Origin of the sequence: Marinobacter sp. VGCF2001 (assembly GCF_049943275.1) — a bacterium.
Classification (GTDB): Bacteria; Pseudomonadota; Gammaproteobacteria; order Pseudomonadales; family Oleiphilaceae; genus Marinobacter.
This window is the reverse complement of the sequence record NZ_JBNFVX010000007.1, coordinates 1-113,090: the sequence shown is the minus strand read 5'-3', so window position 1 is coordinate 113,090 and position 113,090 is coordinate 1. Positions and strand designations below refer to the sequence as shown.

Below are 113,090 nucleotides of genomic sequence, written 5' to 3'. Positions count from 1 at the left end.
GCTGCCATCAGGCGCTGTCCGGCAGGCAATCGTTGCCGATATGCAATCGGTGATGGCCAGCGGCCGGTCGCTGTTGCGGCGTTATGCCGACCCCGACATTGAAGTGTTTGTCGAGTGGCTGGCACCGCCGCAACGCCTGGTGGTGTTCGGCGCCGGGCATGATGCGCAGCCCCTGGTGAAAGTGGCAAAGATGCAGGGCTGGCAGGTTGCCGTTATTGATGGCCGAGCCAACTTCGCGGTGCCGGCCCGTTTCCCCGAGGCCGATGAGGTTCGTGCGCTGGGCGTGGATGAGCCTTTTTCCCCCGCCGATTTGCTGGAAGGCGCCGCCGTCGTCATTCTGACCCACAGCCTGGAGCAGGATAAGCACTGGTTATCCCGGGCCCTGAACAGCGGAGCAATCTACGTTGGGCAACTGGGCCCCCGTTACCGGACGGAACGCTTGCTGGCGGAGATGGACGAACACAGCCGGTCGCTGTCGGCCCTGGAGAAGCTGCACTACCCGGTGGGGCTCGACCTGGGCGGCGACACGCCAGAGAGTGTCGCGGTGGCCATCGTTGCCGAAATCAGCGCGGTGCTGAATGGCCGCAACGGAGGGCCGCTGGCACTCCGGCGCGGTGGCATACACTCGGCCTGACCCGCTCTTCTTCTGTTGATTTTCACTGTCTTCCACAAACGACCTGAGGAGGTGTTTGAACATGACACAGAGCAACACGGTAAACCGTAAATTTGTGCTGGCAGAGCGCCCGACAGGCGAGCCGACCGACAACACCCTGCGCCTGGTCGAGGAAGCGGTGCCTTCGCCCGCAGCGGGGCAGATGCTGTTGCGGACCGAGTTCCTGTCGCTGGACCCGTATATGCGGGGCCGGATGAGCGATGCCCCGTCTTACGCGGCGCCGGTGGCCATTGGCGAGGTGATGGTCGGCGGCACAGTGGCGCGGGTGGAATCGTCTCATCTTGACGGATTTGCGGTGGGTGACTGGGTGCTGTGCATGAACGGCTGGCAGGACTTTGCGGTCTCGGACGGTACCGGGTTGATCAATCTCGGGGCGTCACCGGCGCATCCGTCCTGGGCACTGGGGGTTCTGGGGATGCCGGGCTTCACCGCCTGGGCCGGGCTCACCAAGATCGGCCAGCCAAAGGCCGGGGAAACCATTGTGGTGGCCGCGGCAACCGGCCCGGTGGGTGCCACCGTTGGCCAGATCGGCAAGCTGCTGGGGTGCCGCGTCGTTGGCATTGCCGGCAAGCCGGAAAAGTGCGCCTACGCGGTCGACGAGCTGGGTTTTGATGCCTGCCTCGATCACACCGCGCCCGACCTCAAGGAACAGCTGGGCAAAGCCTGCCCGGACGGCATTGATGTCTATTTCGAGAACGTCGGTGGCAAGGTACTGGATGCGGTGATTCCGTTGCTGAACACCAACGCGCGGGTGCCAGTGTGCGGGCTGGTGTCGCAGTACAACGCCAGTGAGTTGCCCCCGGGGCCGGACCGCATGAACTGGCTGATGTCGGTGCTTCTGCGCAAGCGCATCAAGATGCAGGGGTTCATCATCTTTGAGGATTTCGGCCACCTCTATCCCGAATTCTCGGAAGTCATGGGCCCCTGGGTGGAGCAGGGCAAGATCAAGTACCGCGAGGAAATCATTGACGGGTTGGAGGCTGCTCCGGAGGCGTTCGTGGGCCTGCTGCGCGGAGAAAACTTCGGTAAACGCGTTATCCGTGTTGGTCACCAATCCTGACCTGACAACAGGGTGATCCGGTCGGGCCTGCGGGCCCGCACCTTTCCCCGCCGGATCACCCGGTTTGTGCCTGTCTGCCTGCCTCGAGTTTGTTATATCACTGAGTGTGATAACGCCAATACCGCATGATGATTATTGCCGGTTGGCCAAAGTCACGATAATCCCGCCCCAAACCAAATCGTGCCGGACTCTGGCCGCTGCTTGCCAGACCGGTTCCGAACTCGCCTTTACGAACGATACAGGGTCGATTCCATGATGTTTCGAATGCTCGCCTTGCTGGGCACAGCTGCTTTTGTTCTCTCCGGGTGCGGAAACGCTACCCAGCCGGCCTCCCGCACGTCTCAGCCACCCTCCGTAGAGGTGGTGGCGGCCGCCAGTGCCCGAGTGCAACCGCAGAAGACCTACACCACACGCATAGAGGCCCCGGAAACCGTGGCGCTTCGGCCGCGCGTGTCTGGTGTGGTTGAAACGGTGCAGTTTGTGGAAGGGCAGCGGGTGCGCCAGGGCGAAGTTCTGTTTCAGCTGGATGATCGACAACTGGTTGCCCGCGTGGAACAACTCGATGCCGAACTGGCCAGCGCCCGGGCGGCGCTTTTTCAGGCCCGGGCCGAAGCCCGCCGCGCAGACCGGCTGTTGCAGAGCAATGCCATCTCCGAAGAGCAGGCCCAACTGCGCGGGTCCCGCCGCCAGCAAGCCGAGGCAGAAGTCTCTTCATTGCAGGCCCGGCTTCGGGAGGCCCGGTTACAGTTGAGCTACACCACCATCCGCTCACCCATTGATGGCGTGATTTCCCGGGCGGCGATCACGCCCGGGAATACCGTCACCGCTAACCAGAGCCGGTTGACGACCATTGCCTCGGACAATCATCGCTACGCCTATTTCGACATGGACGAGAGCACCTGGTACCGCTTTTTCCAAACCCGGGAGCAGGCTCTGGGCGCGCCGGTCCGGGTTCAACTGACCGGTGAGCGGGTATTTCGCCACGTGGGCGAGATCGATTTTGTTGATAATCGTATCGATACCCAAACCGGCACCTTGCGTCTGCGGGCGGTGCTTGCCGACTCCGATGACCGTTTGGTGCCGGGGGCCTTTGCCCGGGTCAAGGTCGCAGTGGCCGCCAGTGAAGCCAGGGTTCTGGTACCGGACCGGGCCATTGCCCGGGATCTGGACAGCCGTTTCGTGCTGACCGTCGATGCACAGGGGCAAACCGGTTATACGCCGGTCCAAACCGGTGAACGGTTTGGCGCGTTTCGGGTGATCAGCGACGGCCTGAAAGAAGGCGACCTGCTGGTGGCCAACGGCACCGCCAAAGTCGGACCTGGCATGAAGATCACCCCGGTCCGGCGCACGGAAACTCCTTCGGCCCCGGCGTTCACTCTTGAGGATCAGGTACCGGATGCCCCGCAAACGGCTGGCGTTGAACTCTGAGGCCCATGATGAAATTTCCGCACTTTTTTATCGATCGGCCGATCTTCGCGGCCATGTTGTCTCTGATTATCCTGATTGGTGGCGGCATCTCGCTGTTCCAGCTGCCGGTGAGTGAATACCCAGAGGTGGTGCCGCCCACCGTGGTTGTTACCGCCAATTATCCGGGGGCCAATCCGAAGGTCATTGCCGAGACCGTGGCCTCGCCCATCGAGGATGAAATCAACGGCGTCGAGAATATGCTGTATATGTCCTCCCAGGCCACCGCCGACGGGCGCATGACACTGACCGTCACCTTTGCTTTGGGCACAGACCTGGACAAGGCCCAGGTGCAGGTGCAGAACCGGGTTGATATCGCATTGCCGCGGTTGCCGGAGGAGGTGCAGCGGCTGGGGGTGGTCACCGAAAAGTCCTCACCCAACCTGAGCATGGTGGTACACCTGCAGTCACCGGATGAAAGCCGTGACATTACCTACCTGGCCAACTATGCCGAGCTGAACGTCAAGGATGAGATTGCCCGCTTGGGCGGCGTTGGTGACGTCAGGTTGTTTGGCGGTGGTGAATACGCGGTGCGCCTGTGGCTTCGCCCTGATGCCCTGGCCGCTCGCAACCTGAACGCCTCGGATGTGGTGAATGCGGTGCGCGCCCAGAACCGGCAAGTGGCCGCAGGCAAGCTGGGTGCCCAGCCGGCACCGGCGGACAGTCAGTTCCAGCAGATACTGAATGTTCGGGGACGACTGGGCTCCCTGGAGGAGTTCCGCGACATTGTGCTCAAGGTGGGCGATAACGGTGCCATCACCCGCTTGTCGGACGTTGCGCGCATTGAGTTGGGCCAGAACACCTATGCCCTTGAGGCCAGCCTCGATGGCAAACCGGCGGTTGCCATGCCCATTTTCCAGCGCCCGGGTGCCAATGCGATCGAGCTATCTGACAGCGTCCGGCAAACCATGGAGCGGCTGTCCCGATCGTTTCCCCAGGGTGTGAACTACGAGATTGCCTATGACCCCACGGTGTTCGTGCGCGGGTCGATTGATGCGGTGATCTCGACCCTGCTGGAAGCGATTCTGCTGGTGGTTCTGGTGGTGGTGCTGTTCCTGCAGACCTGGCGCGCCTCGATCATCCCGCTGGTGGCGGTTCCGGTGTCCCTGGTGGGCACGTTTGCGGTGATGCAGTGGCTCGGGGTATCGATCAACACACTGTCTCTGTTCGGTATGGTGCTGGCCATCGGGATCGTGGTGGATGATGCCATTGTGGTGGTGGAAAATGTCGAGCGAAATATCCACCGGGGGCTTTCACCCCGCGAGGCCACCCGGGTGGCGATGAATGAGGTGACCGGCCCGATCATCGCCATTGCTCTGGTGCTGTGTGCGGTGTTTATTCCCACGGCGTTCATCACCGGTTTGTCCGGACAGTTCTACAAGCAGTTTGCCCTGACCATCACCATCTCCACGGTGATTTCCGCGATCAATTCGCTGACCCTGTCGCCGGCGCTCTCAGCGTTGCTGCTCAAGGGGCGGGATGAAGCGCCCGACCGGCTCTCGCGAGGGCTCGACAAACTGTTCGGGCGTGCGCTGTTCCAGCCGTTCAACCGGTTTTTTGACCGCACCGGGGAGACCTACGAAAAAGTGGTCAAAAAGCTGATTCGTTACAGTGCCATCGTCGGTGTGGTGTATCTGGGGCTGACCGGTTTTGCCGGCCACCTGTTCAATGCCGTGCCGGGGGGCTTCATCCCACAACAGGACAAGCAGTATCTGATTGCCGTGGCCCAGTTGCCGGATGCGGCCAGCCTGGACCGCACCGTTGCGGTGGTGGACGAAATCCAGGCGATGGCTCTGGGCACCGAAGGCGTGGCGAATACCATTGCGTTCCCGGGGCTGTCGATCAACGGCTTTACCAACAGTTCCAACAGCGGGATTGTGTTCCTGCCGCTGGATGATTTCAGTGCGCGGACGTCCCCGGCGCTCAGTGCCGGGGCCATTGCCGGTAAGCTGAACGCCGCCTTTGCCGGCATTGATGAAGGCTTTGTGGCGGTTTTCCCGCCGCCACCGATTCTGGGGCTGGGCACCACGGGCGGCTTCAAGTTGCAGATTGAGGATCGCAGCAGCAAGGGCTTCGAGGCCCTGTTCAGCAGCTTGCAAGCCACCCTGAACGAAGCCCGCAAACATCCGGCGCTGGCCGGCCTGTACTCCAGCTTCCGGGTGCAGGTGCCCCAGTTCGACCTGGACATTGATCGGGAGCGGGCCATGCTGCTGGGCATTCCGCTGGAATCCGTGTTCGATACCCTGCAGATCTATCTCGGGTCGCTCTACGTCAACGATGTGAATATGTTTGGCAGCACCTACCAGGTGATTGCCCAGGCCGAGGCCGAAAAACGCCTGGACCCTGAGCATATTCTGAACCTGAAGGTGCGCAACCGGCAGGGGCAGATGGTGCCACTGTCTGCGGTGATGGACATTCAGGCCAGTGTCGGGCCTGACCGGGTCATGCGTTATAACGGTTATCCGACGGCTGAAGTGAACGGGTCGCCGGCTCCGGGGTACAGCTCCGATCAGGCCCAGGCCGCGATCGAGTCGGTGCTGGCCAACACGCTGCCCGACGGTATGAGCTTCGAATGGACCGACGTTACCTACCAGCAGAAGCTGGCGGGCAATACCATGGTGGTCGTATTCCCGTTGGTGATCCTGCTGGTGTTTATCGTATTGGCGGCCCAATACGAGAGCCTGCGGCTGCCGTTTGCCATCATCCTGATTGTGCCCATGACCCTGTTGTCGGCCCTGGCGGGTGTCTGGCTGACGTCAGGGGATAACAACATCTTTACCCAGATCGGGTTGATCGTGCTGGTTGCGCTGGCGAGCAAAAACGCCATATTGATGGTGGAATTCGCCCGCGATCTGAACCTGCGGGGGCACGACCATTACCGGGCCATCGTGGAAGCCTGTCGCCTGCGATTACGGCCGATCCTGATGACGTCCATCGCTTTCACCGCCGGCGTTGTGCCACTGGTGCTGGCCAGTGGTGCCGGTGCGGAAATGCGTCATGCCATGGGCATTGCGGTGTTCTCGGGGATGATCGGGGTGACGGTCTTTGGCTTGTTGTTTACGCCGGTGTTCTACGCGGTGATTCAGCGGGTCAGGGGCAGGCGCGAGTAGCGGGCGTTGGCTGGGCAGATCGGTGGCGGTCGTCAATAAGCGACCGCCACCGGCGGGATTACTCCACGTTCCGGGAGTAGAAGATCTCCAGCATTTCCCGGCGCAGACGATCCTCAATGGACTGGGCCTCTGCCGGGTCCAGCTCGCCGGCATTCACACCGAACACGTAATTGTCGAGATTGAACTCTTTCAGCATCATCTTGGTGTGGAACAGGTTCTCCTGATACACGTTGACGTCGATCATCTGGTAGGCGTTCTGCGTGTCTTCGGTCAGATAGTTCTGGATCGAGTTGATGTCGTGATCGATGTAGTGTTTGGTGCCATCGACGTCGCGGGTGAAACCGCGCACCCGATAATCGACGGTCACCACATCGGAATCGAAGCTGTGAATCAGGTAGTTCAGCACCTTCAGCGGTGAGATCAGGCCGCAGGTGGAAACATCGATATCCGCGCGGAAGGTACTCACACCATCGTGAGGGTGGCTTTCCGGATAGGTGTGTACGGTGACGTGGCTTTTATCCAGGTGGGCCACAATGGTATCCGGCAGCGGGCCCGGGGACTCTTCGTTGTTGGCCTCGCTGTCGGTCAGTTCGTGCTCGGCGATCAGCATGGTCACGGAGGCACCATGAGGCTCGTAGTCCTGGCGGGCAATGTTCAGCACGTTGGCCCCGATGATCTTGACCACATCAGTCAGAATCTGGGTCAGGCGCTCGGCATTGTACATCTCATCAATGTAGTCAATGTAGGCTGCGCGTTGTTCTTCGGTCTGAGCATAGCAAATGTCGTAGATATTGAAGCTCAGGGATTTGGTCAGGTTATTGAAACCGTGCAGCTGGAGTTTGTTTTCCATGCTCAGCCCCTCCGAAAATGGAGATGAATGATCACAGGAAGTGATGGTCTTCCTGCCAAGGCCGCCACCAATGACTGACCGGATAAACCAGATCGTTTATCTTTTGCGCAGACCGGCGGAGAAAGTTGCGTATTATGCATACCCCGCTGGGCATTGAATAGTATCTGCAACGACAATTTTCAGAACCGGAACGCCCGTCACTCCCGGGCTTGCCGGGCGGTCCCGTAGCGGCTTCAGTCAGCCGCGCGGATCTCGAAGCTGTGGCTGATTTCCACGCCGGCGTTGCCCAGCATGATGGAGGCCGAGCAATACTTCTCGGCAGACAGGCTAACGGCGCGCTCAACCTGTTTTTCCTTGAGGTTGTGGCCGGAGACCACAAAATGCAGGTGAATTCCGGTGAACACCGAGGGCACGGCATCGGCCCGCTCGGCCTTCAGCTCGCAATGGCAGGCGGTGACATCCTGGCGGCTTTTCTTGAGGATGCTCATCACATCGAAAGAGGAGCAGCCGCCCACCCCCATCAAAAGCAGCTCCATGGGGCGTGGGCCGAGGTTTTCGCCGCCATGATCCGGTGGCCCATCGAGCTGCACGGTGTGGCCGCTGCCACTGGTGGCCTTGAAGCTGGCGTTGCCGGTCCAATCAATGGTCGCTTTCATCGGGAATTCCTCTGCTGCCTGTTTTCCGGGCCGGGGCCCGTTGGTTGGAGTGCGTGAGCGATGCTAGCACAGTTGTTTGGTGCCGGCATGGCGCGTGTGCGACCAAAGCGGTATTGCCTTTGGATACATCCTGTATCCGCTTTCGAGTTGCCGAAGTGTTACCTTCTTGTTATAAGTTGCGAGGCATAAGAACAGAACCCCAACCCGCAGGGACAAGCGGGGGTATAAAAACGATCAGGAATCGCCAGACTCTGAGGAGGCACGTCCCGCATTATGGCTACCATTGTCAAGCCGGTTGAGCAGAAGACCAAACATCTGGATTACTTTCTTTCCCAATGCCATCGTCGGCGCTATCCGGCCAAAAGCACCATAATTTATGCCGGTGATAAGAGCGATTCCCTGTTCTACATCGTCAAGGGGTCCGTCACGGTTATTATCGAAGACGACGATGGTCGTGAAATGATCATGGCCTACCTCAATGCCGGGGATTTCTTCGGTGAAATGGGGCTGTTCGACAACATGGATTCGCGCAGTGCCTGGGTCAAGGCCAAGACTGAATGCGAAGTGGCGGAAATCAGCTACACCAAGTTTCGGGAAATCGCCCAGCAAGATCCGCGCGTGCTCTACTTTATTGGTGAGCAGATGGCCTCCCGTCTGCGCCAGACCACGCGCAAAGTAGGCGACCTGGCATTTCTGGATGTCACCGGGCGGGTGGCGCGCACCTTGCTGGATCTGTGCAAGGAGCCGGATGCAATGACCCATCCGGATGGTATGCAGATCAAGATTACCCGTCAGGAAATCGGCCGGATTGTTGGCTGTTCCCGGGAAATGGTCGGGCGCGTGCTGAAAACGCTGGAAGATCAGGGTCTGGTGCGGGTGAAAGGCAAAACCATGGTGGTTTACGGCACCCGCTGATGCCATTTTGCCGGCAGGGTGTTAGCCGCAAGACCGGGATTCAGTCCACCAGTGCGACTGACTTGATCTGCAGCCACACCCGCTGGCCGGGTTCAAGCGCCAGCTGCGCTGCCGACCGGCTGGTAAGCCGTGACAGAAACGGCGTGCGGCCGACCAAAGCCCGCACCAGCGTGGTGCCGGGCGTTACTTCTCTTTCAATACAATCCACCTGCGCCGGCAGCAGGTTCTGGATACTCTGCCCCCGGTACTCTTCCAGAGCAATACTGACATCCCGGGCCAGCACCTGAATACGGGCCGGGTCACCGGGCCTGAAACGCTGATCCTGCCGCAGCCAGAGGTTGCCGCCGTCAAAGTTGTAACGGGCCAGGTGCCACTGTTCATCCAGCTGATCCAGCGTGGCGGTGACGATCACCCCGGCATCTTCCTCCAGGCGGAATGGCTGGTCCACCCGGGCCAGGGTTTCCTGCAGAGGGCCCTGGGCAATGATCCGGCCGCTGTCCATCATGACAATATGGTTCGCCAGCCGTGCCACTTCGCTGGTGGAGTGGGAAACATAAATTATTGGGATGGCGAGGTGATCTCGCAGGCGCTCCAGATACGGCAGGATTTCCTGCTTCGACGCCTGGTCCAGCGCCGAGAGCGGCTCGTCCATCAACAGCAGTTGCGGGCTGGTGAGGATGGCTCTGGCGATGGCCACGCGCTGGCGTTCGCCGCCGGAAAGCCGCTCTGGCATCCGACTCAGCAGGTGCCCAAGCCCCAGCCACGACACCGCATCATCAAATCGGATCTGGCGTTCAGAGGCGGGCACCCGCCGCTGTCCGAACGTCAGGTTTCTGCGTACGGACAGATGCGGAAACAGGTGGGTTTCCTGAAAGACGTAAGCCAGGGGGCGTTGATGCACGGGTTTGCGTGTGGTGGCGGTTTGCCAGCAATCTCCGAGCACGTTCAGCTCACCCTCGGCGGCTTGCAAGCCTGCTATGCAACGCAGCAGCGTGGTTTTTCCGCAGCCGGAATGGCCGAACAAAGCAGTAATGCCGGTGCCGGGTATGGCAAGCTCCACATCAAGATGAAAGTCCGCAAACCGACAGTTAAAGCGTGCGTCTATCAGGTGGCCTGTCATCGCAAAGCGCCTGCCCGCGCGCGACCGTTGAGAGCGTACAGGGTTACCAGTACCGCGAAGGAGAAAGCCACCATGCCCGCTGCCAGCCAGTGCGCCTGGGTGTATTCCAGGGATTCCACGTGATCATAGATGGCCACCGACAGCACCTTGGTCTCGCCCGGGATATTGCCGCCGATCATCAGGATAACCCCGAACTCACCGATGGTGTGGGCGAAGGTGAGAACGCTGGCGGTGATGAAGCCATTCCGGGCCAGTGGAACCACCACAAAGAAAAAGCGATCCCAGGGGCCGGCCCGGAGTGTTGCAGCCGTCTCCAGAAAGCCTTCCCGGATGTTCTCGAAGGCGTTCTGCAACGGCTGCACCGTGAACGGGAGCGAATAGATCACCGAGGCCACCACCAGCCCTTCGAAGGTGAAGGGTAGCAAGCCAAGCCCCAGGCTTTCCGTGATCTGGCCAACCCAGCCGTTGGGACCGAGCAGCAGCAGCAAATAAAAACCGAGTACCGTGGGCGGCAACACCAGCGGCAGGGCAACCACGGCCGCGATGGGCTGGCGTAGCCAGTGTCGGGAGCGCGCTAGCCACCAGGCGATGGGCGTGCCCACCAGTAACAACACCGCCGTGGTCAGTGAAGCCAGCTTGAGCGTGAGCCAGACCGGTTGCCAGTAGGTTTCGATCATCAGTCTGCCGTGTCGTACCCGTAGCCCTGAATGATGTTGAGCGCTTCAGGTGATCGAAGGAAGTCGAGCCAGTCCCGGGCAGCGGTGCTATCAGCGCCGCGCCTGAGCAGGATCGCTTGCTGGTTGATAGGCTCATAGTAGGCCTGGGGAATTGCCCAGAGTGTTCCATCCGCCTCCGGCCATGCGTTCACCTGAGCCAGAGCCACCAGGCCTGCCTCTGTGTTTCCGCTGGCAATGAACTGGAATGCCTGGGCGATGGAGTCGCCGCGCACCAGCTTGGATTGCAGGGCAGCCCAGAGCTCCAGATGCTCCAGCACCTGTCTGGCCGCCAGGCCATAGGGTGCGGTCTTCGGATTTGCAATCGCCAGTCTGGCGAAGCTTTGTTCCTCAAGGTAGGTCATGGGTGAGGTGAAAGCGGCCGGGCGGGGGCTCCAGAGCACCAACTTGCCACGGGCGTACGTGAAGCGAGTGCCCGCAACACCGGTGCCATCCGATTCCAGCAGCGCCGGCCGCCGCATATCGGCGGCCATGAAAACATCGAACGGCGCACCATGGCGAATTTGCGCGTACAGCTTACCGGTGGAGCCAAAGCTGGCCGTCACCTGATGCCCGGTTGCAGCCTTAAACCTGTCTGCCAGTGTGCGGGTGGTGTCGGTAAAGTTGGCCGCAACAGCCACGGCGACCTGGCCAGCAATGGCCAAGCCTGGATGGAAAAGCAGCCCGATTGCCAGCAGACCTGAAAAATGCCAGCGTGTTCGGCAGCGCATATTGGTTCCTTATGGTAATAACTGGGCCAGTGGCGCGTTACCGGCCTTCGAGCGCGTCGGCGAGTGCCTGCGGCATAAGGTTAGCATGTATTGCCAGACTTCCTCTCGGTTGCTTTCGTTAAGCATCTCATGACGCCCGCCATCAAACAATCGCAGAGTGACCTGCTCCATGCCCGCCTCCCGAATCGCCTGAAAATGCCGGCGAACGCCCGCCCCCATTTCGCCAACAGCATCGGCAGTGCCGGAGAATAGGTGTACCGGCAGGTCCCGGCGCCAGGTCGCAGGCCGGATGCCCAGCATTCCGCCGGTGAAGTCGTGCCAGAGCCCAATGGTGCAATCGAAGCCGCAGGCCGGGTCTGCCTCGTAGCGGTCTACCTGTTCCGTATCCCGGCTGAGCCAGTCGCTTTCGGTGCGATTGGGCCGGAAGGCCCGATTGAACTGGCCGAAGGTTATCTGCCGAAGCAGCCGGCTGCGATGCTGCCATCCCCGGATGGGGGCAACGAGCCGGATAAACGCGCGGAGTGCGATCAGCTGTGGCCGGTGGATGCGGTTGGTTGCGCTGAGCAGCAGGGTGTCGATACGGTCGCCGGATTGCTGGGCATAGTACTGGGCAATGAACGAACCCATGCTGTGTCCGAGAAGGTTGATTGGCAGGCCCGGGTGCTGCTTGCGCGCGGCTTCGACCACCTGCGCCAGATCGTTGACAACGGACTGCCACCCTCGCCGGTTGGCGTAGTGGCCAAGCTGTGTTTGCGGACACTTCGGGCCGTGCCCGCGATGATGATAAGTGACAACGACAAGGCCCCGGGTTGCCAGCCACTGAGCCAGTTCCCGGTACCGGTCGCCGTGTTCGGCCATGCCGTGGCTGATCACCAGAACGCCGGTTGGCTCTGCCGGCAGATACCGGTGCCCGGTGATGACGTGGCCGTCAGCGACGCTCAGTGTCAGGGGATGTGTGATCATGGTGCCGGTCCGTTTGCTTGTTGTTGTTTTGGGGGGCCGGGCGTTGCCACTCCGGCGGGTTCCATAAATGCTGAAGACGGGACAATAAGCTGCCACGGCGTGCCATGTCGCGGAACATGTCCACATATTCATGGGTCCAGAGGGTAATCAGGTTTCTGGAGTGGATCTGGCGGGTGATGCCATATTCGGGCGGGAGGTCGGCGCGCTCCTCGACAAATGTGCCGAACAGGCGATCCCAGAGAATCAGGGTGCCGCCGTAGTTGCGGTCGATGTACTCAGGGTTGCGGCCATGGTGTACCCGATGGTGGCTGGGGGTATTTAAAACCAGCTCGATCCAGGCCGGAAGGCGGCCCACCAGGGTGGTGTGCACGAAAAACTGGTACACCAGGGACAGGGCATAGGCGATGCCGATCCACACCGGGTTAAAACCGATCAACGCCAGTGGCAGGTAGAAAATCCAGGTCCCGTTGAAAATGTTGGTGGCATTCTGGCGCATGGCGGTGGAGAAATTCATGCGTTCGGAGGAATGATGGACAACGTGGGCGGCCCAGAACCAGCGAAGGCGGTGACTGGCCCTGTGCATCCAGTAGAAGCAGAAGTCCACGCCGACAAAGGTCAGCACGCCGGTGATCCAGTTCAGTTCCAGATCCAGCAGGCGGTAGTGATAACAAAAGGCATACACCGGAAACGCGATCAGCCCTGCGAACAGCAGTTCGGTTGTCTGGTAGCCGGCTCCCAGGGCAAAGTTGCGGATGGCTTCGGCCACGTCCATAAGGCGGGGATCATGCCGGATTTTCAGGTATTCCCAGAGCGTGACGGCAATGAATATCGGGGTCGCCACCACGAATACAAGCTGGCGTTCATCCAGTGCCAGCCAGGGTGCGAGGGCCTGCCAGAGGCCAGACACACCGCTGTCTTCGAGTACCGCCCGCATCATCTCAATCAGAGCCATGACTGCCCCCCGTCATTGTTGTCAGGGGTACCATCATCGCACAGGCGGCGTTAGCCGCAGTGTCTTATTGCGCCAGCCGGTCTGGCCGATTCCGTCACGGTTTCTGCCGGGTTAACGGTGCTGCTGATAAACCGCGGCGATGGGATCCAGGCAGGGTTGCCATTCGGACAACCTTGCCTGCACCGGCCTGGGCACTTTCCCGGGTTTCGGCCAGGGGACAGGGTATTGGTCAGGTTGAAACAGCGGTGCCAGCAAAGAACAGGCGGTGAGGTCCGCGCGGGTGAATGCATCGCCCACCAGAAAGGGACGCTGTCGATAAATGTCGGCGAGTTCTGTGATCAGCTTTTCCAGGACAGCTTGTGACGCATCGGCCGTTTTCTGATTGATCTTCATCCAGTTGCGCATGACCTCATCGACCCGGCTAAAGGCAAGACTGAGCAGAATGCGATTATAGAAAGGCGTGCCGGAGGCCAGCATCGGGACCACCACCTTGGGGCGCTGCAGGAAGTAGTGATAGACCCAGGTGCGCAATGCCGGGCCGGCCTCTGCGTCCAGCCGCTGTTCCCAGGCCCGGGCCTGGTCCTGATGTTCCGGCGACAACGGGGTCAGGGGCGCATCCGGAAAGTTCTCCTCGAGATAGTCCAGAATTGTGGCAGAGCCCTGGATGATCCGGCCGTCGTGATCCAGCACCGGAACCGACGATGCGGAGCGGGTTAGTTTACGGATGGTATTGACGTGCTGGCCCGGCAGAAGGTTAACCGGCTCGTAATTAATGCCCTTGAAGTCCAGGGCCCAGCGGACCTTCTCGCAGTAGTGTGAGATGCAGAACTGATAAAGCTTGATCGCCATGATGGTGGTGCTCCTGCCGTCTTGTGCAGGAAGGTTAACCTTCTGTCAGCGAATTCCCAAGCCCCCCGACGTAGAATAACAGCGGTATATTGAATTCGTTTTGGAGATTATATGACGCTTGCAAAGAACATTATGGCCATGCTGTTGGTTACCGGGTCGCTGTGGGGCTGTGCGCTGAATACTCAATCATCTTCCGGTGCCGCCGTATCTCTTGCCGGCAGTCAGTGGCAGGTGTTGGAAATTGATGGTGAGCCGGTCATTGCCGACAGTGAAGTCACCCTCGCGTTCACTGAACAAGGGCGGGTGTTCGGGTCTTCCTCGTGCAATCGTTTCAACGGCGGCTGGCATATGCAGGGTGAAAAGCTCAGCTTTACCCATATGGCCGCCACCAAAATGGCCTGCCTGGACGCCCTGATGCAGCAGGAAAACCGGTTCCTGTCGTTGCTGGGCGATGTAGATCGCTACCAGGTCGAAAACGACGGCCGTTTGGTGCTTACAACCGGGCAAGGCACAACTCTGCGGGCGTTGCCTTCGGACCGCTGAGCCTGAAAAGGCCGGCGCCCGTTGCTGGCCGGCTACCGGAAATGCCATCGTCTGATTTCCAGGCCATGGAGTGATCGTGGTGAATATCCCCCGGAATCACTACAATGGCCGCTGATTTTCGGAACGACAGAGGATGTGTTCATGATTGTGCGACAAGCCGTAGGGATGTTCGTCGGAATATTAGCCGGTGCTACCCTTAGCGCCTGTTCATCTGCACCGGCAAAAACCGGGTTGTCGGAGTATGGTCGCTACCAGTGCGGGCAACTGGACGTCACCATCACCGGCTCAGAGAATGAAAACCTGGTGGGGCTGGAGTACCTGAACCGCCGGGTTTTGCTGAAGCCGGAGCAAAGCGCATCGGGTGTCTTGTTTGTGGCGCCGGGCGACCCCGATACCCGATTCTGGAGCAAGGGCGAGCGGGCAACACTGACCCTGCGGGGCCAGCAGCTGCCGGAGTGTCTGGAGCCGGGTGCCATTGAATCCTCCTTTCGGGCAATCGGTGTGGAACCGTTCTGGTCAATCCGGATCGAGAATGGCCAGATGCAGCTGACCCGACCCTACGATCAACAGGTAACGGATGGCATCCGCCTCAATGCAACGCTTGCCAGTCGCCATGGCAGAGCCTACGAGGCGACGCTCGGGGACGAGCGGATTGAAGTCCGGATAGCCCACCAATTGTGTGAAGACCCCATGGCCGGCGCGCAGTATCCTGCCCAGGTTCGGCTTACGCTGGGCAAGGACACATTTGAAGGCTGTGGTGGTGACCGGCAGAGGCTTTTCCGCGGCGCCGAGTGGGTTGTAGAAGATCTCGGTGGAGCCGGTATTATCGATCGTTCGCGAATTACCCTGACGTTTCTCGAGGACAACCGGGTGGCGGGCCGTGCCTCCTGCAACCGGTACATCGGTGATTACAACCTGACCGGCGAGGGGCTCTCGTTCAGTGCCCAGGGCGCAACACAGATGGCCTGTGCGCCGGCGCTGATGAATCAGGAAAGACGCTTTCTGAAGCTGCTTTCAGAGGTGTCAGACGGGCGAATCGGCCAGCATGGCGAATTGCTGCTGCAGACACCGGAAGGCGAAACCATCAAGGCATTTCAGTCTGAGAGAGAAAGCCCGTAGCGGCCCATGATGGCCTCTCGGCGACCACTGGCGGTCATTCTGGCCAGGCCGGCGTCCAGCAGCCTGGCCAGTGATTCAGACTGGGGATTGTCCGGTGCAAAAGCGATAAAAACAGGCGCCCGGTGAACGACGACGGCCATTCTGGGCGCCGGAATGATCTCTTGTTGACGCAGGAACCACTCCATAACAGATTGCTCCTCGACAAAAACATCGGCCCGCCCCTGCTCCAGCAACTGCAGCGCCCGGCCCAGAGGTGCAGGGCCGGAGAGGGTCCACACTTTGTCGGGATCCTGGGCGTTTTCGGCAATATAACGGTCGAGGTCCGGCGAATAGGAATAGCCGTTGAGCACCAGAAGCGTCTGGCCCGCCAATGACTCCATCCCCTGGTATTGCCACGGGTCTCCCAGGCGGGTGTAGAGCGCCACACGGGCAGTGCCCAGGGCGTTGTCCGGAAAGATCATATCTGGCGCGTCGCCCTGAAGGGCGCCAATGACCCCGGAAATCAATTGATCGCGAGCGAGGGTGAGCGAACGCGCCCAGGCATAATTCCGGTATTCCAGTTCATAGCCTGCCTCGGCGAGAATCTCCCGGGCGATATCGACCATGTAGCCTTCCTGTGGAGCGCCGGCGGTGCAGTTGTGTGGGCACCAGGGATCTGCCGCAAGAATGACCCGCCTTGAATCGGGCACTGTCGGCGGGCTTTCGTGCTGCTCCATGTCGACCTGCGTGTTGAGTGCCGGGGTGACCGGATCATCGGGCGAGCAGGCAGCCATCAACAGGGCGGCGGCAAACACTAGAAATCTCGACATAGGCGGGGTGGGGCAAACTCAGTGGTGAAGGTGCAATTCCATAGTATACCCTTGCAAACGATTTGCAATATCAGGTTTTTGGTCTGTTGCATTGGTGGTGCGCGGTTGCTTGACGCAACCGTTAATTGCCGTCACGCTCCAAAGCGCGAACCCACAGTGTGAACGGAGCCAATAACAAGATGAAACTCTTCGAGACCCGAACCGCCCCCAACCCACGACGCGTGCGTATGTTCCTGGCCGAGAAAGGCTTGCTGGACACCGTTGAGCTGGTGCCGGTAGACATTGAAAAAGGCGAAAATCTGAGCCCGGAATTTGTGGCCCGGAATCCGATGAAGAAGGTCCCGGTACTGGAGCTGGACGACGGAAATTGTATTGCCGAGACCATGGCTATTTGCCGGTATTTTGAAGAAAGCCATCCCGGTACGCCCAGTCTGCTGGGAGATTCTCCTCTGGAGAAAGCCCAGGTGGAGCAATGGCTGCGCTGGATTGAATTCTATTTCATGATGCCGACCGGTATGTGCTTCCAGCACACCACCGGCTACTTCAAGGACAGGATGAATCCCATCAAGGCGTGGGGGGAGGAATGCGGTGAGGGCGTTGAGAAATTCATGCATTTCCTCAACAAACACCTGGAGGGTAAAGACTACCTGTGTTGTGACCGGTTCACCGCCGCAGACATCAATGCCTTCACCACCGTCGCTTTTGCCCGGGTGGTGAATATTCGCATCAAGCCGGAACAGGAACACCTCCGGGCCTGGTTTGACCGTATCAAGGCCAGGCCCTCGGCGCAGGTTTGACAGGTTTAGTCGGAACCAGCCAGGCAAGCCTGGTTCCGGCCACGCGCTTTTGCCCGATAGAGCGCCTCATCAGCGCGGATAATCAGTGGGTCGATGTCTTCGCCACGGAGGTGCTCGGCCACGCCCAGGCTTAGCGGCTGGGTGTGCCGGATGCCGTGAATCGCCATGGCAAGCCCGGCCATCTGCTGGCGGCACTTCTCCGCCACAATCATGGCCCCGGCTGCGTCTGTTTCAGGCAGCAGGATCAGAAACTCCTCACCGCCCCAGCGGCACAGGGCATCTTGCGCACGCAAACAGTCCTGAAGCCTGGCTGCGGTCTCCTGTAGCACAAGATCGCCCGCTTCGTGCCCCCAGGTGTCATTCACTTTTTTGAATCTGTCCAGGTCTGCCAGGATGATGCTGAATCTGTTGTCGGAGCGAAGAGCCCTGGCGAGCTCCTGTCGGATCAGTGGCATGAAGGCCCGACGGTTGAGCAGCCCGGTAAGGGGATCTGTGGTGGCAATGACGTTGAGTTTTTCACGGGTAATGACACCCTCAAAGGCGACCCTGCGAGCGAGCGTCAAAAGGATACCGGTGACCAGCATGATCAGTGCAGGGCCGATGAATACGGGGGCCAGCGTCAACACCGGTAGCTCGGCCGCGAGTGCAAGAACCCAGAAGCAGCTGACTGGCAAGAGCACGATCAGCAACCATTCCCGGAAGCCGCGCAGTGAAAACACGGTGGCACCAAAGAAGGCGATTGTCATGGCATCGGAGACCTGAGCTACCCTGATGGGCTCGTGGCTGGCAAAGAGATAGAGTAGCGATAGCGCCAAAGTGCTCAGGCTGATGCCCATCAACCTGAGAAAATAGCGGGCGGGCCAGCGTGGCCATCCGACCCAGTGATTCAGCAGCGCCATGGAAATCGCTGTGAACAGTGGCAGGCGAAGCAGCCATTCCGTGGGGCCCAGCTCCAGGCGATGCACGTGAAAATAGCTGTGAGACAGCTGGTACAGAGAAACCGTCACCAACAGTAGTAAGGCCCCGCCATATTGCAGGCCGGACTCCATGCGTTCCTTGTAGGTTTCGAGCGCCTGCTGGCAATCGGCGGCAACCGGGCTTCTGGCTGTATTCACGGGCTGGTCTCTGACATGGCTTACAGAGCTAATGATTGTTATTGTTCTCCAGCTTTGGTCAAAGAACAATATGGAAAAAGGCTTACCTCCTTTGAGGCGATACAGGAATTATTCATGACTCAGCAAGACCGACTCGAAAAGGCACTGGATGCCATTGATCAGGCAAACCGGCAGGACCCCAATCAGGAGCAGGTAGACGACACACAGCTGCCCCGCGAATACGCCTACAGCCTGCACATGACACGCTGGCTGTTTGAACTGGAGCCCGAGCCTTCGGAGCGAATGCAGATTGCCTGCCGGGCCCAGCATATCGAGCGCTGGATCATGCCCCGGAGTGACTATGGCGAGGGGCGGAAGAACTACTACCAGTGGCGACAGGCCTGCGGCCGGATGCATGGCCGCAGGGCGGCCGAGATCATGGCGCAGTCGGGTTATCCGGACGCGGAATGCGAGCGCGTGGAGACCATCCTGACCAAGCGTAAACTGCGGGAAGACGAGGATACCCAACTGCTGGAAGATGTTGCCTGCATGGTGTTTCTGGAACGCTACTTTGCGCAGTTCTTCGACGATAACCCCGATTACGACAAAGACAAATGGCTGCGTATTGTGCGCCGGACCTGGAGCAAAATGACGCCCCGGGGGCACGCTGCGGCCCTGAAGCTGGCCGAGGGGATGCCGGCGCACTTGCTGGCTCTGCTGCAAGAGGCGCTGGCAGCCCCGGCTGAGTGAGGGCCGGGGCAGGCCTTAGCTGAAAAGCTCTTGTAGCTTCTCGCCGGGTTCCGGCGCGCGCATGAACGACTCACCAATCAGGAAGCCGTAAATGCCGCGCCCGGTCATGGCCTGCACGTCGGCGCGGGTCATGATGCCGCTTTCGGTAATGGCCAGGCGGTCAGGGCCAATACGCTGATACAGGTCGAAGGTGGTGTCCAGCGACACCTCAAAGGTGTGCAGGTTGCGGTTGTTGATGCCCACCAGCGGTGTGCTCAGGGTCAGGGCGTCGGTCAGCTCGTCGCCGTCGTGCACCTCCACCAGCACATCCAGCCCGATCTCGTGGGCAATGCCCTCCAGTTCCTGCATCTGGTCTTTGGTCAGGCAGGCGGCAATCAGCAGGATGCAGTCGGCGCCAATGGCCCGGCTCTCGTACACCTGGTAGGGCGCCACCATGAAATCCTTGCGGATCACCGGCAGGCTGCAGGCCGCCCGGGCCGCTTTCAGATAGTCTTCGTGGCCCTGGAAGAAGTCTCTGTCGGTCAGTACCGACAAACAGGCTGCACCGCCTTGCTGGTAGCTTTCGGCAATGCGTTCCGGTTCAAACGGATCGCGCAGAATGCCTTTGCTGGGCGAGGCTTTTTTGATTTCGGCGATCACGGCAGGCTGTTGAGCCTCGATCCGCGTCCGAAGGGCGTTCGCAAACCTTCGTGCCGGCGCCTGGTCACCGGCCATGGCTTTCAGGTCTGCAATCGATACTTTCGGTTTGCGTTCATCGATTTCCTCCCACTTCCGGTCAACGATTTTCCGCAGGATGGTGGGAGTTTTGTCCAAATGTCGTTCAGTCATATCAGGCCCGTAAAAGGTTTGCGAGAGCCGGTGGGGAGGCCTTTCCAAAACTGTCTGCAGCCAGGGATGGCTGCAGTCAAGCCCTACAGGGATGTACTTGCGGGCGTGTTTTGGAAAGGCCTCCCCACCGGCTCGTCCGGCACCAACACTAGAAAGCCGGGATTAAAAGCACTGCGAAAAATCCGCCAGTTCCGACATCTTGCCGGCTGCCAGCCCGGAACCCATGGCATCCAGCGCCATATCCACGCCTTCTTTGGCGGTTCTCGCCAGCCCGGCGACATAGATGGCCGCGCCGGCGTTCAGGGCGATCATGTCCCGGGCTTTTTCAGTGATTTCGTCGTGGCTGCGACCGAAAGCGGCCTTGATCAGTGCCAGGGATTCCTCGGAAGAGTCCACCGTCAGGCCAACCAGCGACTGGCTCTTGATGCCCAGCTCTTCGGGGGTCAGCTCGTATTCGGTAATTTCGCCGTTCTTCAGCTCTGCCACGTAGGTATTCGAAGCAAGGCTGATTTCATCCAGGCCGTCTTTGGAGTGCACCACCAGAATGTGCTCGGCGCCCAGCCGCTGCAGAACTTCCGCCATGGGGCGGCAAAGCTCCCGGGTGAAGACACCGATCAGCTGCCGGGTGACGCCGGCCGGGTTGGTCATCGGCCCCAGGATGTTGAAGATGGTGCGGCAACCCAGCTCCCGGCGCGGACCGATGGCGTGTTTCATGGCGCCATGATGGGCCGGGGCGAACATGAAACCAACGCCGATCTGCTCCACGCAGCGGGCCACCTGATCCGGGGTCATGTCCAGATTGATGCCAGCTTTTTCAATCAGGTCGGCGCTGCCGCTCTTGGACGACACGCCCCGGTTGCCGTGTTTGGCGACGAAACCACCGGCTGCAGCCACCACGAAGGAGGCAGCCGAGGACACGTTGAACAGGTTCGCGCCGTCGCCGCCGGTGCCGACAATGTCCACCAGCGGGCTGGCGTTCACAGTAACTCCGGTAGCCAGTTCGCGCATGACTTCGGTGGCACCGGTAATCTCGTCGATGGTTTCGCTTTTCAGGCGCAGGCCCATCAGAAAGGCGCCGACCTGGGCATCGGTGGCTTCGCCGTTCATCACAATGCGCATCACGCTTTTCATTTCTTCCCGGGACAGGTCCAGGTTGGCGGCAATGCGATTCAGTGCTTGTTTCATGTCCATGGACTTGGCCTCTTGTTATGTTCTCAGGAAGTTGCGCAGCAGTTCGTGGCCCTGTTCGGTCATGATCGACTCGGGGTGGAACTGCACACCTTCAATGGGCAGGGTCTTGTGGCGAACGCCCATGATTTCCTCGATGGAGCCGTCATCGTTGCGGGTCCAGGCGGTGACCTCCAGGCAGTCGGGCAGGGTGTTCTGGTCGATCACCAGGTTGTGATAGCGGGTGGCTTGCAGCGGGTTACTCAGCCCCCGGAACACGCCGGTGTCTTTATGGAAAACCGGTGACACCTTGCCGTGCATTACCCGGCCGGCACGGATGATGTCGCCGCCGTACACCTGACCGATGGCCTGATGGCCCAGGCAGATGCCCAGGATAGGCAGCTTGCCGGCGAAGTGGCGGATGGCATCCATGGAAATGCCTGCCTCGTTGGGCGTGCAGGGGCCGGGCGAGACAACCAGCCGCTCCGGCTTCAGAGCTTCAATCTGCTCAAGAGTAATCTCGTCGTTGCGGTGTACCTGAACGTCGGCACCCAACTCTGCCAGATATTGCACCACGTTGTAGGTGAAGGAATCGTAGTTATCAATCATCAGCAGCATAGCGATCGGGACCGTATGTTCTAGCAGTGGATGTATTCGCCATGCGGGCGGCGCTGTTGGTAAAGGCTATTCACAGCACATTGCGCCTGGGGTTTGGCGTAAACAGACAGCGGATTATTGCAGCCCACCGGCCTGGGTACAATATCGGGCTGGCGGGTAAGCCGGCATCAAGCCCCGGCCTGAAGATCAAAATGCCGTGCCGAGGCGCGTAGGGTTGCCACATACACGTGGTGGCAATCCGCAGTGTGGTGTTGTGGGTCATTAAAGGCTTTACGGAATTAAGCTTGGGCGGAAGAACTGATGGTTACGGAGTAAAGCGGGATTGTGATGACTTCTGCATGGGGTTGATGGTGAATGAGGGAAGTGGCTAACTGAGTTGATTGGGAGGCGGTTCCCGGAATTTTGCGGGAAAAAACGTGACTGTTAGTAAGCTTTTGATATGGTTGCTGTGGGGGGCTGATTTCGAGGGAGAAAAACTCACGGGAATAGGGCGTAAAACTCTAAAGGTGTTTGGTGGGGCTGCGTCTGGGGCTCAAATTTATTTGGGAGGGCGGAATTGTAAGAACGCGTTCGTGTAATTCGCTGTTAGGGCTGGTCGTAGTGCCCTCCAATGGCGAAAACGTAAATGGATTTGTCGTCGAATCGGTATATGAGCCTGTCTTTTTGCGAGATGCGCCGTGACCACAAGCCTGATAAATTATGTTTAAGCGGTTCAGGTTTGCCGATGCCTGTTGCTGGATCGTCGGAGCGGAGCATTTCTTTCAGCAATTTGCAGAGAGCTTTGTGCAGCTTCTTGTCTTTCTCTCGCATCTTTTCATAGGCTTCCCAGGTGCTGCCCTCAAATACCAGTGATCTCATTCATCTGCTCATCATTAGGTGTGTATCCTTGGCCACGGCTGTGAGTATCGAGAGAGGTCGCAATCTGCTGCATCAGGTCTCGGTTCTGAAGAACATGCAGGGTTTCCTGTTCTCTTTCCCAGTCTTCAGCACTCATAATTACGAAAGCCTCTCCGGCGCGGCGTGTTACCTTGAGGGGTTCATGTTTGTTAATAACCTGTTCTACAAGGCTTTTCAGGTTATCTCTGAATTTGTTTACACTGATAATATCCATAATTCCACCGTTACGTACGGAAACTCCGTACAACTATATCGCAATAGCCCTAACAAGGCCAGTCACGGCGACGGCTACTACATTGCGGCTTCGCCTTCATTTCGTGGCCGCGCGTGCTGAGCGACGTTGAGGCTGTAGAAAAACCCCAAACCGGACCGGCTTTGGTAGCATTGAGCAAACAGACAAGGAGTCGTCGGGATGCCTCGTTTCAAGCACTACAACTACGACCAGGGTGCGATGGTCGTGATCAATTACCAGGAACAGCTCCAGCCGGGCACTTTTGAACACGCCGTTCATTATCTGATTGAGCACAAGTTGGATCTGTCGGTGTTTCATCCCAAGTACCGCAACGACGACACCGGTCGCCTGGCCTACGATCCAGCTATTCTTCTGAAGATCATCCTGTTTGCCTATTCCAAAGGCATCACCTCTAGCCGCGAAATTCAGTGGTGCTGCGAAACCAACGTCATTTTTAAAGCGCTGTCCTGCGCACCGTTCCCAAGGGCCGTCTGCTTCAGTGTCGACACCGCCCCAAGAAACGCCAATGTATGCAAAACCACGCTTCGGCCGATCATCGAAAAGGCAGCGGCAGGCAGGTGACGTTTGCACTGGAGCGAAACCGTGGACCCAACTATACCGATTGGATGAAGCACCGAGTGGACAGTCCGCAGGGCAAGGAAATTTACAGTCATCGTATGTCGGTGGTGGAACCGGTGTTCGGCAACATCGGCACAACCAAACGCCTGAACCGTTTTAGCCTACGTGGAAAGCGAAAAGTGCAGGGGCAATGGCAGTTTTATTGCTTGGTGCACAATATTGAGGAACTGGTGAATTATGGGCGGATGGCTGCGTGAACAGGGCGAGGCAATGCGCCCAGAAATGCCCTTGGGCACAAGTCTACGAGCGTCTGAACACTGAAATAGCGGGATTTAGGTCTATAAAGGGCAATCAATCCGGAAACTGGAAATTGCTGGGCGAACTGGCCGGCTGAAACAAACGAGATCGTAGGCGGTGGAATGCTCGCTTATTTTTGGGTTTTTCTACAGCCTCGTTATGTTTCTCTACAGGGCCGGCTTAAGTCCAAGGTGATCAACAAAGGGGATGAAGTCGCGATCCAAAAACAGCAGGGGTAGCTCCTTCTCTATGCAAAATGTTGCGATGATCACATCGGCAGTCTTTCTGACCGTGATGCCCTTTTTACGAAGCGTTCGATAATTGTCGGCACATTTGGCTGCTATATCTTTGCCAAACATTTCATATTGATCCAGCGCCATAAGGCTTTGTTTGGTCTGGCGATATTGTTTGTCGCTGCGGATGCCTTGGAGGATTTCCAGAAATATGAGGTCCCCGATGGCGACAGATCCTTGGACTATCGAGGCATCCAACAGGTCAGTATGTGGGTTAGTGACTCCGTTGAAATAGTCGATCCAGACGCGGGTATCCACCAGTATCATCCGGCGCTCCGCATTTCATTCAGGTCGCCTTCCCACTTGACCTTGCCGCGCAGTTTTCGAATTTCCTGCTGCTTGCTCAACTGAACCAGAAGTTTCAGGCCTTGCTCAACGGCTTCTTTTTTGGTTTCGTAGCCAGAGGCCTTGAGGGCCTCGGCCATCAACTGGTCGTCAATGACTATGTTAGTTCTCATGATGCACCTATGTGTATGGCATTCGACTTTTATACACAATCTAGCATCTCAAAGAGAACATAACAAACGGCTGCACAGCGACCGCTTTTCCGCTGGCATCGGCTGCTTTGGCCCCATTGCGTGCGGAAGCAGAGCGCTTGGGAGTCGGAGATTTTTCGCCTTTATGGGCAGGACAAAATGTAAGCGGCTGCAAGGAAGTCCCGGCAACGGACCTAACGTTTGAGTTGGCCAAGGGCGCTAGTGAAGCGCATTAACCATTGATGCCAAACCGAATTAATGCCGTGTATGGGATATTTGCGATAAGCAGCGCTATGTTTTGATTGGCAGTTCAGCGTTTTTTGCACTTCCCCAGGTCCAGGTTACTCCAATCGTTCAAAAGCAAGCACCCCCGAATGTGTTAGCCTTAAACCCTACATTCATAGCTTGTATCGAGTTGTCTCTTCAGGGTTTCTCAGTCCCTTGAAAATAACCCAGTTTCCATCAGGAGTAACGACAATGACAGATGAAAAAATTGTACTGATCACGGGCGCGTCCAGCGGTATCGGCGCGGCCACGGTTGCGAAGGTGGTCGAGGCCGGGCACAAGGCGGTAATTACCGCAAGAAGTGGCGACAAGCTCGATGACATGGTCAAAAAGTGGGGTAACGACAAGGTCTTGGCGGTGCCGGCCGATGTCTCCAAACTGGGCGAAATTACTCATGTCGTGGAAAAGGCCAAAGACGTGTTTGGCCGCATCGATGTGGTGTTTGCAAATGCCGGTACCGGTGTGAACTCGCCCGGCGTTGAACATGGCGACCCGGATGAGTGGAAAACCATGCTGGATGTGAACATCAATGCGTTGTTGTATACCGCCAAAGCCAGCCTGCCGTCGCTGAAAGAAACTGAGGGGCACTTTATTATCACCAGTTCCGTGGCGGGCAAGATTACCCTCAAAGGCTCGGTGTATGGTGCCTCGAAGTGGTTTGCCTACGGCTTCGGCCAGAACCTGGCGGCGGAAATGAAGGAATGGAATGGCCGGTGTACCACCATCTGCCCGGGCATGGTGAATACGCCGTTTTTTGATGAAGCGAAACCCGACAAGCTGGACGCCAGCGATGTCGCCGATGCGGTTTTGTATGCCATGTCGGCTCACCCAAGGTGCGATGTGCGTGAAATCACCTTGATGCCGACTCGGTAGCAGGTTCCATGGCCGAGCAAATCCGAAGTGGTTGCGGCGCACCGGGCTCGCACGAAGAACGCTGCCGTGGTTGAGACGATGTGGGCAGGCAACCTGCCGTCAGCGGGCTGATCGGCAGGTATGTGATGTCGGGCGTTAGTGGTCGTAGTCGTTGTAGGTCATGGCGACTGCTTTGAATATGGCCCGGCCTTTGTTCATGGTTTCTTTCCATTCCAGGCGCGGAATGGAGTCGGCCACCACGCCCGCACCGGCCTGAATGTGCAGGGTGTTGTCTTTGATCACGGCGGTGCGGATGGCAATGGCGGTGTCCATGTTGCCGTTGAACGACAAGTAGCCCACAGCCCCGCCGTATACACCCCGTTTTACCGGTTCCAGTTCATCAATGATTTCCATCGCGCGGATCTTCGGCGCGCCGCTCAGGGTGCCGGCTGGCAGGGTGGCACGCAGTACGTCCAGGCAACTGGTGTTTTCTTTCAGGCGACCGGTCACGTTGGAGACAATGTGCATCACGTGGGAATAGCGCTCCACGATCATTTTGTCGGTCAGTTTCACGGTGCCGGTTTCCGATACCCGGCCGGCGTCGTTGCGGCCCAGGTCGATCAGCATTAAATGCTCGGCGATTTCTTTCGGGTCGGCCAACAGTTCCTTTTCCAGCGCTTTGTCTTCGGCGTCGGTGGCGCCGCGTTTGCGGGTGCCGGCGATCGGGCGCACGGTGACTTCCTCATCTTCCACCCGGGCCAGGATTTCCGGCGACGAACCCACAATCTGGAAATCGCCCAGATCGAGAAAGTACATGTACGGCGAGGGATTAAGCACGCGCAGCGAGCGGTACAGGTTCAGAGGCGGCGCCTCGAACGGGATCGACATACGCTGGGAAATCACCGTTTGCATGACGTCGCCGTCCAGTACGTAGCCTTTGATCTTGTCGACAGCCGCTTCAAATTTTTCCTGGCTGAAACCGGAAACAAAGTCGCTCTCGTCGACCACCTTGCCGCGCAGATGTGCGGGCGTTCGGGGGGCGTTGGCGGTCTGGCGATGCAGCTGGCTTTCCAGCTCGTCAATCCGGCGTTGCGCCTGTTCATAGGCGCCGCTGACGGCGGGATCAACGTGTACAATCAGGTGCAGTTTGCCGCGCAGGTTATCGAACACCACGATCTCGTTGGACACCATCAACAGGATGTCCGGAGTGCCGATCTGGTCGGGCGGGCAGCTCTGGCGCAGGCGCTTTTCAATGTAGCGCACGGTGTCGTAGCCAAAATAGCCGACCAGGCCGCCGTTGAAACGCGGCAACTCGGGTAGATCGGGTGCGTTGAAACGCTGCTGGTATTCGTCGACAAACACGAGTGGGTCGTCCACCTCGGCCTGTTCGACAATCTGCCCGCCGCGGCTGACTTCGATGCGATGGTCGAACACCTTCAGAACTTCCTGGCTGGGCAGGCCGATGATGGAATAACGGCCCCATTTCTCACCGCCCTGGACCGATTCAAACAGATAAGAGTAGGCGCCGCTGGCGAGCTTCAGATAGGTGCTCAGAGGCGTGTCGAGATCCGCCAGTACTTCACGGTAGACTGGAATTCGGTTGTAGCCAGCTTCGGCGAGCTCGAGGAATTGCTCGGGTCTCATGGTTCGGTTTCCTGAAATCTGATCTGCGTTTGGTCAGCGCGGCGTTACACCGTGGTGACAGGTGGTGCGGGCAAACAGGCGAGCGCCTTCAGCCCATGGCTTGCTCAGCCAGTGCGCCATCGCCACCATCGTGTTGCGCGGGTGCTCAGGATGCCTCGCGCTGCGATCAGATTCAGTCCCTGCACGGCAGGAATCTCCCGAATGGATAGGTTCAAAATAAAACGTCCTTGCGAGATTACAAAAGCTCGGCCAGCGAATCAACAACCGCGTCGGCGCCGAGACTGTCCACCGAGCCGCCAAAGTTATAGCCATACCGGACGGCTACACAGGGAATGCCGGCTGCCAGGGCGGCGTCTACATCCGCCCTGGAATCGCCGATCATCACCGTGGTGCCTCGGGTACCGCCGAGTTTTTCCATGGCGTGCAGCAGGGGCGCCGGGTCCGGTTTTTTGACCGGCAGGGTATCGCCACCAACCGAGAGTTCAAACCATGTGTCCAGGCCGGTTTTGGCCAGCAGGGGTTGAACAAACTGGTCCGGCTTGTTGGTGACCACGGCCATCCGGCAGCCCAGTTGCTTCAGGTGTTCCAGGCAGTCATTAACGCCGGGAAAGACCACGGAATGCTGGCCATTCAACTGGCCATAGGCGTGATAGAAAATCGCCAGTGCATCCTCGAACAGCGCATCGTCTCTGGGCGTGGCCGGTTGCCAGTCGGTTTTTCCGGCCAGGGCCCGGCGCACCAGCACCTGGGCGCCGTTGCCAACCCAGTTGCGAACCTTGTCCAGGCCTGCCGGGCTGCGCCCCAGGTGCTCCAGCATCTGATCCACGGCGGCGGCCAGGTCCGGTGCGCTGTCTACCAGCGTGCCGTCCAGATCAAACAGCGCCACGCCGGGCCAGCGGGCGTTGAACAGGCCTTTCAGGCTCATCCGCCGATGACCTTGCGGGCCTGTTCCAGTTCCTCGCGCATGGCGTCGATGGTGGCCTTGTAATCCGGCGTGTTGAAAATGGCCGAACCGGCCACGAAGGTGTCGGCGCCGGCCTCGGCAATTTCCCGGATGTTGTCGGTTTTGACGCCGCCGTCGATTTCCAGCCGGATGTTGTAGTTGCTGGCATCAATCTTTTTGCGGGCTTCTTTGAGCTTGTCGAGGGTGCCGGGGATGAACTTCTGGCCACCGAAGCCCGGGTTGACCGACATCAGCAGTACCATGTCGAGCTTGTCCATCACATAATCCATGTGGCTCAGGGGCGTGGCCGGGTTGAACACCAGCCCGGCCTTGCAGCCGCCGTCGCGGATCAGTTGCAGGGATCGGTCAACGTGGTTGCTCGCCTCCGGGTGGAAGGTAATGTAGCTGGCCCCGGCGTCGATAAACATACGGATCAGGTCGTCAACGGGCGACACCATCAGGTGTACATCGATGGGCGCGGTAACGCCGTGCTTGCGGAGAGCCTCACACACCATTGGCCCGATGGTCAGGTTCGGCACATAGTGATTGTCCATCACATCGAAGTGCACAACATCCGCCCCGGCAGCCAGTACATTATCGACTTCTTCGCCCAACCGGGCAAAATCGGCGGAGAGGATGGATGGGGCAATCAGGTATGGGTTCATCGGGGCTCTCTCGTTCAGGTGAATTATCAGCCACTGGTCAATGCTGCTAGTCTATCAGCTTGCCGGTGGTTTTCGCAGCGGGATAGGTGCATGAGGGTCATGGGGATTCAGACGGTCAGGATGGCGTGCCTGGTTTTGCTCGGCGCCTGGGGGGCAAACGTTTTTGGTCAGGATAGCGGCGGGGCGCCGTCGCAAGCTGAGCCTGCTGAGGCCAGCGCCGAAGCGCCCAGAGCCGGATTCTCAACGGGATTGGGAGAGTGGTCCCTGGCCCGGAGGTACCCGGACCAGGCGGTCTGGCTCGATATGGAGGATCAGGGCAGAGCGCTGGGATTGTTCCTGCCCGAGTATGTTACGCCGGCCACTGGCGCGTTGCTGGTGCTGGCGGATGAGGGCCAGACTGCGGACGAAGGTGTGTTGGGCCCCCTGCGTTTGGCGTTGGCGGAACGGGGCGTTGCGGTGATGACCATTGGCCTGGGGGTGCCTCCGGAGGTGGTTCGTCGTCAGCGTACGAATGTGGCGGTGCCGGAGCCAGAGCCGGAGGCGGCGGCAGGGCAAAACAGTGATTCCTCCGGCGCGCCCTCGGATTCGACCACAATCGATGTTGCGGAGGAATCGTCGCTGGACGAGATAGCCGTGCGTTTCCGGAATCGGGTGAGAGATACTCTCACGGCCGGATATAGCGAATTGCAGCGGCGGGGCTACGAGCGCCCGAGTGTGCTCGGCATCGGCTGGTCGGCGGATTATGTTACCGGTTGGGCGCAAGATGCTGCGGCTGTGTCAGCGGTTGTCTGGCTCGTTCCCCGGTTCCCGGCGCAGCGTGCCAATGCCTTGCCCTCGATGTTCAGCCAGGGCGCGGAGGGCCGGCAGAGCTGGCCTGTGCTGGATCTGCAGAGGTCGGCGAGCGCCGAGGGTAAGGCCCGCGCAGCGGCGTTTGCCCGTGCCGCAGTGGCTGGCTACGAGCGCCAGCCGCTTGCTCTCAGTCAGCCGCTTCGGGACGCAGATGCGGGCCGGATCGCCAGCCGGATCAGCGCCTGGTTGGGCAATCGGTCCTCCGGCCCCGACTGACCGGGCGCTGGGCCTTGCGGCACACTAGGAAGAGCGGTGCCGCTGGCGAATCAGTTCCCAGGCCTGTTGATAGCGTAACAGCCGGTCTTTGGCGGCGGCCACTTCCGAGGGCGTCAACGCCTGTTGTGCCAGTTTGTCCGGATGGCAGGCAGACACCTGTTTCCGGTAGGCACGTTTGATCTCTGCCAGGGAATCCCGACGGGTCACGCCCAGAACCTGACAGGCCTGCTCGTATGTCGCGGGTTTGCCGGGCGCCGCCGCGGTGCGGATCCAGACCTTGCTGGCATAGCTGTCGAAAATATCATCGCTGATCACCACGGGTAGGCCCATGTGGCTGATGGCATCCTCGCAGCGGTGGCGCCGGGCCTTGCCGGGCCGGCCCAGCACTTGCGCACCGTGGCATATACAGATCGCGGTTTTCAGAGCCGGTGTTGGCCACAGCATCAATAGCAGGCGGAACATCAGCCCCCGGCGCAGCGGAAGATGGTTGGCTTCCTTGCCCTTGCGGAAATGATCGATGGCTTTGCGGCGTTGCCTGGCCGAAAGCGCCAGGGCCTTCATGAGAGTCTCGGCGTACCGGATGTCCTGCTCCCGAACCCGGCCATCGGCCTTGGCAATATAGCCCAGAAAAAAGAACAACGGATTGCGACACCATCGGGGCAGGTGAGCGCGTTCCAGCAGGGTACCCGCCTGGTGTCCGCAACGGGACAGTTCGTGCAGCAGTTCCTGAAAGGAAGACTCCATTCTTGCCGGCAGAGTCGAAGGGCTGGTCTGGCTCATGAGGTCTGGGCCCTGTTGCGCAGCCACAGGTCCAGGCTGTGCAGTCGCTCCGGTGTGCCAACGTCCACCCAGTGCCCGGTGTGCTGCAAGCCGGTCACCCGATGGCGAGCCATTGCCTGGCGCAGCACAGGGCCGAGTTTGCCGGCGGACTCGTCGAGGCCATCAAACAGGCGCTTGTGCAGCAGGCTGATGCCGGAAAAAGTCAGTTTACCGGGTCCCTCGGCAGACAGCTGGCCATCACTTTGCAGATGAAAGTCCCCATCGGGATGGTGGGCGGGGTTGGGTGTCATCACCAGCACAGCCTCGGCATCGGGATGGCGCGGGGCTTGAAGTTGGCTAAAATCGAAATCGGTCCAGATGTCGCCGTTGACCACCAGAAACCAGTCCTCGCCCTGGTCGGTCAGCAGTGGCATTGCCCGGATAATGCCCCCGGCGGTTTCCAGCGGCTCGCCCTCGGCCGAATAGCGAATATTGATTCCGTAGGTCCCGCCATCGCCCAGCCGGGCCTCGATCTGCTCCCCCAACCAGGCATGGTTGATCACAATATCGCGAAAGCCGGCCGCCCGGAGCCGTTCCAGATGATGACCAATCAGGGATTGGCCGCCGGCCCGCAGCAGCGGTTTGGGCGTGCTCAGGGTCAGTGGGCGCATACGCTCGCCTTTACCGGCAGCAAGGATCATCGCTTTCATGATCAGCGAGCCTCCGGCTCCGGCAGAGGGTCAATGCGTTGCTCGATGGCCGGGATCACTGTGTCGCATAGCCATTGGTGAAAGTGCCGGAAGGCCGGCTGGCGGGCGCTGGCATCGCGCAGATAGCTGACCGTCCGGGGAATGTCTGCCAGATAGCCGGTTTTGCCATCGCGAATGGCGAGCCGGGCAAAGATGCCGGCGGCTTTCAGGTGGCGCTGCATACCCATCAGTTCAAACCACTGCCTGAAACTGTCGGCATCGGCGCGATGCAAACCGGCTTGCCGGCTTGCGACCCGGTAGTGTTCCAGCCAGTTTGCCAGTTGCTGTTCCGGCCAGCGTATGTAGCAATCCTTGAGCAGGGAGACGGCATCGTAGGTGACGGGGCCCCGCACTGCGTCCTGAAAATCAATTACGCCGGGTGCCTGTTGGCCATCGCGTACCAGTAGATTGCGGGAATGGAAGTCGCGGTGCACCGTCACTTCCGGCTGGGCGAGAGCACTCTCACGCAGCAGGCCAAAGGCGGTATCCAGAAGCGCCCGCTCCTGGTTGTCGAGATTCAGCCCCAGGTATTGTTCCAGTAGCCAGTCGGGGAACAGGGCCATTTCCCGGTCAAGCAGGGCCTGATCATAGGCGGGCAGGGAGTAATCGGTCGGGGCATCCAGTGCGGCAATGCGGGCCAGTTCGTCCAGTGCTGCCGGGTACAGGGCGTCCGGGCTGTCGTGTTCGATCGCGGCCAGCATCAGTTGGTCCCCCAGATCTTCGAGCAGTAAAAAGCCCTGCTGAAAATCCTCGGCAGCGATCTCAGGCACCGCAATGCCGTGGCGATGCCAATGCCTGGCGATGGCCACAAAGGGAACACAGTCTTCGTGCTCCGGCGGGGCATCCATCACGATAAAAGAAACAGGTTGCTCTCCGGGCGTCTCTTTCCAGACCCGGAAGTACCGGCGAAAACTGGCGTCGCCGGACACCGGTGTCGGGCTGGCGGCCGAGAAGCCGGAGATCTGGCGGACCCATTGGGTCAGCAATTGCAAACGGTTATCCATGGTCGGATCAACATTCCTGGATCGATGGATGATGACCGGTGCATAGACCGGGCAAGCTCTGCAGGGGAGTATAAAGAGGGTAAAACGGAATTGCAGCGGGCTTTCCGTTAACAAGCCTATAGGGCGCGTGTAAACTAGGTGCCCTATCGCCCAGCCACCACTCAAATGGAACAGGAATTTCATCAACGTGCCCAGCCATTGCTCTTCCCTGTTGCGCTCCCGGTTCCGGCTTGCCCGCCTCGCCGCCGTGGTGGCGTTAGCAGCGAGTGGTGTGCACGCTGAACCGCAAAATGGCGATCCCAGTGCGGCGCAAATCGACTGGCGGCTACGCAGTGAATTGCCGCCGGATGTCGCAGGCCGTTTGCCGGTATTCTGTGACGGTGGCTATCTTCCGGGAACCGTCGACGCTGACGATGCCCGAGTGCCTGGTATCGATATGGATGGTGGCGCGCCTCTGGAAGCAAGCGCGCTGAATGCCCGTTACGTGCTGGATACGGAGCTTTACCTCCAGGGTGATGTTCGCCTGCGCCAGGGGCCTTTCCGGGCGACCGGTTCAGAGGCCCGGTACAATCAGCAATCCGGTGAGTTGAGACTGCAGGGACCATTGGTCAGTCGGGGTGACGGGTTTTTGCTGACCGGGCAGGGCGCAAATTATTCCACCCAGTCCGGTCAACTGGATATTAATACCGCGACGTTTTTGCTGCATCAGGCGGAGCTGCGGGGCGAGGCCTCGGCTTTGTCCCGGGTCAGTGACAGCCGGGTGCTGATCTCTGACGGCATGATCACAACCTGCGGGCCGGGCCAGAACGACTGGTCGATCGTCGCATCCGACATTGAGCTGGATCAGGCCGAAGGCTTCGGTACGGCACGGCACGTAAGGCTGGAAGTCCTGGATGCGCCGATTTTTTACTGGCCCTACATTACCTTTCCAATTGACGATCGCCGCAAGACCGGTTTTCTCTATCCGCAGTTCGGTTCCTCCAGCGCCGGCAGCGGCGCCTTCCTGGCGTTGCCCTACTACCTGAACCTGGCGCCTGACTACGACGCCACCCTGACGCCCCAGTACATTCACGGTCGCGGGTTGTTCACGGAAGTAGAAGGTCGCTATCTCAGCCGGTACGGCGAGTCGGTGCTGCAGCTGGGGTATATCGACAACGACCCTGCGTTCGAGGATGAGCACCCGGGGGAGGACGGCGAACGCTGGGCTCTGGATTTCAGCACCCGCGCGGCATTGGGTGGGGGCTGGACCGGCTACGGCGATTACTCGGTGGTCTCGGACGAAGATTACCTCAGCGATCTCAACCGCAGCCTTGAAATTGATCAGACAACGCATCTTCAGCGCCGGGGCGGTGTGCGTTACTCCGGTGAGCGCCAGTACTTCGATGCCTACCTGAATGGCTACCAGACCATTCGTGACCGGATTGCGGATAAAGACAAGCCCTACGACCAGTTGCCGGAGGTTATCTATGGCGGTTCGCTGGACGCCGGCTGGCTGGAGGCCAACCTTGAAAGCCAGTACACCTGGTTTTATCGGGATAACGACGACCTGACCGGCCTGGACAAAGCCAATGGCCAGCGCTGGCGGGCCATTCCGGAACTGGCGGTGCCGATGCGAGCCCTCTGGGGCTTCAGCCGTCCGTCGGTCAGTCTGGATTACACCCGCTATGAGCTGGACGACTACACCCTGGGCGATGAAAGCTTCGACCGGACAGTGCCGGTGTTCGAGTGGGACAATGGCCTGTATTTCGACCGTCGCTCCAGCCTGTTTGATGTGCCTTACAACCAGACACTCGAGCCGCGGCTTTATTACGCCTGGGCCGATGCCGAATCAGACCAGAACCACATTCCGGATTTTGATACCGGCATCCGCAGTTTCCGGTTTGATCAGCTGTTCCGCCGCGACCGTTTTGCTGGGGGCGACCGGGTTGGGGATGCCAACCAGTTGACGGTGGCGCTCACCAGTCGTTTCAATGACCTGCTGACCGGGGCAGAGCGGGCCCGGGTGAGTATCGGCCAGGTTCGCTATTTCGAGGACCGCGAGGTGAACCTGTTCGGCGCGGGAGCCTCGGGCCGAAGCCAATCGCCCCTGGCCGGGGAATTGGTGCTGAACCCCATCGACAATTTGCAGATCCGGTCGTCGGGTTTATGGGATCACGAAACCCGGAAAACCGAAGAAGGGCGTAGCCAGCTGATTTTCCATTCGGATGACTACCGCTACCTGGCCACGCTGGGGCATACCTACAGCCGACCGGATGACCTGGAACAAACCGACGTCGGGACGGTCTTCCCGGTAACGAATCAGGTCAGTGCAATTGGCCGTTGGGTCTGGGATTCCGAGCTCGATCGCACGGTGGGCACCCTGGCGGGCCTGGAATATAACAACTGCTGCTGGAGTTTTCAGGTGGTGCATCAGAACTACCTGACTGATGATGAGGAGCTGGATACCCGCTTGCTGTTCCGGATTGAACTGAAGGGTCTGGGAGGCAGTGGCGGTGCATCCGATAACATCGCAGACGCCATCTACGGCTACGACGAGCGTGAGCGCCGGAAGTTCGGAAGCCCGCGCCGTTGAACGAACCCGAATCTGCAGGCCTGACCGGCTGCGGTCACGATTTTACAAACCAAGAGGTGACTATGAAGGCGACTGTCCGCCACGGACTGACATTTCTGCTGACACTGGCCATGCTGGTGGTGTCGGTAACTGCTCAGGCCGAGCGCAAATTACTGGACCGCGTGGTCGCAATCGTGGATGACGAAGTCATTCTGCAGAGCGAGCTGAACGCCCGTATCAATACCATTGTTGGCCGGCTGAGTGCCCAGGGCACCGGTCTGCCGCCGAGGGAGTTGCTGGAGCAGCGAGTGCTGGAGCAGCTGATCCAGGAATCCTTGCAGTTGCAGATGGCCGACCAGATGGGGATGCGCATCAGCGACAATGAGCTGAACGAAACCCTGGCTAACATTGCCCGCAGCAACGGCATGAGCCTGGCGGATTTCGAAAGCCAGCTGGCGGAAGAGGGCGTGACTTATCAGCAAGCCCGGGAGCAGATCCGTAACGAGATGCTGACCAGCCGCGTGCAGCAGCGTCGCGTTGGCAACCGGGTGCGCGTCACTGACCGGGAAGTGGAAAATTACCTCCAGGCCCAGGACGCAGCCGGCAGTACCGATGCCGAATACCGTCTCGCCTATATCTTTGTCGAGGTTGACGATCCGGCCAGTGAGGCCTCGGTGGGTCAGGCCCGGGACAAGGCCCGGACTTTGCGGCAGCAGATTGCCAATGGCCGGGACTTCCGGGAAGTGGCCGTTGCCGAATCCGATGCCAGTAATGCCCTGGAGGGTGGCGATATGGGATGGCGCTCCGAAAGCCAGTTGCCATCACTGGTGGCGCCGGTCGTGCCGGAACTGGAGGTGGGCCAGCCCTCCGAGGTGCTTGAAAACACCAGCGGATTCCACCTGGTTATGCTGATGGACAAACGCGGCGGTGATCAGCAGCAGTTCATCCGGCAGCATCGGGTTCGCCATATCCTGGTGCGTCCGTCTGAAGCGGTGACCGATGTGCAGGCTGAGCAGCGTATTCGGGAGATCTACCAGCAGTTAAAAGAGGGTGCCGACTTTGCCGACCTTGCCCGTGAACGCTCTGATGATCCGGTGTCCGGCTCGGATGGGGGTAACCTGGGCTGGGTCAGCCCCGGGCAGATGGTGCCTGCCTTTGAAGAAGCGATGACACAGGCGCCGGTGGGTGAGTATTACGGACCGTTCCGATCCCAGTTTGGCTGGCACATTCTGGAAGTGGAGGAACGGCGGCGCCAGGACGTGACCGCGCAGAATCGCGAATCCCAGGCGCGGCAGGCCATTTATATGCGCAAATTCGAACAGGAATTGCAGAACTGGTTGCGGGAAATCCGTGACGAGGCCTTTATCGAGTTCAAGGGCGAATACGCCGATATGAACCCGGACGCCGAGGAAGAAAATCCGTCATGAGCACACCGGTCATTCTGGCACTGACGGCCGGTGAGCCGGCTGGTATCGGCCCCGAGCTGTGCCTGCAACTGGCCACCGAAAGCCGTGAAGCCGGGCTGGTGGTGGTGGCCAGCCGGCCGATGCTGCAGGCCCGGGCCCGCGAGCTTGGTATTCAGGTTGAATTGCAGGAGTGGCAGCCGGGTAAGTTGCCGGAGACCCGTGCGGGGCGTTTGTCGGTGCGGCACGTGGAGGGTTGTCACTCAAGCGTGGCCGGGCAGTTGCATACCGGCAACAGCCAGTACGTGCTGGATACTCTGACCATTGCCGCCACGGGCTGCCTTCAGGGTGATTTTGACGGCATGGTGACCGCGCCGGTGCATAAAGGTGTGATCAACGAGGCCGGTATCGCGTTCAGTGGCCACACGGAATTCCTGCAGGCGTTGTGCGGTGTTGAGCGGGTTGTGATGATGCTGGCCACAGAAGAACTGCGTGTGGCGCTGGTAACCACCCACTTACCGCTGAAGGATGTTCCGGGGGCCATCACGCAGGAACGTTTGGCCCAGGTGACCCGTATTCTGAATGCCGACCTGAAGACCTTCTTTGGGCTTGAGCACCCACGCATCCTGGTGGCGGGTCTGAACCCTCACGCCGGCGAAGGCGGCCATCTGGGCCGGGAAGAAATCGAGGTGATCGAGCCGACGCTTGAAACGCTGAGGGCCGAAGGTATGCAACTGACCGGGCCTCTTCCGGCCGACACGCTCTTTACGCCCCACTGGCTCGATAACGCCGATGCGGCCCTGGCCATGTACCATGATCAGGGGCTGCCGGTGCTGAAATTCCAGGGCTTTGGCCGTGCGGTGAACATCACTCTGGGGCTACCCATTGTCCGCACCTCGGTAGACCATGGCACGGCGCTGGATCTGGCGGGCACGGGCAAGGCCGACGCCGGTAGCCTACACACTGCTATTCGAGTGGCGGGGCGTATGGCCCGCTGCCGTCAGGCCGTCCAGGCCGGAGACCCATCATGAGCAACAAACATGGCCATCAGGCCCGTAAACGCTTCGGTCAGAACTTTCTGCACGACCCAGGCGTGATTGAACGCATTGTCCGCGCCATCAACCCCAAGCCTGATGACGCAATCGTTGAGATCGGGCCGGGCCTGGGCGCCCTGACCGAAGAAATTCTCGCCGTTAATCCGCGCCTGCAAGTGGTGGAACTGGACCGAGATCTGATTCCGGTGCTGCGTACCAAGTTCTTCAACTACCCTGACTTCCGGATTCATGAGGCCGATGCCCTGAGTTTCGATTTCAGCCAGTTGATGAATGACCGCCCCCTGCGCATTATCGGCAACCTGCCGTACAACATCTCCACGCCGCTGATCTTTCACCTGTTGTCGCAAAGCGGTGTCGTGCAGGATATGCATTTCATGCTGCAGAAAGAGGTCGTGCAGCGCATGGCAGCAGTGCCCGGGGACAACAATTACGGCCGTCTGGGCATCATGACCCAGTATTTCTGCAAGGTGCAGCCGTTGTTTGAAGTGGGCCCCGGTGCTTTCCGCCCGGCTCCGAAAGTGGACTCTGCTATTGTCCGGCTGGTGCCGCACCCGGAATTGCCGCATCCGGCCAGGGATCTTAAAACGCTTCAGGCGGTGGTGCGTACCGCGTTTAATGCCCGCCGCAAAACCCTGCGCAAAGCCCTGGCCGCCATGGTGACCGTGGAGCAGCTGCAGTCGCTCGGCATTGACGATGGCCTGCGCCCGGAAAATCTGAGTCTGGCTGACTATGTCCGGATTGCGGATTATCTGGTGGACGCCGGGCGCCTGCCAGGCGACGACAAAGAGGTAAGTGATGACTGACTACGCCATCGGCGATATTCAGGGTTGTTACGACCGCTTGCGGGATGTCCTGGCGAAAGTGGATTTTTCACCGTCCCGCGATCGGCTCTGGGTGGCCGGAGACCTGATCAATCGGGGGCCATCTTCGCTGGAAACGCTGCGCTACATCGAGAGCCTGGGTGCGGCCGCGGTGGTGGTTCTGGGTAATCACGACCTGCATTTGCTGGCGGTGGCGCTTGGCGGCCACCGTACCAAGCGCAAAGATACCTTGCACGACATTCTGGACGCGCCGGACCATGACCGTCTGATCCATTGGTTGCGGCAGCAATCTCTTTGTGTCCACGATGCAGGGCGGAACCTGGTTATGGCGCACGCCGGACTGCCCCACATCTGGAGTGTGGAACAGGCAATGGCCAGCGCCCGCGAAGTGGAAGCGGTGATCCGGGGTGATCAGGCCGGCGAATACTTTAGCCAGATGTACGGCAACCGGCCGGAACGCTGGTGTGATACCCTTTCCGGAATGGATCGCTGGCGAGTGATTACTAACTATTTCACGCGGATGCGGTTCATTGCCGGGGATGGCAGCCTTGAGCTGGCCACTAAAGAATCGGCGGACCAGGCGCCGGAGGGATTTGCCCCGTGGTTTACCTTCCCCCGTCAGGACGATGTAACAGTGATCTTCGGCCATTGGGCGGCGCTGGAGGGCAACACCGGCCATGAGCGCTTTATCGGCCTGGATACCGGGTGCGTGTGGGGCGGTGCGCTGACCATGATGAATCTCGACACCGGGGAGAAAATCCACTGTGATTGCGGTTGATCCCAGGTCTCAGCTGCTGCGCTGGGCGCTTGTGGTTGGCGCAGCCGCCGGACTGCTGGCGGTTATGGCCGGGGCCTTTGGTGCCCATGGTCTGCGCCAGGTGGTTTCGGAGCGCAGCCTTGAGGTATTCCAGACCGCGGCCCGTTATCAGATGTATCACGCCCTGGCACTGGTGGTTGGCAGCCTGCTGCCCGTGGTTGGTTTGCGGCGTAAATGGGTGTCCCTGGCCTGCGGTTTCTGGCTGGTAGGTATGCTGATTTTCAGTGGCAGTTTATACCTTCTGGTACTGACCGGCATACACTGGCTTGGCGCGGTAACGCCGGTCGGCGGTGTTTGTCTTTTGCTGGGCTGGGCAGCCCTCATCGGCGCAGCGCTTAAACAATAACGGAGGCATTCGGAACCATGTTGGTGCAAGTGAATGGCGAGCCAATGGAGCTTGCAAGCGGTGCAACCATCGCAGCCCTGATAGACCAGCTCACACTGACCGGTAAGCGTCTGGCGGTTGAGGTAAATGAAGATATTGTGCCCCGCAGCCAGCACGTGCACTTCACCTTGAACGAAGGCGATCGGGTAGAGATGGTGCACGCCATCGGTGGCGGTTGACGCCCGGTTTTTCATCAGATAGCGACCGTTCCTATTTTATCGAGATAACTCAGGCAGGCTATGACAGAGACACCAGACATTCAGCTCCCCGAAGATAAACCCCTGGAAATCGCCGGCAAGGTGTATCAGTCCCGCTTGCTGGTCGGCACAGGCAAATACCACGATCTGATGGAAACCGGCCACGCCATCGAGGCCAGCGGCGCCGAGATTGTGACTGTGGCGGTACGCCGCACCAATCTGGGCCAGAATCCGGATGAACCCAATCTGCTGGACGTTATTTCCCCGGAAAGCTACACCATCCTGCCCAATACCGCGGGTTGCTACACCGCCAAAGATGCGGTTCGTACCTGTAAACTGGCCCGGGAACTGCTGGATGGGCACGATCTGGTTAAACTGGAAGTGCTGGGGGAGCACAAAACGCTGTATCCCAATATGCCGGAGACTCTGGTGGCGGCCGAAGAGCTGATCAAGGACGGCTTCAAGGTAATGGTGTACTGCTCGGACGATCCGCTGCTGGCGATGCGCCTGGAAGAAATGGGCTGCGTAGCCATTATGCCCCTGGGGGCGCCAATCGGTTCTGGCCTGGGTATCCAGAATCGCTACAACATCCGGCTGATTGTTGAAAACGCACAGGTGCCAGTGCTGGTGGATGCGGGTGTCGGTACGGCCTCGGACGCCGCTATCGCCATGGAGCTTGGCTGCGACGGCGTGCTGATGAACACCGCGATCGCCCAGGCCAAAGACCCGATCCGGATGGCCAACGCCATGCGCCTGGCCATTGAATCGGGCCGTGAAGCCTATCTGGCCGGCCGTATGCCCAAGAAGTTGTATGCCAGTGCCTCGTCACCGATCGACGGCACTTTTTTCTAAAAAGTCCCTCCCTTGCCGGGGAGGGCCGATAACACCAAAACCAGAATTTCAGAGCGCTGTAGTCCTGTCATGACCAACCAGAAACCCAGTCGCCGGGAGTCTATTCTCCAGGCGCTAGTCGAGCTGTTGCAAAGCGATCCCGGGGCCCGCATTACCACGGCGGGCCTGGCCAAAACCGTGGGCGTTACCGAAGCGGCCCTGTACCGGCACTTTCCCAGCAAGCGCAAAATGTTCGAGGCGCTGATCGAATTTGCCGAGGAAGCGGTGTTTTCCCGTTGCCAGGTGATTCTGCAGGAGCAGGGGGATGTGCGCGTGCGCCTGCAGCAGTTATCGCATCTGGTGCTGGTGTTTGCCGAGCGTAATCCTGGACTATGTTGCGTGCTGACCGGTGACGCTTTGATGGGCGAAAACGAAGCCCTGAGAAAGCGCGCGTCGCAGTTTTTTGAGCGGCTGGAGACCCAGGCCCGCCAGGCTCTGAAAGAGGGCGAGATTCGCCAGGGCCTGGCGCCCAGAACCACCGCGGCCCGTGGTGCCGACTTTGTCATGGTGTTCGTAGAAGGCCGGATACAGCGCTTTGTGCGGTCGTCGTTTTCGCGCCTGCCAACGAATGATTTCGACGAGGCCTGGGGATTGGTGTCTGAGGCGGTCTGGGGATAAAGATTGGGAGGCAGTGGCTCCCTAGCTTGATAGCTTTGGAGAATGGCACTGGCTGGGAGCCCTTTCCCGAAACCGCTACAAGCACATCCCTGTGCGCTTCTCTCCGGCCATCCATGGCCTCCGAAATTTCGGGAAAGGGCTCCCGGCCAGTGCCGACCGTATCTCGGTGAAATGTCGATAAAACTCAGTTGTAACCCGAAGCAGTCCGCAGAATTGAGCGCACAGGCGCCCACACCGCCGGCGCCGAGATGAGAATGTCCCGCCCGTAAAGATCCGCCGGATAGCCCTCCGGAACTTCCCCGAAATGGCCCACGGTGGCGCCGGCTTCTTTGGCGATCAGGCGGGCGGCGGCGAAGTCCCAGGGGCTGACGTTTTCGTAGTAGATGTCGAGCCGGCCACAGGCCACCCAGCAGATGTCCAGCGCCGCCGAGCCAATACGGCGCAGGTCGCGGCACTGGTGAATCATGGCGTCGAGACGGCGCACCAGTGGTTCCAGGTTGTCCTTGGTGTACGGAAAACCGGTGGCGAACAGGGATTGTCTCGGTTCGGTCGCGCCGCTGTGGCGGATAGGCTTGTTGTTCAGGGTCGCCCCCTGGCCTTCACAGGCCCGGAAGGTCTCTTCCGCAAATGGCGCGTGCACAATGCCGGCCCGGACGCGGCCCTTTTCTGCGTAGGCAATGGAAACGGCGACCTGGGGATGGCCGTAGGCGTAGTTCACGGTGCCGTCGATGGGGTCGATAATCCACAGCGGGGTCTCCAGCTCTTCGGCCTGGGACAGGTCCGGCATGGTTTCCTCGGAGAGGATGCGATGACCGGGAAAGCGTTCACGAATGCTGCCGGTAATAAATTCATCGGCCATGACATCGGCGTGGGTCACCAGCTCGGTCTGCTGCTTGTAATCGGTGCGCAGGGTGTTTTCATTCCGCTCGTGGCGGATCAGCTCGCCGGCCTCGCGGGCCAGGGCTTCGGCGAAATCGGTGATTTCCTGGAGAGAAACTGTGTCAGACATGGCACCCTCGCGTTCAAAAACTGTGAGGGCGCCAGTCTATCACGGCCTGCTTACAGGCTGGTCAGCCAGGCCTCCATTTTATCCATGGCCTGCATCAGTCGTGGACAGGCTTGCTGAACGAAGTCGTCACCGAGTTCCTGTTCGGCATAGTCAGCGCCGGCCAGGCGCAGAGCAGCCGCTCCGTCGAAGTCAACGAAGGCCAGGCGGGCGCCCAGATGATCAGGCACAAAGCCAAAATCGCTGGACGGCAGGATGGCAACCCCGGTTTTTTCAAGCAGGGCGGTACACAGTGCCTGGGAGGTTTTGATGTCTTGGCGCGCCAGCTTGTCGCGGAAGCCGGAGAAATCCGGGAACAGATAGAATGCTCCCTCGGGTTTCTGCACCACGGCCCCCATGTCGGTGAGGCGCCGGTGCATATATTCACCCACGACCTTCAGCACCCGACGGGATTGGACCAGGTATTCCTGAATGTCCTCTCCGCCATTAAAGGCGGTGATGGCGGCGTGTTGAATAGGGGCACTGGTGGCGGTGTAGGTTTCACTGGCGATGATTGCCATGGCGTCCTGCAGCGGCCGCAGTTCGGGTGGGAAGATGAAGGTGCCCAGGCGCCACCCGCCGGCACCGGCCCATTTGGACAACCCCGTGCTGATGATGGTGCCTTCCGGATAGTAGCGGGCAATGGATTTGTGTTTGCCCTCAAAGTGCACCTCGCCGTAGATTTCATCCGAGAGCAAGATCAATTTGTACTTGCGGGCAACATTGGCAATCGCCAGCAACTGGTCGTCGGTGTAACTGCAGCCGGTGGGGTTGGACGGATAATTGAGAATCAGGATGCGCGGACGGGAGGGGTCGTCCCGGCAGATGATGTCCAGTTCTTCCGCAGTAAGCTGCCAGTTGTTTTCCGCGTGGGTCGGCAGCCAGTGTACGGAGCGGCCGATAATCCGGGCCTGGGGTGCGTAAGAGACCCAGCTCGGGCGCGGAATCAGAAGGTCGCCGTAATAGGCCAGCTGGAGCATGAACAGCAGTTCTTTGGAGCCGGGGCCGATCAGAACGTCTTCCCAGGTGCAGCGCATACGTTCACTGCGATTGATGTAGCCGGCGATGGCCTCGCGCAGTCCTTTCAGGCCCTTGACCGGCAAATAGTCCTTTTCGTGAGCGTGTTCCCTGAGCGCTTCCACGACGCGCTCAGGCACCGGGAACGGAGACTGCCCCAGGCCCAGTTTGATGATGTCCTTGCCCTCGGAACGCAGTTGGTTACTGAGCTCGTTGATGCGCAGTGTGGCGGAGGGCTGAATACCCCGTACATTCAGGTTAATCGCGTAACGGTGTTCGTTCTTGATGTCCATTATCCCGGTCTTTTGGTTGCGTTGTTACGGCAGTATAGGAAACGCAAACATAGTTGTGGTTGCTGTGCGGATAAGGAAATACCGAAACTTCTAACGTATCCGCCTTGCCAGACGCCGCATTTTTAAGGCGGGCTTAACGGCTTTTGATCCAGACCTCAACCCGGCCGTTACGCTGATTGCCCTTACCACCTACGGGCATATAGTGGCCGTAGCCGGTGTAAGCGACGTTCAGCATGCCGGCCTGACCCAGCGCTTTACGCACTGACAGCGCCCGGAGCTCGGAGATCATCTGGGCACGGAGTTCGTGGCTTTGAGCATCGGCAAAGCCAATCAGCAACAGATCATCCGCGCTGCGGTTGTGCTGTTGCAGGTAAGCCTGTACACGCAGCAGATCCCGTTGGGCCTTGTTATCCAGTTTGGTGCGGCCTTCGGCAAAGCGGAAATTGACGGTAAGTCGCTGATAGCGATCGGTCAGCTGGCGGAAGCTGGCGGGCACGGAGGCGTTGAATTGCGGTTTTACCGCGATCGGATTCTGGGAAATGAATCCGGATTCGGCGACCAGATTCTGGCCATCCTCGCCCAGCGCGTATTCAATCAGACCTCTGGCCAGGGCGGGTGTTTGCTCGCCCAGGGTATACATGAACAGTCGCCGGGACAGCGGGTAATCTTCGCTGGCCACCGTAAGCTGGTCAGGTTTCAGGGCCGGGGCATTGCCTTCGGAAATGGCCAGCAATTTGCTGTCGCGGACCGAGGCCAGGCCCGAAAAGCCGATGCCGCCGGGGTCGCGGGCGACGTCATCGGAGAGCTGGTCGTTGGATTCGTATCGCCTGGCGTTGTTGTCGAGCGCGTAGGTTTTGCCCAGGACCAGCGATTTGAAGGTATCCCAGGTGCCGGAGCGGTTATCCCGGGCGTAAAGATGGATGGCCCGGTCCGGCCCGCCGAGTTCTGCCCAGTTATTAATCTTGCCGGCGAAAATACGCCCGAGCGTGTCAATGCTCATGGAATGGATCGGGTTGTCGGGGTGCACCAGAATTGCCAGGCCATCGATGGCGATAACGTGTTCACTGTCCAGCGCGGTCAGATCCGCTATGTCGTTCAGCTGGTTGGCTTCCGATGATCTGACCGGGCGTGACGATGCCCACACCTGGGCTTGTCCGCTGGCGAGTGCTCGAAAGCCGGTACTCGAACCATGGGCCGCCACCAGCACGCTGACAGGCCCGCGGTCAGTGCCGGTCACCAGAATTTGCTCATTCTCGGTACCGGTTGACTGGCTGCGCACAGAACCGTTGCCCTGTTGTTCCAGATAGCCGGTCACCAACATGGGGGCGAGTGTTGCCCCCACGGTGTTGGAGCCGTGGATTTCCAGCTCGTTGGCGCTCGCGGCTGTGTGCAGGCTGGCAGCGGCCAACAGCGCAAGCCAGCGGCCTGCGGTTTTCAGTGTGGACTGAAGCATCGTAATGAAAACCTATTGAGATCAGGTGGTTGTTGACTCGGAAGGATGCTACGGAAATATGACAGTTGTGTGGCAGTCGATCTTGCAGCCCGCGTTTTCGGGCCATTCTTTTGTAAGAAAGTGTTAAGCAGGCCGCTGAGAGCCGGCCCGGGCTGGCTTATAGTCAAGGATGTCCGCAGTCACAATAACAAACGTAGCGGGGCCGTTTCATGCAAGCATCATCGCTTTCGTGCCAGTCAGACAAAGCGGGGCAGCCACCGGCGGTTTTCGAAAAGGTTTTGCTGATTGATGATCATGCGCTGTTTGCCCAGGCGCTGGCCGGGCTCATCTGTCAGGAGCAACTTGCGCTTTCGGTCATCACGGCCAGTACTTTGAAGAGTGCTGTTGCCCACCTCAGGCAAGATGCCGGGGTTGATCTGGTGCTGCTGGATCTGGCGCTTGACGGGGAGACCGGGCTTTCTCTTCTGCCCAGCCTGGCGGGGGCTGATCACATTCCGCCGGTGGTGATTATTTCCAGTAGTGAAGACGAGAGCACCGTGCGTGCCGCGCGCGCCGCCGGTGCCGTCGGATTTCTGGCCAAGTCGGCCGGGCGGGCGGCCCTGGTGCGGATGATGCAGGCTGTGCGGCGGGGGCAGGGCTACTTTCCTGGCGGCATTGCGCCACTGGCCCAGGGGGCTCCGTTGACCCGGCGTCAGCTTGAGGTGTTGGCGCTCCTGGCTCAGGGCTTCCCCAACAAGCGCATCTGCCAAAGCCTGGGGCTGACCGAGCATACGGTCAAGACCCATCTGAAAGCGATTTTCAGCCAGTTGGGGGTGCACAATCGCACCGAGTGTGTGAGCCGGGCGCGGGCCGCCGGCTGGTTGTAGCCGCCAACGGCAGGGAAACCCAGAACACGGCACCCCGGGCGAGCGGGCGTTCCGTGCCGCAGCGGCCCTGCATCAGCCGGGTAAACTCGCGAACGATGGTAAGGCCGAGCCCCAGCCCTGGCTGCCCGCTTTTCGGGGCCCGAACGTAAGGGGTAAACACCCGGTCGTGCAGGTCTCCCGACAGGCCGCAGCCATCGTCACAGACCCGGATCTGCGCGTGACCGTCTGCCGCCACGGCGGTCACCAGAATGTGCCTGCCTCCGCTGTGGTCGGCCGCGTTGATGACCAGGTTCTGCAGCACTCTCAGCAACAGGCTGGGGTCGGCCCTTAGATGCAGGGATGGCGGCAGGGGCGGTATGTCGAGCTGGATATCGCGGCGGGTCAGCGTCTCGGTAAGCAGGTCGCCAAGCTCCTGCAGGACAGCCGCAAGGCTGACCGTGCTGATGTCCGGCCGAACCATGCCGGCATTCAGCCTGGCGCTGTCGAGCACAGTGCCCAGGAGATTGCGCAGTTGACTGACCGTCCCCCGAAGCTGGTTGAGAAGCTGAGGGTGCGAGTGGTCGGGTTGCAGCGATGCCAGGGTCAGTTCAATGACGTTCAGCGGCTGGCGAAGATCGTGGCTTGCCGCCGTGATCAGTTCGGTTTTGCGGCGGCTTTCGTCCTCGGCGGCCTGATGCATCAGGTCCAGCAGCTGGCGGTCGAGAAAGTGGGCGCGATGGCGGTATTCGCTGATCCAGGCCCCCACCATGCCGATGACGTTGGCGGTGAACAGAAAGAACAGATTGGTGAAGGCTGCCGCTACCGGGTAACCGGCCCAGAGCTCTGCCAGCAAATAAGTGACAACCAGAATCAATGACGCCGCCGAGGCCTCGAAAAAGGGCAGGCCCATGGCGAAATAGCCGAACATCAGCATCAGGATCATACCCTCGTAGGGTAACGGGTAGGCTTGCCACCGGGCGACGAGAATAATGGCGATAACGCTCAGGCCTCCGGCCAGATAGGCCAGAACGTAAAGTCGCTCGAACGCCAGGTCGTCGGGCCTGTGATGATGGGCAAGCCACAGCACCGTGGCGATGATCGGGCAGGTCAACAGCAGGCGAATGCCGGCGGTGAGCCGTGCCAGTTCCGGAGGCAGTGTCATCAGGTCGACCAGCGCGTACACCAGGAACAGCACCAGGCCGGCCAGGGAGGCCAGCCGTGCCCGTTGGCGGACCAGGGCTGAGCGTACCTGGCGATAATCGGCCTCCAGTGCCGGCATGAAACGCAGGGTTCGGAATCCTCTGGCCTGCTGTTGTTGGATTTCTTCGGCCGTCATGGTTGTGTTCCATGAAGAAAGGAACCCCGATTCTAGACCGCTGACGTTCGCCATGCCGGGAGCCAGAGCACAGACTGATCAGCTCTGGTCCAGCATTCTGAGTTTCGCCCAGGTTCGCGTTTGCGTGTCCGGGAAATAATGTTCCAGCAGTGCGTTTTCATGTTGTTGCCGTTCTGCGCCGGCCAGTCCTTGCAGGGTCTGGCTGTGCAAGGCGTCTTCAAAGTCAGAGAACTGTTGGTCGAAGCGCTGTCGTTGCTGCAGATACTCGACAACACCCCCGGCACTGGCCGGGTCCATGCCAAGTTCCATCAGTTTCTGGCCGGCTGCTTCCGGGGAGCCGGCGCTCTCCAGGGCCTGCAAGCGCGCCTGATGCTGCCGGGTGTCGTGGTGCAAGCGTTGCTCGGTGGCGCGGAGGGATTCGGGTAGCTGATTGCGGTGCCACTGGATGAGGGCTTGCTTGCCGGGCTCCGACAGATCGGTTCTTTGCCGGATTTCCATGGCCGCCAGGGTGTATTCGCTGTAGGCCTCCTCCTGGCCGAAAAACGCCTGATGTGCGTCTGTGCTGAACACCGTGGCTCTGAGCTGTTTCAGCTCGCTCAGGGCCTTGCCGAGTGCCGCGAGCTGATACCGGGGGTCTGCCTGCCGGCTTGGGTCCAGCTCGGTCTGCATCATGTGCAGGGCTGCCTGCTTATAGGCCAGGTACTGATCGAGCAGAGCCATGGCCTGGCTGGCGGCGGGTTCCGGCAGATGGGTGGTGGCCAGTGACTGAATCTGGTCAATGGCCACCTGAGGCGAGACCTCGCCGACCGCACTCAGGAAGTAGTCGAAAAAGTCGCGAACCCCAATCTCCAGAACCAAGTGGCCCTGATCGTCGGCTCTCAGGTTGCCATCGATTTCGGTACCGGCCAGTGAGCGGGCAAAGCTTGGTTGCGGAAGCCGTGGTGGCGTTTGGCGCGAGGCCGGTGGCCCGGCTCGATACGGCTCGGAGGGGGGCTGAACCGAGGTTGTTGCCGGGGCCGAAACGCTGGCTCGATGCTTCCCGGCGGCCGCTGCGGTGGGCTGTGCGGGAGTCTGCCAGAACCAGAAGCCACCGCCGGCCAGAAGGGCCAGCAGGGCAACGGGAAGCAGCCACCGGATCGCGGGAATGGATGGGTGCTTCATGATCACCTCACAGTCCGCGATTTTTCAGGCGGTTGGCCTGGCTGCGATAGAGCGAGACCGGGTTGGTCCAGAGTGAACGCGCCCCGAGCAGATGGTTGATGGCATCGACGTGATTCATGTCGTAATGGGTGCCGATGACGTTACCCATCATGGTGGAGCAGACGCCAACCAGACCGTCGTTCGGCTCGCGGCCAAAGGCGAGAGAGGTTACGCCGAGGAACGGATCGGTAATGTCGAAGACGTTGGTCCAGACCGCCCGCCCGGTCCAGGAGAAGAACTTGATCTTCTGGCCATCAATCCAGACGTCCTCGCTGGTGCCGGCGCAGGCATTGCGGTTCACGCCTTTCCAGCCCAGCGCGTTGTTCAGGCTGGTTGTGCCCGGGGTGGTCAGGGTTTCCAGAGCGGCAATGCCGTCCTGAGGATTGCTGGCGCCCGACAGCGCATTGATCAAGCCGCCCAGGGCACTGGCGATGGCGTCGGCGCCACCCTCAACGTAGCTGCCCGGGGGGATGATGCCACGGATGACATCGGCCACCTTCGAGCCTTTGTTGACGCCATCAATCGATGTGACCGAGGCAATCCGATGCGGGATCAGCGCCGCGGCAACCCTTGAGGTGGGCGCCCCCTGGCTGTGGGCCATTACGTTGACTTTGCTGTGGCCCAGGCTGTTGATGTAATGGGCCAGTTGCTGGCCCCGTTGTTCGCTGCTGTTAACGAAAGACACGCTGGCGGTGTAAACCTTCGCGCCACTGCGCTCCAGGTTCCAGGGAATGGTGTGGAAGTAGTTGATCAGCCCACCGAGGGTGTTGAAACCGGTTACACCGTGCACCAGCACGATGGGGTGGCGGGTCTGGGTGTAGCTGGCGTGGCTCAGTATCGAGAACACCAGCATGAGAACTCCGGCCACAAGCCGGACGGGCATGGCAAAACGCATAGATGACTCCTGTTGTTTTTGTTGGTTGTCGATATGCAACCAGGAGTATCTCGAAGCCAGTGCAGGGCGGTAATCGCCCATTTGGGTGAGGCGATTCCGGTGACAGTCAGCTCAGAACCGGTGTGGCTCGAGCTCGGAATGAATGATGGTTTGCCCCAGCATGATAATGCGGCCGGTGTAGCGTTCCTCACCGGTGGTGGTGAAATCAAACAGGAAGCGCCGCCATACCCTCAGTTTGCCGTTCTGGTCCCGCTTGAACCACACCCCCCTGAGATAAACGGCATCATCCAGTAACAACACATCCATACTCTTGCAGTACCGGTGGGCAGCCTTCAAGACAAAATCCTTGATGGCTTTGGCGCGCCACCAGTACCAGATGACAAAGCTTGCGAAAAACAGCCAGAAAAGGGTAGCCAGGCTCAAGGGTTATTCAATCCTGCCGGTGATTTGGCCGGAGCAGGTCGCCCGCTCCGGAAAACCGTCAGACTACCCTATTGCGCCGGCTCAGGAAATCGCCGGGTATCGCCCCGGTCGGTTTCGCCCAGCAGCTGCTTGCACAACATCTGCAGGAAATGGCTGGTCAGCAGTTGGGCCTGGTCGACATTGGAGCCCAGCTGTTCGGACTCCTCCCGGGCGCTCTCACTGCTCTGTACGGATTGATCGCCCAGTTGCAAAAGGCGCTCGGCCTGACGCTCCACTTGAACTGCCAGCGCCGACTGCTGCTCGGTGGCCCCGGCCACTTCCCGGGCGCAGTCGTCGATAATGTCCATGTCTTTCAGTGTGGTTGTCAGTGCCTCGCCGGCTTCGGTCGCCAGGGTGGCGGTCTGGTCACAGGCAGAGCTACCCTGGTTGATCACATCCACCACCATGCGCGTTTCTGACTGGAGATCTCCGATCATGGTGTCGATCCGGCGGGTGGAATCGTGGGTGCGCTGGGCCAGCCCCCGGATTTCATCGGCCACAACGGCAAAACCACGCCCCGATTCACCGGCTCTGGCCGCCTCAATGGCGGCATTCAACGCCAGCAGATTGGTTTGTTCGGCAATGTCGCTGATGACTTCCAGTACCATGGTGATGGCGTTGCTGCGCTCTGTGAGCTTATCCATTTCGCCGTTGGCATCGGTCAATTGCTGCCTGAGACGGGACAGCGACTGGTTAACTCCATCCATCCGGTGCTGGCATTGACTGGCGGATTCACGTGCATCGGCGCTGGCCTGTTCGGTACGGACCGTCATCTCGTTGACGCGCCGGGCGCTCTGGGTCAATTCCTCAAAGGCGCGGGTAATCTGTTCAATATCGCCTTGCTGGCTTCTAATGCTGGCCACCGAACTGGAGACCCATTCAAGCGTGCGCTCCTTGCGACCGTGAAGTTTGCCAATATTGGCATACATTCGGGCCGACACGGCTCGCAGGGTTGCGTCGCGCTTCTGGCGGTCGTATTCAATCCACGCGCCTTCATCACGGCGCCCTGTGTAGATCCAGGGCATGACCGGATGAGCATCACAGCAGGTATCCCGGGCGCTGCGCACCATCGGCAGGGTCAGCCAGAAGAGCACGGCGAAAACGGCCAGTAGCAGGGCCTGCAGAGTGATCATGTCAGCCGTCGGCAGCGACGCCAGGCCGAACATCAAAAGGCTACCGGCAAGCAGAGCGTACAGGCACGCCAGCTTGGAAATGAGCGGGGGCGAGACGGCCAGAAAGCGTCGAGGCAGGCGCTCACGATGCCAGGCACCATAGGCTTTCTCAGCTCGCCGCACCTGATCGCGACCGGGTTTGCATCGAACCGACTGGAATTCCACCGGTTCGCCATTTTTCATGATGGGGGTGACATAGGCATCGACCCAGTAATGATCGCCATTCTTGCAGCGGTTTTTCACCATGCCGCGCCAGGATTCCCCCCTGCCAATGGTTGACCATAGGTCGGCGAAGGCTTCCGGCGGCATATCCGGGTGGCGGATGACGTTGTGGGGCTGCCCTATCAGCTCGTCCGGGGTATAACCGGCGACTTCCGCAAACTCGTCATTAACAGCGGTGATTTTACCCTTGAGATTGGTGGTGGTGATCAAATGGTAGTGCGCCGGGAAATCACGTTCGTGACCGGTAATCGGTTCGTTCCTGCGCATTGCGTACTCCCGGAAGGCGTTAGTTGTGTTTTTCAAGCACTATCGACCTGTATACGTTTGCGGGGTATCCATATATTGCAAATGTTGAAAATGCGTTCACATTTTCCTTTGCATTCGGTCGGCCGCGCACGGGTTTTGCAAAATGTGGATAGGTTTACGACATTTTCTGCCTATGCTGGAGACAAGAGACCCTGCCCGCGGCAGGTCGGACACCGAAGGGACACGGCGAATGCAGGCGTTGACAGAACGGGACTTCAAAGCCCTGGTGGATAACCATCCACGGGCCATTATGCTTTCGACACCTGAAGCGAGAATTACCTACGTGAACCGGATGTTTCACACGGTCACCGGCTACCGCGCCCAGGAAGTGCTGGGTCAACCGCCATCGGTGCTCAGCTCCGGGCTGCACTCGCCCGAGTTTTATCGCGCCATGTGGACCAGCCTGAAGGACCATGGGCGTTGGGAGGGGTTGATCTGGAACCGCCGTAAAAACGGGGACCATTATCCCCAGTGGCTGACCATCTATCCGGTGGATTACGAGGGCAGCCGGCTATATGCCGGCGTGTTCATGGATGTGAGTGACTTGACCGCCAACGATGAGCGACTGGCGAGCCTGGCCTATTATGATCCCTTGACCGAACTGCCCAACCGCTCGTTGTTCCAGGAGTTTCTCAAGTCCAGGGCGAACCAGCGCAAAACCGGGCCTGATCTGTTTGCGGTGCTCTATATCGATCTGGATTTTTTCAAGTCGATTAACGATCTTCATGGCCATGACTGCGGTGACCGGGTTCTGCAGCAAGCGGCGGCCTGCGTGCGGACCGTCGTTCGCAAAAGCGATGTGGTGGCCCGGCTTTCGGGCGATGAGTTTGCGGCCATGATCGAACTTGAGAGCGAAGACGAGTTGCCGGCGGTGTGTGAACGGATGACCCAGGCTTTCCGGGCGCCCATGGTGGTGGACTACCGGGAGCATTTTCTCTCGGCATCGGTCGGCGCGGCGATTTACCCGAACCATGGCAAGACATCGTCCGATCTACTGCAGAGCGCCGATCGGGCCATGTACGCTGCCAAGCTGGCAGGGCGGGCGTGTTATCGAATCTTCAGTGCCGCCGAAAGCGATCAGGGGAAGACGCAGCAACGGTTGTCCGAGGCTCTGGTTGCCTCGTTAAAGATAGCGCCCGAGGAATTCTCGGTGGTTTATCAGCCTCAATATGACCTTGCGACCGGCGTTATGGTGTGCATCGAGGCCCTGCTGCGCTGGCGTCATCCGGAGTTGGGCGCGGTGTCACCGGCGGACTTTGTGCCGGTGGCGGAACAACGTGGCCATATTCACGAGCTGACCGGGCAACTGATCCGTTGCATTCAGCAGGATCTGGACCGGTGCGTTGCGGGCAATGGGAAGGGCCGGCGCCTGGCAATCAATATCTCGGCCCGCCAGATTGCCGATGGTCGGCTGGATAGCTTGCTGGAACCGTTTTTCGAGCGGGCCCGGCAGGCTGGGTGGCAGCCGGAAATAGAGATTACCGAAACGCACCTGATGAATCTCTCCCGGCGCTGTCATGACAAGCTCAGAAGCTTTGGACAAAGAGGCGTTACGGTTGCCATTGATGATTTTGGCACCGGTTACTCGTCACTGGCCTACCTGCACACATTGCCCGTTCATGTGCTCAAGATTGACCGGCAGTTTGTGCAAAGGCTCGGAGGTGAGGGGAAAGACACGCGTATCGTTTCGGCCATTCTGGGCATTGCCGAGGCACTGGAGCTTGAGGTTGTGGCTGAAGGCATTGAAACGGAGTCCCAGAGGTGCAAGCTGAGGGACCTGAATTGTCACCGTGGCCAGGGATACCTGATGGCCAGGCCTGCTCCCTTCAATCAGTTGCCGCTGGATTGATAAACATCAATTTACCGCCGAACTCCTTCGCGTTTCCGGACTTTTTGCAAGATTTGGCTAGGGCTTTGGCGGTGCCTGGCATACAACAGGATTCTCACTCACTGTGTGTTCACGTTGTATGTGCCATTATACTGCCAAACCGGATCTGGACGCCTATCTCCGGCTGAACCGCGCCGCCGAGAGCGAGTGGCTGGCTGCCATCCGCGAGTTGCTGGCTAGCGACGAGGTGCAGACTGTTCTGTCTCGCCCCCAGGCGGTTGTGGGTTCGTTGTCGTCTCTGGCTGCTGAGCAGGGCACATTGGGTGTTCTGGACATGGCACAGGACACTGAGCTGCATTTGACCGGATTGCCGGCCACTTTGATGGTGGTACCGGTGGCAGGGCAATGTGATGTCCTGTTAGAGCAAGGCTGCAAACAGTCGGCCTTCCCTGCGGCTGTGCTCAAGCCCGGGCAATCGGTTGTTATTCATTCAGGTGAGTGCGCCCGGTTAGTGTTGCTAACCCCGAAGAACGTGGGTGTCGGGGGAGAGCTGTGTCCGGGCAGGCTGGCACGGATGGCAGATCAGGTTCATCGGTTTTTACAATATTCGGGCTTTTTCCGGAATCACGGGGAGGCTTGCCGCTCCATGGATGAGTTGCTTGAGCGGCTGCTTGAGCTGGCGCTCGGTGTTCAGGATAACCCTGGAGAAGCGCCGGGGGAACTCGACCGCAGGCTGGTGCGGGTGATAGACAAGATTCACGACGAGCCGGCCTGGGAGTTCGACCTTCAGGAGCTGGCCAGTCATTCCGGCGTCAGTGAGCGCAATCTGTACTATCTGATGAAACGTGAAACCGGAATGACGCCTTACCGCTACTATCAGCGCTGCCGGTTAGTGCGCGTTCGCCGCCGGCTGGTGGACTGCCAATGCGATGTGCCCCACATCTCCTGGTATGCGGCAGATGAGGGGTTCACACATCTGGGCCGGTTTGCGGCGCTGTACCGTGAACATTTCGGTGAGTTGCCCAGCGAGACGGTGCAATGGCGACGACGATTGCAGGTAGGCGAGATCGCCCCGGAGTCGCCCCGCGGCATTGTCGCGTCCTGAGATAAAAAAAGCCCGGCTGTTTGCCGGGCTTTTCGTCAGGGCCGACTCAGGGGTTGCCGGCGTTGGTCTGTGTTGATGCGGTGATCTCTCCGTTACCGTCGTTATCCACCGCCGAAGCGTTATGATCGCGGGCCAGCAGGATGTAGAACGCCGGCAACACGAACACCGTAAACAAAGTGCCAATGCCCAATCCGGCACTGATGGTCAGGCCGATGGCAAACCGGCTCTCCGCGCCCGGGCCGACAGCAATCAGCAGCGGCACCATGGCAAAGATCAACGCCAGAGAGGTCATGATGATGGGCCGCAGCCGGATGGCTGCCGCTTCAATCACCGCATCCACCTTGTTCAGGCCATTTTCTTTCTGCAACTGATTGGCAAATTCCACGATAAGAATGCCGTTTTTCGACACCACGCCGATCAGCGTGATCAGGCCCACCTGGGTGTAGATGTTCATGGAGGCAAAGCCCAGCACAATGAACGCCATCGCCCCGGCCACCGACATGGGTACCGACACCAGGATGATGATCGGATCGCGCCAGCTTTCGAACTGCGCCGCCAGCACCAGATAGATCACCAGCAGAGACAGGAGGAAGGTCACCATCAACGCACTGCCCTGGGTGGCCAGCTGGCGGGTTTGCCCGGTGTAGTCGAAGCTGAACCCCTGGGGGAAGACATCGCTGGCGGTTTGCTCCATGAAATCCATGGCCGCGCCGTCGGCAACACCTGGCATGACCACCCCTTCCAGCGTCAGCGAGTTTTGCTGGTTGAACTGGGTGCGGTTCGAGGGCTCTACTTCCTCAGTAAAGCTTACGACGCTCGACAGTGGCACCAGTTCGCCGTTTCCGGCGCGAATGTAGTAATCCTGCAAGGATTCCTTGCTGGGGCGGAAGTTGTCGTCCACCTGAGGAATCACCTGGTACGACCGGCCTTCCATATTGAAGCGGTTGATGTAGCCACCACTGAGCATACTGGCCAGCGACTCGCCGACATCCTGCATCGACAAGCCCAGGTCGGCTACGCGGTCGCGGTCGACATTCACCCGGGTAACCGGCTTGTCGAAGTTGATGGACTTCTTCAGGAACATGAAGTTGCCGCTTTGCATCGCCTTGCCCAACATTTCTTCTGCCACCTGGTCCAGCTGTTCATAGCTGCCGCCGGTGGACATCACGAACTGGAACGGCAGGCCGCCGCCGGAACCGGGCAGTGAGGGCCTGGGGAAGACTGCGGTTTGCAGGCCGGTGACATTTTTCAGCTCTGCATCCAGCTTGGGTTGTACCTCGAACTGGCTGATTTCACGCTCGCTCCAGGGGGCCAGCTTGAAGCCGCCGAACACCGCGTTCGGGCTGGTGATCCCCAGGATCATGAAGTCTTCGCTGTAACCCGGCACACCGCTCATGCGCTCCTGAACTTCCTGACCGTGGTCATACAGATAATCGAGGGTGGAGGTTTCCGGCCCCAGCCCCTGATAGAACAGGATGCCCTGGTCTTCGGTCGGGGCCAGCTCGTTCTGGCTCATCATCACCATGAAATAGATGGAGCCGAGCACAACCAGGGCAAAGAACACCACCACGGACTTGGTTTGCATCAGGGATGCCAGGGCGGCTTTGTAGCCCCCGGCGAGGCCATTGAAGGTTTTTTCCACGACCTGCTCGAAACGGCCGGGATCACCGTGGGGTTTCAGCACCTTGCCGGATAGCATGGGCGAGAGGGTCAGGGCGACAATGCCGGAGATGACAACGGTGCCGGCCAGCGTGAACGCAAACTCGGTAAACAGCGAGCCCACCAGGCCGCCCATAAAACCAATAGGTGCGTACACTGCGACCAGTGTGGTGGTCATGGCAATGATGGGGGTAGCCATTTCGCGGGCACCGTTGATGGCGGCATCGAACCGGGATTCCCCCTGTTCAATGTGCCGGTGCACGTTCTCCACCATGATAATGGCATCATCCACCACCAGCCCGATCGCCAGCACCATGGATAGCAGTGTCAGCAGGTTCAGGGAAAACCCGAACATCAGCATGACAAAGGCACCGCCAATCAGCGACAGCGGTACCGCCACCGAAGGCACAATGGAGGCCCGCACCGAGCCCAGGCACAGGAACACCACGGCCAGAACAATGATCATGGCCTCCAGCAGAGTCTGGATAACCTCATTGATGGAATCTTCGATGAAGTCGGAGGCGTCATAGGCCAGGCGAACATTCAGGCCGCTTGGCAGCTGGCTTTCGATATCCGGCAGCTGGCCTTTGACCAGGTCTGCCACTGTCAAAGGGTTGGCACCGGGTGCCAGCTCGATGGCCACGTAGGTGGCGGGCTCGCCTTTGTAGAGCGCCAGATTATCGTAAGACTCGGACCCCAGCTCTACCCGGGCAATATCCTGAAGGCGGATCAGCGTGCCGTTGGCCTGTTTGACCACCAGGTTGCGGAAGGCCTCGGGGTCGGCGATGTCGGTATCGCTGGTCAGGCTGACTTCGGTGTACTTGCCTTTGGTTTTACCCACGGCGGCCTGATAGTTGTTGGCGCGGAGCTTGGCGGCAACCTCGACTGGCGTCAGGTCGACAGCGGCCAGGCGCTCCGGATCGAGCCAGATACGCAGGGCAAAGGTACGGCCCAGAAGTTCGGCCTTGCCAACGCCGGCCAAAGCCTGGAGCTTGGGCTGGACCACCCGGGTCAGATAATCGGTAATCTGGGGAACATCTAGTTCGGTGCTGTAAAAGGCAATGTACATCAGCGCCGTGTTGTCGCCGGTGGTTGAAGTGATCACCGGGTCTTCGGCGTCTGCCGGCAACACGTTACGCTGGCTGGCCACCTTGGCCTGGATTTCCGCAAGCGCATCGTTAGCGTCGTAATTCAGGTTCATCTTGGCCTGAATGGTCGACACGCTCTGGGAGCTGGTGGAGGTCAGATAATCGATGCCGCTGGCTTCGGCAATGGCCTGTTGCAACGGCGTGGTAATAAAGCCCTTGATCAGATCGGAACTGGCACCGGGATAGGCCGTGGTTACGGTGACCGTGGTGCTTTGAAGCTCCGGATACTGCCGGATTTCCATTTCCATGGCGGCCCGCGCACCGATCAGCAGGATCAGCAGGCTGACCACCGTGGCCAGAACCGGCCGGTGGACAAAAATGTCGGTAAATTTCATTACTCAGACGCCTCCTGGCCGGACTTGTCCTGAATTTCAACACGCTGCCCGGCCCGGAGTCTGAGCAAACCTTTGGCGACAACGGTCTCGCCTTCTTCGAGACCGGAAATAACAGCGGCCCGACCGTCCCGGACTTCGCCGGTGGTTACCGTCCGGCGACTGACTGCCAGCTCGCCGTTTTCGTTTTCCTCTACCACAAAGACAAAGTTGCCGTAGGTGTTGTAGGAAATGGCAGTACGCGGCAGGGTAACAACGTTGTTGTCCCGGGGCTGGCCGGTCTGGATAGTGGCGAACATACCCGGGCGCAACAGGTTCTGCTCATTGTCGAGCGTGGCCCGGATGCGCACGGTACGGGTTTCCGGGCTTACCGAGGTGTTGATGGCACTGACTTCACCTGCAAAAGTCTGCTCAGGTACTGCAGCAACGGTAACCGAGACCGGGTAGCCCTGATCGACGTCTGGCAGGAACTTTTCAGACAGGGTGTAATCCACGTAGATAGGATCGAGCATATTGATCTCGACAATCGGCGTGCCAGTGGCGACGTACTGGCCCTGGTCCACCATGCGGATGCCAAGCTTGCCATCGAAGGGGGCGCGGATAACCTTTTTGTTCAGCTGGGCCTCGGCTTCGTTCACGCGGGCGCGGGCAGCGTCAAAGTTGGCCTTGGCTTCATCGTACTGGGACTGGGATACGGCGCGCTTCGGCAGTAGATCCGAGACCCGTTTGAATTCCTGTTCCGCCAGTTGCGATTCGGCGCGGCGGGTGCGGAGGGCGGCCTCGTCTATGGCCGCATCGAGGCGAACCAGAATGTCCCCTTTGCTGACGTTGTCGCCGGATTCAAAGCCAACGCTTTCAATAACACCGGGGACTTCGTTGGCTACTTCAATGCCGTTGATGGCGGTGATGCTGCCCACGGCCTTGATGGTGGGCTGCCAGTTTTCGGTACTCGCCCGGGTGACAGATACCACGGCCGGCGGCTGTGGTTGAGACAGCTGCTCTTTCATCTGGCCGAACTGGTAAAATTTGTAACCGAAAATGCCACCCAGCACGGCGCCGAGGAAGATTAAAACGATGACGAAACGGGAAGCAGTGCGCATAAGTCTGTTCCTGGGAGTAAATTGCCTGAATCTGATAAGGTCGCCCGGACAGGAAGGTTGATCGCTATCCTTGCAAATCAGGGCTAGAAGACCGTGTATTAGAACGAAAGTTCAATTTGAATAATAGGATGCTACAAAAGCTGCTGCTATTTGTCACCCGTTTGCATTTTGGCTGCAGTATAAATACTGCCCGGAACCTACGTTAAGGGCTACCGTGTGGATTAATATACCCGGCTGTGGTGTTGTCTTTCGCCGTTTCACCCAAAGCGCGCAGGAATTATAAAATGCAACTGATTCTCGGCCTGGCACTTGCTGCCGCGGTGTTTGTGATTCTCAAGAAGTGGGGCGCCTTGTCTCCGGAAAGCCAGAAGGCCGCCATCTGGAAGGTGGTGCTGGTTGCCGGTGGTGCGCTATTGCTGTTTATGGTGCTGACCGGCCGGGTGCACGTGCTCACCGCGGGGGTTGCGGCGTTGATTCCTCTGCTGAGAAAACTGCCGGCCCTGCTGCGTTACGCACCGATGTTCCGCAAGTTTATGGGGGATGCGGCCAGTTCAGACTCAACACGGCAGGCGGGGGCGGGCAGCGCGCCGCCTCGCGGCCCGATGGATGAGCGTGAAGCCTGCGACATTCTGGGAGTCAGCCCTGGCTGCCCCCGCGAAGACGTGATAGCGGCCCACCGCAAGCTTATGTTGAAAGTGCACCCGGATCGCGGCGGTAACGATTACCTGGCGGCGAAATTGAACGAGGCCCGGGATGTGTTGCTGGGCAAACGTAACCACGCCTGATCAGGGCAGAATCTCGACCTTCACATCAATTGACAGGTTTTCCGAGCGTTTGCCGTTTACCCGATAACTGATCCCTTGCTGTTTCTGGCGGGTCGCTGTTCGGGTTCCTCCCAGGCTGACCCATTGCCCCGGCTCGACACGCCGGATGGTCATCAGCGCCTCGGTTTCGTAGCCGGGCAGGGCGGCCGGGTCTTCCTCAAAGGAGACGATGCTCAGTTCCACTGCCTGGTTGGAAATGGCCTGCGGACTCACCACAAATCCGCTGCGGGTTGTCACCTGTTGCAGAATGGCTGCGGGGTTGCGGCCGCCCTGAATCGCGAATGGCAGGGTTTGGATCTTGCCGGACGTAATGTGGGCGGACTGACCATCCTGAACAATCAGCTGACGTTCCCGGGTGGAATGGGTGCTGATGGTGCGGCGCCCGGCACTGGCGCTGGCAGCGCCATTGGAAACATCGATACCGGCACCGGATTGCTTGCCTCCGACATCCTCGCGATAGCGAACGCTTACTCGCATCTGTATCGGTGCCACATCGATCGATTGCACCAGAGTGCCGATTTCATCCAGCAACCGCGGCTCACCGCGCACCACCAATTGCTGGCCTCGGGCCGTTACGGTCACGGGCGTCTGCTGATAGAGTTCGCGCACCTGGGCGGCAACGTCATCGGCGGTGCGGTTGTGAAGCTCATAGACTCTGGCTTCTGACTGTGCCCATGCCCCGCCGGAGAGTGTCAGCAGGAGCAGAAGCCAGGCCGTGGGTAGCCAGAACCGGGTGCAGCGCTCGGGATTGTGCATAGCGGCCTCCGAAGCCATGGTGGGCAAGCTGCCGCAAAAATAATCTGTGCTGCGGGTTGCCTTCGTTAAAACCGTGGGTATATAGTGAAAAGCATGAAGACCTTACACGCAGACTGTCAATTGAATGTTCTGAAAGCTTTCGGTGAAACACTGAAGGCTTCGGGTTCTGCCGTGTATTTTTGGTGGTTTGGTTATGGCTTTTATTTTAGCCAGAGCCCGGGCCGCCCATAAGATCTTCATCGACCGAACATAACGAGGAAGGCAGCCCGGCAAGCAACCCAGGCTGCCACCGGACTCAAAAAAGCCCCGACTGGTAGCCCAGCCGGGGCTTTTTCGATTCTGACACAGGGAAATGGGAACACAGACATGAATATGCCGCTGAAATCTGAAACACGGGACGAGCAATCCTCGAGTGCCTGCCAGCAACGTCAGGAAGCCAGGCTGCCCACGGCCGCCGAGCTGCGCCAGCAGTTTCCTGCCGATGAGCAACGGGTGCGGGCGATTGCCGGCTACCGTGATCAGATTCGCGCAATACTGCACGGTCAGGACGACCGCACGCTGATTGTCATGGGCCCCTGCTCTATCCATGACGAGCAGGCTGCCCTGGATTATGCCACGCGCCTGAAAACGTTGTCAGATGAGGTCAGTGACCGCTTTTTGATTGTTATGCGGGCGTACCTGGAAAAGCCCCGGACCACGGTAGGCTGGAAAGGGATGCTGTACGATCCGGAGCGCACCGGCCGTGGTGATTTGAAGCAAGGCCTGGCAAGGTCCCGACAGCTTTTGCTGGCCCTGTCTGAGCTGGGTCTGCCGCTGGCAACCGAGGCCCTGAGCCCGTTCATGGTGGACTACCTCGGTGATCTGGTGAGCTGGACGGCCATCGGCGCCCGCACGACCGAATCTCAGATTCATCGGGAAATGGTCAGTGGCTTGCCCATGCCGACCGGCTTCAAAAATGGTACGGATGGAGGCATTACGGTGGCCAGCCATGCCATGAAATCAGCGGCGCACCCACATCATCACATGGGAATATCTCACAACGGTTCGCCAGCCATGATCTCCACGGCGGGCAACCCGGATACCCATCTGGTGCTACGCGGCGGGCGCGGCGTGACCAACTATGATGAGCTGAGTATCGCCAAGGCCGTGGCGGAACTGGAAGCAGCCAGCGTATCGACAGCGGTGATGGTGGATTGCAGCCACGATAACGCGTGCAAACAGGCCGAGCGGCAGATCGACATTGCCAAAAATGTGATGGCACAGAAGCGTGGCGGCAACCGTCATATTAAAGGCCTGATGCTGGAAAGTTTCCTGGAATTCGGCCGGCAGAACGATGGCGATGACCTGGTCTATGGCTGCTCTATTACTGATCCGTGCCTGGGCTGGGAGCAGACAGAGGCTCTGATCCGCTCACTGTAGAGAACAGCAGTTGCCCGGCCAGGAGCAGCAGAATGCCGCCCATGGCCCGGTCGAGCCAGTGACCGAACCGGTTGAAGCCCCGGCGGACTCGGGGGTGGGTGAAAAATAAGGCGACCAGGGTAAACCACACGCCGGTGGCCACTGCCATATACAGCCCATAGCCGGCCTGCAGCAGAACCGGCGTGCCGGGATTGATGATGACGGAAAACAGTGAGACGAAGAACAGCGTGGCTTTGGGGTTGAGCGCATTGGTGAGAAATCCGAGCCGAAACGCCGCCCAGCCGGTTTGAGTTCGGCCCCCGTTAGTCTGAACGTGAACACCGCCGGGCTTGGACTGCAGACAGTGCCAGGCGATATACAGAAGATAGACGGCCCCAATCACTTTCAGAACGGTGAACAGCATCACGGACTGCTGGATGATCAACCCGATGCCCAGCAAGGAATAGCCCACGTGCAACAGAATACCGATACCAATCCCGGCTGCGGTCAGTAACGCATTGCGCCGGGCCTGCGTGAGCGCCTGACGTAACACAACGGCGAAATCCGGCCCGGGGCTGGCAACGGCCAGCAAGTGCACCAGGGCAACGGTCAGAAATTCCAGCCAGTAATTCTGCACAATCATTCTCCGGAGTGTGGGCGCTGTCGATCAGGTTGGATCACGGCTGCCTGGTTTGTGGCAGGGATTTTTTTGAGGCTCTGCCTGTCAGCGCATAATAAGCTTTCTATACTTTAACCAAAGAGCTCTGGCGTGTGATAGCACGAAATGCCTGAAATATCAGCGAGTCTCCAGGAGGCAGGATGAACAAGCGAGAAGTGGACGTAGCGGTTATTGGTGCGGGTACGGCGGGAATGGTCGCCTATCAGCGTGCCAGCAAGGCCACAGACCGGGTTGTGCTCATTGAAGGCGAGCAGTACGGGACTACCTGTGCCCGGGTTGGCTGTATGCCCAGTAAACTGCTGATTGCCGCCGCCGAAAGCGCGCATCAAACCCGGCAGGCTGAGACCTTTGGCGTGTTGCCCGGGGAGGTGCGCATAGACGGCCAACAAGTGATGGCCCGGGTGCGTGAATTACGTGATGGCTTTGTGGCACCGGTGGTGCGCTCCATGGAGTCGCTGCCGGCGGAACACCGATTGATGGGCCACGCCCGGTTTGTCGATGGCCACCGTCTGGTCATTGGCGATCACACGGAAGTAACGGCGAAACGGATTATTATTGCCACGGGTTCCCGCCCCAGTATCCCCGGCCTTCTTAAAGAGGCCAAGGACCGCCTGGTGATCAACGATGACGTTTTCGACTGGCAGGATCTGCCGTCATCGGTTGCCGTGTTCGGCCCGGGCGTGATCGGCGTGGAACTGGGGCAGGCGCTGAGCAGACTGGGCGTCAGGGTTCGGCTGTTTGGGCTCAGCGGCGGGATCGGCGGCATTCAGGATGAAAAGGTAAGGGAGTATGCGTTGGGAGCGTTCCGCGAGGAATTCGACATCAGCCCGAAAGCAGAGACCCGGCGCGTCGAGCGAACCGAGGCGGGAGTCTGCATCAGCTGGCGAGAAAGCGGGCAAGCGCACGAGGACACCTTTGATTATGTGTTGGCCGCCACCGGGCGTCGGCCGAATATTGATCACCTGGATATTCAGAACGCCGGCATCGAGTTAGACGAGCGTGGCTTGCCGGTGTTCGATCCGTATACCCTGCGCTGCGGAGATAGCCATATTTTTATCGCCGGGGACGTGAACAACAACCGGCCATTGCTGCACGAGGCCGCCGATGAGGGGCGGATTGCCGGTGACAATGCCGGGGCCTGGCCGGATGTCCGTGCGGGGGCGCGAAAAACACCGATGGCCGTGGTGTTCACAGACCCCCAGATTGCGTCGGTGGGGCTGAACATCCACCAGGTGGACACGCGTTGCCAGGGATGTTTTGCGGTGGGCGAGGTGACGTTTGACGATCAGGGGCGCAGTAAGGTGATCGGTAAAAACCGCGGGCTGCTGCGGGTTTACGGTGAGCACGGCAGCGGGTTGTTTCTGGGAGCGCAGATGTTCGGGCCGGCGGCGGAGCACGTGGCCCATCTTTTGGCGTGGTCGGTACAGCAGCGCCTGACCGTCAGCGAGATGCTCGAAATGCCGTTCTATCATCCAGTGATTGAAGAGGGCGTGCGTACCGCCCTGAAGGACCTGAGCAGAAAGCTCCAGATCGGGCCGGAGCCGGGCGAGGGGTGCCTGGATTGCGGCCCGGGCATTTAAGCTTTGCCCCGTGGTTGACCGGGGGCAAAGCTTTACACTGTGTTTTGCTTTAGATTCATGGCGTTGGCGGTTGCATTCTGTTGTCGCCGGGCCCATATCTTCTCATGGAAAAAGTAGGCGACGGTGTTAATCGCGGGTTCCACCATGGCGATCAGGCTGCCCACCAGAATATCGCCGGTCAGCAAATACGCCACCGTGAAGGCCACGGTAAAGTGCGTTACCGCGAAGGTGATGGTTTTCAGAAACGACGGATCAACACTGGTGTCGTGATTGTGAACAAATAACTTCAGGGTGCTCATGGAATCCGCTCCGCGTCAGAAAAGTAATTGCATTCAGTACAACGCAAATGATAACTGTTTTCAAATTGAAAGAGCTGGCCATTATGATAGCGTGAAGCTATGAGAGGCTGGCTTGATCTATGAGTTTGCACTATTGGTTGTATTGAATTTTCAAACTATCGTATGCCGGAATGAATGGCATAACGTGATTGTTAGATAAATCCTTAATGTGAATCAGGAGGTTCAACATGGGTAAGAACTTTATTGGTCTCGACACAGACAAAACGCAGAAGCTGGCGGACGCACTCAACGAATTGCTGTCCAATTACCAGATCTTCTATATGAATGTGCGGGGTTATCACTGGAACATCAAAGGCGAGAACTTCTTTGAATTGCACGCCAAGTTCGAGGAGCTCTACGACGACCTGTTGCTCAAGATCGACGAAATTGCCGAACGTGTGCTGACCCTGGGCCATCGCCCGGCTCACGCCTACAGCACCTATATCGAAAAGTCCGAGGTGCCGGAGCGTAAAGACGTGTCTGATGGCAAAGAGGCGGTGGGTAACATCGTCGACAGCTTCGCGAAACTGATTGCCAAGCAGCGTGAACTGCTGAGCCTGGCCGGCGAAGCCGAGGACGAGGGTACGGTCGCACTGATGAGTGACTACATCTCCCAGCAGGAAAAAACGGTGTGGATGTACCGTAGCTATCTGGGCCAGTAAAACCTCGCCCGATACTGACCTGAAATGGCGGCTCCTGTAGCCGCCATTTTTTATGTCTGTATGAACGTTTTTCGTGTGAACGCTCCGGCCTGCGTTTCTTTTAAAACGGTTTCGAGGGTATCAAGCCGGCTTACAGGGTTTCACGGGCCAAGTGCAATCTTCTGGGTGAGAACCCGATTATAGAGATGGCACAGTCTGATGGAGAAACCACTTTTCGGTGATCACCTTGCGGGTAAACCAGTGCGACCGCATGAGTGTGCTGGCAATGGTTTGTTTCAGCCACTCCGGCACTTCGAACCCTGGTTCCTGATCGGCTGCCCGGGTACCGAAACGCTCTGCAATGCGCTCACCGTAAGGTTGCAATGACAGGGCGGAGTAATCCGTGGCTCGCTTGATCACATCGGCGGCGATCAACGCGGATTCAATGGCGGGCCGGATGCCCTCTCCACTCTGGGTGTATGCCAGCCCGGCAGCGTCTCCGACCAGTATTACCCCATCATCCACCAGGGGGCGGTTGGCATGGTCATACAGCAGGTAAGCGTGCCCTTTGAAGCGTCCCGGCAGGTCCGAAGGAATACGGCCGGATTGTTTCATGGTTTCGACAAACGCTTCGAGGTGATCGGACAAGCGGTGGTTGTCTTCGCGACCCAGGCCGATGTTGATAAAGCGGCCCTTGCGAAATACCCAGGCATACCCCTTGAGATCGCGGCAGAACCAGAGCTCCGGGGTATCGCCCCGGGCCTCGCACACCCGGGCCTGCTCTGGCGTCATTTCGAATTCGACCTCCTTCGCAGCCACGACGGTCTCGTGTTTTCCGGGACCCTCGCCTGTCGCTCGGGCAACCGGGCAGAAATGGCCGCCTGCACCGATCAGCAGTGGTGCCTGCCAGTGCCCGTTGATGACCCAGTTGCCATTGCTGCGCTTGATCGATTTCACGGGCGTGGCGAGTTGTTTCTCGCAGCCGGCCCGGTCCAGCAGAAACGCATCGAACTCGCAGCGGCGGATGCCGTAGCTGACGATGTCGCCATGGTCGTTCTCAACGGCGTCCTGGCCGATCATGCCAATCCGGAATCGGCGAATAGGCTGCAACGTCCGCCCTTTGCCGTAGTCAACAGGGTCGATGCCCAGGCTCTGCATCACCGCGGGAGTTACCCAGCCAGCGCAGGTCTTGTCTCTGGGAAAGCTTTCCTTGTCGATGATCAGAACTCGTTTGCCGGTGTCTTCGAGGCTGTGGGCCAGGGTTGCGCCGGCAGGCCCGGCACCGACAATGATGATGTCGTAGTAATCCATCAAACGCCCTCCGGGGTTGCCGGGAAGCTGTAAAGATCTTGCCGGCTTCGGGGCAGCTGATTGTTGTCGCCATGGGTAAAGACCACCTGGAAAAGCTGCAGCGACCCGGCCCGGAAGGCCGCAATCGAGCCGGCCAGGTACAGCCGCCAGGCGCGGGTGAAGTGCTCATCGTACATATCGGTGACGGCATCCTGGTTGGCGTTGAAGTTGTCCAGCCAGTCCGTGAGAGTCTGGGCGTAGTGCAGGCGCAGGTTCTCGACATCAAGCACCGAGAAATCGCCGTGCTCACAGATGCTCATGCATTCGCCGATACTGGGTGGATAGGCGCCGGGGAAGATCCGTTTTTCGATCCAGGCGTTCATCAGCATGGGGCGGTTTCGCCCGATACTGTGTAGCAGCGCGACGCCATTGGGTTTTAGCGATCGCTTGATCAGCTCCGAGAGGGCGGGGTAGTTGTCCTTGCCCACGTGCTCGAGCATACCGATGGAGACGAAGGCATCGTATTGCCCTTCAATGTTGCGGTAGTCGTCTTCGACATAGGTCACGAGATGATCCAGCCCCTGCTTCCGGGCCTCATCGCGCGCGTATGCCAGTTGTTCCCGGGATATGTTGTAGGAGTGCACCTTGACCTGGAAATTGCGGGCCATATAGCGGGCCAGGCCACCCCAGCCGCAGCCTGCTTCGACAACCGTCATGCCCGGCTTCAGGCGCAGCTTGCGGCATACGTGTTCCAGCTTGGCCAGCTGGGCCTGCTCCAGGGTGTTGTCCGGGTGCTCGTAATAAGCGCAGGTATACTGCCTCTCCGCTTTATCGAGCCACAGGCCATAGAATTCGTTGCCCAGGTCGTAGTGGTGGTGAATGTTCTCCCGGGCTTCGGAGATACCGGTCGGGCGGGGATTGTGGTTGCGCCACAGAGCATCCAGCCAGCGGGGCCAGCGCTGGCGCGCTGCGTGCACCGACCGATACAGGGTCTCCATCAAATCCGGCAGATCGCCTTCGATGTCCAGTCGTCCGGCGGCATACAGGTCGCCAAACGCAAGATTGGGGTTGGCGACCAGGGCGTACAATGCCTTGTGATCGTTGAGGTGAAGGGTGAATTGGGGCTCCTCGTTGTCAGGCTCAATGGTGTCGCCGTTCCAGAGACGAAAACGGATGGGGGGAGAGCCGGCCATCCGCATCAGTTTGGTGATCAGCCACCGTTCGTAGTTGTGGGGTTCGCGGTCGGGCTGGTCATTGGCCAGCGGCAGACTCAAGACATGGCCGCGAGGGGCATCATCGCCTTGTGCTTCGGGTTTGTGCGCGGTGTTCTGTGCCATGGAATGCTCTCCCCTCCAACTCGTTATAATTCGTGCCATCCCGAAAACTGAACTGAGAGTCGCGGCTTCCTGACTCAGTATAGAAAATGATCAGCTTTTGTCAGGTTTGTGCGTGAATGAGTTGGATTTAGGGGCGGGGGGGAGCGACGGAGCCGGTTCGGCCGGCTCCGCCAGAGGGTTGCACCAGGGGGTGGTGTCAGTAAGTTGCACTCATGCCAAACCATTCCGGGAAGATGACGATCAGCGCCAGCACCAGAATCTGGATCAGAATGAAGGGGATAATGCCTTTGTAGATATCGGTGGTTCGGACTTCCGGCGGTGCCACGCCTTTGAGATAGAACAGCGAAAATCCGAAGGGCGGCGTCAGGAAACTGGTTTGCAGGTTCATCGCAATCAGAATGGCGAACCAGAGCATATTGATGCCCATGGCTTCGGCCACCGGGGCCAGAATGGGAACGATGATGAACGAAATCTCCACGAAATCAATGAAGAAGCCCAGTATCAGGATCACCAGCATGGCCAGGATAATAAAGCCCCATTGTTCGCCCGGCAGCATCATCAGCCAATCTTCCAGCAGATAGTCGCCCCCGGTGTAGCTGAACACCATGGAAAAGGCGGTGGCGCCGATCAGGATCGCAAATACCATGGCGGTGACGCTGACCGTATCCCGGGCGGCATCCCAGACCATCCTGAACGAGAACTGGCGGTAGATCAGCGCCAGCACGACCGCGCCGACACCACCCAGGGCCGAGGATTCGGTTGGCGTGGCAATGCCGGTGAAAATGGAACCCAGTACCACCACAATCAGTGCCAGCGGGGGGATGATGGCCAGCAAGGCGTCGCGGATTTCCTTGCCTCGGCTGACGGATTCATCGGTGGCAGGCATGGCGGGTGCAGTTTCGGGTTTGAGCCGGGTCAGAACCAGGATATAGATGATATACAGGCCAATCAGCACCACGCCGGGCAGAACCGCCGCCTTGAACAGATCGCCGACCGGCAGCCCCAGAACATCCCCCAGAATGATCAGAATAATAGACGGTGGCACAATCTGGCCCAGCGTGCCGGATGCGCAGATGGTGCCGGTAGCCAGGCGTTTATCGTACTTGTGGGCCAGCATGACCGGCAGCGAAATCAGCCCCATGGCCACCACGCTGGCGCCGACAACTCCGGTAGAGGCGGCCAACAGGGCACCGACCAGAATGGTGGAGATTGCCAGGCCGCCGGGCAAGCCGCCGAACAATCGTCCCATGGACGTTAACAACTGCTCCGCCAGTCGCGTGCGTTGCAGCACTACACCCATAAAAATGAACAATGGCACCGCCATTAGCACCGTATTCTGCATCACGCTCATGATCCGAAACGGCATGAACGCAAACAGATCCATGCCTTCGGCGTAAATGCCAAAGAACAACGCAACGCCGCCAAACGTGAAGGCGACCGGGAAGCCGAACATCAGCATGACCAGGGCCACGCCGAACATAATCATGCCGATCATGCCAGGCCTCCCGCGCTGTGCTCGCCTTCGTACTGTTTGTCACCGGCCATGACGCGGATGGCGAAAGTGACCATGTTGAGGCCGGCGGTGCCGATGAAAAACGCACTGACGGGGATCACGGATTTGATGATCCAGCGATGGGGCAACCCGCCCGGATCGCCGCTGCCTTCACCCATTTGATAGGCATCCATGGAGTAGCTGTAGCCGTAGGTGGCAATCAGATAGGCAAACGGGATGACAAAAATAACGGCGCCAATCAGGTTGATCCAGGCTTTGCGCTTCTGGCTCCAGTTGGTGTAGAAGACGTCGACGCGCACGTGGCCGTCGGTGCGCAGGGCATAGGGAATGCCCAGCAGGAAGACAACGGAGTACAGGTGCCATTCCATCTCCTGCATGGCGATAGACACGTTGTTAAAGGCATAGCGGGCGACAACGTCGTAAAACACGTTGGCGGCCATCAGGAGCATGGCCACGCAGGCGATCCACCCGCAGAGTTTTGAGAGCCAGGCGAGGCCCTCGTCCAGTCGGATAATCCAGCGCATCGAACCTCTTCCTCCGCAAAGCGGATTTTCTGAATGGTGGAGACGAAAAAGCCGGGATCACTTCGGCGAGCGATCCCGGCTATGATTCTTCATAAAGTCGAGTTTACTCGACTTCGGCCATGGTGTTGAGATAGGCCCGCTCGGAGATGTCGGTATAGGCCCGGCTCTGTTCCAGGTAGTCGTGCTGGGACTCAATGATCTTCGCCGCCATATCACTCTCGGCCGCAGCTTCGTCGAGAAGTTTCTCGTTGGCCTCATACATGGCCTGGAAGATGTCATCCGGGAAACGTTTGATCTGAACGTTCGGATACTCCTCTTTGATGTTGGCCCAGGCTTCGGCGTTGGCGTGCTGCGAGTGAACCAGCATATCGTAAGAGGCGGTGCGCATGGCCACGCGAATGATTTCCTGAAGGTCTGCCGGCAGGCGATCCCACACGCGTTTGTTGATCAGGAACTGCAGCTCGGTGGCCGGCTCATGCCAGCCGGTGTAGTAGTAGTCGGCAATCTGCTGGAAACCCAGGCGCAGATCCAGTGCCGGGCCGACCCACTCCACGGCGTCGATGGTGTTGCGCTCCAGCGCAGTATAGAGTTCGCCCGGGGCAATGTTGGTGGGGTTAACGCCCACTTCGGCAAAGACTTCGCCGGCAAAGCCGGGAATGCGCATTTTCAGGCCTTTGAGGTCCTCCAGGGATTTGATTTCCTGGCGGAACCAGCCCCCCATCTGTACCCCGGTGTTGCCGCCGGGGAACGACAGCATATTGTGCGGCTCATACACTTCCTGCATCAGCTCCATGCCGCCACCGTGATAGAACCAGGCATACTGTTCCATGGCATTCATACCGAACGGCATACTGGTGAAGAACAGGGTTTCGGGGACCTTGCCTTTCCAGTAGTAGGAGGCCGAGTGCCCCATGTCGTACTGGCCAGCCTTGACCATGTCGAACACGCCCAGCGGTGCCTTGTGTTTGTTGGCCGAGTCGATACGAACCGTCAGCCGGCCGTCAGACATCTTGTTGACAGTCTCGGCAAAGCGCTTGGTGGTATCACCGAAAATGGGAAAGTTGGGGCCCCAGGTTTCTGCCAGCCTCAGGGTGAACTTGTCCTGAGCGAGTGCCTGGCTGGCGGCAAACGTTGTTGCCACCGCCAGTACGGCCGCGGAAAGAACAGAACGGATCTTCATGGCTCTTCTGACCTCTTGTCGTTGTTGTATCAGAGCCCTGCGCCGCGGGGCGCGGGATCGTAAGAGTGTAGTTGAGATTAACAACTACCACCGTGTGGCTGCAGCAAAAAAATGCGGGTTTACGACATTTGTCTAACCTCAGACGTCACTCATTCGCCCGATCTGGCTGGCCATGCGCATGGCTTCATGCTCTTCCATGGATTTCAGATCCTCCAGCAGCGACTTGGCCTCCGGGATCTCCGCTTTACCGATCAGAGCATCGTAAAGGTCCATCACCTGATCATGAAAATCAAAGATTTCCCGGGCAATGCCGTCAAAATCCAGGTCGCTGTAGCGAATATCACAGGTGCGGTTCTTTTCGATCGGTTTGTGCACACCATAATCATACAGGCGTGTGCTCATGGCCTTCGGGTCTGCCTGCTTTTCATATTCGGCCACGGCCTTTTCTAGCAGGTTTTCGTGGCGACTGATGTAATCCAGCAGGGCGCTGGCCCGTTCGTCCGGGTTTTTGCGCGCGGATTCCTCCAGGCAGCGGGCCAGATGGGCGTGGAGTTGGCGGGTCCAGTCAATCAGGTCTTCGAAGGTTTTGATTTCCATAGTGCTTTTCCTGTTGGAGAATGGGCCTGGGGGTTATTGTTGAAGATAAGTCTAGTCGATATCGGGCAACGGGTGCCGTGATCAAAGTCAGACCGCAGGCAGGTTGCGCAAGAAGTGGCTAGGATAGAGTAATGGGTATGGCGCTTGTTGACAGTCAGACAGATGGGGAACAAAGGAATGACGGCAGAACTGGGTATCATTGAAGGGTTTTACGGCCCCCTGTGGAGCTGGTCTGAGCGGCGCCAACTGGTCAGCGCGCTGGTTCCCCATGGCTACAAGTTCTATTTGTATGCACCCAAGGCCGACCACTATTTGCGTCGTCGCTGGCAAGAGCCTCATCCGCCCGAGCAGGCCGAGGCGCTGGCCGGTTTTGCCGGTTTCTGCCGGCGCGAAGGGGTTCGTTTCGGCGTTGGTCTGAGTCCATTCGAGCTGTTTAACCACTTTGACGACAAGGGCCGGGAGGCTCTGGCGAAAAAGCTGCGTATGCTGGATCGTCTGGGCATTCAGGAGCTGGCCATTCTGTTCGACGATATGCGCCCCGACACCCCTGAGCTGGCGCGCATCCAGGGGGGCATCGTCAAATGGGTGCGGGAGCACAGCGGCGTGGAGAAGCTCAGCGTGTGCCCCACTTATTATTCTGATGATCCGGTACTGGATCGGGTCTTTGGCCCACGGCCGGTGGATTATCTGGAAACCCTGGGGGCCGAGCTGGAGCGTGACGTCCGGATTTTCTGGACGGGAGAGGAAGTCTGCTCCAGGGAAATCTCGCCTGGCCATCTCAAACGCATCAGCAAGGTGCTGGGCCGAAAACCGCTGCTCTGGGACAATTATCCGGTGAATGACGGCGACCGGATGTCACAGCACCTGCATCTGCGTGGATTTACCGGCCGGCCTGCCGGCAACGCGGCCTATCTGGCGGGCCATGCCATCAACCCCGCGTTGCAGCCGGTATTGACCGCTATTCCTGCCATCACGTTGTCAGAATGCTATCGCCAGGGGCCGGATTACCAGTACGGCCAGGCGTTCCTGCACGCCGCTCGGGAAGTGCTGGGGCTGGAGCTGGCCGAGCAGCTGCAGGGGGATTTGCTCACCCTGCAGGATGCCGGCCTTGGGCGCCTCAGCGAGGAGAAAAAACAGGCATTGATCCACACCTACGATGCCTTCGACCACCCGGCTGCCCATGAGGTTCTGCGCTGGCTGGCTGGCGATTATCAGGTAACCGACGAGATGGTGGCTACCCAGTAACCGGCTACTCCAGGTAGTAGTCGAAGGTGGACACTACCCGCACGGTCTTCACCGGTTGCTGTGGCTCTGAGACTCCGGGCGCCTGATCCCGGGCGAGAATCTGGAACACGCCCTGATTGGCCCTACGCAGGCCGCCCAGCTCGGCTTCAGCATCCCTGGCGAACTGCTGGGCGGACTCCCGGGCCGCGGCCGTGGCTTCGGCAATCATCACCGGCTTGATGTCATTCAGACCACTGAACAGGTAGGTCGGGCCGCTTGGGCCGTAGTCCGATGACAGCACTACCCCGGAATCCACCAGTTCACTGACGTTCTGGGCCGCCTGGCGGATGCGGTCGATACTGCTGCTGCGCACCATGAACGTCTGGTTGATGATGTACTGTTGCTCACTATTGTTGCCGGAATAGGGGTTGGCCCGGGTGTCGGTTACATCCAGCCGCTGGAGTTCAACCGCGGAGGGGGCAATGGCCTGCAGTTTCAGAAAGGCCATGATGGCCTCCCGGCTGCTTCGTGCCTGCTTCTGGGCTTCGTCCAGCGAGCGGCCCGTGGCGACAAAGCGGATGGGCCAAAGCGCCAGATCGGCCTGGACTTCCCGTTCGGCCACGCCCTTGACGGTGACATAGCGGTCTGCGGTGCGCAGTCCGGTCAGCCCCTCGCTGAGTAACGACGCGGCAATGATGGCACTCAGGCCGATGATCAGGGCAGGAACGATTCTCATGCTGACTCCTTGCGAACAATGAACAAGCTCCAATTGCCTGTGCAGGTTAACGGCAACCGGGCGCGCAGGGAAGACTCGCCGGGGCGTCAGGCGTGATTATTCGCAGCGGGTATCCGGGCGCTGGCTGAAGCGTTTCTGCATGGCGCTGCGCTGGCGCTCCGGGTCTCGGAACTCCGTGGGTAAAGGCAGAATGAAATACAGATAGTCGCCCTTGTGTCGGTTTTCCGCCACCGGCAGGGCTCCTTCGAAGGGTGCCAGTTCCACGGGTGAAATGACCGAAATAGTCAGCCCCTGAGCCCGTTGTTCCAGAGCGGCAACCGTACCCAGCCGCTGCTCGCTGTGGAAGGTGCCAGTGGTGTGCAGCACCTGGTGCCCGGGATGTGCTTCCAGCGCGGTCAGTATGCGCGAGGCCATGGTGTTGTCCCGGAGGAGCTGAGCCTGATAGGTATTGAGCAGGCGGCCGGACAGATCGGTTTGTTCGGCTCCGTGGCTGCCGCTGATGGCCTCGACAAACTTGTTCCGATAGGCCGGGGTATCCAGAAAGGCCTGCTCGGGCAACATCGCCCGTTGCTGGTCTGGCAGGGTATCCAGATAGGCCGAACCCTGGCGGCCGATGCAGCGAACAATGTCGGCCGGGGCGTTGGCGGCCACCACCGGCAATTGCTGCTGGCGGGCAAACTCCACCAGCGGGCGATATGATCCGCGATAGTTGTCCCAGGCCTGGGCGTCTTCGATCATTTCGGTTTCGCCGGTCTGGTCGGCCAGGTAGGCGTCCAGCGCATCCTGATGGTCCAGATTGAACTGTTCCATGGTCAGTATCTGGCGCGGGTTCCGGGCATACAGGGCCTGTTGCAGGCGCGCCTGCAGCAGATGAGAGGCGTGGTGGCCGTGGTATTCGCCGACAACAACGACGTCGGTGTCGGCCAGCCGGTCCGCCAGGGCCTCAAGCCCGAGGGTGGAGCCGGTTTCAGCATCGACTATCACGGCGTCGTACTGGTTGGCGGGGCCGGTGGTCGGCGAGCGGTGTGCCTGCATAGTATTACATCCGGTGAGTGCCACCAGGGCGGTAAACGTCAGAATGAGGCGAACGATAGGCTGTGTCATGGCTGGTTATACGTTGCGGGTGTCAGTCGGTTTTCTGGTTGTCGGTTTCGCGCCAGTCCGGCCCCAGACGCTCCTCGACGTATTCCCGGATAAACTGACGTACCTTTTGCGACGGGGTCACGTCTTCCTGCTTGCACAGGGCTTCAAACACTTTTTTCTTTTCCGGATCAATCAACAGGGTCAGCCGGGCGGTGCGGTTTTCCATGGTGCTCTGGGCTCTCAACAGGTTGGGCAGGGATAGTGATTGAGCGTATGTTAATCATATTAACATTGAGTGTACAGTTGATGAGCATATAATGTTATCAAATGCCCGGTTGAGAGAGTCTGTTCATGCCACATCGCGCCCACCTGTTTTCTCTTCGCACCGCGCACGCAGTGCGTGAGGCCTGTCTTGATCAACCTTACTCCGGCAGCCGCTTTGTTAAAGACCTGATGGCCGGGGTGACGGTGGGCATTATTGCCATTCCATTGGCCATGGCGTTGGCCATTGCGTCCGGTGTGGCGCCCCAGTACGGCCTGTATACCGCCATCATTGCCGGTTTTCTGATTGCCCTGTTCGGTGGCAGCCGCTTCAGCATCTCCGGGCCCACGGCGGCGTTCGTAGTGATTCTCTACCCCATCGCCCAGAGTTACGGCCTGGGTGGCCTGCTGCTGGCTACGATGATGTCCGGTGTGCTGCTGGTGATCATGGCGGTCATGCGGCTCGGGCGCTTTATCGAGTATATCCCGGAATCCGTAACCCTGGGCTTTACCGGCGGGATTGCGGTGGTGATTGCCACCTTGCAGGTGAAAGATTTCTTTGGGCTTTCGGTGGCCTCCATGCCCGAACATTACTGGGACAAAGTGGCATTACTGGGCCAGCAGCTGCCGGCGCTGGATGGCCTGAGTACGCTGGTGGCCTTGGCAACGCTGGCGGTGATGCTGCTCTGGCCGCGACTGAAAACACCGGTGCCACCGCATTTGCCGGCGGTGATTGTGGGGAGTTTGCTGGCTCTGTGGCTGAACGCCAACGGCGCGGGCATTGAGACCATTGGGTCCCGCTTCAGCTATCTGTTGCCCGACGGCAGCACCGGCTCTGGCATCCCGCCGTTCCTGCCCTCCTTTGCCTGGCCCTGGCAACAGGCCGGGGCCGATGGGCAGGCCATTGGCCTGTCATGGGACTTGTTCCGGGAGTTGATTCCAGCGGCGTTCGCCATTGCCATGCTGGGTGCCATTGAATCCCTGCTCTGTGCGGTGGTGCTGGACGGCATGACCGGTAAGCGGCACAGCGCCAACAGTGAGCTGATGGGACAAGGCATTGGCAACATCGTGGTGCCGTTTTTTGGCGGCATCACCGCCACCGCGGCCATTGCCCGTTCGGCGGCCAACTACCGTGCCGGTGCTGAATCGCCGGTGTCGGCGATGGTTCATTCTCTGGTGGTGCTGCTGGCGCTGGTATTTCTCGCCGGCGTTCTGGCCTACCTGCCGATGCCGGCCATGGCCGCGTTGCTGTTGATGGTGGCGTGGAACATGAGCGAGGCGCCCAAGGCGGTGCATCTGCTGAAAACGGCCCCGCGCAGCGATGTGCTGGTGTTTCTTACCTGTTTCGGGTTGACCGTGGCGCTGGACATGGTGATCGCCATTACCACCGGCGTGCTGCTGGCCGCAGTGTTGTTCATGCGGGAAATGGCGCAGATGACTAAAATCACCGACATTACCGCCAGTAAGCGGGTGCAGTCGATGGGCGTGCCTCAGGGTTGGCAGGTGTTCAAGATCAATGGCCCGCTGTTTTTTGCCGCCGCCGACCGGATTTTCGGTGAACTGGCTGCGCTGTCTGGCGACGCCCGGGGGATGGTGTTGTATATGGATGGCGTGACCATTCTCGACGCCGGGGGCCTGGCCGCGCTCAACAAACTGATCGCCAGTTGCCGTGAAAGCGGCGCTCAGGTAATTATCGCAGACTTGCAGTTCCAGCCCCTGAGAACACTGGCGCGGGCGGGCATTGCGCCGGAGCCCGGGGTCAGCCGTTTCTATCCCACCCTGGAGGCGGCGTTGACCGAGCTGAAAACCGGCACCACCTGATTTACATGGGCCAGTGAAATTGCAGGTTGCCCCCGCCAAAGGCGGCTTTGTGCAGGTAGAAGGTGGGGTTCAGGGTCAGGCGCGCCTGGTCATTGGCGGAGACCCGGATGGTGACGGGCAGGGCCAGTTTGCCGACAAAGCCGTTGTGGTTATCCGGTGGTGTGTCGCGAAACGCCTGACGGATGTCTGGGGCGGCGAGGTACAGGCCTGGTTGGATGGTTGTGCGGGCGCTGGCCTGCAGGGTGATGTCTCCGAACAGAACGGGCTCACGCCGCTTGATGGTGCCAATACTGTTCAGCGCCCGACCAAAAAAGCCGCGCTCGTCCAGGTGGATGTAGGCCAGGCCCAGCCGGGGTTTTAGCCGGTGCAGGAGAAATCGGGCCGAGGTAGTGGCCCTGGCAGAATCCCTGGAGAAATCCGGGCGCCCGGTTTCATCCGGACCTTGCAACAGGTAGCTGCGCCGACTGCGTTCGGCCTCGAGATCGACGGCCAGTTGCCAGCGGGTGCTTTCCCGGCGGTAGGTCAGAGCACCTCGCACGCTGTCGCTGGTGACGGTCAGCGCCTGCTGGCGGCTGATAAATTCGGACTCCGGTGACCAGTTGACCGACAGGGTAAGCTGCTGTGGCCCGTGTTGCTGGTGCCACTGCAGGAACGCGGTCTGGGGTTCCTTGGAAAATTCGTCCGGGCTGGCGGTTTTATCGTTGAAGTAAGCGTCTGGCAGTATCCAGCTGGCGTGAAGCCAGCTGCCCGGCCCCAGGTAATGCCGGGCACTGAGATAAATGTCGGACTGCGCTTTGTCGGAGAACACATCGCCCTGCAGCCAGAGTTCCGAATGCTGCCCGACCATTTGCCGGAAACCGACCAGTTGCCGGTCGTAGGCGCCGTCCAGATCCTCGCTACGCTGGATATCCAGCAGAAAACCGTTGTGCCCCTCCCGAAAACCGAAGTCCTGGCGAAAGCGGAAATCGTAATAAAGCTCGTCGCTGCCAACACTGCCGCCGGTGCCCCGCATGCCATTTTGCAAAGGCGAGGGCGCAGGGCTGTGGTGATCAAAGGTCAGTTCATGGACAAAACGTTCGGTATCGTAGGCCTCGTCCCGCCCCTGGACGACGGCGTCGGCCCGCCAGGGCTGGGGAATGTGGGCGGAGCCAGCAGAGGCAAGAGGGGGGTACAGACAAGCCATTATCGCCAGTAAAGCCAGCATAAATGAGAGTGAAATCATGGCAGGGCTCACCTTCAGAGGGTGTTTGAACTATCCTAGGCGACAGAGTCAAAAACCGGCAAATCGTTGGCCGGAGAGAAAACCGACAAAAGGACCCCAATGCTGCCCTTCCGTATCATTGATCGCATGAAATTTCTGGTTGAGCGCCAGTTGGTGAAAGGCGCCGGCTTCCAGCTGCTGGTGGTCGGTGCGCTTATCGCACTGATTTCGCTGATCGGTGGTTTGCTGGTGGTATTGCCCCAGGCCGGTGAGTTCGAGGATGCCGGCTCGGCTGTCTGGTGGGCGTTCCTGAGGCTGACCGACCCCGGGTACCTGGGCGACGATGTCGGCACCTGGCAACGCATCGTGTCGACGCTGCTGACCATTTCCGGCTACGTGGTGTTCATGGGCACCCTGGTGGCGATTCTGACCCGGTGGCTGATTGCCAAAATGGAAGATCTGGAGCGGGGCCTGACGCCGGTTACCCTGAAAAATCATTTTGTGGTGCTGGGCTGGACTCCCCAGACGCCACCACTGGTTGCTGAACTGTTCGGCTCAACCGGGCGCATGGCCCGGTTCCTGGAAAAGCACGACGCCCGGAACCTGAGACTGGTGGTGCTGGCAGAAGAGGCCAGCGCAGCGCAAATACATGAACTGATCAATGAGCCCGGTGTAGGCCGTCGAGCCCGGGAAGTTATCCTGCGCAGCGGCACCGCGATTCAGCCGGATGCCTTGCATCGGGTTGCCTGCCTGGATGCGGCGGCGGTGATCGTGCCGAGCCAGGTTCATGAAGGCGGCTCGATGGTCACGTCAGATGTGGAGACCGTGAAAGCACTGCTGTCGATTGCCGCCCAGGCCCGGCAATACATGACTCGGTTACCGTTTGTGGTGGCCGAAATCCAGGATATGCGCAAGCTTTCGGTGATCGAACGGGCCTATCCGGGCGCGGTAGAGGTGGTGGCCGGTGATGCCACCATCAGCCGGCTGATGGTGCAGAATGTGCTACACCCAAACCTTTCCGAGGTCTACAACGAATTGCTGACCGCCGGTGAGGGCAACGAACTGTTTGTTCGCGGTGGTGAAACGGCCGAGGGCCTGACGCTGGCGGAATTGGCCGCGCAACGGCCGAACGCAATTGTCCTGGGGTTGCTTCATCCCGGCCCGAACAGGCACTGGCAGGTGAACCTGTTGGCGGGTTCGGACACCGTGATCCGCAACGAAGACAGGGTGATTCTCCTGGCCCGACATTACGAGCACACTGCCGCCGGCGCCAAGGCCCAGGCGCTGCCGGCTATCCACCGGGTTCCTCATCTTGCGAGGGCGGATGCAGCGTCTGGCACGCACCGGGTGCTGGTGTTGGGCTGGAATCGGCGGGTACCCAGCCTGGCCGCCGAATTTGCCAGCTATGGCAACCGGTCGTTCGAGCTGGATCTGGTGTCTGCGATTCCGCTGGATGACCGGCAGCGGGAGATGCAGCGCTATGGAGTGGACCTCAGTCGCGTAAACGGTCGTTTGCTGGAAGCCGATTATATGGTGGAAGACGACTTGCGACGGCTTGATCCCGCCGGCTATGACACCGTGATGCTGCTGAGCAGCGATCGCATTGGCTCCGGTGAGGAAGCCGATGCCCGGGCCATGGTGGGCTACCTGCAGTTGGAAGACATATTGAGTGCCGCGCCGCGGCGGCCCCAGGTGATCATGGAGCTGAGCGATCCGGATAACCGCCACCTGCTCTACGGCCACCAGAGCGAGATGATGATCAGCCCGATGATTCTCAGCCATGTTTTGGCCCAGGTGGCGTTGCGGCGTGAATTGCGGGTGGTGCTGGATGAGCTGTTTACCGTGGGCGGTGCGGAAATACAGTTCCGTCATCCGCAGGATTACCCGCTACCGGCGAGCGCAGACTTTCACGTGCTTGAGAAGATTGTGGCCGAACAGGGTGACATCGCACTGGGCGTGTTTCGCGCGCAGGCCGACCCGCGCGGGCGGCATCTGCAGATGAATTTGCCCCGGGATCAGTATCTGGACCTGAAGGAGGGGGATCAGTTGCTGGTGTTGTGTCTGGGGCAGGCTTCCGGGACCAGCCGATAGCCATGCTGGGCTAGTCGATGGTGTCCAGCAATGCCTGCATGATGTCATCCATCACGATGAACCCGGCAATGTCATTGTCGCGAAGCACCAGTAAACGTTTGACCCGGAATTTGGTCATCAGTGTGGCGGCGTGCTTCAGCGCCAGGTTCTCGCCAACGCTGATGACCGGTTTCGCACAAACGTCGTAAACGTTCAGCAAGTCAACGTCGCCATCCTCGGAGACAATGGCTTTCATAATGTTGGTGTAGGTCACCAGCCCCCAGGCATCATGTATGTGTTGACGTTCTACCACCAGAGACTTGACCCCTTGCTGCTTCATCATGGACAGTGCCTCGCGAATGGTGGCAAAGGGGGAGACCGTCATAAAGTCGGTCACCATGACATCCCGAACCAGTTTCATTGCTGGATCTCCGTCAGAACGAATCTTTCAGGTGTTGTTCGAATTTTTCCACCTGGGCCATATCAATGCCGCCAAGATGCTCCAGGGGCACGGTAAAAATAATGCCCTGGGAGTTTTTCGAGTCAGGCATGACCACTTTCTGAATGGCCTTCAGGGTATCTCGTGATAGCCCTTTTTCCAGAACCATCAGCAGAACGCTTTGGTTGCCGTCGTAGGTCAGGCCAAAGAAGGTTTTTTTTGCGGTGTTGCTGATACCCCGGCCCGACATGACGGTGATGCCGCCAGCGCCGCAATGCCGGGCCGCGTCGATGCAGTCCTGCTCCCGGTCTTCCGGGACAATAGCAACCAGAGCCGAAAATTTCATGGTGTCTCCTTGGCGCGCGTTATTAGCCGCTCAGACAGGATGGCGTAGGTCATCACCGTCAGAATCGGAAATATGGACGCAAATGCGATCAGGCCGAAGCCATCAATCAGCACGCTGCGTCCGTCGATGTTCGAGGCGAGCCCGATACCCAGAGCGGTGACCAGCGGCACGGTGACTTCTGAGGTGGTGACGCCGCCAAGGTCGAAGGCCAGCGCTACAATATATCTGGGAGCCATGAGCGTCAGTAGGATGACCAGCATATAGCCGCCGATAACGTAGTAATGAATTGAATCGCCGGTGATGATCCGGTGAACGCCAATGGTAATGCCTATTGCGACACCGATTGCCACGAGCAATCGAATAGCGTTGCCGTTAAGCGTGCCACCGGCGGCGTCTTCTGCCTGCCGACTGATGGCGATGAGCGCGGGTTCGGCCATGGTGGTGGCGAAGCCGATGCCAAACGCAAACAGATAGATATAGAGAAACGTATCCATGGCGGTCAGTTGTTCTGCCATGGAGGTGCCGATGGGGAAAAGCCCCATTTTCAGGCCAACCACAAAAGCGTAAAGCCCGAGAATAACAAGCGCAAAACCAAACAAGACTTTGCGTGGGTTCGGTAACTTCTGGCGCAGGATCGTGTACTGGAACAACAGCACCGTCAGGATGATGGGCAACACGTCCCGGACCATGGTGACAAGGTCCAGGAATATGCCTGTCAGGCCCCCTGTGCGGGTATTCTCATTACTCGTTGAAATCTCCAGGGTGTCGGCCTCGGCCGAGCCGGAATACACCAGCATTCCGTAGCCCTGCACGGTAATCATGGGCACCATCACGGCCAGGGCAACCAGCCCAAAGCCATCGGTGAGGGCGTGCCTGCCCCGGATTGAAGCGGCCAGGCCGATGCCCAGCGCGGCTACCAGCGGCACGGTTACCACATTGGTGGTCACGCCGCCGGAATCGTACGCCAGCCCGACAATTTCCTCCGGTGTGAACCAGGTAACCGTGACGACTAGAAGATAGCCGGTGATCATGAATCCGTGAAGAGGAAATCCGAAGATGGTGCGCAGCACACCGAGGGCAACCACCACGCCCACGGAGAGCGCGACCAGTAGCCGCAGTGTCAGGCTGTCGATTCGGCCTCCGCTGATCTGCTGTGCCTGTTCCGCGACAGCGATCAGCGCGGGTTCTGCGATGACTGCCGAGAAGCCAATCGCGAAGCCGAAACATAGTAAAACGGGCACAGACCCGCGGCGAGCGAAGTGGTTTGAGAGGGTTTTCGCAACCGGGAATACGCTCAGTTCGAGCCCCTGCAAAAACAGGGCAACGCCGATAGCCACCACTAACAGGCCAAACAGCATACTCGCCAGGTTGTCGGGTAGCTGTTGCACGGCTAATAGCTGGAAAAGCCCGACAACCAAAATGATCGGGAACAGGTTTTTCAGAGCATGTAACAGCGAATAACTGAAATCGCGTACAAAGAACACGGTATGCCCCTGTGATCCATGGATGAGCAGGCCCGGTGATGTGGATCAAGTGCTAAAAGCATAGCACGTTGTACTCTCCCCGAAATGAGTCGGTTAGAAGGTGAAAACGGCTGGATCTGGGATTTTGCCATTCACAGAGAAAATGCCGAAAATACATCATATAAATTTCAATTATAAATTGGAAAGCACTACAGTAGCCCCAACGTCACCACGGGCCAGTCTGAATCGGACCGTGGCTGACTCCGGACGCTGCCGCCAGCAGCGTCTGAACCTTTTGAACATAAACGTAGAAAGGACAGAGACCATGCCCTACGCACAAGACGTCGACCAAATCGCTTCCCTCGTGAAGCAGAACCCGACCTGGAACGCTATCAACCCGAAGCACGCGGCTCGTATGCGCGCCCAGAACAAGTTCAAGACGGGTCTGGACATCGCCAAGTACACCGCCAAGATCATGCGCGAGGACATGGCGAACTACGACAACGACACGTCTCAGTACACCCAGTCCCTGGGCTGCTGGCATGGTTTCATTGGCCAGCAGAAAATGCTGTCTATCAAGAAGCACTTCGGTAACACCAAGCGTCGTTACCTGTACCTGTCCGGCTGGATGGTTGCTGCCCTGCGTTCCGAGTTCGGTCCGCTGCCTGACCAGTCCATGCACGAGAAGACTGCCGTATCTGGCCTGATCGAAGAGCTGTACACCTTCCTGCGTCAGGCGGATGCCTGGGAACTGAACCACCTGTTCCGTGCCCTGGAAGAAGCCGAGAATGCCGGCGACAACGCCAAGGCTGAAGAGCTGATCAAGCAGATCGACAACCACGAAACTCACGTTGTTCCGATCATCGCTGACATCGACGCTGGTTTTGGTAACGCCGAAGCGACCTACCTGCTGGCCAAGCAGATGATTGAAGCCGGTGCCTGCTGCATCCAGATCGAGAACCAGGTCTCTGACGAGAAGCAGTGTGGCCACCAGGACGGCAAGGTAACTGTGCCGCACGCCGACTTCCTGTCCAAGATCAACGCCGTACGTCTGGCGTTCCTGGAGCTGGGTGTGGACGACGGTGTTATCGTTGCCCGTACTGACTCTCTGGGTGCTGGCCTGACTCAGAAAATCGCTGTGACCAACGAGCCGGGCGATCTGGGCGACCAGTACAACAGCTTCATCGATGGCGAAGTCATCGAGAAGGCTGAAGACATCAACAACGGCGACGTTGTGATCAAGCAGAACGGCCAGCTGGTTCGTCCGAAGCGTTTGGCTTCCGGCCTGTTCCAGTTCAAGCCGGGCACTGGCGAAGACCGTGTGGTTCTGGATTGCATCACCAGCCTGCAGAACGGTGCTGACCTGCTGTGGATCGAAACTGAGAAGCCGCACGTTGGCCAGATTGCAGCCATGGTTAACCGCATCAAGGAAGTGGTTCCCGACGCCAAGCTGGTTTACAACAACAGCCCGTCCTTCAACTGGACTCTGAACTTCCGTCAGCAGGTATTCGATGCGTGGAAGGAAGAAGGCAAGGACGTTTCTGCCTACGACCGCGCCAAGCTGATGAGCGAAGAGTACGACAACACCGAGCTGGGTCAGCTGGCTGACGAGTGGTGCCGTAACTTCCAGCGTGACGGCTCACGCGAAGCGGGTATCTTCCACCACCTGATTACGCTGCCGACTTACCACACCGCGGCCCTGTCTACCGACAACCTGGCCAAAGGCTACTTCGGCGACGAAGGCATGCTGGCCTATGTGGCTGGTGTACAGCGCAAGGAAATCCGTCAGGGTATCGCCACTGTTAAGCACCAGGACATGGCTGGTTCTAACATCGGTGACGACCACAAGGAATTCTTCGCTGGTGATGCGGCGTTGAAGGCCGGTGGTAAAGACAACACCATGAACCAGTTCGGTTAATCGACCGGTTCGGTTTGTCCGGCAGGTGCTTTCGGGTACCTGCCTGCTACCAGAAACCCCGCAGGGCCCAGGCTCTGCGGGGTTTTGTTTTTTAACACCGGCGGTTTTCCCCAGGCTACTGATTTTTGGTCTCAAAACCGGATAGAGAACCTGTCGCCTTTATTTGCTGTTGCGCTAGCGTAACAGTTCGCCATTTAACGGATCGGGAAAAAACAGTCCGATAATCAAAATTTCTATTCTAGTTCAATGTCCTGGAGCGTAACTGCGAGTTTTGGCACGGGAATCGCTCCGGTATCCGGGCGGGTCTGGACCTTGGCTTACCCGAATGCTGGCGGGTTGGGTTGGACCCCTCTAAGCCAATACCATCAAAAGGACATGACATCATGAATACCAAAAAAAATCTGCTAGCCGCTGCCATCGCCATGAGCATGGGTATTTCCGGATTTGCACTGGCTGACCAGGGTGGAGACGGTGATCCCAACAACAATGCCAACGACAATTCTGCGGCAAACACCAACTATTCCGGAAATGCAGATTCCGGAAACGACAATTCGACCAATAACTCCGATAACTCCAATAGTTCGGATAACAGCACGGATGTGGCGGACTCCTTCAAGATTGCCGAGAGCGGCAACAATATGTCCGACAACTCCAATAACTCCGATAATTCGAACAGCTCCGACAACAGTATCAATACCGCGGACAGCGGTAACAATATGTCGGATAACTCGAATAATTCGGACAATTCGGATAATTCCGACAGCAGCACCAGCCTGAACGATGCGTATAAGATTGCCGACAGTGGCAACACCGATGCGTCGAACAATTCAGACAACTCCAACAACTCGGATAATTCGAACAATTCCGACAACAGCACCAATACCGCAGACAGCGGCAACAATATGTCGGACAACTCGAACAATTCCGACAACAGCATCAATACCGCAGACAGCGGCAATAATATGTCGGATAACTCGAATAATTCGGACAATTCGAACAATTCCGACAACAGCACCAACGACTCGTTCAATACCGCAGACAGTGGCAACACCGATGCGTCGAACAATTCGGACAACTCCAACAATTCAGACAACAGCACCAACACAACCGACTCGTTCAATACCGCAGACAGTGGCAACACTGATGCGTCGAACAATTCGGACAACTCCAACAATTCAGACAACAGCACCAACACAACCGACTCGTTCAATACCGCAGACAGTGGCAACACCGATGCGTCGAACAATTCGGACAACTCCAACAACTCGGATAACTCGAATAATTCCGACAACAGCACCAACGACTCGTTCAATACCGCGAACAGTGGCAACAGCGACAACTCGGATAACTCCGCGAATGCCGTTGATTCCTACAACTCCGACAGCAGCGACAACTCGAACAACAGCACCAATACGCTGAATCTGTCTATGGAAGTGTTCATGAACGATGCAGAGCTTAACGGCTCGGTCTCTGGCACTACGGTCACATACGGCAGTGCCAACGGCGACGGCTCTTATGTGGATACCCGCACGGGTAACGAGATTAGCGGTGGTTCCGCTAACTTCACCGGTGTCGGTGCGTTCGCACAAAATGCCGGTGTTGGCAGCGTCACTCAGGCCAACGTAAGCGTGATGTCCAATCTGAGCACTGGTGGTGGCACCAACTGAGGCAGATCGGGCTGCTCCCTTGGGGCAGCCCGGCTTTGTCGGGAGATGTGTCATGGCCAGATTCGTCAACAGGATGCTGATGGTTGCTCTGGTAACGGCGGTGCCTGCCACCTGGGCCGGAGATTGGCCTGATGCCGAGCCCATGAGCACCGACCAGCTGGAAGCTGCCAGTGGCCGACAGGGGCTTCCGCTGCAGTGGCAGCTCAACGAATCGGAGCAAAACGCTCTTGTGTCGGGCAATGTGCTGTCTGGTCCGGTGAAAACCGGTGATAACCGCATCAGTGACCAGGCCTTCGGCAATATGAGCGGCATTGCTACGGTGATCCAGAACACCGGCAATCAGGTGGTTATTCAGGACAGCACACAAATCAACATTCTCATTAATCGCTGACAGGAGATTGGCCGCCATGGTCACAGAATGCATCGGAAACCTTCAAAGGCCGGGCCTCAGGGCCTGGCTGGCGATTTCGACGCTGCCTGTACCGGGCGGCCGCACTGCTGGTGCCTTAATCTGGCGTTGTCTGGCGGGCATGGTCGTAACGTTTTTGTCAGCACCGCTGTTGGCCGGGACGGTGATTATTCCCGGGCCTGCCGGTGATGTACCCGTGTCGGTGACCAGTTTCCAGAATCAGCGGTTTTCGGCGGTATTGCAGCAGCAATACGATTTCAGCTGCGGTTCGGCTGCACTGGCCTCTCTGTTGTCTTTTCATTACGGCCGGGATATCAATGAGCAGGAAGTGTTCGAGGGTATGTGGACGCTGGCGGATCAGGACAAGATCCGACAGCAGGGATTTTCGATGCTGGATATGAAGCGCTATCTGGAGTCCGAGGGCTATCAGGCCGACGGATTCCGTATGCCACTGAGCGGACTGCGCGATCAGGTGCGTGTGCCGGTGATTGCCCTGGTGACCCTGGGTGGCTACCGGCATTTTGTCGTGATTAAAGGCATCAGCGATCAGGAAGTCCTGGTGGGCGACCCGGCTCGGGGGTTGAAGGCCTACAGCTGGGCTGAGTTCCAGGCGCACTGGGACGGCTCGGCGTTTGTGATTCGCAGCCATCTGGAGCAGGGTCGCGCCAGCTTTCTTGACCGTGATGAATGGCCGGGGCTCGCCAGAGCGCCTCTGTTCAAGGGGCTGGGGGCGCCGGCGCTGGGGCATACCCTGCCACATTGGCCGAGCACACAGGAGTGGTAGCTCATGAACAAACGGTGCATTCTGATTCTGTTGGGATTGTTCGCCGGGCCGGCGGGTGGCGAACTCAGGTTGCCGGTCGCGAGCCTGGCGGATGCCGAGTTGGAGCTTCTGCGGGGCGGTTTCGTGATGGATGGTCTGGAAATCTCGATCGGCCTTGAGCAAGTTCTGGCGGTGAATGGGCAAACCCTCGTGATCAATCGGCTGAACATTGCAGACCTGAACGATCCGATGGCGGCAGACAGGCTCAGTACCCAGATGGCGTCTGTGCAGGGAGCCTGGGAGAGTGGCGCCGGCCGTCTGGCACTGGATAGCGCGCTGGCGGACGGAGGAGGGTGGATGAGCGTCATCCAGAACAGCCTGAACGGAACCACCATCCAGAACATCCGGCAGTTGAACATTGAGCTGAACAATCTCGGTGGCGCCTTCAGGTTGCCGCGGGATGTTAACCTGCCGTTACTGCCCTGACGTGCTCACCGCTCACAGGTTAATGGGCAGTTTGAGCGTAATTTCACTGTTCGGCGCATTGTCGGTGACACCCACGGCCACTGTCAGGCTCAGGGTCGTCGAGCTCGACAGGCGATGCGACAGTCCGAAAGACAATGAGCCCACCTGAATCCGGTCAAAATTTGAGGCGAACAGGTCGTTACCATGTTCAAAGGTGGTTTTACGAATCACCGAGTGGTCGTACCCCAGGCTGAACGATGTCCGCTCGTTGAAGGCGAAGCCCATACCGAAACCGAACCTGACGACATCGCCGGGGTCGACCGTGCCTCCGTTTTCGAATCCCTGCTCTTCCTTGATGGTCCAGGCGTAACTGAGATTGCCGAAGAGCACGGCGGGATCGCTGGGGTATATAAACGATAGCCCTGGCTCCACCGCCCAGAAGCCAGAACCCGTCGGGCGCTTGGCCAGCTCGACCCCAATCGGGTTGCCGCTGGCGTCGGTGATGGTGCGCTGGTCGACATCGTAGGGGCCGTCGCCGGTGGGCGCCCGCGCCCGGAAAGTACCAATCAGGTAGGGCCAACCGTCAAGGCCGTCATTGAGCTGGTACCGTATTGACAGTTCGGCGTCGCCCAGCCCGTCACCGGACGACTCCCGCAAGGTGTCCACCGGGGTGCCCTGGAATACTTCCCGCTCTCGCAGGTCTTCCCGGATGCTCAGGTAAGGCACGCGGAGGCTGCCTTCAAGCCGGCTGGTGAATCCGTACTTTAACGACAGTGCGCTGACAAATATATCGCGCTGGATTTCCGAGATATTGATCAGCCCCACCAGCAAGGCCGGAATTACGGTATAGCCTTCCACAGCAACGCGGGTCGCATTGCTGTGGGCATGGGAAAACGAGGGCTCGATGGTGAATCGCCCGGGCCGGGTGACGATCCCGCGGTCGGCAGTGATCGATGCGATGGTGGTGGCGCTGTCCTGAGTGGCGGCATTGCGTTGCTCGGGCGTACCGGTGGTGGGCCGTGGGTCGCCGGGGACCCTCGGCTCGGCTTGGGCCAGCGGTATGAAGCACATACTGAGGGTGAGCACAGCCAAAGGTTTCATGGCAGATCTCCTTGGTCCTGATTGTTGGGGGCAATGTGACTGGATGGCAATTGCAGATGGTGCTTCTCAATCAGCCGGTAAAACGACACCCGGGAAATGTTCAGTAACCGGGCCGCCGCCGAGATGTTCTGGTGGGTCAGAGCCAGGCTGGTTGATATGGCCTCCTGATCGGCCCGGGCCCGATAGGCTTCCAGACTGAAACGCTGGGCGCGCGCCGGTGTAGAGGTGGGTGCCAGGCCCAGATCTTCAGGTTCCAGTTGTAGTTGACGCGCCAGCAGAACCGCCTGGCGCAGACGGTTCTGGAGTTCCCGCAGATTGCCGGGCCAGGGATGAGCCGCCATCGCCAGCAGGGTCGCGTTGCCCAGCTTGTAATGCCCGCCGCCTGACGCCTCAAGAACCCGGCGGGCAAGATACGGCAAGTCCTCAAGGCGCTCCCGAAGCGTCGGCAGGGTTACGGTCAGATTGCCGAGCCGATAGAAGACGTCGCTCCGGAAATGGCCCTGAGCGACTTGTTCATCCAGCGGCGTGCCGGAGATGGCGACCACCCGCACATCAAGCTTGACCGGCTGATTGGAACCGACCGGTTCGATCGTGCCTTCCTCCAGAAAACGGAGAATGGCGGATTGTTGTGTCGGCCCGAGTTCGTCGGCACCCGCCAGTACGAGGGTGCCGCGGTCCGCGGCTTCAATGCGGCCTTTTCGTGCTTTGAGTGCGTGGGTAAAGGCGCCTCGTTCATGGCCGAACAGTTCGCTTTGGGTCAGTGACTCGGGCAGTGCTGCACAGTTGATCACCACGAAAGGACCGTGCTGGCGCGGTGAGTGCTCATGAATAAAGCGTGCGGCGGCCTCTTTGCCGGTGCCATTGGCACCGTAGATCAGCACCGGTTCGTGTGTCGCGGCGAACCGCCGCAGCAAACTCCGGGCCTGGCGAATGTGGGACGAGGGCCCGTCCAGAACGTAATCCTGGTAACTGATTCGTTCCGGATCGGTCATTGTCGCCCCCAGTGCCTGCATTCCCCACATATGGCCCAGACTGTTGAGCAGTCGCCGGGAGTCGAGTGGGAGCGTGTGATAATCCTGACAGTATTCGCGGATCAGCCGACAAACTTCGGTGTTTTCCAGCTGTCGCCGCGTGACCAGGGCCAGCCAGGAAGTAACGGGCAGGATTTCCAGCCATGCGCGCAGGTTGTCCAGGCCGGTGGCATCCAGCTCGGACAGTACGCACACGCCAACCGGCTTGCCGATACACTCCGCGGCCGGAAATATCGGAGTCTGTTGGGCGCAGATCCGAACCTGCTGCCAACCGGGCAACCTGAGAGTGGCCTGCATTTCAGTATCGGGCGCCGCTGACAGCCAGACAAGCGGTCGTTGAGGTTCCATAGATGTACTCCAGCGAGGGAGAATGAATAACCAACGACTCTGTATGTTCGAACGATACGGGGACTGCTGCGGGAACTGCTATAGTCGACCACGACCCTGTGACCTGCCTGGGCCTCCATGCAGGTAATGTCTGGGGTGATTATTAGCAGAATTTGCACCAGAATCTGATAATCGCGCCAATACAGATGCTTGCTGATGGGGCGCAATGACAGGCGAGGATTGTCTGTAAAACTTGTCGACAGTTATGGAAGGAGTCCCGGTTCGCATGGTGCCTGATCAATGGATTGTGTTTGCGGTTCTGTTCATCACTCTGGCCGCTTTCATCTGGAACCGGCTACGATTCGATGTGGTTGCCATGCTCGCGTTGCTGACGGTTACCGTCAGCGGCCTGGTTCCCGGTGACGAGGTGTTCGCTGGCTTTGGTCACCCGGCGGTGATTACGGTAGCGGCGGTATTGGTAATCAGCCAGGGGCTGGTTAATGCCGGGGTGGTGGACCAGGTGGCCCGCCTGCTGGCGAGGGCGGGGCACAATGCCATTGTTCAGGTGTTGACCCTGACAATGGTGGTGGCGGTGTGTTCGGCGTTTATTAACAATGTCGGGGCCCTGGCCTTGTTGATGCCGGTTGCCATCTGGATGTCCAGGGAAGCCGGCCGGTCCCCCTCCCTGCTGTTGATGCCTCTGGCTTTCGGCTCCCTCCTGGGCGGCACCATCACTTTGATTGGCACCCCACCGAATATCATCATCGCCAGCTATCGCGAGGCAGGCGCCTTCGGCTTGTTTGATTTCGCGCCGGTGGGCCTGGCCATCACCCTGACGGGGATCGTGTTTATCGCTCTGGTGGGGTGGCGTCTGACGCCGAAACGGGAAGATCCTTCGTCTGGCGAGAAGTTGTTCAGCGTAGGAGATTATCTGACCGAACTGGAACTACCGGAGGGCTCGGACTACGCAGACGGCACCTTGCACAATCTGCTGACCGCCGGCGACAGTGACAAGAATCTCGTGGTGTTGTCGTTGATCCGTGACGACAAGACCATTGCGGCGCCGTCCACGTTTACCATTCTGCGCGAGCACGATGTCCTGTTGGTAGAAGCAGACACCGAAAGCCTGGGCGATTTCCTGGAAATGACGGGCCTTGTGCTGGCCTCCGGGGAGCCGGATGAAAACACCGAAAGCCCTGCCGAGGCGCCCGGAGAGTCGCGCCGGCATGATGCCGAGGATGATCTGGTTGCCGGCGATGCCCGGCTTATCGAGGCGGTGGTTACGCCGGGCTCCGGATTGGTCGGGCACACGGCAAACCGGTTGAATCTGCGAGAGCGTTACAGTGTGAACGTGGTTGCGGTGGCCCGGCAGGGGCAGCGGCTCAAGCATCGGCTGGCGGATATCCGTTTTCGCTCGGGCGACATTTTGCTGGTGCAGGGGTTTGAAGACAGCCTCCCTGGTAATCTTCAGGCATTGGGTTGCCTGCCCCTGGCTGAGCGGGGTCTGGCGTTGGGTCGGGAAAAGCGCCTTGGGCTGGCCAGTGGCCTGTTCGTGGCCGCCATTATCGGTATCGTCGCCGGTTGGCTGACGCCACCGGTGGCTCTGGTTGCCTGCGCGGTTGCTATGGTTCTGGTTGGCTTGCTGGATGCCAGTGAGGCCTATAAGGCCATCGACTGGTCTGTTCTGGTGTTGCTGGCGGCCATGATTCCGGTGGGCGGGGCGCTGGAGGCAACCGGCGGGGCCGACCTGATTGCGCATCAGATTCTTGCGATCAGTGAGGGGCAGGCGCCCTGGCTGGTCATCGCCATTATTCTGGTCGGCACCATGTTGTTATCTAACGTGGTGAACAATGCCGCGGCGGCCATACTGGTCGCCCCCATCGCGCTGGGCATTGCCAGCCAGCTGGGGCTGGCTTCTGATGCCGCGCTGATGGCCGTTGCCATTGGTGCATCCTGCGCGTTTCTGACGCCTATCGGGCACCAGTCCAATGCGCTGGTGATGGAGCCTGCCGGCTATCGGTTTGGCGATTACTGGCGCCTGGGGTTGCCGTTGTCGGTGGTGGTTACGGCAACGGCCGTGCCACTGATTCTCTGGTTCTGGGGGTGATCAGAGTAGAGACTCCAGCGGCAGCAAAGAGAGTAGCCACACCAGGAAGCGCCGGTGAGCCGGGGTGTGGGGGTCGGCCGCATGGATGGTTTTCTTGCCGGCGTTGCGCTCTACCCAATAGAGCTGTCCCTCGCTGTCGAGCCGTACCTGGTAGCTTGAGGCCGGTAACTGGTCGCGAATCCTCGCGGCCATCACGCCAGCCAGTTCGGTATTGTCAATAACAAAGCCCAGTTCGGTGTTGAGGTTGATAGAGCGAGGGTCGAAATTGAACGAACCCACGAAAACTTGCTGCCCATCCACAATAAAAGTCTTCGCGTGCAGGCTGGAGCCGGAGCTGCCGAGAGGTCCGGCTGCGCGAGCAAAGCCGGGGGCCTGGTTACCCTGTTTGCGCATCTCGTAGAGTTCAACACCGGCGCGCACCAGCGGCTCCCTGTAAGGGGCATAACCGGAATGCACGGCGGCCACATCGGTGGCTTCCAGCGAGTTGGTTATGATGGTCACTCGCACGCCCCGGGCGGACAGCGCCCTGAAATAATCTAAACCCTGTTCGGTTGGCACGAAGTAGGGTGATACCAGTGTCAGGGAGGTTTTCGGCTCGCCCAGAATGCTGTTCAGTTGGCGGCTTAGTAGTGCTTTTCGGGAGCTGTTCTTCAGAATTTTGTCCGGGTTATCGCTGACCAGTTCGGTCGTCGACCAAAAGAGCTCCAGGTCTCCCCTGAGCATACGGTCGAGAAAGGCCGAGTTTTCGAGCGCCGAGAGATATCGTTGTTCGCGCTGTTGATTCAGCCCGGACCGTAAATCGGCCAGCAGGGAGCTTGCCAACTGGCCGGTGGCCGGTGCAATCCGGCCTACCGGGTAGCTCAGGGAGTGATTCCAGTAACGGTCAAAATCGCGGGAGGTTTTGTCTACCACGGGCCCAACGGCCAGCACGTCCAGGTCCGAGAAAAGTAAGCCGTCGGTTGCGCCAAAGTATTCGTCACCAATATTGCGGCCGCCAACAATCGCTGCCCGGTTATCAACGATGAACGCTTTGTTGTGCATCCGGCGATTCAGGCGGGAAAAATCGGTGAGGTATCCCAGCCACTTCGGATTACGAACGATGAACGGGTTGAACAGCCGGATATGGATATTGGGATGTGCAGTCAGGGCCACGAGGAGTTCGTCCAGCCCCTGGATGCCATTATCATCCACCAGCAGGCGAATCCGGACCCCCCGTTCGGCTGCCTCTGACAGGGCCTGTAGAAATAGCAGTCCGGTGATGTCACGGTGCCAGATGTAGTATTGGGCATCGATGGACTTCTCGGCGACAGTCGCCAGCAACATACGGGCAATAAATGCTTCATCGGCTTTCGCCAGCGGCTGAATGCCCGAATCCGGTGCATTGGCCCGCAATGGCCGGGCCAGCGCCCGGGCCAATCGTGTCGTGGCGGTTTCGCTTTCGGCCAGGGTTTGATGAACGGGTTTGTCTGTTATCACGGGCAATGAGCACCCGGTTAACCAGGGCAGCCAGAGCGTTCCCAGAACGAGGCCAAGCAAGAGGGGCCTAGTCACCGCTGACAACACCGTGGAATATGCTGTCGACCAGGATTGGAGCAATGTCCGCAAGCGGCCAGCGTTCCGGTTTCGCCAGCCAGTCGAAAAAGAGCCCCAGCATCTGTGTGTGGACAAGGTAGGCCGCGTGCTTGGGCGCCAGGCCCTGGCGAAGCTGGCGACGATTTTTCGGTATCTCCAGCAAAGCGGAAATAAAGGCGATGGCTTCGTCTGCCAGTACCCGGTGTTTCTCAAGCGCCTGATCCGATTCATTGCGATGGAACAGGATGTAATACACGCGAAAATATTGTTCATCTTCGGCCAGTTTGCTCAGTGCTGTCACGCAAAGTGTTCGTAAATCGTTGATGCTGCCTTCTCCGCTCGTGGTATCGAGCATTTCCCCCAGGGGACCGCGCACACGCTCAAGCATGGCATCCAGGATGTCCTGTTTGTTGCGGAAATGCCAATAGATGGCTCCCCGGGTGACTCCCGCTGTCCGGGCAATCTGTTCCAGGGATGCACGTGCCACGCCTTTTTCCATAAAAACGTGCTCGGCAGCATCGAGAATGGACTCGCGGGTGGCTTCGGCTTCTTCTTTGGTTTTTCTGGCCATGACATATATCCCGTGATTCCTGGCCTTTCGAGGCTTGGGGCGGTGGACGCCTGGCCTCCGGACAAGTAACGAGTATAGCCGAATTCTGTTTATATACATACATAGGTGAATGTATCTGGAGTGGCCTTATTCAAGCCATCGTGGGGCACAGTGCCCGCCTTGTTTGTTATTCTGGGGCTCCCTGCATCTCTGCAGTTGGATTCACGGGAGCCTGGAAATATGGATACTGATGCCCAGAAGCAAAGCCTGCTGGACGAACTGGAATTGGCCCGCGCCCGCACCGGGCAACTGGTCACCTCATTACCGGCCGATAAGCTGAACGTCCCGTACCATCCCGGTGTGAATCCGCCGCTATGGGAAATGGGCCATGCGGCTTTCTTCTATGAAGTTTTTGTCTTTAATCTGCTCGACGGCACGCCCAGCTACGACCCGTCCATGGACGACCTCTGGGATTCGTTCCATGTTGAGCATCAGGACCGTTGGCGTGCCGATCTGTTTCCGGGCCGTCAGAAAACCCTGGAGTATTTCCATACCATTTACGACCGGGTCGCAGAGCGGATCCGAAGCCGGGCGCTGACAGACCGGGAGCTGTATCTGTACCGGTATGCCATCTACCACCAGAATATGCACATCGAATCGCTGATTTGGTGCCGGCAAACTGTGGGATATCCTGTGCCACCGGATTACCGTGGTGACCGGCCCGCGCCGGGCGAGGCCATTTCCGGCGACGCCCAGGTTCCGGCTGGGCGCTGGCTCATCGGGATGCCCGGAGAGTCTGATGCATTTGCCACCGACGACTTCGCTTTTGATGCCGAAAAGCCCCGGTTTGAAGTTGAACTGCCGGCCTTTGCCATCAGTCGGACCCCGGTCAGTAATCGGGAGTTTCTGGCGTTTGTCGAGGACGGCGGTTACCGGCGCCCGGAGCTCTGGTCGTTTGGTGGGCGAAAGTGGTTGGCCACAGAGCAGGATGTGCAACGGGTGCATGGTGCCGGGGCGCCGATGCTGCGCACACCCGAGCATCCGCTGTACTGGCGCTGGCATAACGGGGTCTGGCAGGAGCGGGTGTTTGATCGTTGGCTGCCACTAGCAATGGAGGCACCGGTAACTCACATCAGCTATTGGGAGGCCGAGGCCTTCTGTACCTGGGCCGGGCGTCGTCTGCCCACGGAGTATGAATGGGAGGTTGCTGCGCTGGGAAACAGGCCGGGTGAGCCGTTTCGTCGCTACCCGTGGGGCAATGAGGTGCCGGACGCTTCCCGGGCAGACATGGATGCCCGCGCCATGGCCCGCAATCCGGTGTTCGATTACGCCGCCGGTGACAGTCCGTTTGGCTGCCGGCAAATGGTGGGTTCGGTGTGGGAGTGGACCTGCAATGAATTTTTGCCGTATGACGGCTTCAAGGTGGATATGTACCCTTTCATGTCCACCCTGCAGTTTGCCACCCACAAAGTCACCAAAGGCGGTAGCTGTGCGACCTCGTCCAACCTGATTCGCGGAACCTATCGGCAGGCGTACCTGCCGTTTCGCAGTGATGTTTACACCGGCTTTCGCACCTGCGCGCTCTGAAGGCCGGCCTGGTCAATCAGGTGGCTGGCAAGAGCCACACCGGTCTCGCTCATGGTGAGGTAGGCATCGTTGGCGCCGGCCTCGCGGATCTTGATCGCTTCGTCGGCGAACATGGTGTGCGCCACTATGTAGCCATCGAAGCCGAGCTTGCGCAGCATTCGGGCGGCGATCAGCTTGCCCTCGATGTCACTCATGGCCAGCACGACGGAATGCAGTTCCGGCATATGCAGGCCTTCCCAGAAGGTGGTGTCCTCGGCATCGGCAAACACCACGTTGCGCCCTTCTTTCTGATGGGTCTGGGCCTTGGCCGGGTCAGAGTCCAGCCCCATGATCCGGGAGTCATGGGGGGCCAGCCAGTCGTAGGCGGCGGTACCGGTGCGCCCCATGCCCATCACCAGCACTTGAGTATTGCCGAGGGAAATCGGCTGCTCGTCGGGATGGCGTTTCTGGCTTTCAAAGCGCGTGATTCGATGGCTGATACGCTCATAAATGCTGTGGGAGAAGCGGTTCAGCGGTGCCGACAGCACGAACGACAGCGACACCGTAATGGCCAGCGGCACCAGCCACTGGGGCAGGGCGACACTGGCGACGATGAGGCCGAACTCGCTGTAGTTGGTCAGCGACAGGGAGGTGAGAAAGCTGCTGCGTGCGCGCAAACGGAAGGCCAGCAGCAGGAAGTAGAACAACAGCCCCTTGAGCGGCAGCACCAGCGCGGCCGCGATGGCGAATATCATGGCTTTCTGGTCCGGCAAGCCGCCGATACCGATTTGCAGGAAAAAACCGACCAGGAAGACTTCCTTCACGCTCCACAGGGACTTGGCCAGTTCCTGGGATCTCGGATGATTGGCCAGCATGGCGCCGAAGATGAGTGCGCCCAACTCGGAGCTCAGGCCAACGGCTTCGAATCCGAGGCCGCCGACCACCAGGGCCAGCAGCAACCCCAGAAGCACCAGCAGTTCATCATGGCCACTGGCGTCCAGCAACCGGTAGAGCAGTGGGCGGAGCAGCGGCAGACCAAACACCATCAGCGCCCATTCCGAAGGCGATTTGCCAGCGGCAAGACTCATCACGACAAGCGCGATCAGATCCTGCATGATCAGAATGCCAATGGCGACCCTGCCATGGAAGGCGCGCAGTTCCCGCTTGCTTTCCAGCACTTTGGCCGCAAGAACGGTGCTGGAGAACGAGAGGGCGATGGCCAGCAGCAAGGCTGTTCGCCAGTCCAGATCCAGCAGCCAGTACAATCCGGGCGCGAACACCGTGCAGGTGATGGCGAAGTGCAGCAGGCTGCCGCCAATGACTTCGGGGCTGACGATGGATCGGAGTTTGAGCTTGAGGCCAACGGTGAACAGCAGCAGCAGGACGCCCAGATGGGCGATATGCTCCAGCACACTGGTTTGTTCTATGGCGATACCGGCGGCTGTCGCCAGCCCGCTCAATGCAAACCCGGCAGCGAGATAGCCCACCAAAGGGGGCAGTCCTACAGCCTTAACCAACAGGCCGAGGACAAAAGCGAAAGTAATCCAGATGGCTTCAGGCATGGGAGAGTCTTCTGAAAACGGTCAACAAAGCCTCGAAGCCTACCTGTTTTTTCGCTTTAGCTGTAGTAGCGAATGGTTTCAGGGGTGTTGTTCGGCCAGAAATGCCTCGAACAGTGCCGCTGATCGCGCCGGTGCTTCCACCATGGGGGCATGACCGATATCGTCCAGGATAACCTTTCGGGCGTTTGGTATGGCTTCGACGAAGACATCGGCGTTGCGATAATCAATCACCCGGTCAAGCTTGCCCCAGAGTACCAGGACTGGCGCCTGGATATCGGTGATGGCGTTGCGAAAATCCGGCTCAAAGCCGGCATCGCGAATGGCGGCAAAGATCACTTCGTTGACGGCCTGGTTGGCGATGGCTTTTTCTTCCATCACATCGAAGATCGGCCAGGGCACAAAGGGGCGCTTTTCCAGCGCGAAGTCCAGCAGACGGTCGAAATCGCCTTCCTGGCGAGGAATCAGCGGATTCCCGCCCGCTTCTACCCGCTCCACCAGTTCAGACTCGAATTCCATGATGCCGGCGGGGTCAAACAGCACCGCCGTCCGGACCTGTTCCGGATAGGTGGCGGCATAGAGTGCGGTGATCGCCCCGCCCATGGAATTACCCATCATATGAAAGCGCTTGATTCCCAGCGCGGCCATGGTTTGATGAACGTAGCGTACCTGGTTCTCGAAGCGGTAACCGATATTCAGGGGTTTGCTGCTGTCGCCGTGCCCGGGCAGATCCAGGGCGTAGATGTTGAACTGCCCTTCGAACTCCTTCGCCAGCCGGGTCCAGTTGTCCTTGTTGGCACCGAAGCCGTGAATGAGCACCAATGTCTCGCCATCGACCGGCTCCTTGCTGCGAAGGTAGGCAATGTCCAGTTCACCAATGCTGACTTGCGCGGGTTCCAGGCCGGCGCCGGAGCGTTCCCAGGCAATGGCATTGTCATAGAGGCTCTGGCGGGAGCAGGCACTGACCGCCAGGACGACGGTCATTAGCAGGAACAGGTTCAGCGGGGTGCGGCGCACACGGAACTCCTTTTCGTTGTAGTCAGGATCAGAGCTTAACAGTACCCCAAAAAAAAGCCCGGTCATTGACCGGGCTGACGGAGTTTTGTGCGGAAGCCGGGCCTTACCCCTGCTCACGCGCAATGGCGCGGTAGGCAATGTCGCTGCGGCAGAATACGCCCTTCCAGCTGATGCGTTGCGCCAGCTGGTAAGCCCGTTGCTGGGCCTCGGTGACGGTGTGTCCCAGGGCCGTGGCGCAAAGTACTCGACCACCTGCGGTTACCACATCCTCGCCATTGAGTTTGGTACCGGCATGAAATACTTTTTCACCCCCGGTCTCGCTCTCCGGCAGGCCGGAAATGACATCGCCCTTATCGTAATTGCCAGGATAGCCACCGGCTGCCAGAACAATGCCGACAGAGGCACGATCGTCCCATTCGGAATCGCACCGGTCCAGTTCGCCGTCGACGGCCGCCTGGCACAGTTCCACCAGGTCGGACTTCATGCGCAGCATGATCGGTTGGGTTTCCGGGTCGCCAAAGCGGCAGTTGAACTCGATCACTTTCGGCGCGCCCTGGGTATCAATCATCAGACCGGCGTACAGGAAACCCTTATAGGCATGACCTTCGGCGGCCATGCCGTTAACCGTGGGGTAGATCACCTCGTCCATGATGCGCTGGTGCACTTCCGCGGTGACCACCGGCGCGGGTGAATAGGCACCCATGCCGCCGGTATTGGGGCCGGTGTCGCCGTCGCCCACGCGCTTGTGATCCTGGGAGGTGGCCATAGCCAGTACGTTCTTGCCATCCACCATGACAATAAAGGAAGCTTCCTCGCCGTCCAGGAACTCTTCAATAACCACCCGGCTACCGGCATCGCCAAACGCGTTGCCGGCCAGCATATCGCGGATGGCATCCTCGGCTTCCGCCAGAGTCATGGCCACGATCACGCCTTTACCGGCCGCCAGACCGTCGGCCTTGACCACGATTGGTGCGCCTTTTTCACGCACGTAGGCGAGGGCCTCGTCGACATCCGTGAAGTTGGCGTAGTCGGCGGTGGGAATCTTCTGGCGGGCCAGAAAATCCTTGGTGAAGGCTTTGGAGCCTTCCAGTTGGGCAGCGCCGGCGCTCGGGCCAAAAATACGCAGGCCGCGGGCTTCAAATTTGTCTACCACGCCGGCCACCAGCGGGGCTTCCGGGCCAACGATGGTCAGCCCGACGTTGTTCTGCTCGGCAAAATCGGCCAGGCCGTCCAGGTCCATCACGTCCAGATCGACGTTTTCCAGGTTCGGTTCCCGGGCGGTGCCGGCGTTACCCGGTGCCACGAAAACGGTGTCGGCCTGGGGCGATTGGGCGGCCTTCCAGGCCAGAGCGTGTTCACGCCCGCCATTACCAATAACCAGAATGTTCATGTGTTACTCCTGAATTCCCCAATCAGTGACGGAAATGGCGCATGCCAGTGAAGACCATGGCAATGCCGTGCTCGTTGGCCGCATCAATTGTTTCCTGATCACGCATGGAGCCGCCGGGCTGGATAACGGCAGTGATGCCGGCTTCCGCGGCCGCGTCGATACCATCGCGGAACGGGAAGAAAGCATCCGAAGCCATGACCGAGCCTTTCACCTCCAGGTTCTCGTCGGCGGCTTTGATGCCCGCAATTTTTGCGCTGTACACCCGGCTCATCTGGCCGGCGCCCACGCCAATGGTGCGCCCTGCCTTGGCGTAGACAATGGCATTGGATTTCACGTACTTGGCGACTTCCCAGGCGAACAGCAGGTCGTTCAGTTCCTGTTCGGTGGGCTGGCGGTTGGTGACCACCTTTACGTCTTCCATGGCCACCATGCCCAGATCACGATCCTGCACCAGCAGGCCGCCGGTCACTCGCTTGTAGTCCATGGTCTGGGCGCGTTCGCCGTGGAACTCGCCGCAGGCCAGCAGGCGCACGTTCTTCTTGGCGGCAACAATACCGATCGCTTCCGGCGCTACGCTCGGGGCAATGATCACTTCCACGAACTGACGGTCAACGATGGCTTTGGCGGTGGTTGCATCCAGCTCCCGGTTAAAGGCGATGATGCCGCCGAACGCGGAGGTCGGATCGGTGGCAAAGGCCAGATCGTAGGCCTGCAGGATGTCGGCACCGATGGCCACGCCACAGGGGTTGGCGTGCTTGACGATGACACAGGCCGGATCGGCAAACGGCTTCACGCATTCCAGCGCGGCGTCGGTGTCGGCCACGTTGTTGTAGCTCAGTTCCTTGCCCTGCAGCTGCTCGGCGGTGGCCACGCACGCTTCTTTCGGGTGGCGCTCGGCGTAGAAGGCAGCACGCTGGTGCGGGTTTTCGCCGTAGCGCATATCCTGAACCTTCACGAACTGGGCGTTGAAGGTGCGCGGGAAGTCGGCGTTGTCGTTATCCGGGGTGCGGCCGCCCAGGTAGTTGGCGATGGCGCCGTCGTAACCTGCGGTGTGCTCAAAGGCTTTGACGGCCAGGTCAAAGCGGGTGTTGTAAGTCAGCTCGCCGTCGTTGTCCGCCAGCTCTTTCAGGACCCGACCGTAATCGGAGGCATTGACCACAATGGCCACATCGTTGTGGTTCTTGGCCGCGGCGCGGACCATGGTGGGGCCGCCAATGTCGATATTCTCGATGGCGGTAGCCAGATCGCAGTCCGGTTTGGCCACGGTGTCTTCAAACGGGTACAGGTTGACCACCACCATGTCGATCGGATTGATACCGTGCTCGGCCATGATGGCATCATCGGTGCCGCGGCGACCGAGAACACCACCGTGAATTTTCGGGTGCAGGGTCTTGACCCGGCCGTCCATCATTTCCGGGAAGCCGGTGTAATCGGACACCTCGGTGACCGGTACGTTGTTTTCCTTGAGCAGGCGGAAGGTTCCGCCGGTCGAAAGCAGCTCGATGCCGCGTTCGGTGAGGGCACGGCCGAAGTCGACGATGCCGGTTTTATCACTCACGCTGATCAGGGCGCGACGGACGGGGGTGTTTGACTGGTTTGCCATGGGTCACTTTCTTCGCTGGTCAGATAAGCCGGATTGTAAGCCTGGGTGCAAATAACAAGGGCCTCGCGAACGCATCCGGGAGGCCCTTGTCAGGTTCGGTCAGATTATAGCAGACCGTATTGCTTCAGTTTCTTGCGCAGTGTGCCGCGATTGAGCCCGAGCATGGTTGAAGCCTTGGTCTGGTTGTTGCGGGTGTACTTCATCACCTGCTCCAGCAGCGGGGCTTCCACCTCTGACAGTACCAGTTGGTACACGTCGGTAACCGGCGCGCCATCAAGTTGCTCAAAGTAGTTCTTCAGGGCCACTTCCACACTGTCACGCAGGGTGACGCTGGTGCCGCTGTTGTTTACCGTGTGCAACTGATGCAGATCATCGTTGGCCGGGGTGCTAATGGGTTGATTTGCCAAAGTCTCAGCGGTCATGCTGCGAATACCTCTCCATTTCGTAAGCCTGCAAAATACTGTGCGATGCTGTCTTTTTGCTCCAGCGCATCTTCGATGGCGTTGAAGCGCTTGCGGAACTGTGTGCTGTCGTCATGGGACTGCAGATACCAGCCCACGTGTTTTCTGGCGATACGCACGCCCATCAGTTCGCCGTAGAACCGGTGCAGTTCGTCCAGGTGCCCGGCCAGAATGTTTTCCACCTCGTCCATGGCGGGGGCCGGCAGGTGTTCTCCGGTTTCCAGGTAATGGAGCATTTCCCGGAAAATCCATGGCCGGCCCTGGGCACCGCGACCGATCAACAGGCCGTCGGCGCCAGTATGGGTGAGCACCTGCCGGGCTTTCTCCGGCGTGGTGATGTCTCCATTCGCGAACACCGGTATGCCAACACTGGCCTTAACTTCTGCAATCGTGTCGTACTCCGCGTCACCGCTGTATTTGTCTGCGCGGGTACGGCCATGGACGGCCAGGGCCTGAATGCCTGCGTCCTCGGCCATTCTTGCAATCACCGGAGCATTGCGGTTGTCTCTGTCCCAGCCGGTTCGCATTTTCAGAGTGACCGGGACATCAACCGCCTTTACCACGGCTTCCAGGATTTCCCGTACCAGTGTCTCGTCTTTCATCAGGGCCGAACCGGCGGCCTTGTTGCAGACTTTCTTGGCAGGGCAGCCCATATTGATGTCGATGATCTGGGCACCGAATTCAGCGTTTTGCCGGGCGGCATCGGCCAGCATCTCGGGGTCGCCGCCGGCGATCTGGACCGATCTGGGCTCCGGTTCGCCTTCGTGGTTCAGGCGAGTCCGGGATTTGCGCGTATGCCAGAGCTTGCTGTCCGCTATGACCATTTCCGATACCGCCAGCCCGGCCCCCATGCGCCGACATAACAGCCGGAAAGGGCGATCGGTTACACCGGCCATGGGTGCAACAATCAGCGGGTTGGGCAGGGTGTACGGCCCGATTTTTGCCGTTGGCAGCATGATCTGAGTCCGTCTCACAGCGGGTTTAGCAAGATTCGGTCTGGAGCGGTTGTGCAAAATCTGACCGCTCCGGTCTCCGAAGGGCGGTAATGATACCGCCGGGGGCAAGCCGATTGAAGGGGCGAAGAGCTTAAAAAGTTGATTATTTTTCGTGCTTTCTGGTTGACTTTTGCGCTGTCAACTGTCGGCCGCTGTACTGATCACCCTCACTGGGGCGAGGGGCGGAAACTCAGGTTGTAATTGACGGCATCGCGCCCCGGGTCTCTTATGCGGATGGCGATCCGGACCGGGGTCTCCACCGGCATACTGGTCAGTGCTGTTCCTTCGCCTGCCAGGTATTCTTCGGGTGTGAACGTGCTCTGAGCGACAACGTCGCCGTTCAGGTTGGAGAAGGTCAGGGCGATGGCCGGAAACGGTTGTTCAAAACCGGCCCGGTTGAGGATAACCGCATCGACGACCAGTTGGGTACGATTTTCGGGGTCTGTCCGCACCACCAGCTTGCGGCTCTCGATGGCCTCTACATTGACCAGAGGCTTGAGTTCGCAGCCGGCAATCTCACAGCCTTTTTCATAGAAGGGGCGCAGCTGAGGGATGGCGGAGAGTCGGTCGAACTGATACCAGGTAACCTGGGCAACCAGTACGCCCAGTAAGGCCAGCACCACCAGCGTCCAGAGTGCGGTTCTGAGGCGATTGCCGCGGCCTCCCACCGATACCGGATCGCGCCTGAGGTCTCGGTAGAGTGTGTCTGGATCGGTCGGTTTGTGCGCGCGGAAGGTCATCGGGTCGCCCACACGGTCGTCGTCGGCCGGGTTCAGGTTGGCCAGCTCGGGGCCTTGCGGCGGTGGCTGCCTGTCGCTGCCCATGGCCTCTTGCCCTTCGGTTTCCCGGTTTTGCCCGGTCGCAGGTTCCGTGGCGGAAAAGGATTCTGTCTCGGTAGCTTCTGCCGGTTCCGGGTGCGGCGACGGGGGTTCGGTGGGCGGTGCTGGTGGCCGGTCATCGTGAAGCATGGCTTCGGCCCAGCTTTCATCGACATTCTCATGTTCAGACGTCAGCTCATCATCGTGGTAGCCGGAATCCTCCGGCTCATCCACGTTCCGGAAGCTGTCGCTGAGCTCGTCTTCCGAGAAGGTGAGCTTGGTGCCGGTGTAGCGCCCTTCGGTAGCATCTTCCTCGGGGTTGTCGGCGAAAATCCACTGATCGTCGTCCTGCTCGCTGACCGGCTCTGCCGATGGTGTTTCTGAGGGGCTGGGGGATGCCGGACCGGCCTCGGTTTTAGGCACCCCGGACGAGACTTTGTGCTCAACCGCATTGAAGACTTTCATGCAGTTCCCGCAGCGAACCTTGCCCTTGGCGATACTCAGCTGTTCATCGGTAACCCGAAACCGGGTTTCGCAATTTGGGCACAGGGTTTGCAGGCTGCTCTGGGTCATGCTTCGTTCCTGAAAGCTCGATCTCGGGTCGATCACTAAGATGGAGGCAGTTTAGACATAAACGCCGGTGCCGTCATCCGTCCTTGCGCCGTCCTGTGAGGCGTATCCAGTCTTCTTTTTGTTCCGGTTCGTCCATGAAGAACCAGGGCTCGTAGGCATCCATCACTTCCCGGGCCTGGTTGAACAGGATGCCGGACAAAACAATGTCGCCGCCGGGTTTGGTCAGTTCAGCGAGTCTCGGTGCCAGCCCGATCAGTGGCCCGGCCAGAATGTTGGCAAGCATTATGTCGGCTCGGGTGTCGGGATCGGCGCCGGGCAGGTACAGATCCAGCCGGCCATCGTCCACGCCGTTGCGGCGGGCATTTTCGCGGCTGGCCTCAAGGGCCTGGGGGTCAGTATCGACTCCGATCACATGGTCTGCGCCCAGCAGCAGGGCGGCCAGGCCCAGAATGCCCGAGCCACAGCCGTAGTCGGTTACCTGTTTGCCCAGCACATCCTGGCCATCCAGCCATTCAAGGCAAAGAGCGGTCGTGGGATGGGTGCCCGTGCCAAAAGCCAGCCCCGGGTCCAGCAACAGATTCGCCGCGTCCGGGTCAGGTGCTTCGTGCCAGCTGGGCACAATCCAGAGGCGTTCGCCAAACTGAAGCGGATGGAAGTCGTCCATCCAGGCGCGCTCCCAGTCTTTATCCTCAACCAGGGTCACGTCGATGTCGGCCAGTGTTTGCTGGGTTTGCTGATGCCAGACATCTTGTATGTCGGCCAGCAGCTGTTCGGTATCGCGATCGGACTGGAACAGGCCGGTTACCGTGGTCTGGCTCCAGAGTGGGGTGGTGCCCGGGTCGGGCTCGTACAAGGGCTGGTCGGCTGCGTCTTCCATGGAAACGGCGTCTGCGCCCATTTCCATTAACAGATCCTCCAGCTGATCCGCAGTGTCCGGATCAGCTGGAATCTGGAGTTGTATCCAGGGCATGATTAATCCCGCATCAGTTTCTCAAGGTAGTGGATGGTGAAGTCTACCTGTTTAAAGCCACCATCGCGTACCAGTTTTCGATGCAGAGGTTGATTGGTCTTGATGCCTTCGACCAGCATTTCGTCGAGTGCGTTCTTCATGCGCCGGCGCGCAATCTCCCGATCGTCACCCCAGGTGATCAGTTTGGCCACCAGGGAATCGTAGTACGGCGGAACCGCATAGCCGCTGTACAGGTGGGAGTCTACCCGGATACCGTTGCCGCCCGGTGCGTGGAAGTGGCTCACCGTGCCGGGGCTGGGTACGAAGGTTTTCGGGTCTTCGGCGTTGATCCGGCACTCGATGGCGTGGCCGGAGATATGAATCTCGTCCTGGCTGTATTGCAGCGGCAGGCCGCTGGCAATGCGCAGTTGCTCACGCACAATGTCGACACCGGTAACCATCTCGGACACCGGGTGCTCAACCTGAACCCGGGTGTTCATCTCAATGAAATAGAATTCGCCGTCCTGGTACAGGAACTCGAAGGTGCCGGCACCCACGTAGCCGATTTCCCTGCAGGCGTCCACGCAGGCCTTGAGGGTACGTGCCCGGGATTCCTGGTTGATGTTCGGCGCCGGCGCTTCCTCAATGACCTTCTGGTTGCGGCGCTGCATGGAACAGTCGCGGTCGCCCAGATGGATCACGTTGCCGTGCATATCGGCCAGCACCTGAACTTCCACGTGGCGCGGGGTCTCCAGAAACTTTTCCAGGTACACGGTGGGGTCGCCGAAGGCGTTTTTGGCTTCGGTCTGGGTAATCTGTACGGCTTTCAGCAGGGCAGCTTCAGAATGAACCACCTGCATACCGCGCCCGCCACCACCGGAAGCGGCTTTGATCATCACCGGGTAGCCAATTTGCCGGGCCAGATTGAGTGTGCGCTCATCGTCGTCTGTCAGCGGGCCGTCGGAGCCGGGTACGGTGGGTACGCCAGCCTTTTTCATGGCCTCAATGGCGGAGACCTTGTTGCCCATCAGGCGAATGGTTTCTGCCCGGGGCCCGATAAAGCGGAAACCGCTTTTTTCAACCTGCTCGGCGAAATCCGCATTTTCAGCCAGAAAGCCGTAGCCGGGGTGAATGCCCACCGAGTCGGTGACTTCCGCTGCGCTGATGATGGTGGGAATGTTCAGGTAGCTGTCTGTGGCGCTGTTCGGGCCAATGCAGACAGATTCATCGGCAAGGCGCACGTGCATCAGGTCGCGGTCTACCTGGGAGTGTACCGCAACGGTCTTGATGCCGAGCTCCTTGCACGCACGGAGAATGCGCAGGGCAATTTCACCGCGATTTGCGATCAGAACTTTTTCTAACATGGCCATGGTCTGCTATCACCGAATTCAGGAAATGACGATCAGAGGCTGGTCAAACTCAACCGGTTGGCCATTGTCGACCAGAATCTCGGTTACGGTACCCGCTTTGTCGGCTTCGATCTGATTCATCATTTTCATGGCCTCGACAATGCAGATGACATCGCCGGCATTGACGGTCTGGCCCACTTCAACGAAGGAGCTGGCCGTGGGTGACGGCGCCCGATAAAACGTGCCAACCATGGGGGATTTGACCGAGTGCCCTTTGGGCGCCGCCGGGGCCGGAGCTTCCGGAGCCGGTGCTGTTTCAGCGGCAGGTGCCGGGGCCGGCGCGTGTGGCGCTGGCGCAGCGTAATGGCTGACGTAGTGTCCGCCCGGAGCCTGTTCGCGGCGGCGGGAGATGCGAACCGAATCGTCTCCCTCTTGAATCTCCAGTTCTTCGACGTCTGATTCCTCAAGGAGCTCGATGAGTTTCTTGATTTTTCGGATATCCATAGCTGTTCCAGTCCCGTATCTAAGTGCTATCGGTGAATTCGTTGCAGGGCCGCCTGAAGGGCGAGATCGTAGCCCTGGCTGCCCAGCCCGCAGATAACGCCCTCGGCGATATCTGAAAAATAGGAGTGATGCCGGAAAGACTCCCGCGCATACACGTTGGAAAGGTGCACTTCAATAAAGGGGATTCCCGAGGCCAGCATGGCGTCCCGCAGGGCCACGCTGGTGTGGGTGAAGGCGGCCGGATTGATAATGATGAAATCCACCCCTTCGGCCCTGGCTTCGTGCACTCTTTCTATCAATTCATATTCCGCGTTCGACTGCAGGTGCAGCAAATGATGGCCTTGCTCTGCCGCCAGACCGCGCAGGCGGTCGTCGATATCAGCCAGTGTCTCGTGGCCATAGACCTCCGGCTCGCGGGTGCCGAGCATATTGAGGTTGGGGCCATGGAGCACAAGTAGGGTCGACATGGTTCTGTCTGCCTTGATGAATTTTGAACAGGATCGCCGAAGATAACGGCACGTTACCGCAATGGTGCGTACTTGTTACCCGCAGATCAACACTTTTTAACAATCCTGTTTCTGGTCCATTACTTTAGAAAGGTTACACAGCAACCCGCTGTCGCGCGATGACATTTCGTTGATGACAATCATTGTCGATGATGGCGGGCGATGTCGGTATTCGACATTGGTTTCATGGGCCGGGCGATTGCCCGGCCCGGAAGTTCAGGCGTCGGCCAGCGTCACGCAGTTCCGGCCCTGCTCTTTTGAGGTGTAGAGCGCGCGATCGGCTCGTTCGCACAGCGACTGGGCCGATTCCTCGTGCCAGCTGGCAATGCCACAGCTGAAGGTAACATTGAATTCCCGGTCGCCGGCCTGCTGGGTCAGTTCCGAGAAGCGCTCGCGGATTTCGTTGAGTACGTTACGGGCATCCCCGGGGCGGGTGTTGGGCAGGATGATGGCGAACTCTTCGCCCCCGTAACGACCGATGTGGTCGGTTTTGCGTAACCGCTGCTTGAGGAACATCGACAGGCTGCGCAGAATCCGGTCGCCGATGGGGTGGCCGAAGGTGTCGTTTACCTTCTTGAAAAAGTCGATGTCGATCATGGCAAAGCACAGGGGCTGATCTTTCTGGCGAGCACGGGCGATTTCCTGCTCAAGCAGATGCAGCGTATGGGTATGATTGAACAGCCCGGTCAGACTGTCGCGGATCATCAGTGCCAGCAGCGAACGGGCCCGGCGCCCCCGGTTGTGCAGGGTTGCGATCAAGTGCTTGGGATCGATGGGTTTGGTCAGGAAATCGTCGCCGCCCAGGCTCATGGCGTGGAGTTGCTTGCTGACGTCCTCCTCGGCCGACAGATAGATGATGGGGACGCTGTGAAAACGGTCCTGTTGCCGGATAACCCGGGCGATCTCCATGCCGGTGCAGCCGGGCATATACATATCCAGGATGATGATCTCCGGCGAGAATTCCTCCAGGGCATGAATGATCTGCATGGGATCGGTAATGATGTGGGCGGTCATGCCGGCCTTTTTCAGCACCGTCTCCATATACTTGGCCTGGGCGCGAGAGTCGTCCAGCACCAGGACCTTATATGGCTCGATGGTGTTGCCATGGGTGTAGGTTTCGATCTTTTCGATCAGTTGCCCCGGGTCGACTGCCGGATAGAAGAACTCTTCGCCGCCGCAGCGGGAGGCTCGCAACCGGGTTTCAATGCTGCCGTCTTCATCGCTGACAAAAATGATGGGAATCGGAGTGTCGTGTTGCTCCTGCAACTGTTCGACACTGGCAATGCCGGCATTTTCGCCGCCGCCGAAGTTCACATCCATCAGTATGGTTTCAGGTTTGCTGAGGGCGCAGGCCTCAATCAGATCCGCCGGGGCGCTGAATGTAGACGCGCGGAATCCAAAGAATTCCAGTTGTCGGATTAGCCGTGACGCCATTTCCGCGTTCGACAGAGCGATGTAGACAGGTGTGCGACGGTATTGCTGGGGGGCGTGGGAGGTGTCCTGGTCGGTGCGCCGCTGGGTGGACAGCCGAAGGTGTTCGGCAGCGTCTTCCAGAGCCTCCGTCTTCGCCTCGTCCAGTGGCGTGCCCGGTGGCCAGTCGGTCACCAGAGCCAGGATAAGCTCGCCGGCGGTGGCATGGCTTTCCATCTCGAAGCGCCGGGCATAACGAATCAGTTTGTCGGCGGAGGCGGCCAGTTCATCCCGGTGTGCTGACGCCTGGCTGTGGTCGTCGCGAATTTTCTGCCAGGTATCCAGTACCACCCGGGCCTGGGTAGTAACACGGCGTGCGAAGTGCTGCCTGAGTTTTGCTTTCTGGCTGTCGTCGTTCATGGTGCTCTGGCCTGTCTGTTCCATTGTCAATCGCGTTACCCGTCTGCGCGAAATTTTGCCACTTATCGGTTATACAGAGGCTATACGACCCTCGGGTAGAGTCTATAGTGTTTAATGTTGTGGTCGTAGGTTGTGGTATGTAAATGTTTGTCAACTCTGCGGCCCGGGTCACAGGTAACTTGATACCTTTTTCTCTTCAACGACACGATGAGGTGATGGCAGGGATGCTGAACGGTCCGCGGAATCAGGCGCAACGAGGCGAAATCACGCTGCAGGCGCTGCTGCTGTTGTTTGCGGGCGGGCTGCTGACCCTGACACTGACTGCCGCGTTCATCACCAGTTACGGTTATTTTCGCGCCTACGTGATTGACCAGCTGGCCGCCCACGCCCGGGACGGCGCAACAGCGACCGGGCTGTCTTTGTCCAATGCCATTGATGGCGCTGACCCGGTAGCCGCCGCATCCCTGATTGATGCAGTATTCGACAGCGGCCGGTATCTGGCCGTGGAATATCTGGATCATGACAACGAAGTGATTGCCGGCAGGCGTATGCCGCTGTCGGCGAGTCGCGCACCCGACTGGTTTGTAACCTTTGCACATTTACCTCTGCCGGTTGCCGAGGCGGAGGTGGTGCGGGGCTGGAGTCGGTTGGGCAAGGTCCGGGTGATGAGCCACCCCGGTCGCGCTTACGACGATCTCTGGCGGATTGCCCTGGGATTGTTGCTGTCAGCGACCGTGATCGCCGCTGCCGGACTTCTGGGGCTGTATCTCTTGCTTCGGCGGGCTTTGAAGCCCCTCAAAGAAGTGGAAGCCCAGGCCCGGGCCATTGGCCAGCGGGATTTCCGCACACGGGTGGGTGCCCGTTCCACACGGGAATTGAATCGGGTGACCGACGCGATGAATCAGATGGCGCAGGCGCTGGGGCAGTTATTCGAGGGGCAGGGTAAATTAATCCAGCATTTACGCCGGGTAAACAATGAGGACCCGGTCACCGGATTGGCAAGTCGCGCGGCCTTTGATCAGCGGCTTAAGGTTGAGGTGGAATCGGAAGAAAAGGCCGCCCCCGGTGTGCTGATCATGATCCAGTTGGCCGGGTTTGCGGATTACAATCTGGGGTATGGCCGGGACGAGGGCGATGCCTTGTTGCGCCGGATGGCGGCGGCTCTTGGCCGCTTTGTTGCACGCCATGCCGAGGCGTTTGCAGGCCGCAGAACCGGTGCCGAATTTGCTGTTTTTGTGCCAGGCGTGTCAGCGGCGGATGCGCGTATCTGGGCCGAGGAGCTGGTACAGGATTTAAGCGCTATCTACGCCAGCCTGGCGGCGCCCATGGATGCCAACGTTCATGCCGGGCTGGCTGTTGCCACCCCGGGCGAGGGCGTCAGGGGGTTGTTGGCAGCGGCCGATGAGGCGCTTCGGACGGCACAGCAACGGGAGGAGTCCTGCAGCCTGTTACTCGATTCCAGCGTGGATCACCACCACAATATGGAGACCTGGAGACAGATCCTGTCCCAGGCTATCCGGGAAAAGCGTTTGTCGCTCTGGCTCCAACCCATGGTTCAGGGGGCCGATGAGACACTGGTCCATTATCAGGTGTTTTCCCGTATCGACTCACCCGAGGGGCCATTGAAAGCCGGTGTGTTCGTGCCGATGGCCGAGCGACTGGGATTGATCAGGGACATCGATCGGATGCTGGTGGCGCAGGCGCTTGATTGTCTTGGGCGTCATCCGCAGCGCTGGCTGGCTGTTTCTCTCGGCACCAGTTCAGTTGCCGATGACGATTTCAGGGCCGATCTGCTGGCCATGCTTACCCGGGCCGGCGCGACGGCAGGCCGCCTGTGGGTCGGCATCACCGAAGTGACCATTCAGCATCATCGCAAAGCGGTTGGCTCGCTGGTGCGGGAGTTGTCACGTCTGAATGTGCCGGTACTGGTGGACCGTTTTGGCGTGGGCGGGGTGCCTTTCAGTTATCTGAAGCGGCTGCCGTTCCGGGCGATGCGGATTGATCACAGTTTCATCCATAATCTGGACCGGCACGAAGAAAACCGTTTCTGGCTGCAGTCGGTTATCGGTATCGCCCACAGTCGTGGGGTAAAGGTTTATGCCACGGGAGTAGAAACCGCGGCGGAATACTCGGTACTCTGTAGGCTGGGTATCGATGGCGCCATGGGCTACCATCTGGGCAGACCCTTTGCGGCGGACACGTAATCAACAGGAGATCAGGAGACTTATGCCTGGCAAGATCAGACAATACTTCAGGGACAAGAAAGACGATGTGCAGGATTACACCGGTGGTAGCGGTGTAATCGGCAAGTTTGTGGCGGTCATGCTTGTGGTGTACCTCCTGGTGGCGCTGGTGCTCGGTGCGTACTGGAGCAGCGAGCCGGAGACCTTCTCGGTGCGGGAGCATACCCGGACGCTGGCCAGCACCATGGACCGGGAGCCGGTCGCCGGGTTTGCCACCACCGCGACCATGATTCGCCTTGCCGAAACGCTGCTGGACAAACCCGGTGGCTACATTTCCAACGACATTTTCCCCCCCGGCTTGTGGCTGGACAATATGCCGAACTGGGAATATGGGGCGCTGGTTCAGCTTCGGGATCTTTCCCGGGCGATGCGCAAGGACATCAGTCGCTCTCAGAGCCAGTCTGCGGAAGACCCGGACCTGACCATCGCCGAACCTCAGTTCCACTTTGACAGCGGAAGCTGGGCCATTCCATCGACCGAAAACGAATACCGGCGCGGCATTAATGCGCTCAAGCGTTATCTTAACCGGCTGTCGGATCCCGGCCAGGCCGATGCCCAGTTTTTTGCCCGGGCGGATAACCTGAACAACTGGCTGGCAGATCTGGAGACTCGCCTGGGTAGCCTGTCCCGTACGCTCAGCGAGAGCGTGGGCAAGGCGTCTGTGTCGGATGCCGTTGCCAATCTGGACCCGGCTGATCCGCTGGCTGAGGAAACCGGTGGCGAGGATGTGAAGACGTCGTGGACCAAAATTGATGATGTGTTTTATGAGGCGCGCGGCAGTGCCTGGGCCTTGCTGCACATTTTCCGGGCCGTGGAAGTGGATTTCCGGAAGGTACTGCAGGACAAGAATGCCATGGCAAGCGTGAAGCAGATCATTATTGAGCTTGAGGGGGCCCAGGCGTCCATGTGGAGCCCGGTGATTCTCAATGGCAGTGGTTTCGGCCTGTTGGCCAACCATTCGCTGACCATGGCAGCCTATCTGTCACGGGCCAATGCCGCGATCAGTGATATGCGGGATCTGCTGTCACGGGGGTAATCTCCCGGCAGAGACCGTTGTTCTGGCATAAAAAAGGCCGGGCAGTCATCAGGCTGCCCGGCCTTTTTACTGAGCGAAACGCGCTTAACCCTTGTAGGCGTTGATTGCGTCCTGGATCGCTTTCTTGGCGGCTTCGGCGTTGTCCCAGCCCTGCACTTTCACCCATTTGCCGGGCTCAAGTGTTTTGTAGTTTTCGAAGAAGTGCCGGATCTGGTCGCGCAGCAGTTCTGGCAGATCTTCGATTTCCCTGATGTTGTGGTAGGTGGTGGTCAGCTTGTCGTGGGGCACCGCAACCAGTTTGGCGTCTCCGCCGGCTTCGTCTTCCATGTTCAGTACGCCAACCGGGCGGCAGCGAATGACGGAGCCTGCCTGGATGGGATAAGGCGTAACGACCAGAACGTCCAGCGGGTCACCGTCGTCTGCGAGGGTGTGCGGGATGAAGCCGTAGTTGGCCGGGTAGAACATGGGGGTGGCCATGAAGCGGTCGACCAGCAGGGCGCCCATGTCTTTGTCCAGTTCGTACTTGACCGGAGAGCTGTTGGCCGGGATTTCGATGGCAACGTAGATGTCTTCCGGCGGGTTCTTGCCAGCGGGGATGTTGTCGAATTGCATTTGCGATCCTTCCTGGTGCGTTAGGGTTCGTTTAACTGCGTTGGAAAAGTGGCGCAATTATACGGAAGTCTCCTGCCATTCGAAACTAAACCTTGGTCGGCTGTCTTTGTCTTCGGTGCAAGCCTGCAGGTGGTTGTGGCTCCCAAAACACGCTACGAGCACATCCATGTGCGCTTGTTTCGGGCCGTCCA

General features: G+C 59.3%; 105 protein-coding genes and 2 pseudogenes (1 of these 107 running past the window's edge). 41 read left to right on the top strand and 66 right to left on the bottom strand.

Annotated features, from left to right (window positions below):
• The 4 genes from ACP2AU_RS09395 to ACP2AU_RS09380 all read left to right on the top strand — a co-directional run.
• On the top strand, positions 1-634 hold the 3' portion of the coding sequence (locus ACP2AU_RS09395) for an XdhC family protein (protein WP_426375865.1). It extends 485 nt beyond the left edge of the window; the window shows 634 of its 1,119 coding nt (coding positions 486-1,119); its start codon lies off the left edge, out of view; it ends in the stop codon at positions 632-634.
• A gap of 61 nt (positions 635-695) precedes the next feature.
• Positions 696-1,733: an NADP-dependent oxidoreductase gene (locus ACP2AU_RS09390; protein ID WP_426375864.1), complete on the top strand. Its 1,038-nt coding sequence runs from the start codon at positions 696-698 to the stop codon at positions 1,731-1,733.
• Positions 1,734-1,985: 252 nt separating this feature from the next.
• Positions 1,986-3,161: an efflux RND transporter periplasmic adaptor subunit gene (locus ACP2AU_RS09385; protein ID WP_426375863.1), complete on the top strand. Its 1,176-nt coding sequence runs from the start codon at positions 1,986-1,988 to the stop codon at positions 3,159-3,161.
• An 8-nt stretch (positions 3,162-3,169) separates the two neighbouring features.
• A complete protein-coding gene (locus ACP2AU_RS09380) occupies positions 3,170-6,307 on the top strand; it encodes an efflux RND transporter permease subunit (RefSeq protein ID WP_426375892.1) in 3,138 nt (1,045 codons plus the stop codon).
• Between the two features lie 58 nt (positions 6,308-6,365).
• Here ACP2AU_RS09380 and speD read toward each other — a convergent pair whose 3' ends face one another.
• Positions 6,366-7,157: an adenosylmethionine decarboxylase gene (gene speD, locus ACP2AU_RS09375; RefSeq protein ID WP_426375862.1), complete on the bottom strand. Its 792-nt coding sequence runs from the start codon at positions 7,155-7,157 to the stop codon at positions 6,366-6,368.
• Between the two features lie 233 nt (positions 7,158-7,390).
• Positions 7,391-7,813 (bottom strand): OsmC family protein, encoded by a 423-nt coding sequence (locus tag ACP2AU_RS09370; protein WP_426375861.1) that lies wholly within the window; start codon positions 7,811-7,813, stop codon positions 7,391-7,393.
• Positions 7,814-8,086: 273 nt separating this feature from the next.
• Between ACP2AU_RS09370 and crp the strand changes: the two genes are divergently transcribed.
• Positions 8,087-8,728 carry a cAMP-activated global transcriptional regulator CRP gene (gene crp / locus ACP2AU_RS09365; RefSeq protein ID WP_007153756.1) on the top strand — a complete coding sequence of 214 codons (642 nt, stop codon included), beginning with the start codon at positions 8,087-8,089 and terminating at the stop codon, positions 8,726-8,728.
• Between the two features lie 40 nt (positions 8,729-8,768).
• Here the strand turns inward: crp and modC are convergent, their stop codons facing one another.
• The 6 genes from modC to ACP2AU_RS09335 all read right to left on the bottom strand — a co-directional run bounded on the left by modC (position 8,769) and on the right by ACP2AU_RS09335 (position 14,056).
• Positions 8,769-9,848: a molybdenum ABC transporter ATP-binding protein gene (modC, locus tag ACP2AU_RS09360; protein ID WP_426375860.1), complete on the bottom strand. Its 1,080-nt coding sequence runs from the start codon at positions 9,846-9,848 to the stop codon at positions 8,769-8,771.
• Positions 9,845-10,525, bottom strand: a complete 681-nt coding sequence (gene modB, locus ACP2AU_RS09355) for a molybdate ABC transporter permease subunit (protein ID WP_426375859.1) — start codon at positions 10,523-10,525, stop codon at positions 9,845-9,847. The genes modC and modB overlap by 4 nt, the downstream gene beginning before the upstream one ends.
• Positions 10,525-11,292 (bottom strand): molybdate ABC transporter substrate-binding protein, encoded by a 768-nt coding sequence (gene modA / locus ACP2AU_RS09350; RefSeq protein WP_426375858.1) that lies wholly within the window; start codon positions 11,290-11,292, stop codon positions 10,525-10,527. The genes modB and modA overlap by 1 nt, the downstream gene beginning before the upstream one ends.
• A 9-nt stretch (positions 11,293-11,301) precedes the next feature.
• A complete protein-coding gene (locus ACP2AU_RS09345) occupies positions 11,302-12,255 on the bottom strand; it encodes an alpha/beta hydrolase (protein WP_426375857.1) in 954 nt (317 codons plus the stop codon).
• Positions 12,221-13,207, bottom strand: a complete 987-nt coding sequence (locus ACP2AU_RS09340; RefSeq protein ID WP_426375856.1) for a sterol desaturase family protein — start codon at positions 13,205-13,207, stop codon at positions 12,221-12,223. Before ACP2AU_RS09340 ends, ACP2AU_RS09345 begins: the two co-directional genes overlap by 35 nt.
• Before the next feature lie 111 nt (positions 13,208-13,318).
• Positions 13,319-14,056, bottom strand: coding sequence for a glutathione S-transferase family protein (locus ACP2AU_RS09335; protein ID WP_426375855.1), 738 nt, complete (start codon positions 14,054-14,056; stop codon positions 13,319-13,321).
• A 111-nt stretch (positions 14,057-14,167) separates the two neighbouring features.
• Here ACP2AU_RS09335 and ACP2AU_RS09330 point away from each other — a divergent pair, with 111 nt between their 5' ends.
• Positions 14,168-14,599, top strand: a complete 432-nt coding sequence (locus ACP2AU_RS09330; protein ID WP_426375854.1) for an META domain-containing protein — start codon at positions 14,168-14,170, stop codon at positions 14,597-14,599.
• 141 nt (positions 14,600-14,740) lie between these two features.
• Positions 14,741-15,718, top strand: coding sequence for an META domain-containing protein (locus ACP2AU_RS09325; RefSeq protein WP_426375853.1), 978 nt, complete (start codon positions 14,741-14,743; stop codon positions 15,716-15,718).
• Here the strand turns inward: ACP2AU_RS09325 and ACP2AU_RS09320 are convergent.
• Positions 15,694-16,527, bottom strand: a complete 834-nt coding sequence (locus tag ACP2AU_RS09320) for a substrate-binding periplasmic protein (RefSeq protein ID WP_426375852.1) — start codon at positions 16,525-16,527, stop codon at positions 15,694-15,696. The genes ACP2AU_RS09325 and ACP2AU_RS09320 overlap by 25 nt on opposite strands.
• A gap of 179 nt (positions 16,528-16,706) precedes the next feature.
• Here ACP2AU_RS09320 and ACP2AU_RS09315 point away from each other — a divergent pair, with 179 nt between their 5' ends.
• Positions 16,707-17,324: a glutathione S-transferase family protein gene (locus ACP2AU_RS09315; protein ID WP_426375851.1), complete on the top strand. Its 618-nt coding sequence runs from the start codon at positions 16,707-16,709 to the stop codon at positions 17,322-17,324.
• A 5-nt stretch (positions 17,325-17,329) separates the two neighbouring features.
• Here the strand turns inward: ACP2AU_RS09315 and ACP2AU_RS09310 are convergent, their stop codons facing one another.
• Positions 17,330-18,439, bottom strand: a complete 1,110-nt coding sequence (locus tag ACP2AU_RS09310) for a GGDEF domain-containing protein (protein WP_426375850.1) — start codon at positions 18,437-18,439, stop codon at positions 17,330-17,332.
• A gap of 114 nt (positions 18,440-18,553) precedes the next feature.
• Here ACP2AU_RS09310 and ACP2AU_RS09305 point away from each other — a divergent pair, with 114 nt between their 5' ends.
• Positions 18,554-19,168 carry a DUF4202 domain-containing protein gene (locus ACP2AU_RS09305; RefSeq protein ID WP_426375849.1) on the top strand — a complete coding sequence of 205 codons (615 nt, stop codon included), beginning with the start codon at positions 18,554-18,556 and terminating at the stop codon, positions 19,166-19,168.
• A gap of 15 nt (positions 19,169-19,183) precedes the next feature.
• Here the strand turns inward: ACP2AU_RS09305 and trpC are convergent, their stop codons facing one another.
• From trpC to ACP2AU_RS09280, 5 genes are all read right to left on the bottom strand, one after another.
• Complete coding sequence (gene trpC / locus ACP2AU_RS09300; protein ID WP_426375848.1) at positions 19,184-19,996, bottom strand: indole-3-glycerol phosphate synthase TrpC; 813 nt, start codon at positions 19,994-19,996, stop codon at positions 19,184-19,186.
• Positions 19,997-20,158: 162 nt separating this feature from the next.
• Complete coding sequence (gene trpD, locus ACP2AU_RS09295) at positions 20,159-21,187, bottom strand: anthranilate phosphoribosyltransferase (RefSeq protein ID WP_426375847.1); 1,029 nt, start codon at positions 21,185-21,187, stop codon at positions 20,159-20,161.
• 15 nt (positions 21,188-21,202) lie between these two features.
• Positions 21,203-21,781 (bottom strand): aminodeoxychorismate/anthranilate synthase component II, encoded by a 579-nt coding sequence (locus ACP2AU_RS09290; RefSeq protein WP_426375846.1) that lies wholly within the window; start codon positions 21,779-21,781, stop codon positions 21,203-21,205.
• A 585-nt stretch (positions 21,782-22,366) separates the two neighbouring features.
• Positions 22,367-22,639 carry a Txe/YoeB family addiction module toxin gene (locus ACP2AU_RS09285; RefSeq protein ID WP_426375845.1) on the bottom strand — a complete coding sequence of 91 codons (273 nt, stop codon included), beginning with the start codon at positions 22,637-22,639 and terminating at the stop codon, positions 22,367-22,369.
• A complete protein-coding gene (locus tag ACP2AU_RS09280) occupies positions 22,620-22,892 on the bottom strand; it encodes a type II toxin-antitoxin system Phd/YefM family antitoxin (protein WP_426375844.1) in 273 nt (90 codons plus the stop codon). Before ACP2AU_RS09280 ends, ACP2AU_RS09285 begins: the two co-directional genes overlap by 20 nt.
• A 198-nt stretch (positions 22,893-23,090) precedes the next feature.
• Between ACP2AU_RS09280 and ACP2AU_RS09275 the strand changes: the two are divergent.
• Positions 23,091-23,746, top strand: a pseudogene (locus tag ACP2AU_RS09275) (transposase).
• 207 nt (positions 23,747-23,953) lie between these two features.
• On the opposite strand, the gene vapC reads toward ACP2AU_RS09275, so the two are convergent.
• A complete protein-coding gene (gene vapC, locus ACP2AU_RS09270) occupies positions 23,954-24,346 on the bottom strand; it encodes a type II toxin-antitoxin system VapC family toxin (protein WP_426375843.1) in 393 nt (130 codons plus the stop codon).
• The gene (locus ACP2AU_RS09265; protein ID WP_022990190.1) at positions 24,343-24,537 is read right to left on the bottom strand and encodes a type II toxin-antitoxin system VapB family antitoxin; all 195 of its coding nucleotides are present in this window, start codon (positions 24,535-24,537) and stop codon (positions 24,343-24,345) included. Before ACP2AU_RS09265 ends, vapC begins: the two co-directional genes overlap by 4 nt.
• Positions 24,538-24,614: 77 nt before the next feature.
• Between ACP2AU_RS09265 and ACP2AU_RS09260 the strand changes: the two are divergent.
• Positions 24,615-24,791 (top strand): annotated as a pseudogene (locus ACP2AU_RS09260) (2-nitropropane dioxygenase); the annotation flags it as partial.
• A gap of 241 nt (positions 24,792-25,032) precedes the next feature.
• Positions 25,033-25,713 carry an SDR family oxidoreductase gene (locus tag ACP2AU_RS09255; RefSeq protein ID WP_426375842.1) on the top strand — a complete coding sequence of 227 codons (681 nt, stop codon included), beginning with the start codon at positions 25,033-25,035 and terminating at the stop codon, positions 25,711-25,713.
• Between the two features lie 135 nt (positions 25,714-25,848).
• On the opposite strand, the gene trpE is transcribed toward ACP2AU_RS09255, so the two are convergent.
• The 3 genes from trpE to rpe all read right to left on the bottom strand — a co-directional run bounded on the left by trpE (position 25,849) and on the right by rpe (position 28,944).
• Positions 25,849-27,336: an anthranilate synthase component I gene (gene trpE, locus ACP2AU_RS09250; RefSeq protein WP_426375841.1), complete on the bottom strand. Its 1,488-nt coding sequence runs from the start codon at positions 27,334-27,336 to the stop codon at positions 25,849-25,851.
• A gap of 235 nt (positions 27,337-27,571) precedes the next feature.
• A complete protein-coding gene (locus tag ACP2AU_RS09245) occupies positions 27,572-28,261 on the bottom strand; it encodes a phosphoglycolate phosphatase (protein ID WP_426375840.1) in 690 nt (229 codons plus the stop codon).
• On the bottom strand, positions 28,258-28,944 hold the full coding sequence (gene rpe, locus ACP2AU_RS09240) for a ribulose-phosphate 3-epimerase (protein WP_072676164.1): 687 nt from the start codon (positions 28,942-28,944) through the stop codon (positions 28,258-28,260). Before rpe ends, ACP2AU_RS09245 begins: the two co-directional genes overlap by 4 nt.
• A gap of 99 nt (positions 28,945-29,043) precedes the next feature.
• Between rpe and ACP2AU_RS09235 the strand changes: the two genes are divergently transcribed.
• Complete coding sequence (locus ACP2AU_RS09235; RefSeq protein WP_426375839.1) at positions 29,044-30,009, top strand: DUF3530 family protein; 966 nt, start codon at positions 29,044-29,046, stop codon at positions 30,007-30,009.
• A gap of 24 nt (positions 30,010-30,033) precedes the next feature.
• Here ACP2AU_RS09235 and ACP2AU_RS09230 read toward each other — a convergent pair whose 3' ends face one another.
• The 3 genes from ACP2AU_RS09230 to ACP2AU_RS09220 are packed head-to-tail and all read right to left on the bottom strand — an operon-like array spanning position 30,034 to position 32,521.
• Positions 30,034-30,789 carry a DnaJ domain-containing protein gene (locus ACP2AU_RS09230; RefSeq protein WP_426375838.1) on the bottom strand — a complete coding sequence of 252 codons (756 nt, stop codon included), beginning with the start codon at positions 30,787-30,789 and terminating at the stop codon, positions 30,034-30,036.
• On the bottom strand, positions 30,786-31,478 hold the full coding sequence (murU, locus tag ACP2AU_RS09225; protein ID WP_426375837.1) for an N-acetylmuramate alpha-1-phosphate uridylyltransferase MurU: 693 nt from the start codon (positions 31,476-31,478) through the stop codon (positions 30,786-30,788). Before murU ends, ACP2AU_RS09230 begins: the two co-directional genes overlap by 4 nt.
• 2 nt (positions 31,479-31,480) lie before the next feature.
• Positions 31,481-32,521 (bottom strand): aminoglycoside phosphotransferase family protein, encoded by a 1,041-nt coding sequence (locus tag ACP2AU_RS09220; protein WP_426375836.1) that lies wholly within the window; start codon positions 32,519-32,521, stop codon positions 31,481-31,483.
• 187 nt (positions 32,522-32,708) lie between these two features.
• Here ACP2AU_RS09220 and ACP2AU_RS09215 point away from each other — a divergent pair, with 187 nt between their 5' ends.
• From ACP2AU_RS09215 to slmA, 9 genes are all read left to right on the top strand, one after another.
• Positions 32,709-35,093: an LPS-assembly protein LptD gene (locus tag ACP2AU_RS09215; RefSeq protein WP_426375835.1), complete on the top strand. Its 2,385-nt coding sequence runs from the start codon at positions 32,709-32,711 to the stop codon at positions 35,091-35,093.
• A gap of 62 nt (positions 35,094-35,155) precedes the next feature.
• Entirely contained in the window at positions 35,156-36,499 is a 1,344-nt protein-coding gene (locus ACP2AU_RS09210; RefSeq protein ID WP_426375834.1) for a peptidylprolyl isomerase, read from the top strand.
• Positions 36,496-37,506: a 4-hydroxythreonine-4-phosphate dehydrogenase PdxA gene (gene pdxA, locus ACP2AU_RS09205; protein ID WP_426375833.1), complete on the top strand. Its 1,011-nt coding sequence runs from the start codon at positions 36,496-36,498 to the stop codon at positions 37,504-37,506. The genes ACP2AU_RS09210 and pdxA overlap by 4 nt, the downstream gene beginning before the upstream one ends.
• A complete protein-coding gene (gene rsmA, locus ACP2AU_RS09200; protein WP_426375832.1) occupies positions 37,503-38,333 on the top strand; it encodes a 16S rRNA (adenine(1518)-N(6)/adenine(1519)-N(6))-dimethyltransferase RsmA in 831 nt (276 codons plus the stop codon). Before pdxA ends, rsmA begins: the two co-directional genes overlap by 4 nt.
• The gene (locus tag ACP2AU_RS09195; protein ID WP_426375831.1) at positions 38,326-39,129 is read left to right on the top strand and encodes a symmetrical bis(5'-nucleosyl)-tetraphosphatase; all 804 of its coding nucleotides are present in this window, start codon (positions 38,326-38,328) and stop codon (positions 39,127-39,129) included. The genes rsmA and ACP2AU_RS09195 overlap by 8 nt, the downstream gene beginning before the upstream one ends.
• A complete protein-coding gene (locus ACP2AU_RS09190) occupies positions 39,116-39,514 on the top strand; it encodes a DUF423 domain-containing protein (protein WP_426375830.1) in 399 nt (132 codons plus the stop codon). The genes ACP2AU_RS09195 and ACP2AU_RS09190 overlap by 14 nt, the downstream gene beginning before the upstream one ends.
• 17 nt (positions 39,515-39,531) lie before the next feature.
• Entirely contained in the window at positions 39,532-39,732 is a 201-nt protein-coding gene (gene thiS / locus ACP2AU_RS09185) for a sulfur carrier protein ThiS (protein ID WP_426375829.1), read from the top strand.
• Between the two features lie 60 nt (positions 39,733-39,792).
• The gene (locus ACP2AU_RS09180) at positions 39,793-40,602 is read left to right on the top strand and encodes a thiazole synthase (protein ID WP_426375828.1); all 810 of its coding nucleotides are present in this window, start codon (positions 39,793-39,795) and stop codon (positions 40,600-40,602) included.
• 69 nt (positions 40,603-40,671) lie between these two features.
• Positions 40,672-41,259: a nucleoid occlusion factor SlmA gene (gene slmA, locus ACP2AU_RS09175; protein ID WP_426375827.1), complete on the top strand. Its 588-nt coding sequence runs from the start codon at positions 40,672-40,674 to the stop codon at positions 41,257-41,259.
• 184 nt (positions 41,260-41,443) lie between these two features.
• Here the strand turns inward: slmA and ACP2AU_RS09170 are convergent, their stop codons facing one another.
• The 3 genes from ACP2AU_RS09170 to ACP2AU_RS09160 all read right to left on the bottom strand — a co-directional run bounded on the left by ACP2AU_RS09170 (position 41,444) and on the right by ACP2AU_RS09160 (position 45,067).
• Entirely contained in the window at positions 41,444-42,268 is an 825-nt protein-coding gene (locus tag ACP2AU_RS09170) for an inositol monophosphatase family protein (RefSeq protein WP_426375826.1), read from the bottom strand.
• Positions 42,269-42,318: 50 nt separating this feature from the next.
• Positions 42,319-43,614 (bottom strand): pyridoxal phosphate-dependent aminotransferase, encoded by a 1,296-nt coding sequence (locus ACP2AU_RS09165; RefSeq protein WP_426375825.1) that lies wholly within the window; start codon positions 43,612-43,614, stop codon positions 42,319-42,321.
• A gap of 133 nt (positions 43,615-43,747) precedes the next feature.
• Positions 43,748-45,067, bottom strand: a complete 1,320-nt coding sequence (locus ACP2AU_RS09160) for a substrate-binding domain-containing protein (RefSeq protein ID WP_426375824.1) — start codon at positions 45,065-45,067, stop codon at positions 43,748-43,750.
• A 209-nt stretch (positions 45,068-45,276) separates the two neighbouring features.
• Between ACP2AU_RS09160 and ACP2AU_RS09155 the strand changes: the two genes are divergently transcribed.
• The gene (locus ACP2AU_RS09155; protein ID WP_426375823.1) at positions 45,277-45,933 is read left to right on the top strand and encodes a response regulator transcription factor; all 657 of its coding nucleotides are present in this window, start codon (positions 45,277-45,279) and stop codon (positions 45,931-45,933) included.
• Here ACP2AU_RS09155 and ACP2AU_RS09150 read toward each other — a convergent pair.
• The 5 genes from ACP2AU_RS09150 to ACP2AU_RS09130 form a co-directional block, all read right to left on the bottom strand.
• On the bottom strand, positions 45,866-47,248 hold the full coding sequence (locus ACP2AU_RS09150) for a sensor histidine kinase (protein WP_426375822.1): 1,383 nt from the start codon (positions 47,246-47,248) through the stop codon (positions 45,866-45,868). The two genes, ACP2AU_RS09155 and ACP2AU_RS09150, sit on opposite strands and share 68 nt — an antisense overlap.
• Before the next feature lie 78 nt (positions 47,249-47,326).
• Positions 47,327-48,409, bottom strand: a complete 1,083-nt coding sequence (locus ACP2AU_RS09145; RefSeq protein ID WP_426375821.1) for a lipase secretion chaperone — start codon at positions 48,407-48,409, stop codon at positions 47,327-47,329.
• Between the two features lie 7 nt (positions 48,410-48,416).
• Positions 48,417-49,343, bottom strand: a complete 927-nt coding sequence (locus ACP2AU_RS09140) for an esterase/lipase family protein (protein WP_426375820.1) — start codon at positions 49,341-49,343, stop codon at positions 48,417-48,419.
• Positions 49,344-49,454: 111 nt separating this feature from the next.
• A complete protein-coding gene (locus ACP2AU_RS09135) occupies positions 49,455-49,766 on the bottom strand; it encodes a DUF3301 domain-containing protein (RefSeq protein WP_426375819.1) in 312 nt (103 codons plus the stop codon).
• 68 nt (positions 49,767-49,834) lie between these two features.
• Complete coding sequence (locus ACP2AU_RS09130) at positions 49,835-51,466, bottom strand: methyl-accepting chemotaxis protein (protein WP_426375818.1); 1,632 nt, start codon at positions 51,464-51,466, stop codon at positions 49,835-49,837.
• Positions 51,467-51,695: 229 nt separating this feature from the next.
• Between ACP2AU_RS09130 and ACP2AU_RS09125 the strand changes: the two genes are divergently transcribed.
• Positions 51,696-53,354 carry a putative bifunctional diguanylate cyclase/phosphodiesterase gene (locus ACP2AU_RS09125; protein ID WP_426375817.1) on the top strand — a complete coding sequence of 553 codons (1,659 nt, stop codon included), beginning with the start codon at positions 51,696-51,698 and terminating at the stop codon, positions 53,352-53,354.
• A gap of 118 nt (positions 53,355-53,472) precedes the next feature.
• Positions 53,473-54,438, top strand: a complete 966-nt coding sequence (locus tag ACP2AU_RS09120; protein ID WP_426375816.1) for a helix-turn-helix domain-containing protein — start codon at positions 53,473-53,475, stop codon at positions 54,436-54,438.
• Between the two features lie 46 nt (positions 54,439-54,484).
• Here the strand turns inward: ACP2AU_RS09120 and ACP2AU_RS09115 are convergent, their stop codons facing one another.
• Positions 54,485-57,580, bottom strand: coding sequence for an efflux RND transporter permease subunit (locus ACP2AU_RS09115; RefSeq protein WP_426375815.1), 3,096 nt, complete (start codon positions 57,578-57,580; stop codon positions 54,485-54,487).
• Positions 57,580-58,677: an efflux RND transporter periplasmic adaptor subunit gene (locus tag ACP2AU_RS09110; RefSeq protein ID WP_426375814.1), complete on the bottom strand. Its 1,098-nt coding sequence runs from the start codon at positions 58,675-58,677 to the stop codon at positions 57,580-57,582. Before ACP2AU_RS09110 ends, ACP2AU_RS09115 begins: the two co-directional genes overlap by 1 nt.
• A gap of 284 nt (positions 58,678-58,961) precedes the next feature.
• On the opposite strand from ACP2AU_RS09110, the gene ACP2AU_RS09105 reads away from it, so the two are divergent.
• Positions 58,962-59,462, top strand: a complete 501-nt coding sequence (locus ACP2AU_RS09105) for a molecular chaperone DnaJ (protein ID WP_426375813.1) — start codon at positions 58,962-58,964, stop codon at positions 59,460-59,462.
• On the opposite strand, the gene ACP2AU_RS09100 is transcribed toward ACP2AU_RS09105, so the two are convergent.
• Complete coding sequence (locus ACP2AU_RS09100; protein ID WP_426375812.1) at positions 59,463-60,257, bottom strand: secretin N-terminal domain-containing protein; 795 nt, start codon at positions 60,255-60,257, stop codon at positions 59,463-59,465.
• A gap of 366 nt (positions 60,258-60,623) precedes the next feature.
• Between ACP2AU_RS09100 and ACP2AU_RS09095 the strand changes: the two genes are divergently transcribed.
• Positions 60,624-61,676: a 3-deoxy-7-phosphoheptulonate synthase gene (locus ACP2AU_RS09095; protein ID WP_426375811.1), complete on the top strand. Its 1,053-nt coding sequence runs from the start codon at positions 60,624-60,626 to the stop codon at positions 61,674-61,676.
• Here ACP2AU_RS09095 and ACP2AU_RS09090 read toward each other — a convergent pair.
• On the bottom strand, positions 61,621-62,298 hold the full coding sequence (locus ACP2AU_RS09090) for a LysE family transporter (RefSeq protein WP_426375810.1): 678 nt from the start codon (positions 62,296-62,298) through the stop codon (positions 61,621-61,623). The two genes, ACP2AU_RS09095 and ACP2AU_RS09090, sit on opposite strands and share 56 nt — an antisense overlap.
• A 176-nt stretch (positions 62,299-62,474) precedes the next feature.
• On the opposite strand from ACP2AU_RS09090, the gene ACP2AU_RS09085 reads away from it, so the two are divergent.
• Positions 62,475-63,914 (top strand): dihydrolipoyl dehydrogenase, encoded by a 1,440-nt coding sequence (locus ACP2AU_RS09085; protein WP_426375809.1) that lies wholly within the window; start codon positions 62,475-62,477, stop codon positions 63,912-63,914.
• Positions 63,915-63,946: 32 nt separating this feature from the next.
• Here the strand turns inward: ACP2AU_RS09085 and ACP2AU_RS09080 are convergent, their stop codons facing one another.
• Positions 63,947-64,213, bottom strand: coding sequence for a DUF2061 domain-containing protein (locus ACP2AU_RS09080; protein WP_426375808.1), 267 nt, complete (start codon positions 64,211-64,213; stop codon positions 63,947-63,949).
• A 227-nt stretch (positions 64,214-64,440) separates the two neighbouring features.
• Here ACP2AU_RS09080 and ACP2AU_RS09075 point away from each other — a divergent pair, with 227 nt between their 5' ends.
• Positions 64,441-64,914, top strand: coding sequence for a Dps family protein (locus ACP2AU_RS09075; RefSeq protein WP_426375807.1), 474 nt, complete (start codon positions 64,441-64,443; stop codon positions 64,912-64,914).
• A 177-nt stretch (positions 64,915-65,091) separates the two neighbouring features.
• Here ACP2AU_RS09075 and ACP2AU_RS09070 read toward each other — a convergent pair whose 3' ends face one another.
• The 6 genes from ACP2AU_RS09070 to ACP2AU_RS09045 all read right to left on the bottom strand — a co-directional run bounded on the left by ACP2AU_RS09070 (position 65,092) and on the right by ACP2AU_RS09045 (position 71,334).
• Positions 65,092-66,204: a geranylgeranyl reductase family protein gene (locus ACP2AU_RS09070; protein WP_426375805.1), complete on the bottom strand. Its 1,113-nt coding sequence runs from the start codon at positions 66,202-66,204 to the stop codon at positions 65,092-65,094.
• The gene (locus ACP2AU_RS09065; protein WP_426375804.1) at positions 66,204-67,520 is read right to left on the bottom strand and encodes a class I SAM-dependent methyltransferase; all 1,317 of its coding nucleotides are present in this window, start codon (positions 67,518-67,520) and stop codon (positions 66,204-66,206) included. The genes ACP2AU_RS09070 and ACP2AU_RS09065 overlap by 1 nt, the downstream gene beginning before the upstream one ends.
• Positions 67,521-67,716: 196 nt before the next feature.
• Positions 67,717-69,015 (bottom strand): TRAP transporter large permease, encoded by a 1,299-nt coding sequence (locus tag ACP2AU_RS09060; protein ID WP_426375803.1) that lies wholly within the window; start codon positions 69,013-69,015, stop codon positions 67,717-67,719.
• Complete coding sequence (locus ACP2AU_RS09055) at positions 69,012-69,557, bottom strand: TRAP transporter small permease subunit (protein WP_426375802.1); 546 nt, start codon at positions 69,555-69,557, stop codon at positions 69,012-69,014. The genes ACP2AU_RS09060 and ACP2AU_RS09055 overlap by 4 nt, the downstream gene beginning before the upstream one ends.
• Positions 69,558-69,660: 103 nt before the next feature.
• Positions 69,661-70,737 (bottom strand): TRAP transporter substrate-binding protein, encoded by a 1,077-nt coding sequence (locus tag ACP2AU_RS09050; RefSeq protein WP_426375801.1) that lies wholly within the window; start codon positions 70,735-70,737, stop codon positions 69,661-69,663.
• Between the two features lie 138 nt (positions 70,738-70,875).
• A complete protein-coding gene (locus ACP2AU_RS09045) occupies positions 70,876-71,334 on the bottom strand; it encodes an ATPase (protein ID WP_426375800.1) in 459 nt (152 codons plus the stop codon).
• 177 nt (positions 71,335-71,511) lie between these two features.
• Here ACP2AU_RS09045 and ACP2AU_RS09040 point away from each other — a divergent pair, with 177 nt between their 5' ends.
• Positions 71,512-72,579 carry a beta-N-acetylglucosaminidase domain-containing protein gene (locus ACP2AU_RS09040; RefSeq protein ID WP_426375799.1) on the top strand — a complete coding sequence of 356 codons (1,068 nt, stop codon included), beginning with the start codon at positions 71,512-71,514 and terminating at the stop codon, positions 72,577-72,579.
• 4 nt (positions 72,580-72,583) lie between these two features.
• Here ACP2AU_RS09040 and ACP2AU_RS09035 read toward each other — a convergent pair whose 3' ends face one another.
• The 3 genes from ACP2AU_RS09035 to ACP2AU_RS09025 form a co-directional block, all read right to left on the bottom strand.
• Positions 72,584-73,294, bottom strand: coding sequence for an SIMPL domain-containing protein (locus ACP2AU_RS09035; RefSeq protein WP_426375798.1), 711 nt, complete (start codon positions 73,292-73,294; stop codon positions 72,584-72,586).
• Positions 73,295-73,390: 96 nt separating this feature from the next.
• Positions 73,391-74,398 carry a ChaN family lipoprotein gene (locus ACP2AU_RS09030; protein ID WP_426375797.1) on the bottom strand — a complete coding sequence of 336 codons (1,008 nt, stop codon included), beginning with the start codon at positions 74,396-74,398 and terminating at the stop codon, positions 73,391-73,393.
• Positions 74,399-74,420: 22 nt separating this feature from the next.
• The gene (locus ACP2AU_RS09025) at positions 74,421-74,603 is read right to left on the bottom strand and encodes a CopG family transcriptional regulator (RefSeq protein ID WP_426375796.1); all 183 of its coding nucleotides are present in this window, start codon (positions 74,601-74,603) and stop codon (positions 74,421-74,423) included.
• Between the two features lie 125 nt (positions 74,604-74,728).
• On the opposite strand from ACP2AU_RS09025, the gene dauA reads away from it, so the two are divergent.
• Positions 74,729-76,459, top strand: a complete 1,731-nt coding sequence (gene dauA, locus ACP2AU_RS09020) for a C4-dicarboxylic acid transporter DauA (protein ID WP_426375795.1) — start codon at positions 74,729-74,731, stop codon at positions 76,457-76,459.
• A 1-nt stretch (position 76,460) separates the two neighbouring features.
• Here dauA and ACP2AU_RS09015 read toward each other — a convergent pair whose 3' ends face one another.
• Positions 76,461-77,681 (bottom strand): hypothetical protein, encoded by a 1,221-nt coding sequence (locus tag ACP2AU_RS09015; RefSeq protein ID WP_426375794.1) that lies wholly within the window; start codon positions 77,679-77,681, stop codon positions 76,461-76,463.
• Between the two features lie 99 nt (positions 77,682-77,780).
• On the opposite strand from ACP2AU_RS09015, the gene ACP2AU_RS09010 reads away from it, so the two are divergent.
• Positions 77,781-79,751 (top strand): CASTOR/POLLUX-related putative ion channel, encoded by a 1,971-nt coding sequence (locus tag ACP2AU_RS09010; protein ID WP_426375793.1) that lies wholly within the window; start codon positions 77,781-77,783, stop codon positions 79,749-79,751.
• A 10-nt stretch (positions 79,752-79,761) separates the two neighbouring features.
• Here ACP2AU_RS09010 and ACP2AU_RS09005 read toward each other — a convergent pair whose 3' ends face one another.
• From ACP2AU_RS09005 to ACP2AU_RS08995, 3 genes are read right to left on the bottom strand one after another with little or no spacing between them, the layout of a single operon-like run.
• Positions 79,762-80,151, bottom strand: coding sequence for a CBS domain-containing protein (locus tag ACP2AU_RS09005; RefSeq protein WP_426375792.1), 390 nt, complete (start codon positions 80,149-80,151; stop codon positions 79,762-79,764).
• A gap of 13 nt (positions 80,152-80,164) precedes the next feature.
• Complete coding sequence (locus tag ACP2AU_RS09000; RefSeq protein WP_426375791.1) at positions 80,165-80,515, bottom strand: P-II family nitrogen regulator; 351 nt, start codon at positions 80,513-80,515, stop codon at positions 80,165-80,167.
• Positions 80,512-81,999 (bottom strand): DUF1538 domain-containing protein, encoded by a 1,488-nt coding sequence (locus tag ACP2AU_RS08995; RefSeq protein ID WP_426375790.1) that lies wholly within the window; start codon positions 81,997-81,999, stop codon positions 80,512-80,514. Before ACP2AU_RS08995 ends, ACP2AU_RS09000 begins: the two co-directional genes overlap by 4 nt.
• A 304-nt stretch (positions 82,000-82,303) precedes the next feature.
• On the opposite strand from ACP2AU_RS08995, the gene ACP2AU_RS08990 reads away from it, so the two are divergent.
• From ACP2AU_RS08990 to ACP2AU_RS08970, 5 genes are all read left to right on the top strand, one after another.
• On the top strand, positions 82,304-83,896 hold the full coding sequence (locus ACP2AU_RS08990) for an isocitrate lyase (protein WP_426375789.1): 1,593 nt from the start codon (positions 82,304-82,306) through the stop codon (positions 83,894-83,896).
• Between the two features lie 383 nt (positions 83,897-84,279).
• A complete protein-coding gene (locus ACP2AU_RS08985; protein ID WP_426375788.1) occupies positions 84,280-85,563 on the top strand; it encodes a hypothetical protein in 1,284 nt (427 codons plus the stop codon).
• Positions 85,564-85,615: 52 nt separating this feature from the next.
• The gene (locus ACP2AU_RS08980; protein ID WP_426375787.1) at positions 85,616-85,954 is read left to right on the top strand and encodes a hypothetical protein; all 339 of its coding nucleotides are present in this window, start codon (positions 85,616-85,618) and stop codon (positions 85,952-85,954) included.
• A 16-nt stretch (positions 85,955-85,970) separates the two neighbouring features.
• A complete protein-coding gene (locus tag ACP2AU_RS08975; RefSeq protein WP_426375786.1) occupies positions 85,971-86,756 on the top strand; it encodes a C39 family peptidase in 786 nt (261 codons plus the stop codon).
• Positions 86,757-86,759: 3 nt separating this feature from the next.
• Positions 86,760-87,221: a hypothetical protein gene (locus ACP2AU_RS08970; protein WP_426375785.1), complete on the top strand. Its 462-nt coding sequence runs from the start codon at positions 86,760-86,762 to the stop codon at positions 87,219-87,221.
• A gap of 12 nt (positions 87,222-87,233) precedes the next feature.
• Here ACP2AU_RS08970 and ACP2AU_RS08965 read toward each other — a convergent pair whose 3' ends face one another.
• Both ACP2AU_RS08965 and ACP2AU_RS08960 read right to left on the bottom strand, forming a co-directional pair.
• Positions 87,234-88,301 (bottom strand): transporter, encoded by a 1,068-nt coding sequence (locus tag ACP2AU_RS08965; RefSeq protein ID WP_426375784.1) that lies wholly within the window; start codon positions 88,299-88,301, stop codon positions 87,234-87,236.
• On the bottom strand, positions 88,298-89,680 hold the full coding sequence (locus tag ACP2AU_RS08960) for a sigma-54-dependent transcriptional regulator (RefSeq protein WP_426375783.1): 1,383 nt from the start codon (positions 89,678-89,680) through the stop codon (positions 88,298-88,300). The genes ACP2AU_RS08965 and ACP2AU_RS08960 overlap by 4 nt, the downstream gene beginning before the upstream one ends.
• A 265-nt stretch (positions 89,681-89,945) precedes the next feature.
• Here ACP2AU_RS08960 and ACP2AU_RS08955 point away from each other — a divergent pair, with 265 nt between their 5' ends.
• Complete coding sequence (locus ACP2AU_RS08955; protein WP_426375782.1) at positions 89,946-91,766, top strand: SLC13 family permease; 1,821 nt, start codon at positions 89,946-89,948, stop codon at positions 91,764-91,766.
• Here the strand turns inward: ACP2AU_RS08955 and ACP2AU_RS08950 are convergent, their stop codons facing one another.
• Both ACP2AU_RS08950 and ACP2AU_RS08945 read right to left on the bottom strand, forming a co-directional pair.
• Positions 91,767-93,242, bottom strand: a complete 1,476-nt coding sequence (locus ACP2AU_RS08950) for a phospholipase D family protein (RefSeq protein ID WP_426375781.1) — start codon at positions 93,240-93,242, stop codon at positions 91,767-91,769. It abuts the gene before it with no gap.
• A 67-nt stretch (positions 93,243-93,309) separates the two neighbouring features.
• Complete coding sequence (locus ACP2AU_RS08945; RefSeq protein ID WP_426375780.1) at positions 93,310-93,909, bottom strand: TetR family transcriptional regulator; 600 nt, start codon at positions 93,907-93,909, stop codon at positions 93,310-93,312.
• 219 nt (positions 93,910-94,128) lie between these two features.
• On the opposite strand from ACP2AU_RS08945, the gene senA reads away from it, so the two are divergent.
• The gene (gene senA, locus ACP2AU_RS08940; protein WP_426375779.1) at positions 94,129-95,475 is read left to right on the top strand and encodes a selenoneine synthase SenA; all 1,347 of its coding nucleotides are present in this window, start codon (positions 94,129-94,131) and stop codon (positions 95,473-95,475) included.
• Here the strand turns inward: senA and ACP2AU_RS08935 are convergent.
• The 12 genes from ACP2AU_RS08935 to ACP2AU_RS08880 all read right to left on the bottom strand — a co-directional run bounded on the left by ACP2AU_RS08935 (position 95,445) and on the right by ACP2AU_RS08880 (position 109,008).
• Positions 95,445-97,016: a cation:proton antiporter gene (locus ACP2AU_RS08935; protein ID WP_426375778.1), complete on the bottom strand. Its 1,572-nt coding sequence runs from the start codon at positions 97,014-97,016 to the stop codon at positions 95,445-95,447. The genes senA and ACP2AU_RS08935 overlap by 31 nt on opposite strands.
• A gap of 78 nt (positions 97,017-97,094) precedes the next feature.
• Positions 97,095-98,030, bottom strand: a complete 936-nt coding sequence (locus ACP2AU_RS08930; protein ID WP_426375777.1) for an alpha/beta fold hydrolase — start codon at positions 98,028-98,030, stop codon at positions 97,095-97,097.
• Between the two features lie 103 nt (positions 98,031-98,133).
• A complete protein-coding gene (purD, locus tag ACP2AU_RS08925) occupies positions 98,134-99,420 on the bottom strand; it encodes a phosphoribosylamine--glycine ligase (protein WP_426375776.1) in 1,287 nt (428 codons plus the stop codon).
• Positions 99,421-99,442: 22 nt separating this feature from the next.
• Complete coding sequence (gene purH / locus ACP2AU_RS08920) at positions 99,443-101,023, bottom strand: bifunctional phosphoribosylaminoimidazolecarboxamide formyltransferase/IMP cyclohydrolase (RefSeq protein ID WP_426375775.1); 1,581 nt, start codon at positions 101,021-101,023, stop codon at positions 99,443-99,445.
• A gap of 104 nt (positions 101,024-101,127) precedes the next feature.
• Positions 101,128-101,445, bottom strand: coding sequence for a DNA-binding transcriptional regulator Fis (gene fis / locus ACP2AU_RS08915; RefSeq protein WP_426375774.1), 318 nt, complete (start codon positions 101,443-101,445; stop codon positions 101,128-101,130).
• A complete protein-coding gene (gene dusB, locus ACP2AU_RS08910) occupies positions 101,442-102,440 on the bottom strand; it encodes a tRNA dihydrouridine synthase DusB (protein ID WP_426375773.1) in 999 nt (332 codons plus the stop codon). Before dusB ends, fis begins: the two co-directional genes overlap by 4 nt.
• 206 nt (positions 102,441-102,646) lie before the next feature.
• A complete protein-coding gene (locus tag ACP2AU_RS08905) occupies positions 102,647-103,870 on the bottom strand; it encodes a DUF3426 domain-containing protein (protein WP_426375772.1) in 1,224 nt (407 codons plus the stop codon).
• Between the two features lie 73 nt (positions 103,871-103,943).
• Positions 103,944-104,840 (bottom strand): 50S ribosomal protein L11 methyltransferase, encoded by an 897-nt coding sequence (gene prmA / locus ACP2AU_RS08900; RefSeq protein WP_426375771.1) that lies wholly within the window; start codon positions 104,838-104,840, stop codon positions 103,944-103,946.
• A 2-nt stretch (positions 104,841-104,842) separates the two neighbouring features.
• Positions 104,843-106,189 (bottom strand): acetyl-CoA carboxylase biotin carboxylase subunit, encoded by a 1,347-nt coding sequence (accC, locus tag ACP2AU_RS08895; RefSeq protein WP_426375769.1) that lies wholly within the window; start codon positions 106,187-106,189, stop codon positions 104,843-104,845.
• 18 nt (positions 106,190-106,207) lie between these two features.
• The gene (accB, locus tag ACP2AU_RS08890; RefSeq protein WP_426375768.1) at positions 106,208-106,672 is read right to left on the bottom strand and encodes an acetyl-CoA carboxylase biotin carboxyl carrier protein; all 465 of its coding nucleotides are present in this window, start codon (positions 106,670-106,672) and stop codon (positions 106,208-106,210) included.
• Positions 106,673-106,698: 26 nt separating this feature from the next.
• Positions 106,699-107,139, bottom strand: a complete 441-nt coding sequence (gene aroQ, locus ACP2AU_RS08885) for a type II 3-dehydroquinate dehydratase (RefSeq protein ID WP_426375767.1) — start codon at positions 107,137-107,139, stop codon at positions 106,699-106,701.
• A 255-nt stretch (positions 107,140-107,394) separates the two neighbouring features.
• The gene (locus ACP2AU_RS08880) at positions 107,395-109,008 is read right to left on the bottom strand and encodes a diguanylate cyclase (protein ID WP_426375891.1); all 1,614 of its coding nucleotides are present in this window, start codon (positions 109,006-109,008) and stop codon (positions 107,395-107,397) included.
• 215 nt (positions 109,009-109,223) lie between these two features.
• Between ACP2AU_RS08880 and ACP2AU_RS08875 the strand changes: the two genes are divergently transcribed.
• Entirely contained in the window at positions 109,224-111,212 is a 1,989-nt protein-coding gene (locus ACP2AU_RS08875) for a bifunctional diguanylate cyclase/phosphodiesterase (RefSeq protein ID WP_426375766.1), read from the top strand.
• 22 nt (positions 111,213-111,234) lie between these two features.
• On the top strand, positions 111,235-112,287 hold the full coding sequence (locus ACP2AU_RS08870) for a DUF2333 family protein (protein ID WP_426375765.1): 1,053 nt from the start codon (positions 111,235-111,237) through the stop codon (positions 112,285-112,287).
• A gap of 84 nt (positions 112,288-112,371) precedes the next feature.
• On the opposite strand, the gene ppa is transcribed toward ACP2AU_RS08870, so the two are convergent.
• Positions 112,372-112,899, bottom strand: coding sequence for an inorganic diphosphatase (gene ppa / locus ACP2AU_RS08865; RefSeq protein WP_426375764.1), 528 nt, complete (start codon positions 112,897-112,899; stop codon positions 112,372-112,374).
• Between the last annotated feature and the right edge of the window lie 191 nt (positions 112,900-113,090).

Coding starts and splice junctions, on each gene's coding strand:
- ACP2AU_RS08870 (WP_426375765.1), top strand. CDS start 111,235: ATGCCTGGCAAGATCAGACAATACTTCAGGGACAAGAAAGACGATGTG.
- ACP2AU_RS09335 (WP_426375855.1), bottom strand. CDS start 14,056: ATGGCGATCAAGCTTTATCAGTTCTGCATCTCACACTACTGCGAGAAG.
- trpD (WP_426375847.1), bottom strand. CDS start 21,187: ATGGACATGAAACAAGCACTGAATCGCATTGCCGCCAACCTGGACCTG.
- ACP2AU_RS09095 (WP_426375811.1), top strand. CDS start 60,624: ATGAATATGCCGCTGAAATCTGAAACACGGGACGAGCAATCCTCGAGT.
- ppa (WP_426375764.1), bottom strand. CDS start 112,899: ATGCAATTCGACAACATCCCCGCTGGCAAGAACCCGCCGGAAGACATC.
- ACP2AU_RS09170 (WP_426375826.1), bottom strand. CDS start 42,268: ATGTCTGACACAGTTTCTCTCCAGGAAATCACCGATTTCGCCGAAGCC.
- ACP2AU_RS09290 (WP_426375846.1), bottom strand. CDS start 21,781: ATGCTGCTGATGATTGATAACTACGATTCCTTCACCTACAACGTGGTG.
- murU (WP_426375837.1), bottom strand. CDS start 31,478: ATGAAAGCGATGATCCTTGCTGCCGGTAAAGGCGAGCGTATGCGCCCA.
- ACP2AU_RS09035 (WP_426375798.1), bottom strand. CDS start 73,294: ATGAGAATCGTTCCTGCCCTGATCATCGGCCTGAGTGCCATCATTGCC.
- ACP2AU_RS09155 (WP_426375823.1), top strand. CDS start 45,277: ATGCAAGCATCATCGCTTTCGTGCCAGTCAGACAAAGCGGGGCAGCCA.
- ACP2AU_RS09030 (WP_426375797.1), bottom strand. CDS start 74,398: ATGACACAGCCTATCGTTCGCCTCATTCTGACGTTTACCGCCCTGGTG.
- ACP2AU_RS09235 (WP_426375839.1), top strand. CDS start 29,044: ATGGGGATTCAGACGGTCAGGATGGCGTGCCTGGTTTTGCTCGGCGCC.
- vapC (WP_426375843.1), bottom strand. CDS start 24,346: ATGATACTGGTGGATACCCGCGTCTGGATCGACTATTTCAACGGAGTC.
- ACP2AU_RS09090 (WP_426375810.1), bottom strand. CDS start 62,298: ATGATTGTGCAGAATTACTGGCTGGAATTTCTGACCGTTGCCCTGGTG.
- ACP2AU_RS09160 (WP_426375824.1), bottom strand. CDS start 45,067: ATGCTTCAGTCCACACTGAAAACCGCAGGCCGCTGGCTTGCGCTGTTG.
- ACP2AU_RS09045 (WP_426375800.1), bottom strand. CDS start 71,334: ATGGAAATCAAAACCTTCGAAGACCTGATTGACTGGACCCGCCAACTC.
- accB (WP_426375768.1), bottom strand. CDS start 106,672: ATGGATATCCGAAAAATCAAGAAACTCATCGAGCTCCTTGAGGAATCA.
- ACP2AU_RS09165 (WP_426375825.1), bottom strand. CDS start 43,614: ATGGACATCAAGAACGAACACCGTTACGCGATTAACCTGAATGTACGG.
- dauA (WP_426375795.1), top strand. CDS start 74,729: ATGCCACATCGCGCCCACCTGTTTTCTCTTCGCACCGCGCACGCAGTG.
- ACP2AU_RS09075 (WP_426375807.1), top strand. CDS start 64,441: ATGGGTAAGAACTTTATTGGTCTCGACACAGACAAAACGCAGAAGCTG.
- ACP2AU_RS09345 (WP_426375857.1), bottom strand. CDS start 12,255: ATGATCACACATCCCCTGACACTGAGCGTCGCTGACGGCCACGTCATC.
- ACP2AU_RS09005 (WP_426375792.1), bottom strand. CDS start 80,151: ATGAAACTGGTTCGGGATGTCATGGTGACCGACTTTATGACGGTCTCC.
- ACP2AU_RS09085 (WP_426375809.1), top strand. CDS start 62,475: ATGAACAAGCGAGAAGTGGACGTAGCGGTTATTGGTGCGGGTACGGCG.
- trpE (WP_426375841.1), bottom strand. CDS start 27,336: ATGAGACCCGAGCAATTCCTCGAGCTCGCCGAAGCTGGCTACAACCGA.
- ACP2AU_RS09220 (WP_426375836.1), bottom strand. CDS start 32,521: ATGGATAACCGTTTGCAATTGCTGACCCAATGGGTCCGCCAGATCTCC.
- ACP2AU_RS09055 (WP_426375802.1), bottom strand. CDS start 69,557: ATGCGCTGGATTATCCGACTGGACGAGGGCCTCGCCTGGCTCTCAAAA.
- ACP2AU_RS08980 (WP_426375787.1), top strand. CDS start 85,616: ATGGCCAGATTCGTCAACAGGATGCTGATGGTTGCTCTGGTAACGGCG.
- ACP2AU_RS08935 (WP_426375778.1), bottom strand. CDS start 97,016: ATGCCTGAAGCCATCTGGATTACTTTCGCTTTTGTCCTCGGCCTGTTG.
- purD (WP_426375776.1), bottom strand. CDS start 99,420: ATGAACATTCTGGTTATTGGTAATGGCGGGCGTGAACACGCTCTGGCC.
- ACP2AU_RS08985 (WP_426375788.1), top strand. CDS start 84,280: ATGAATACCAAAAAAAATCTGCTAGCCGCTGCCATCGCCATGAGCATG.
- ACP2AU_RS09150 (WP_426375822.1), bottom strand. CDS start 47,248: ATGACGGCCGAAGAAATCCAACAACAGCAGGCCAGAGGATTCCGAACC.
- ACP2AU_RS09125 (WP_426375817.1), top strand. CDS start 51,696: ATGCAGGCGTTGACAGAACGGGACTTCAAAGCCCTGGTGGATAACCAT.
- ACP2AU_RS08970 (WP_426375785.1), top strand. CDS start 86,760: ATGAACAAACGGTGCATTCTGATTCTGTTGGGATTGTTCGCCGGGCCG.
- ACP2AU_RS09040 (WP_426375799.1), top strand. CDS start 71,512: ATGACGGCAGAACTGGGTATCATTGAAGGGTTTTACGGCCCCCTGTGG.
- ACP2AU_RS09370 (WP_426375861.1), bottom strand. CDS start 7,813: ATGAAAGCGACCATTGATTGGACCGGCAACGCCAGCTTCAAGGCCACC.
- rpe (WP_072676164.1), bottom strand. CDS start 28,944: ATGAACCCATACCTGATTGCCCCATCCATCCTCTCCGCCGATTTTGCC.
- ACP2AU_RS08990 (WP_426375789.1), top strand. CDS start 82,304: ATGCCCTACGCACAAGACGTCGACCAAATCGCTTCCCTCGTGAAGCAG.
- ACP2AU_RS09340 (WP_426375856.1), bottom strand. CDS start 13,207: ATGGCTCTGATTGAGATGATGCGGGCGGTACTCGAAGACAGCGGTGTG.
- ACP2AU_RS09100 (WP_426375812.1), bottom strand. CDS start 60,257: ATGCACAATCCCGAGCGCTGCACCCGGTTCTGGCTACCCACGGCCTGG.
- dusB (WP_426375773.1), bottom strand. CDS start 102,440: ATGCTGCCAACGGCAAAAATCGGGCCGTACACCCTGCCCAACCCGCTG.
- ACP2AU_RS09060 (WP_426375803.1), bottom strand. CDS start 69,015: ATGATCGGCATGATTATGTTCGGCGTGGCCCTGGTCATGCTGATGTTC.
- ACP2AU_RS09320 (WP_426375852.1), bottom strand. CDS start 16,527: ATGTCGAGATTTCTAGTGTTTGCCGCCGCCCTGTTGATGGCTGCCTGC.
- ACP2AU_RS09115 (WP_426375815.1), bottom strand. CDS start 57,580: ATGAAATTTACCGACATTTTTGTCCACCGGCCGGTTCTGGCCACGGTG.
- ACP2AU_RS08965 (WP_426375784.1), bottom strand. CDS start 88,301: ATGAAACCTTTGGCTGTGCTCACCCTCAGTATGTGCTTCATACCGCTG.
- senA (WP_426375779.1), top strand. CDS start 94,129: ATGGATACTGATGCCCAGAAGCAAAGCCTGCTGGACGAACTGGAATTG.
- ACP2AU_RS09245 (WP_426375840.1), bottom strand. CDS start 28,261: ATGAGCCTGAAAGGCCTGTTCAACGCCCGCTGGCCCGGCGTGGCGCTG.
- ACP2AU_RS09120 (WP_426375816.1), top strand. CDS start 53,473: ATGTGCCATTATACTGCCAAACCGGATCTGGACGCCTATCTCCGGCTG.
- ACP2AU_RS08905 (WP_426375772.1), bottom strand. CDS start 103,870: ATGACCCAGAGCAGCCTGCAAACCCTGTGCCCAAATTGCGAAACCCGG.
- ACP2AU_RS08960 (WP_426375783.1), bottom strand. CDS start 89,680: ATGGAACCTCAACGACCGCTTGTCTGGCTGTCAGCGGCGCCCGATACT.
- ACP2AU_RS09230 (WP_426375838.1), bottom strand. CDS start 30,789: ATGAGCCAGACCAGCCCTTCGACTCTGCCGGCAAGAATGGAGTCTTCC.
- accC (WP_426375769.1), bottom strand. CDS start 106,189: ATGGCCATGTTAGAAAAAGTTCTGATCGCAAATCGCGGTGAAATTGCC.
- ACP2AU_RS09065 (WP_426375804.1), bottom strand. CDS start 67,520: ATGGCACAGAACACCGCGCACAAACCCGAAGCACAAGGCGATGATGCC.
- ACP2AU_RS09210 (WP_426375834.1), top strand. CDS start 35,156: ATGAAGGCGACTGTCCGCCACGGACTGACATTTCTGCTGACACTGGCC.
- ACP2AU_RS09010 (WP_426375793.1), top strand. CDS start 77,781: ATGCTGCCCTTCCGTATCATTGATCGCATGAAATTTCTGGTTGAGCGC.
- ACP2AU_RS08945 (WP_426375780.1), bottom strand. CDS start 93,909: ATGGCCAGAAAAACCAAAGAAGAAGCCGAAGCCACCCGCGAGTCCATT.
- ACP2AU_RS09265 (WP_022990190.1), bottom strand. CDS start 24,537: ATGAGAACTAACATAGTCATTGACGACCAGTTGATGGCCGAGGCCCTC.
- ACP2AU_RS09385 (WP_426375863.1), top strand. CDS start 1,986: ATGATGTTTCGAATGCTCGCCTTGCTGGGCACAGCTGCTTTTGTTCTC.
- ACP2AU_RS09015 (WP_426375794.1), bottom strand. CDS start 77,681: ATGATTTCACTCTCATTTATGCTGGCTTTACTGGCGATAATGGCTTGT.
- ACP2AU_RS09050 (WP_426375801.1), bottom strand. CDS start 70,737: ATGAAGATCCGTTCTGTTCTTTCCGCGGCCGTACTGGCGGTGGCAACA.
- ACP2AU_RS09390 (WP_426375864.1), top strand. CDS start 696: ATGACACAGAGCAACACGGTAAACCGTAAATTTGTGCTGGCAGAGCGC.
- ACP2AU_RS09130 (WP_426375818.1), bottom strand. CDS start 51,466: ATGCGCAGGAACGAACCGATTACCGGTCACGAACGTGATTTCCCGGCG.
- ACP2AU_RS08955 (WP_426375782.1), top strand. CDS start 89,946: ATGGTGCCTGATCAATGGATTGTGTTTGCGGTTCTGTTCATCACTCTG.
- ACP2AU_RS09330 (WP_426375854.1), top strand. CDS start 14,168: ATGACGCTTGCAAAGAACATTATGGCCATGCTGTTGGTTACCGGGTCG.
- ACP2AU_RS09080 (WP_426375808.1), bottom strand. CDS start 64,213: ATGAGCACCCTGAAGTTATTTGTTCACAATCACGACACCAGTGTTGAT.
- ACP2AU_RS09110 (WP_426375814.1), bottom strand. CDS start 58,677: ATGCGCACTGCTTCCCGTTTCGTCATCGTTTTAATCTTCCTCGGCGCC.
- ACP2AU_RS09070 (WP_426375805.1), bottom strand. CDS start 66,204: ATGGATTACTACGACATCATCATTGTCGGTGCCGGGCCTGCCGGCGCA.
- ACP2AU_RS09000 (WP_426375791.1), bottom strand. CDS start 80,515: ATGAAATTTTCGGCTCTGGTTGCTATTGTCCCGGAAGACCGGGAGCAG.
- ACP2AU_RS09280 (WP_426375844.1), bottom strand. CDS start 22,892: ATGGATATTATCAGTGTAAACAAATTCAGAGATAACCTGAAAAGCCTT.
- prmA (WP_426375771.1), bottom strand. CDS start 104,840: ATGCCCTGGATACAACTCCAGATTCCAGCTGATCCGGACACTGCGGAT.
- aroQ (WP_426375767.1), bottom strand. CDS start 107,139: ATGTCGACCCTACTTGTGCTCCATGGCCCCAACCTCAATATGCTCGGC.
- trpC (WP_426375848.1), bottom strand. CDS start 19,996: ATGACTGAACGACATTTGGACAAAACTCCCACCATCCTGCGGAAAATC.
- slmA (WP_426375827.1), top strand. CDS start 40,672: ATGACCAACCAGAAACCCAGTCGCCGGGAGTCTATTCTCCAGGCGCTA.
- modC (WP_426375860.1), bottom strand. CDS start 9,848: ATGACAGGCCACCTGATAGACGCACGCTTTAACTGTCGGTTTGCGGAC.
- ACP2AU_RS09305 (WP_426375849.1), top strand. CDS start 18,554: ATGACTCAGCAAGACCGACTCGAAAAGGCACTGGATGCCATTGATCAG.
- ACP2AU_RS08880 (WP_426375891.1), bottom strand. CDS start 109,008: ATGAACGACGACAGCCAGAAAGCAAAACTCAGGCAGCACTTCGCACGC.
- modB (WP_426375859.1), bottom strand. CDS start 10,525: ATGATCGAAACCTACTGGCAACCGGTCTGGCTCACGCTCAAGCTGGCT.
- ACP2AU_RS08975 (WP_426375786.1), top strand. CDS start 85,971: ATGGTCACAGAATGCATCGGAAACCTTCAAAGGCCGGGCCTCAGGGCC.
- pdxA (WP_426375833.1), top strand. CDS start 36,496: ATGAGCACACCGGTCATTCTGGCACTGACGGCCGGTGAGCCGGCTGGT.
- purH (WP_426375775.1), bottom strand. CDS start 101,023: ATGGCAAACCAGTCAAACACCCCCGTCCGTCGCGCCCTGATCAGCGTG.
- ACP2AU_RS09105 (WP_426375813.1), top strand. CDS start 58,962: ATGCAACTGATTCTCGGCCTGGCACTTGCTGCCGCGGTGTTTGTGATT.
- ACP2AU_RS09145 (WP_426375821.1), bottom strand. CDS start 48,409: ATGAAGCACCCATCCATTCCCGCGATCCGGTGGCTGCTTCCCGTTGCC.
- fis (WP_426375774.1), bottom strand. CDS start 101,445: ATGACCGCTGAGACTTTGGCAAATCAACCCATTAGCACCCCGGCCAAC.
- ACP2AU_RS08875 (WP_426375766.1), top strand. CDS start 109,224: ATGGCAGGGATGCTGAACGGTCCGCGGAATCAGGCGCAACGAGGCGAA.
- ACP2AU_RS09285 (WP_426375845.1), bottom strand. CDS start 22,639: ATGAGATCACTGGTATTTGAGGGCAGCACCTGGGAAGCCTATGAAAAG.
- thiS (WP_426375829.1), top strand. CDS start 39,532: ATGTTGGTGCAAGTGAATGGCGAGCCAATGGAGCTTGCAAGCGGTGCA.
- ACP2AU_RS09195 (WP_426375831.1), top strand. CDS start 38,326: ATGACTGACTACGCCATCGGCGATATTCAGGGTTGTTACGACCGCTTG.
- rsmA (WP_426375832.1), top strand. CDS start 37,503: ATGAGCAACAAACATGGCCATCAGGCCCGTAAACGCTTCGGTCAGAAC.
- ACP2AU_RS09325 (WP_426375853.1), top strand. CDS start 14,741: ATGATTGTGCGACAAGCCGTAGGGATGTTCGTCGGAATATTAGCCGGT.
- modA (WP_426375858.1), bottom strand. CDS start 11,292: ATGCGCTGCCGAACACGCTGGCATTTTTCAGGTCTGCTGGCAATCGGG.
- crp (WP_007153756.1), top strand. CDS start 8,087: ATGGCTACCATTGTCAAGCCGGTTGAGCAGAAGACCAAACATCTGGAT.
- ACP2AU_RS09180 (WP_426375828.1), top strand. CDS start 39,793: ATGACAGAGACACCAGACATTCAGCTCCCCGAAGATAAACCCCTGGAA.
- ACP2AU_RS09315 (WP_426375851.1), top strand. CDS start 16,707: ATGAAACTCTTCGAGACCCGAACCGCCCCCAACCCACGACGCGTGCGT.
- ACP2AU_RS09140 (WP_426375820.1), bottom strand. CDS start 49,343: ATGCGTTTTGCCATGCCCGTCCGGCTTGTGGCCGGAGTTCTCATGCTG.
- speD (WP_426375862.1), bottom strand. CDS start 7,157: ATGGAAAACAAACTCCAGCTGCACGGTTTCAATAACCTGACCAAATCC.
- ACP2AU_RS09025 (WP_426375796.1), bottom strand. CDS start 74,603: ATGGAAAACCGCACCGCCCGGCTGACCCTGTTGATTGATCCGGAAAAG.
- ACP2AU_RS09380 (WP_426375892.1), top strand. CDS start 3,170: ATGAAATTTCCGCACTTTTTTATCGATCGGCCGATCTTCGCGGCCATG.
- ACP2AU_RS09255 (WP_426375842.1), top strand. CDS start 25,033: ATGACAGATGAAAAAATTGTACTGATCACGGGCGCGTCCAGCGGTATC.